General features: G+C 36.6%; 114 protein-coding genes (2 of these 114 only partly in view). 82 read left to right on the top strand and 32 right to left on the bottom strand.

Translation table 11 applies throughout. The features are described 5' to 3' along the window. The 7 genes from RE409_RS23910 to RE409_RS23880 all read left to right on the top strand — a co-directional run. A protein-coding gene (locus RE409_RS23910; protein ID WP_201188079.1) for a polysaccharide deacetylase family protein crosses the window boundary here: on the top strand, positions 1-68 show its final stretch. Its footprint begins 619 nt before the window's first position; the window shows 68 of its 687 coding nt (coding positions 620-687); the start codon falls outside the window, past its left edge; its stop codon occupies positions 66-68. A gap of 19 nt (positions 69-87) precedes the next feature. Next, a complete protein-coding gene (locus RE409_RS23905) occupies positions 88-687 on the top strand; it encodes a DedA family protein (RefSeq protein ID WP_309558195.1) in 600 nt (199 codons plus the stop codon). A 256-nt stretch (positions 688-943) separates the two neighbouring features. Next, the gene (locus RE409_RS23900) at positions 944-2,110 is read left to right on the top strand and encodes an MGDG synthase family glycosyltransferase (protein ID WP_309558194.1); all 1,167 of its coding nucleotides are present in this window, start codon (positions 944-946) and stop codon (positions 2,108-2,110) included. Positions 2,111-2,296: 186 nt separating this feature from the next. After that, the gene (locus RE409_RS23895; RefSeq protein ID WP_214790074.1) at positions 2,297-2,899 is read left to right on the top strand and encodes an undecaprenyl phosphate transporter UptA; all 603 of its coding nucleotides are present in this window, start codon (positions 2,297-2,299) and stop codon (positions 2,897-2,899) included. 563 nt (positions 2,900-3,462) lie between these two features. Continuing rightward, entirely contained in the window at positions 3,463-3,900 is a 438-nt protein-coding gene (locus RE409_RS23890; RefSeq protein ID WP_201222890.1) for a GNAT family N-acetyltransferase, read from the top strand. Positions 3,901-4,484: 584 nt separating this feature from the next. Next, positions 4,485-4,985: a hypothetical protein gene (locus tag RE409_RS23885; RefSeq protein WP_201222891.1), complete on the top strand. Its 501-nt coding sequence runs from the start codon at positions 4,485-4,487 to the stop codon at positions 4,983-4,985. 146 nt (positions 4,986-5,131) lie between these two features. Further along, the gene (locus RE409_RS23880) at positions 5,132-5,641 is read left to right on the top strand and encodes a GrpB family protein (RefSeq protein ID WP_056521258.1); all 510 of its coding nucleotides are present in this window, start codon (positions 5,132-5,134) and stop codon (positions 5,639-5,641) included. 322 nt (positions 5,642-5,963) lie between these two features. Here RE409_RS23880 and RE409_RS23875 read toward each other — a convergent pair whose 3' ends face one another. After that, on the bottom strand, positions 5,964-6,974 hold the full coding sequence (locus tag RE409_RS23875) for a LacI family DNA-binding transcriptional regulator (protein ID WP_309558193.1): 1,011 nt from the start codon (positions 6,972-6,974) through the stop codon (positions 5,964-5,966). 292 nt (positions 6,975-7,266) lie between these two features. Between RE409_RS23875 and RE409_RS23870 the strand changes: the two genes are divergently transcribed. Beyond that, positions 7,267-7,749 (top strand): YdbC family protein, encoded by a 483-nt coding sequence (locus RE409_RS23870; RefSeq protein WP_309558192.1) that lies wholly within the window; start codon positions 7,267-7,269, stop codon positions 7,747-7,749. Positions 7,750-8,119: 370 nt separating this feature from the next. Here the strand turns inward: RE409_RS23870 and RE409_RS23865 are convergent, their stop codons facing one another. Then, positions 8,120-8,743, bottom strand: coding sequence for a glycosyltransferase (locus tag RE409_RS23865; protein ID WP_242486068.1), 624 nt, complete (start codon positions 8,741-8,743; stop codon positions 8,120-8,122). A 337-nt stretch (positions 8,744-9,080) separates the two neighbouring features. On the opposite strand from RE409_RS23865, the gene RE409_RS23860 reads away from it, so the two are divergent. From RE409_RS23860 to RE409_RS23845, 4 genes are read left to right on the top strand one after another with little or no spacing between them, the layout of a single operon-like run. Continuing rightward, positions 9,081-9,461, top strand: coding sequence for a GntR family transcriptional regulator (locus tag RE409_RS23860; RefSeq protein ID WP_056521067.1), 381 nt, complete (start codon positions 9,081-9,083; stop codon positions 9,459-9,461). Beyond that, complete coding sequence (locus RE409_RS23855; protein WP_201186892.1) at positions 9,458-10,144, top strand: ABC transporter ATP-binding protein; 687 nt, start codon at positions 9,458-9,460, stop codon at positions 10,142-10,144. Before RE409_RS23860 ends, RE409_RS23855 begins: the two co-directional genes overlap by 4 nt. Continuing rightward, a complete protein-coding gene (locus RE409_RS23850; RefSeq protein WP_201186890.1) occupies positions 10,141-10,974 on the top strand; it encodes a hypothetical protein in 834 nt (277 codons plus the stop codon). Before RE409_RS23855 ends, RE409_RS23850 begins: the two co-directional genes overlap by 4 nt. Before the next feature lie 25 nt (positions 10,975-10,999). Next, a complete protein-coding gene (locus tag RE409_RS23845) occupies positions 11,000-12,241 on the top strand; it encodes a hypothetical protein (protein WP_309558191.1) in 1,242 nt (413 codons plus the stop codon). A 369-nt stretch (positions 12,242-12,610) separates the two neighbouring features. Here the strand turns inward: RE409_RS23845 and RE409_RS23840 are convergent, their stop codons facing one another. Together RE409_RS23840 and RE409_RS23835 are read right to left on the bottom strand one after the other, a co-directional pair. Beyond that, on the bottom strand, positions 12,611-13,810 hold the full coding sequence (locus RE409_RS23840) for an MFS transporter (protein ID WP_201186886.1): 1,200 nt from the start codon (positions 13,808-13,810) through the stop codon (positions 12,611-12,613). A gap of 12 nt (positions 13,811-13,822) precedes the next feature. Beyond that, positions 13,823-14,251, bottom strand: coding sequence for a MarR family winged helix-turn-helix transcriptional regulator (locus RE409_RS23835; protein WP_376109681.1), 429 nt, complete (start codon positions 14,249-14,251; stop codon positions 13,823-13,825). A 201-nt stretch (positions 14,252-14,452) separates the two neighbouring features. Here RE409_RS23835 and RE409_RS23830 point away from each other — a divergent pair, with 201 nt between their 5' ends. Beyond that, positions 14,453-14,857, top strand: coding sequence for a hypothetical protein (locus RE409_RS23830; protein ID WP_309558189.1), 405 nt, complete (start codon positions 14,453-14,455; stop codon positions 14,855-14,857). A 1,039-nt stretch (positions 14,858-15,896) separates the two neighbouring features. Beyond that, positions 15,897-16,292 carry a VOC family protein gene (locus tag RE409_RS23825; protein ID WP_201250349.1) on the top strand — a complete coding sequence of 132 codons (396 nt, stop codon included), beginning with the start codon at positions 15,897-15,899 and terminating at the stop codon, positions 16,290-16,292. 113 nt (positions 16,293-16,405) lie between these two features. Here RE409_RS23825 and RE409_RS23820 read toward each other — a convergent pair whose 3' ends face one another. Continuing rightward, positions 16,406-17,077, bottom strand: coding sequence for a DUF6944 family repetitive protein (locus tag RE409_RS23820; protein WP_309558188.1), 672 nt, complete (start codon positions 17,075-17,077; stop codon positions 16,406-16,408). A 222-nt stretch (positions 17,078-17,299) separates the two neighbouring features. Here RE409_RS23820 and RE409_RS23815 point away from each other — a divergent pair, with 222 nt between their 5' ends. From RE409_RS23815 to RE409_RS23800, 4 genes are all read left to right on the top strand, one after another. Then, on the top strand, positions 17,300-17,773 hold the full coding sequence (locus RE409_RS23815) for a YjdJ family protein (RefSeq protein WP_309558187.1): 474 nt from the start codon (positions 17,300-17,302) through the stop codon (positions 17,771-17,773). Between the two features lie 812 nt (positions 17,774-18,585). Continuing rightward, on the top strand, positions 18,586-19,167 hold the full coding sequence (gene plsY / locus RE409_RS23810) for a glycerol-3-phosphate 1-O-acyltransferase PlsY (protein ID WP_397327810.1): 582 nt from the start codon (positions 18,586-18,588) through the stop codon (positions 19,165-19,167). A gap of 255 nt (positions 19,168-19,422) precedes the next feature. Then, positions 19,423-20,715, top strand: coding sequence for a family 8 glycosyl hydrolase (locus tag RE409_RS23805; protein ID WP_201222904.1), 1,293 nt, complete (start codon positions 19,423-19,425; stop codon positions 20,713-20,715). A gap of 175 nt (positions 20,716-20,890) precedes the next feature. Beyond that, complete coding sequence (locus tag RE409_RS23800; protein WP_201186870.1) at positions 20,891-21,286, top strand: VOC family protein; 396 nt, start codon at positions 20,891-20,893, stop codon at positions 21,284-21,286. A gap of 702 nt (positions 21,287-21,988) precedes the next feature. Here the strand turns inward: RE409_RS23800 and RE409_RS23795 are convergent. Further along, positions 21,989-22,654 (bottom strand): hypothetical protein, encoded by a 666-nt coding sequence (locus tag RE409_RS23795; RefSeq protein WP_201186869.1) that lies wholly within the window; start codon positions 22,652-22,654, stop codon positions 21,989-21,991. A gap of 95 nt (positions 22,655-22,749) precedes the next feature. Further along, the gene (locus RE409_RS23790) at positions 22,750-22,899 is read right to left on the bottom strand and encodes a hypothetical protein (protein WP_201222906.1); all 150 of its coding nucleotides are present in this window, start codon (positions 22,897-22,899) and stop codon (positions 22,750-22,752) included. Positions 22,900-23,165: 266 nt separating this feature from the next. Between RE409_RS23790 and RE409_RS23785 the strand changes: the two genes are divergently transcribed. The 4 genes from RE409_RS23785 to RE409_RS23770 all read left to right on the top strand — a co-directional run bounded on the left by RE409_RS23785 (position 23,166) and on the right by RE409_RS23770 (position 27,326). After that, positions 23,166-23,333, top strand: coding sequence for a hypothetical protein (locus tag RE409_RS23785; RefSeq protein ID WP_201186863.1), 168 nt, complete (start codon positions 23,166-23,168; stop codon positions 23,331-23,333). Between the two features lie 83 nt (positions 23,334-23,416). Next, positions 23,417-23,791: a thioredoxin family protein gene (locus RE409_RS23780; RefSeq protein WP_274607080.1), complete on the top strand. Its 375-nt coding sequence runs from the start codon at positions 23,417-23,419 to the stop codon at positions 23,789-23,791. Between the two features lie 176 nt (positions 23,792-23,967). Beyond that, a complete protein-coding gene (locus tag RE409_RS23775) occupies positions 23,968-24,474 on the top strand; it encodes an RrF2 family transcriptional regulator (protein WP_053347813.1) in 507 nt (168 codons plus the stop codon). A gap of 2 nt (positions 24,475-24,476) precedes the next feature. Further along, positions 24,477-27,326 carry a YhgE/Pip family protein gene (locus RE409_RS23770; protein WP_309559310.1) on the top strand — a complete coding sequence of 950 codons (2,850 nt, stop codon included), beginning with the start codon at positions 24,477-24,479 and terminating at the stop codon, positions 27,324-27,326. Positions 27,327-27,372: 46 nt separating this feature from the next. Here the strand turns inward: RE409_RS23770 and RE409_RS23765 are convergent, their stop codons facing one another. From RE409_RS23765 to RE409_RS23750, 4 genes are all read right to left on the bottom strand, one after another. Then, a complete protein-coding gene (locus tag RE409_RS23765) occupies positions 27,373-27,744 on the bottom strand; it encodes an ArsR/SmtB family transcription factor (protein WP_309558186.1) in 372 nt (123 codons plus the stop codon). Continuing rightward, entirely contained in the window at positions 27,745-28,176 is a 432-nt protein-coding gene (locus tag RE409_RS23760; protein ID WP_201186859.1) for an SRPBCC family protein, read from the bottom strand. Between the two features lie 163 nt (positions 28,177-28,339). Further along, complete coding sequence (locus RE409_RS23755) at positions 28,340-28,783, bottom strand: DUF6376 family protein (RefSeq protein ID WP_201186857.1); 444 nt, start codon at positions 28,781-28,783, stop codon at positions 28,340-28,342. Positions 28,784-28,814: 31 nt separating this feature from the next. After that, the gene (locus RE409_RS23750; RefSeq protein ID WP_056520214.1) at positions 28,815-29,420 is read right to left on the bottom strand and encodes a protein kinase family protein; all 606 of its coding nucleotides are present in this window, start codon (positions 29,418-29,420) and stop codon (positions 28,815-28,817) included. A 731-nt stretch (positions 29,421-30,151) separates the two neighbouring features. Between RE409_RS23750 and RE409_RS23745 the strand changes: the two genes are divergently transcribed. After that, positions 30,152-33,268, top strand: a complete 3,117-nt coding sequence (locus RE409_RS23745; protein WP_242485372.1) for an SH3 domain-containing protein — start codon at positions 30,152-30,154, stop codon at positions 33,266-33,268. Positions 33,269-33,487: 219 nt separating this feature from the next. Here the strand turns inward: RE409_RS23745 and RE409_RS23740 are convergent, their stop codons facing one another. Further along, positions 33,488-33,934 (bottom strand): Rrf2 family transcriptional regulator, encoded by a 447-nt coding sequence (locus tag RE409_RS23740; RefSeq protein WP_201186855.1) that lies wholly within the window; start codon positions 33,932-33,934, stop codon positions 33,488-33,490. Positions 33,935-34,383: 449 nt separating this feature from the next. Between RE409_RS23740 and RE409_RS23735 the strand changes: the two genes are divergently transcribed. Continuing rightward, complete coding sequence (locus RE409_RS23735; RefSeq protein ID WP_309558184.1) at positions 34,384-35,100, top strand: DsbA family protein; 717 nt, start codon at positions 34,384-34,386, stop codon at positions 35,098-35,100. A gap of 3 nt (positions 35,101-35,103) precedes the next feature. Next, complete coding sequence (locus RE409_RS23730) at positions 35,104-35,514, top strand: disulfide oxidoreductase (RefSeq protein ID WP_053347803.1); 411 nt, start codon at positions 35,104-35,106, stop codon at positions 35,512-35,514. A gap of 149 nt (positions 35,515-35,663) precedes the next feature. Here the strand turns inward: RE409_RS23730 and RE409_RS23725 are convergent, their stop codons facing one another. Beyond that, the gene (locus RE409_RS23725) at positions 35,664-36,104 is read right to left on the bottom strand and encodes an Rrf2 family transcriptional regulator (protein WP_201186850.1); all 441 of its coding nucleotides are present in this window, start codon (positions 36,102-36,104) and stop codon (positions 35,664-35,666) included. Between the two features lie 213 nt (positions 36,105-36,317). Between RE409_RS23725 and RE409_RS23720 the strand changes: the two genes are divergently transcribed. The 8 genes from RE409_RS23720 (at position 36,318) to RE409_RS23685 (ending at position 48,968) form a co-directional block, all read left to right on the top strand. Beyond that, positions 36,318-36,959, top strand: a complete 642-nt coding sequence (locus tag RE409_RS23720; RefSeq protein WP_201186848.1) for an NAD(P)-dependent oxidoreductase — start codon at positions 36,318-36,320, stop codon at positions 36,957-36,959. A gap of 488 nt (positions 36,960-37,447) precedes the next feature. Next, the gene (galU, locus tag RE409_RS23715; RefSeq protein WP_309558183.1) at positions 37,448-38,332 is read left to right on the top strand and encodes a UTP--glucose-1-phosphate uridylyltransferase GalU; all 885 of its coding nucleotides are present in this window, start codon (positions 37,448-37,450) and stop codon (positions 38,330-38,332) included. Positions 38,333-39,029: 697 nt separating this feature from the next. After that, positions 39,030-41,894 (top strand): CDP-glycerol glycerophosphotransferase family protein, encoded by a 2,865-nt coding sequence (locus RE409_RS23710; RefSeq protein ID WP_309558181.1) that lies wholly within the window; start codon positions 39,030-39,032, stop codon positions 41,892-41,894. Positions 41,895-41,916: 22 nt separating this feature from the next. Further along, positions 41,917-43,122 (top strand): glycosyltransferase family 4 protein, encoded by a 1,206-nt coding sequence (locus RE409_RS23705; protein ID WP_201222956.1) that lies wholly within the window; start codon positions 41,917-41,919, stop codon positions 43,120-43,122. Positions 43,123-43,154: 32 nt separating this feature from the next. Then, on the top strand, positions 43,155-45,272 hold the full coding sequence (locus tag RE409_RS23700; protein WP_309558180.1) for a DUF6270 domain-containing protein: 2,118 nt from the start codon (positions 43,155-43,157) through the stop codon (positions 45,270-45,272). A gap of 314 nt (positions 45,273-45,586) precedes the next feature. Beyond that, entirely contained in the window at positions 45,587-47,155 is a 1,569-nt protein-coding gene (locus RE409_RS23695) for a right-handed parallel beta-helix repeat-containing protein (RefSeq protein WP_309558179.1), read from the top strand. A 357-nt stretch (positions 47,156-47,512) separates the two neighbouring features. Then, positions 47,513-47,986, top strand: a complete 474-nt coding sequence (locus RE409_RS23690; RefSeq protein ID WP_201250363.1) for a MarR family winged helix-turn-helix transcriptional regulator — start codon at positions 47,513-47,515, stop codon at positions 47,984-47,986. Between the two features lie 130 nt (positions 47,987-48,116). Next, on the top strand, positions 48,117-48,968 hold the full coding sequence (locus tag RE409_RS23685; RefSeq protein ID WP_201186800.1) for a pirin family protein: 852 nt from the start codon (positions 48,117-48,119) through the stop codon (positions 48,966-48,968). A gap of 208 nt (positions 48,969-49,176) precedes the next feature. Here the strand turns inward: RE409_RS23685 and RE409_RS23680 are convergent, their stop codons facing one another. Then, positions 49,177-49,974 (bottom strand): peptidoglycan-binding protein, encoded by a 798-nt coding sequence (locus RE409_RS23680; RefSeq protein ID WP_201186799.1) that lies wholly within the window; start codon positions 49,972-49,974, stop codon positions 49,177-49,179. A gap of 678 nt (positions 49,975-50,652) precedes the next feature. Between RE409_RS23680 and RE409_RS23675 the strand changes: the two genes are divergently transcribed. The 8 genes from RE409_RS23675 (at position 50,653) to RE409_RS30785 (ending at position 56,406) form a co-directional block, all read left to right on the top strand. Further along, the gene (locus tag RE409_RS23675; protein WP_309558178.1) at positions 50,653-50,808 is read left to right on the top strand and encodes a hypothetical protein; all 156 of its coding nucleotides are present in this window, start codon (positions 50,653-50,655) and stop codon (positions 50,806-50,808) included. A 468-nt stretch (positions 50,809-51,276) separates the two neighbouring features. Continuing rightward, positions 51,277-51,801 carry a GNAT family N-acetyltransferase gene (locus RE409_RS23670; RefSeq protein ID WP_056520188.1) on the top strand — a complete coding sequence of 175 codons (525 nt, stop codon included), beginning with the start codon at positions 51,277-51,279 and terminating at the stop codon, positions 51,799-51,801. 171 nt (positions 51,802-51,972) lie between these two features. Then, positions 51,973-52,476: a GNAT family N-acetyltransferase gene (locus RE409_RS23665; RefSeq protein WP_201250948.1), complete on the top strand. Its 504-nt coding sequence runs from the start codon at positions 51,973-51,975 to the stop codon at positions 52,474-52,476. Positions 52,477-52,758: 282 nt separating this feature from the next. Then, positions 52,759-53,157 (top strand): hypothetical protein, encoded by a 399-nt coding sequence (locus RE409_RS23660; protein ID WP_201225217.1) that lies wholly within the window; start codon positions 52,759-52,761, stop codon positions 53,155-53,157. Between the two features lie 698 nt (positions 53,158-53,855). Beyond that, a complete protein-coding gene (locus tag RE409_RS23655) occupies positions 53,856-54,788 on the top strand; it encodes an ABC transporter ATP-binding protein (RefSeq protein ID WP_309558177.1) in 933 nt (310 codons plus the stop codon). Continuing rightward, entirely contained in the window at positions 54,785-55,741 is a 957-nt protein-coding gene (locus RE409_RS23650) for an ABC transporter permease (RefSeq protein ID WP_309558176.1), read from the top strand. Before RE409_RS23655 ends, RE409_RS23650 begins: the two co-directional genes overlap by 4 nt. Positions 55,742-55,980: 239 nt before the next feature. Further along, the gene (locus RE409_RS23645; RefSeq protein ID WP_201186787.1) at positions 55,981-56,187 is read left to right on the top strand and encodes a hypothetical protein; all 207 of its coding nucleotides are present in this window, start codon (positions 55,981-55,983) and stop codon (positions 56,185-56,187) included. A 15-nt stretch (positions 56,188-56,202) separates the two neighbouring features. Beyond that, positions 56,203-56,406, top strand: coding sequence for a DUF4030 domain-containing protein (locus RE409_RS30785; protein ID WP_277951008.1), 204 nt, complete (start codon positions 56,203-56,205; stop codon positions 56,404-56,406). Positions 56,407-56,608: 202 nt separating this feature from the next. Here the strand turns inward: RE409_RS30785 and RE409_RS23640 are convergent, their stop codons facing one another. Next, the gene (locus tag RE409_RS23640) at positions 56,609-57,040 is read right to left on the bottom strand and encodes a DUF5391 family protein (protein WP_201186782.1); all 432 of its coding nucleotides are present in this window, start codon (positions 57,038-57,040) and stop codon (positions 56,609-56,611) included. Between the two features lie 542 nt (positions 57,041-57,582). Between RE409_RS23640 and RE409_RS23635 the strand changes: the two genes are divergently transcribed. The 4 genes from RE409_RS23635 to RE409_RS23620 all read left to right on the top strand — a co-directional run bounded on the left by RE409_RS23635 (position 57,583) and on the right by RE409_RS23620 (position 59,615). Then, the gene (locus RE409_RS23635; protein ID WP_201186780.1) at positions 57,583-57,819 is read left to right on the top strand and encodes a DUF3953 domain-containing protein; all 237 of its coding nucleotides are present in this window, start codon (positions 57,583-57,585) and stop codon (positions 57,817-57,819) included. A gap of 144 nt (positions 57,820-57,963) precedes the next feature. Further along, a complete protein-coding gene (locus tag RE409_RS23630; RefSeq protein WP_201186778.1) occupies positions 57,964-58,617 on the top strand; it encodes a hypothetical protein in 654 nt (217 codons plus the stop codon). 249 nt (positions 58,618-58,866) lie between these two features. After that, positions 58,867-59,007: a hypothetical protein gene (locus RE409_RS23625; RefSeq protein ID WP_201186776.1), complete on the top strand. Its 141-nt coding sequence runs from the start codon at positions 58,867-58,869 to the stop codon at positions 59,005-59,007. An 86-nt stretch (positions 59,008-59,093) separates the two neighbouring features. After that, positions 59,094-59,615 carry a GrpB family protein gene (locus RE409_RS23620; protein WP_201188062.1) on the top strand — a complete coding sequence of 174 codons (522 nt, stop codon included), beginning with the start codon at positions 59,094-59,096 and terminating at the stop codon, positions 59,613-59,615. A gap of 237 nt (positions 59,616-59,852) precedes the next feature. Here RE409_RS23620 and RE409_RS23615 read toward each other — a convergent pair whose 3' ends face one another. Beyond that, positions 59,853-60,032, bottom strand: a complete 180-nt coding sequence (locus RE409_RS23615) for a small acid-soluble spore protein H (RefSeq protein WP_053347758.1) — start codon at positions 60,030-60,032, stop codon at positions 59,853-59,855. Between the two features lie 427 nt (positions 60,033-60,459). On the opposite strand from RE409_RS23615, the gene RE409_RS23610 reads away from it, so the two are divergent. From RE409_RS23610 to RE409_RS23555, 12 genes are all read left to right on the top strand, one after another. Continuing rightward, positions 60,460-61,002, top strand: coding sequence for a DinB family protein (locus tag RE409_RS23610; protein WP_309558174.1), 543 nt, complete (start codon positions 60,460-60,462; stop codon positions 61,000-61,002). A gap of 362 nt (positions 61,003-61,364) precedes the next feature. Next, complete coding sequence (locus RE409_RS23605) at positions 61,365-62,399, top strand: LacI family DNA-binding transcriptional regulator (RefSeq protein WP_056520161.1); 1,035 nt, start codon at positions 61,365-61,367, stop codon at positions 62,397-62,399. Positions 62,400-62,483: 84 nt separating this feature from the next. Continuing rightward, positions 62,484-63,257 (top strand): sugar phosphate isomerase/epimerase family protein, encoded by a 774-nt coding sequence (locus RE409_RS23600; protein WP_309558173.1) that lies wholly within the window; start codon positions 62,484-62,486, stop codon positions 63,255-63,257. Beyond that, positions 63,244-64,200, top strand: coding sequence for a sugar kinase (locus RE409_RS23595; protein ID WP_201222969.1), 957 nt, complete (start codon positions 63,244-63,246; stop codon positions 64,198-64,200). Before RE409_RS23600 ends, RE409_RS23595 begins: the two co-directional genes overlap by 14 nt. Beyond that, positions 64,197-65,486 (top strand): MFS transporter, encoded by a 1,290-nt coding sequence (locus RE409_RS23590; protein ID WP_053347753.1) that lies wholly within the window; start codon positions 64,197-64,199, stop codon positions 65,484-65,486. Before RE409_RS23595 ends, RE409_RS23590 begins: the two co-directional genes overlap by 4 nt. Next, positions 65,483-66,115, top strand: coding sequence for a 3-hexulose-6-phosphate synthase (hxlA, locus tag RE409_RS23585; protein ID WP_201186768.1), 633 nt, complete (start codon positions 65,483-65,485; stop codon positions 66,113-66,115). Before RE409_RS23590 ends, hxlA begins: the two co-directional genes overlap by 4 nt. Continuing rightward, positions 66,112-66,663, top strand: a complete 552-nt coding sequence (gene hxlB, locus RE409_RS23580; protein ID WP_201222971.1) for a 6-phospho-3-hexuloisomerase — start codon at positions 66,112-66,114, stop codon at positions 66,661-66,663. Before hxlA ends, hxlB begins: the two co-directional genes overlap by 4 nt. 86 nt (positions 66,664-66,749) lie before the next feature. Further along, a complete protein-coding gene (locus tag RE409_RS23575; protein ID WP_157444338.1) occupies positions 66,750-66,923 on the top strand; it encodes a hypothetical protein in 174 nt (57 codons plus the stop codon). Positions 66,924-67,218: 295 nt separating this feature from the next. Beyond that, positions 67,219-68,049, top strand: a complete 831-nt coding sequence (locus RE409_RS23570) for an STAS domain-containing protein (protein WP_309558171.1) — start codon at positions 67,219-67,221, stop codon at positions 68,047-68,049. A gap of 436 nt (positions 68,050-68,485) precedes the next feature. Continuing rightward, positions 68,486-68,632 carry a hypothetical protein gene (locus tag RE409_RS23565; RefSeq protein ID WP_201222975.1) on the top strand — a complete coding sequence of 49 codons (147 nt, stop codon included), beginning with the start codon at positions 68,486-68,488 and terminating at the stop codon, positions 68,630-68,632. Between the two features lie 17 nt (positions 68,633-68,649). After that, positions 68,650-69,534 carry a DMT family transporter gene (locus RE409_RS23560; protein WP_201250374.1) on the top strand — a complete coding sequence of 295 codons (885 nt, stop codon included), beginning with the start codon at positions 68,650-68,652 and terminating at the stop codon, positions 69,532-69,534. Between the two features lie 109 nt (positions 69,535-69,643). Beyond that, positions 69,644-69,859: a hypothetical protein gene (locus RE409_RS23555; protein ID WP_309558170.1), complete on the top strand. Its 216-nt coding sequence runs from the start codon at positions 69,644-69,646 to the stop codon at positions 69,857-69,859. Positions 69,860-70,191: 332 nt separating this feature from the next. On the opposite strand, the gene RE409_RS23550 is transcribed toward RE409_RS23555, so the two are convergent. Next, positions 70,192-70,836, bottom strand: coding sequence for a hypothetical protein (locus RE409_RS23550; protein WP_309558169.1), 645 nt, complete (start codon positions 70,834-70,836; stop codon positions 70,192-70,194). Between the two features lie 140 nt (positions 70,837-70,976). Between RE409_RS23550 and RE409_RS23545 the strand changes: the two genes are divergently transcribed. The 6 genes from RE409_RS23545 to RE409_RS23520 all read left to right on the top strand — a co-directional run bounded on the left by RE409_RS23545 (position 70,977) and on the right by RE409_RS23520 (position 76,414). Next, the gene (locus RE409_RS23545) at positions 70,977-71,249 is read left to right on the top strand and encodes a hypothetical protein (protein WP_201253991.1); all 273 of its coding nucleotides are present in this window, start codon (positions 70,977-70,979) and stop codon (positions 71,247-71,249) included. A gap of 595 nt (positions 71,250-71,844) precedes the next feature. Beyond that, complete coding sequence (locus RE409_RS23540; RefSeq protein WP_201186753.1) at positions 71,845-72,297, top strand: GNAT family N-acetyltransferase; 453 nt, start codon at positions 71,845-71,847, stop codon at positions 72,295-72,297. A gap of 638 nt (positions 72,298-72,935) precedes the next feature. Beyond that, on the top strand, positions 72,936-74,264 hold the full coding sequence (locus RE409_RS23535; protein ID WP_201188056.1) for an amidohydrolase family protein: 1,329 nt from the start codon (positions 72,936-72,938) through the stop codon (positions 74,262-74,264). Positions 74,265-74,528: 264 nt separating this feature from the next. After that, a complete protein-coding gene (locus RE409_RS23530) occupies positions 74,529-74,954 on the top strand; it encodes a cytidine deaminase (RefSeq protein ID WP_201186751.1) in 426 nt (141 codons plus the stop codon). Positions 74,955-75,175: 221 nt separating this feature from the next. After that, positions 75,176-75,592, top strand: a complete 417-nt coding sequence (locus tag RE409_RS23525; protein ID WP_098176049.1) for an RrF2 family transcriptional regulator — start codon at positions 75,176-75,178, stop codon at positions 75,590-75,592. A gap of 114 nt (positions 75,593-75,706) precedes the next feature. After that, positions 75,707-76,414, top strand: coding sequence for a nitroreductase family protein (locus RE409_RS23520; RefSeq protein WP_309558168.1), 708 nt, complete (start codon positions 75,707-75,709; stop codon positions 76,412-76,414). Positions 76,415-76,724: 310 nt separating this feature from the next. Here the strand turns inward: RE409_RS23520 and RE409_RS23515 are convergent, their stop codons facing one another. The 3 genes from RE409_RS23515 to RE409_RS23505 all read right to left on the bottom strand — a co-directional run bounded on the left by RE409_RS23515 (position 76,725) and on the right by RE409_RS23505 (position 78,495). Then, complete coding sequence (locus RE409_RS23515; protein WP_309558167.1) at positions 76,725-77,210, bottom strand: DinB family protein; 486 nt, start codon at positions 77,208-77,210, stop codon at positions 76,725-76,727. Positions 77,211-77,235: 25 nt separating this feature from the next. Next, positions 77,236-77,793, bottom strand: a complete 558-nt coding sequence (locus RE409_RS23510; protein WP_309558166.1) for an HPP family protein — start codon at positions 77,791-77,793, stop codon at positions 77,236-77,238. Between the two features lie 117 nt (positions 77,794-77,910). Continuing rightward, positions 77,911-78,495 carry a CGNR zinc finger domain-containing protein gene (locus RE409_RS23505; RefSeq protein WP_309558165.1) on the bottom strand — a complete coding sequence of 195 codons (585 nt, stop codon included), beginning with the start codon at positions 78,493-78,495 and terminating at the stop codon, positions 77,911-77,913. A gap of 267 nt (positions 78,496-78,762) precedes the next feature. On the opposite strand from RE409_RS23505, the gene RE409_RS23500 reads away from it, so the two are divergent. From RE409_RS23500 to RE409_RS23490, 3 genes are all read left to right on the top strand, one after another. Then, positions 78,763-79,047, top strand: coding sequence for a hypothetical protein (locus tag RE409_RS23500; RefSeq protein WP_309558164.1), 285 nt, complete (start codon positions 78,763-78,765; stop codon positions 79,045-79,047). A gap of 197 nt (positions 79,048-79,244) precedes the next feature. Then, a complete protein-coding gene (locus RE409_RS23495) occupies positions 79,245-79,391 on the top strand; it encodes a hypothetical protein (RefSeq protein ID WP_162878680.1) in 147 nt (48 codons plus the stop codon). A 217-nt stretch (positions 79,392-79,608) separates the two neighbouring features. After that, on the top strand, positions 79,609-80,574 hold the full coding sequence (locus RE409_RS23490; RefSeq protein WP_053348176.1) for a quinone oxidoreductase family protein: 966 nt from the start codon (positions 79,609-79,611) through the stop codon (positions 80,572-80,574). A 482-nt stretch (positions 80,575-81,056) separates the two neighbouring features. Here the strand turns inward: RE409_RS23490 and RE409_RS23485 are convergent, their stop codons facing one another. Both RE409_RS23485 and RE409_RS23480 read right to left on the bottom strand, forming a co-directional pair. After that, complete coding sequence (locus RE409_RS23485; RefSeq protein ID WP_309558163.1) at positions 81,057-82,457, bottom strand: hypothetical protein; 1,401 nt, start codon at positions 82,455-82,457, stop codon at positions 81,057-81,059. Positions 82,458-82,514: 57 nt separating this feature from the next. After that, positions 82,515-82,877 (bottom strand): hypothetical protein, encoded by a 363-nt coding sequence (locus RE409_RS23480; protein WP_309558162.1) that lies wholly within the window; start codon positions 82,875-82,877, stop codon positions 82,515-82,517. A 265-nt stretch (positions 82,878-83,142) separates the two neighbouring features. On the opposite strand from RE409_RS23480, the gene RE409_RS23475 reads away from it, so the two are divergent. After that, positions 83,143-84,945 (top strand): hypothetical protein, encoded by a 1,803-nt coding sequence (locus RE409_RS23475; protein WP_309558161.1) that lies wholly within the window; start codon positions 83,143-83,145, stop codon positions 84,943-84,945. Between the two features lie 76 nt (positions 84,946-85,021). Here RE409_RS23475 and RE409_RS23470 read toward each other — a convergent pair whose 3' ends face one another. Continuing rightward, a complete protein-coding gene (locus RE409_RS23470) occupies positions 85,022-85,714 on the bottom strand; it encodes an FHA domain-containing protein (RefSeq protein WP_201186739.1) in 693 nt (230 codons plus the stop codon). 1,044 nt (positions 85,715-86,758) lie between these two features. On the opposite strand from RE409_RS23470, the gene RE409_RS23465 reads away from it, so the two are divergent. From RE409_RS23465 to RE409_RS23455, 3 genes are all read left to right on the top strand, one after another. Then, positions 86,759-87,112, top strand: a complete 354-nt coding sequence (locus tag RE409_RS23465; protein ID WP_242486064.1) for a hypothetical protein — start codon at positions 86,759-86,761, stop codon at positions 87,110-87,112. 156 nt (positions 87,113-87,268) lie between these two features. Beyond that, complete coding sequence (locus RE409_RS23460) at positions 87,269-89,881, top strand: Ig-like domain-containing protein (protein ID WP_309558160.1); 2,613 nt, start codon at positions 87,269-87,271, stop codon at positions 89,879-89,881. 385 nt (positions 89,882-90,266) lie between these two features. Continuing rightward, entirely contained in the window at positions 90,267-91,730 is a 1,464-nt protein-coding gene (locus RE409_RS23455) for a protein adenylyltransferase SelO (RefSeq protein ID WP_309559309.1), read from the top strand. Between the two features lie 217 nt (positions 91,731-91,947). Here RE409_RS23455 and RE409_RS23450 read toward each other — a convergent pair whose 3' ends face one another. Further along, a complete protein-coding gene (locus tag RE409_RS23450; protein ID WP_309558159.1) occupies positions 91,948-92,376 on the bottom strand; it encodes a MarR family winged helix-turn-helix transcriptional regulator in 429 nt (142 codons plus the stop codon). Positions 92,377-92,498: 122 nt separating this feature from the next. Between RE409_RS23450 and RE409_RS23445 the strand changes: the two genes are divergently transcribed. Further along, on the top strand, positions 92,499-93,086 hold the full coding sequence (locus RE409_RS23445) for an NAD(P)H-dependent oxidoreductase (RefSeq protein WP_201223000.1): 588 nt from the start codon (positions 92,499-92,501) through the stop codon (positions 93,084-93,086). Between the two features lie 142 nt (positions 93,087-93,228). Here the strand turns inward: RE409_RS23445 and RE409_RS23440 are convergent, their stop codons facing one another. The 7 genes from RE409_RS23440 to nikC all read right to left on the bottom strand — a co-directional run bounded on the left by RE409_RS23440 (position 93,229) and on the right by nikC (position 99,974). Beyond that, positions 93,229-94,557, bottom strand: coding sequence for an SLC5/6 family protein (locus RE409_RS23440; RefSeq protein WP_201186732.1), 1,329 nt, complete (start codon positions 94,555-94,557; stop codon positions 93,229-93,231). Between the two features lie 3 nt (positions 94,558-94,560). Then, positions 94,561-95,259: a response regulator transcription factor gene (locus tag RE409_RS23435; protein ID WP_053347730.1), complete on the bottom strand. Its 699-nt coding sequence runs from the start codon at positions 95,257-95,259 to the stop codon at positions 94,561-94,563. Then, entirely contained in the window at positions 95,256-95,966 is a 711-nt protein-coding gene (locus tag RE409_RS23430; protein ID WP_309558158.1) for a sensor histidine kinase, read from the bottom strand. The genes RE409_RS23435 and RE409_RS23430 overlap by 4 nt, the downstream gene beginning before the upstream one ends. Before the next feature lie 148 nt (positions 95,967-96,114). Then, positions 96,115-97,101: an ABC transporter ATP-binding protein gene (locus RE409_RS23425; RefSeq protein WP_201250381.1), complete on the bottom strand. Its 987-nt coding sequence runs from the start codon at positions 97,099-97,101 to the stop codon at positions 96,115-96,117. Between the two features lie 2 nt (positions 97,102-97,103). Further along, complete coding sequence (locus RE409_RS23420; protein WP_201250382.1) at positions 97,104-98,126, bottom strand: ABC transporter ATP-binding protein; 1,023 nt, start codon at positions 98,124-98,126, stop codon at positions 97,104-97,106. 12 nt (positions 98,127-98,138) lie between these two features. Continuing rightward, positions 98,139-99,059 (bottom strand): nickel ABC transporter permease, encoded by a 921-nt coding sequence (gene nikB, locus RE409_RS23415; RefSeq protein WP_053347726.1) that lies wholly within the window; start codon positions 99,057-99,059, stop codon positions 98,139-98,141. Between the two features lie 12 nt (positions 99,060-99,071). Continuing rightward, entirely contained in the window at positions 99,072-99,974 is a 903-nt protein-coding gene (nikC, locus tag RE409_RS23410; RefSeq protein WP_201186728.1) for a nickel transporter permease, read from the bottom strand. 208 nt (positions 99,975-100,182) lie between these two features. Between nikC and RE409_RS23405 the strand changes: the two genes are divergently transcribed. The 9 genes from RE409_RS23405 to RE409_RS23365 all read left to right on the top strand — a co-directional run bounded on the left by RE409_RS23405 (position 100,183) and on the right by RE409_RS23365 (position 112,779). Next, positions 100,183-101,739: a glutathione ABC transporter substrate-binding protein gene (locus RE409_RS23405; RefSeq protein WP_201223002.1), complete on the top strand. Its 1,557-nt coding sequence runs from the start codon at positions 100,183-100,185 to the stop codon at positions 101,737-101,739. Between the two features lie 66 nt (positions 101,740-101,805). Beyond that, complete coding sequence (locus tag RE409_RS23400; RefSeq protein ID WP_201223004.1) at positions 101,806-103,281, top strand: amidohydrolase family protein; 1,476 nt, start codon at positions 101,806-101,808, stop codon at positions 103,279-103,281. Positions 103,282-103,315: 34 nt separating this feature from the next. Continuing rightward, positions 103,316-104,815 carry an amidohydrolase family protein gene (locus RE409_RS23395; RefSeq protein ID WP_309558157.1) on the top strand — a complete coding sequence of 500 codons (1,500 nt, stop codon included), beginning with the start codon at positions 103,316-103,318 and terminating at the stop codon, positions 104,813-104,815. 116 nt (positions 104,816-104,931) lie between these two features. Continuing rightward, positions 104,932-106,497 carry a glutathione ABC transporter substrate-binding protein gene (locus RE409_RS23390; protein WP_309558156.1) on the top strand — a complete coding sequence of 522 codons (1,566 nt, stop codon included), beginning with the start codon at positions 104,932-104,934 and terminating at the stop codon, positions 106,495-106,497. Between the two features lie 168 nt (positions 106,498-106,665). Then, a complete protein-coding gene (locus RE409_RS23385; RefSeq protein WP_309559308.1) occupies positions 106,666-107,913 on the top strand; it encodes an amidohydrolase family protein in 1,248 nt (415 codons plus the stop codon). Between the two features lie 24 nt (positions 107,914-107,937). Beyond that, on the top strand, positions 107,938-109,185 hold the full coding sequence (locus tag RE409_RS23380) for an amidohydrolase (protein WP_309558155.1): 1,248 nt from the start codon (positions 107,938-107,940) through the stop codon (positions 109,183-109,185). A gap of 28 nt (positions 109,186-109,213) precedes the next feature. Continuing rightward, on the top strand, positions 109,214-110,461 hold the full coding sequence (locus tag RE409_RS23375; RefSeq protein ID WP_201186723.1) for an amidohydrolase: 1,248 nt from the start codon (positions 109,214-109,216) through the stop codon (positions 110,459-110,461). 88 nt (positions 110,462-110,549) lie between these two features. Next, on the top strand, positions 110,550-111,446 hold the full coding sequence (locus tag RE409_RS23370) for a DMT family transporter (RefSeq protein WP_201250386.1): 897 nt from the start codon (positions 110,550-110,552) through the stop codon (positions 111,444-111,446). A gap of 37 nt (positions 111,447-111,483) precedes the next feature. Continuing rightward, positions 111,484-112,779 (top strand): uracil/xanthine transporter, encoded by a 1,296-nt coding sequence (locus RE409_RS23365; RefSeq protein WP_309558154.1) that lies wholly within the window; start codon positions 111,484-111,486, stop codon positions 112,777-112,779. A gap of 32 nt (positions 112,780-112,811) precedes the next feature. On the opposite strand, the gene RE409_RS23360 is transcribed toward RE409_RS23365, so the two are convergent. Further along, positions 112,812-113,123, bottom strand: a complete 312-nt coding sequence (locus tag RE409_RS23360; protein WP_309558153.1) for a hypothetical protein — start codon at positions 113,121-113,123, stop codon at positions 112,812-112,814. A 382-nt stretch (positions 113,124-113,505) separates the two neighbouring features. On the opposite strand from RE409_RS23360, the gene RE409_RS23355 reads away from it, so the two are divergent. Together RE409_RS23355 and RE409_RS23350 are read left to right on the top strand one after the other, a co-directional pair. Beyond that, a complete protein-coding gene (locus RE409_RS23355; protein ID WP_201186717.1) occupies positions 113,506-113,769 on the top strand; it encodes a heterocycloanthracin/sonorensin family bacteriocin in 264 nt (87 codons plus the stop codon). Positions 113,770-113,924: 155 nt separating this feature from the next. After that, positions 113,925-115,343 carry the 5' portion of a putative thiazole-containing bacteriocin maturation protein gene (locus RE409_RS23350; RefSeq protein WP_309558152.1) on the top strand. 534 nt of this gene lie beyond the right edge of the window, so the window shows 1,419 of its 1,953 coding nt (coding positions 1-1,419); its start codon is at positions 113,925-113,927; its stop codon lies beyond the right edge, outside the window.

The raw sequence follows: 115,343 nt of genomic DNA, 5'->3' as shown, positions 1-115,343 counted from the left end.
CCTTGGAAGTTTACCTACAAGAAACAATAAAAAAGGGAACACAATTTATTACATTAAAAGACTTATAAACTGATTCGAGGGGATTTTATGAATATAGATAGTATCTTACATTTTATTGACTTATATGGCTATCTTATCATTTTTCTTTTTTTATTCATGGGCATTGTGGGAATTCCCGCCCCAGAAGAATCTCTTCTGTTTCTAATCGGAGTCTTGATTGGACAAAATAAGCTCTCTTTTGGTTTAGCTACGCTGAGTGCATTTCTTGGAGCCTTTATGGGGATGCTTATCGCTTATGTATGTGGGAAATACGTTGGGTATCATTTTATAAATAAATTTGGAAAATACGTGGGCATTACAAATGATCGCTGGGAGAAAGTACAGGGAAAGTATATGAAAAATGTCCAAAAAACAATTGTGTTTGGATTTTATCTACCAGGAATAAGACAAATTAGTCCGTATTTTGCAGGAATCAATCATATCCCCTTCTGTAAATTTCTCCTCTTTTCCCTGCTAGGCACGGTTCTCTGGACTGTCCCTTTTATAGTGGCAGGGTATTATTTGGGCAATGCCTTTCATATAAATCCGGAATATGTTCCACTTTTAGGTGTCGTATTCATAGTTTTTTTATTGATATACGTTTCTATCAATTATATGAAAAAGAAAAAAAAGAATGCCCCAAAATAGGCCTACTTCTTAAGGATGATTCCCGTCCCGATTGGAATAACCAGTTTCTACAATTGGTTTTCTAATCGGGCTATTAAGTTTAGAGATGGGGACAAGATACCTTGAACGTATCATTAAAAATTGATTAAAAAGAAAGTTTTTAACAAAATCAGTGATATATTGTAAGAGGAAAAAAGCTCTTGAACATGCAAATAGTCTTTTTTCTTAGTATGTAATCATCGTATTAAAAGAATGATTTCTATAGGAGATGACATATATGAAGAAGATTTTGTTTTTACCTCTCTTTCGCATGCAGTCAGGACATCATCAAGTTGCAGAGGCCTTAATGGATATGTTAAAAAAACATACAAGCGGAGTTACTTTGAAAAAAGTGGATCTGTTAAGTTATACAAGTAACTCTTTAGAAAAAATGATAACAACTGGTTATTTGAAATGGATCCGTTATGCACCTGAAACCTATAATCTCGCCTATAAAAACCTTTTTTACGTTTCCTTTCCGAAGGAACGTTCATTTAAATGGTATCAACATATATTCTTGAAGAAAATGGAACAATTGATAGCGGAGGAAAAGCCAGATTTAATTGTGTGTACACACGGGTTCCCTTCCTATCTCTTAAGCCAGTTGAAAATAAAAGGGAAATGCAATATCCCAATTATTAACGTGTATACGGATTTCTTTATTAATAATGTGTGGGGAAGCAAGGGGATTGATTTTCATTTTCTTCCTACCCAGGAATTGAAAGAAAAGCTAATAATCAAGAATCAAATACCGAAACATAGTATGATGGTAACTGGTATTCCTGTGCATGAGGAAATCACTAAAAGAGCCCGTGGATTAAAAAACGCAGATCGCCCCAAAATTTTAATTTCAGGAGGAAACAGTGGTCTGGGTGGGATATTGAATTTAGAAGATGAGTTAAAGAAATCAACCGACTGTGATTATTTTGTACTTTGTGGTAACAACAAAAAGCTATATGATGCAATCGATACGTGGAATTTAGCTCATATTAACCCATTACCTTATATCTCATCAAGGTCAGAAATGAACAAACTTTATGAAGAAGTGGACGCAATCATTACGAAACCCGGCGGTGTCACCATTAGTGAAGCACTTCGAAAAAGGCTACCGATTTTTGTTCATTCAATGCTTCCAGGACAGGAGGAAATTAATCTACAGTATTTAAAAGACCATAAACTTGTATTTGAACTCAATCACAATTTATCATTTGAAAAACAAATACTCAGTATATTAAAGGACCATAAAAAAATGGATCAGTGGGATATATCCATCGAATCTTATCAAAGGGAAATAGAGTTGGAAAAACCTGAGGGAATGGTGGAAGTAATGAAAATGATTCTTAATCTTAGACAAGCAAGTAAGCCGTCATACCTAACCAATCAGTCAAAAGTTATTTATAGCTAGGGATAATTCAGTTAAAGTACATGGTGTTAAAATATCTGTTCTGTATTTGATGAATCAGCTGGAAGATTCGTTTAATCCAGCAGCAATTTGTAGTGGGCGCCATTGGGTGATCTACAAGGGGAATTATCAACAACGGTCGAGATTTTTTTAAGAGAAAAGCTGAAAATGAAAGAGGGAAGCTGAGTTATGAACGACTTTATCCAATCTATTCTACTAACACTTATGGATTATGGGTACCTTGGAATTACCCTCGGTCTTATGATTGAAATCATTCCAAGTGAAATTGTATTATCTTATGGAGGCTTTTTAGTATCCCAAGGGAACATCAGTTTTGTAGGGGCGGTTATTGCCGGAACAATTGGTGGAACCATCGCTCAGATCTTTGTTTATTTAATCGGATATTATGGTGGAAGACCATTTTTAGAACGATACGGAAAGTATATTTTCATACACAAGAAACATATTGAGCTATCGGAATCATGGTTTACTAACTATGGACCAAGTGTCATTTTTACGGCTCGGTTCATTCCGGTTGTCAGACATGCTATTTCGATACCAGCAGGGATTTCTAAAATGTCTTTAATAAAATTCACGAATTATACGCTACTAGCCGTACTTCCATGGTCTGTGCTTTTTGTATTTCTCGGGATGAAGTTAGGAAGCAATTGGGGACAGATTAATGAGATGGCCAAGCCCTATATCCAGCCAATCGCAGTAGTTGCGGTTCTTATTATTGCAGGAATGTTCATTCGCGGGTACATGAAAAAAAAGAAAAACAAAGTCTTATGAAGTTTATGGATTTAAGGAAGGGTTGTTATGAAACATAATAGGATACTTACAAAAGCCTTTATAACAACAGGAACCGAACCGATAAACGTGAAAAACTTCACAACGAATCATCGATATTGACGGTAATAGCTTTCCAAGGGGATATTCGATGGAAGCAGTTGGGTTTTATAATATGAATTAATTAAAAAGACCACCAATTTGGTGGTCTTTTTAATTAATTTATGGGGAAATAGATTGGTATTTCTTCCTTTATTTTGAAACTTTATCATCCGTAATCCGTATATAATGTGAACGATAGTAGTGAAAGTGAAAAATCAACAAGGCCACATTTAAGAAAACACCATTTGAAATGGATGGGGTTAACAGTCGTTGTTTGGTTTCCTCATAACATTAAGATTCCTTTATTTATAAATTTGATTAAGGGAAGGAATATAGAAGCATTAGAATACTTATAAATAGTATAGAAAATGTATTAGTAATATTTTTTAATAGGACAAATATTCAAATGGCAATGGAACTACTTAACTAACATGTACTAGCCCTTAGAAAGGATGCTTTCATTCATGGAAATAAGGAAACCAACTGATTATGAACTTCAAAAGGTCTTATCACTTTCGCCACAAGCTGTTTTTGACGGCACATTAGGTGAAGTGAAGCCAACTAATCAAAAAATCAAACAACTTGTTGAACCACTGCTTGCAAAAGGGAGTTATTATGTCATTGCGATAGAAGAAGATCGACTAATGGGGTGGATTCTATTAGGAGCAAGTAAAGATCAGTTTACGGATAAGATGAATGGATTTATTTATGAACTGTTTGTAATAGAAGAATACAGAGGGAAAGGTATTTCTAAGAGATTAATGGAGTCAGCAATTGATTTTCTAAAACAAGATGGGCATTCTGAAGTCCGTCTAAGTGCTTTTGCCCAGAACAAAGCTATTAAGCTCTACGAAAAAATGGGCTTTAACATCAGAACACTTACGATGAGTTTGCCGTTATGACTCTTTCAGTGGATGTTTCGTAATAGAGGAATATGTACTTGGAGGATTGCTTAGTTGACTATGGGCTGATAATCCTGATAAAAAAGCAGGTTTATTACATAAAAAAGGATAGTAATTAACCGTCCTAAAGCTTTTATCTATTAGTGTTAGACCTATTTACAGGGGGGATAAAAAAAGTGAATGAAGCAATAATTAGTTTTCTTATTATTGTAATGTTGATCATTGCGTTCACATACGGTCTTATAAGACAAATACGGCAAATAGTTAGTATCAGAAAAGGAAATAAATCAGATTATGTTCATTACAAAAGAACAGTAGTTGGAAACTATCTGAGTTGCATTTCATATGCGGGTTTTCTTATTGCCTATATCTTAAATGTACTTCTTGCATCACGTATTATACTTAGTGTATTTTTTACAAGTGATAACACCAGTTTCAGTTGTTTTATTTTTTTTGCCTTACTATTGATCGCGAAATTTGGAATTATTCCTAATGATTCAAAACAGAGGGATTTACAGAATTGATGATGTCAGAGGATGTTCAATATTCTTGTTATACAAATACGTTATTAAGAAAGAGGAAATATGAAAAAAATTCCGCTAACACTATTAATCATCGGAATATCCATTACCTTTGTCTTAAGCTTTGCCATGCCAGAGTTGGCAGGCAAAGTAAAAAACGATATAAGCTCTATGAAAATCCTATACTCCTACAGCGTTACAAAGTCATTCTTGGAACAAACCGAAGAAACAATCGAAATGGCATCTGTACCTCTGGGTAAAGTAAAGACCCAAGATGTTAATATCCGCACAGATGTTCAGCTTGAAGAAACACCACTGAATATTCAAGGTGTAGTGAAAGAAAACCTAAACAAGCCAGAAGAGTACAAACACGAAGTCACCTTAACTGGCCCCGAAAAAGGATTTACCTACCGGAAATATTATCTTACCAAAAATTACGATAAAGGAACTTACACAGTTATTCGGACTAATAAAATAACTGGAAAAGAAAAGGAGTATGCCGGAACGTACTATGAACCGAGTGCTCAGGATCCTATCATCGAGTGGTCACGTGACAAAAAGTAAAAAAGGTATGTGATTAGATGACAACTCTTATTACTACGCTTATCCCATTTTTACTATAGATAAAAACGATAGTCTAAAACAAGCCCCCCATTCTAGGGGGATATTTTTAATTAATGAACATGATTAACATGAAAGTCAGAGGAAAAATGGAAAAACCAGTTACGATTGAGAATTACAACCCAAATTGGGTTACTGAGTTCGAACATGAAAAAGCGAAGATTAAGGAAGTCCTAAAGGACAAACCTATTTGTGTTGAGCACATTGGGAGTACCTCTGTAAAAGACTTATGCGCAAAACCAATTTTGGATATAATGGCAGGCGTTCAACATTTAGATGAAGTGGACAAGTTTATTGATCCATTAAAAACAATTGGCTATGAGTTTGTCGCACATAAGGAGTTTCCTGAAAGGCGTTTTTTTAGAAAAGGCCAATGGAGAGCGGGTACACACCATTTACATATCTACAAATTCGGAAGTGAAGAGTGGAATAATCATCTATTATTTAGGGATTATTTAAGCACTCATCCTGATATTCGTAAACAATACCAGCAATTAAAACAAAACTTATCTCAAAAGCATCATTTAGATAGAGTGGGATATACTCAAGCAAAAGCCCCATTTATCCGATATGTCATAGAAGAAGCAAAAAAAAGATAAATAGTATGTGATTAAAAGGAGTATATCATTTCAATCTTTTTAGCGACCATTTTAGGCTCACTTCTCCTTACGATGGGACCAATTAATTGGAGGGGTGGTCGTAGATTGTTTTTTTAGAGGTTATATTCACTTAACAAGATTAGTAAAAAACTTGAACTGTCAAAGTCTATGAAGTAAAAGCTGAAGAGTACTGAAAGAAAAATCAAATCTAAGAGTCGTTCGCTTTTCGGTTATTACATGTTCTCTATTATTCCATGGCAGATGTAACGGCAGTGGATATAAACTGCCGTTTTTGTGTGTGAAATCTTATGGTAATAGCCTTTTAGCATGAATTTCGAACAATAAGTTCCGGGGCAAACCGATATGTAATGAACGGAGCCTGAACAGGATTAGTTATCCGGTCCAATAATAATTCTGCTACTTTGATTCCCATTTGTTGTATAGGTTGTCCAATTGTTGTGATAGAAGGTTCATAAAATTCCGAATAGGCGACATCATCAATACTGATAATGGCTACTTCATTAGGAATCGAGACTTTTTGCTTTTTCAAATAGCTAAGGATTTCACGGAGCACTAAATCATTTCCTGCTACTATGGCTGTTGGAGGCTTTTCTGTATCGAATATTTGGGCCAATTTTTCTTGAATTTGGTTTTTGTGTAAAGAATAGATATCATCTTCTCTGACTTCAAAATCATAAGATGCCATTGCTTTTTTAAATCCTTCGATTCTTTCCAACCTTGGCGTGATAGGGATATCAATAGGTAAGGTTAAAAACGCGATATTTTCGTGTCCTTTTTCAGCTAGCATGGATACAGCTAAAAAGATTGCAGCGTGATTGTCTAAAAGGACGGAATCAGATGTCACGCCATCAACTAACCGATCAACGAATACCATAGGAATCGAATGATCGATTAGATAATTATAGACTTTAAAATCATTTCCTACTGGAAAAATAATGATTCCATCTACTTGCGTAGAAACCAGCAAATCAAGGTATTCTTTTTCTTTCTCTGGATCATCAGCAGAGTCACAAATGAATACCTTCATGCCGTGCTGCCGAAACTGTTCCTCCACGGTACGAATAATTTCGGTGGACAAAGTATGTAAAATATTAGCTACGAGAATGCCTATGACTTTTGTTTTTTTTACTTTTAAATTTCTAGCATTATCATTGGGACGAAAGTCAAGTTCTTGGATGACTTGCTCGATTCTGTCTTTGGTTTCAGCACTCATATAACGAAAACGTTGGTTGATATATTGAGAAACCGTACTTTTGGAAACACCGGCCTTCTCAGCAACATCTGATATAGTAGTTTTCTTTTTTTTATTCATGGCGTTCTCCTAGAGGATATTATTTCTTGAAAATGGATACCTTCATCATAACAAAGGAGCATAATGATTCCAACGCCATTCTTTAACATGAACAGGGATCTATTTTGTTATACGCTGGATTTAAGAAACACCCTTAGCGCTTTTGGATGCACAGAAGCATAGTAAGCTAAATCAAAGTTTGGCTGCGGAACTTCCATCGATGGTTATATAAACGGTAAAAATGATTTAATAAAAGAGATAGATAAAAAAGCAAAAGTTGGGTGAAATCTATAAATAAGTAGGTGGATCAAATATGTTAATAAAGTGGATAAAATGCCAAGTGAATGAGGAAAACAAGAGTTCATTTTCTAACGCACAAGAGGGTTGGGGAGAATTGAAACAGTTAGATGGATTTATAGGCCAAATCGGGGGATGGGATAAAAACAATCCGTTTGAAGCAGGCATTATTTCTTTCTGGAGAGATGATCGTTCTTACCAAGCATTCATGGAGCAACAGCATGATGGAATTTTCGAGAAGAGTAACCAAAGAAATACTTATTCCAATATCTCTGTTCAAATTTTCGAGAAAATGTTTAATACAAGCAAAACAGACATGACAGATTTTTTAAGTAAGGGAAGTCTTCTTCGAGTGGCAGATTGTTTTGTAGAAACAAATAAACAACTTGAGTTTGAGCACATGCAAAAAGAAGTATGGAACAAAGGGATGATGGCTTCACCAGGAATGTTTGCTGGAGTATTTGCTGAAAAGAAAAATGGAAGATATCTGGTCGCTTAATTATGGGACAAGGATTGTTCACATCAATGGTATGTGGACAATAAAATGCCTGCCTTAATTCAGAGTTCTGGAGTCAAGGACCCTGCAATAAGGATTACAGGAAGTTTATTAAAAGTTAATCCAAAATGGATCGTTTTTTGAATGATCGGGATGTTTCCTTAAATCCAAAGTAGGTTCAGGTTGAATCTAAGTTGCCCATAAACAATGGCTATTGTTCAACAAGCTTTACGAAGTTTACGAGATGAAACAGATAAACGGGGTTTAGCTCAAGTATCTGCGAATCTACCCCTTTAGGATCCCCCAGCATATTAAACCCGACTTTATCTTTGAAAGAAAGAGATAGAATCGGGATTTGTTTTTATTAGATGTTTTAAAACTTTTTTGGGAATTGCTTGATAATCCCTTCTGTTAGGGTGTCTGCCAATTTAATAATATGATCTTCACCTTTATCAAAAGCAGAAATTTCCGCATCTGTATCCTTTTTAATTCTTGATACAACTTGGTCTGTAAGCAATTTTAAATGTGTATATAGCAATTCCTTTAATTCATCATTGCTCCAATTTGGATTGGCTTTACTAAGAAAAAGAGCAATATCATCAGCATTTTTATACCATTCAGCATTAAATATTTTCAGATTTTCCTGGTTTCCGCTTTTTGCTGCATCCACCACTTTTCCTGCAAGAACGATGTGCTCCCTTAACAGTTCAGCTAGTTTGTTGCCGGCTGCATCGCCATAATAAGGTTTGATTGCATTTCCTATATCATCCTGATTTTTTAATAACCTAGTCAGTACCTTTTCTTTGTCATCCAAATCTGATAAGGCACTTACCATATAGCTTCTTGTCCATATAGTATGGTCGATCCAAAGTTTCTGTAAAGTATGTTTTAGCTGTTCCGATGATTTACTAATACATTGTCTTTGTTGAGCCCCTTTTCCTTTTGCCTCAGTAGTTAGAGGAGAAAAGATCAAAGCAAAAGACATAAACAAGATCATTAACTTTAAAAACCGGTTTTTGATAAAAACCATCCCCTTTATAGAAATTTACATGCTCTATTATTATTTGATTAATTTACAGATTTTACTCTATAAGGGACTTAACAGAAAAATGAGCAAAAAAAATTATCGCCGACTTTACGATGATCACCAATAAGCTACTAAAACCTCGATTTCATTACGCAATCGGTTTTTTTAATATGTGGAAATTCTATATTGACAGTGAAGGTGTATTACGAGTATAGTACATCTATAAGGTGTATGAACTACTTAATACATACACTCGTTATTAAATTTCAAATCGAAGTTTTTTCCTAAATAAATAGGGGGTAGTTTTATGAACGTTAATACCCGAGAACCGGTATATTTGCAAGTTGTGAGGCATTTTAAAGAACAAATTGCCATTGGGAAATTCGTAGCGGGACAGGAAATTCCATCCCGAAGAGAACTGGCGGCTTCACTGAACATTAATCCTAATACAGCTCAAAAAGCGTATAAAGAAATGGAGGAACAGGGTTTGATTCATACAGAAAGAAATTTTCCTAGTCAAATCACAACAAATGAAACGATTTTACAGGCTGTTAGACAGGAGCTTATTCTGGCAGCGGTTGATTCTTTTGTCGATGCTATTCGGCCTATTAATGTGCCAGTTGAAGAGCTGCTTCGAGTGGTTAAAGAAAAATATTCGGAAGAAATAAGGGAGGGGGAAGAAAAATGATAGAAGTAAAACAAATCTCTAAGAAATACGGCCGGAAGACAATCTTAGATGGTGTTTCGTTTACTGCTAATAAAGGTGAAGTCACTTGTCTGATCGGGATAAATGGTGTCGGGAAAACGACTACACTCAAAGCCATTATGGGATTGACGCCTTATAAAGGTGAAATCTTAATTGATAATGAAAAAATGACTAAGAACAGTTATGAAAAAATCACGTTTATTCCGGACGCACCGACCATGCTTCCATCAATGACGGTTAAACAGGCAATGGTTTTCATGGAAGATTTCTACACGTCATGGAACTCGGAAAGAGCTAATCAATTATTGGGATTTTTTAAACTGAACGAAGAGATCCCCATTTCGGAATTGTCAAAAGGCAACACAGCTAAGCTTAACCTAATGCTGGGTCTGTCCCTTGATGTGGATTATGTACTGATGGACGAACCATTTTCGGGCATTGATATGTTTAGCCGGGAGCAAATTGCCGATGTCTTTGCGAGCCACCTTATCGAAGACAGAGGAGTCATCATCACGACCCATGAAATCGGTGATATTGAACATTTAATCGATAAGGTCATTTTATTGGATAACGGTAAAGTCCTCAAAGAGTTCAATACAGAAGAAATGCGTGAAGAGGAAGGGAAATCAGTAGTCGATGTAATGAGAGAGGTGTACCAATCATGATGCGTTATTTAAAGCTAGTGAATTTTGAAATCAATCGATTTAGTAAAATATATATTTCTTTATTGTTGATAACATTGGTGTCGCAGTTAGTTGGAGTGATCATTGGAACAAAGAGTTTTCTTAATCGAGCCCATGATATCATGTCGGAAGAAAAAATATCAGAAGCCGCCTATTTTACTAATTATGGTGGTATTGATTTTACCCAAATTGCTAATTCTCTCTGGTTCCAAGGACCGATCGCGTTGAGTGCAGTTGCTCTTGTTTTTTACATTTTTCTGATTTGGTATCGTGATTGGTTTGGAAAGAATACCTTCATTTATCGCCTATTGATGTTACCGACATCGAGATTGTCAATCTACCTTTCTAAAGCTACGGCCATCATCTTGATGGTGTTAGGGTTGATTGCTTTGCAGATTATCATTTTACCCATGGAAAATGCCCTATTTAATTCATACGTACCTGAATCGTTCTTGAACAAGGAAATGTCAATTTACTCCATTGCGAAATTTAATAGTGTCTTGAATTTGGTTATCCCAAGCACCTTCACACAATTCCTGCTTAACTATGGCATTGGTCTTATGGTCATGTCGATATTATTCACAGCGATCATGTTTGAAAGGAGTTTCCGTATAAAAGGCATCATTTTGGGCTTGGTGTATACCGGAATCGCCGCTGCGTTGTTTTTAACTCCTGTTTTCGTAATGGCAAGTGATGTTTTCTATTTTTACCCTGGTGAACTCGTGGGTATACTGATCGCTTTAGGAATCATTGTGACAGGACTATCGATTTGGCTTGGTTCCTGGTTATTGAAAAATCGCGTTACCGTATAACAACTATTAAAGGAGAGTGAACAAGGTGAAACGTTATATATGCAGCATCATTATTGGAATGGTTGTCATCTTAAGCATCGGAACCTATTATGTCAAAGTAGCTTCCTCCGCTTCCGGCCTTCCAAAGTATACGTTCAAGACGCTAGAAGGTAGTAGCAAAGAGCTTGATCCGGTAATCATAAATGGTTCTTCACTTGAAGCCAATCCCTATTTTGAATTATTAACGATTGAATCCAATCAAACAACATATGACAGCGAAAAGTCTTACTTTGAAAGCTTAACTGGAAGACAAGATGCTCAAATGGGAAGATTAATGAAAGAACATCGTTCATTTATGCGTGGTAAGGGTTTTATCGATTCTTTTTATGAAGACAGTGATTTCCTGGCTTACGCCTCGGTAAATGAAGATTTCACAAAGAGCGGAAACATGGAAGCGAAGTTTGATATCGCTTTATTGGAGAAGAAAAGCAACGATGAAAGTTCTTTCAGTTTGGAACTTCCTGATCAAGAGAGAAAAATGAATACGAATGTCGTGGATGTGCAATTGGTCCATTCAAAACTACAGGTATTAACGACTAATGATGTGAATTCCAACGATGACAAACAAACGAAAGAGGTTCATCTGTATACGATCGATTTAGCTAATAAGAAAGTAATAGGCGATAAAACTCTTTTATCCGAAACTTATAATGGCAATGACCAAGTCGAAGTTGGGATGCCAATTGATGTTGCTCCCACCCAGTCAAACAACATGATTTTATTTTCTGTGATCAAAGGGGTAAATCATGAGGATGGTCCATATGAGGAAAAGCCAAAAGAAAGAAAACTGCTATCTTATCATTATGAAACGGAAAAATTAGAAACGGTTAATGGGTCCGAAAAAGAATCTCTTAGCCTGGACATGGCAAAATCAGGATATGTTGATGGGGAAAACCTATACGCAGTTGATACCAAATCCGATAAATATCACATTAAGACGTTTGATCTAAGCAGTCAAAAGATAACGAAGGATCTAGAGCTAGATCTAGCTGTTCATAAGAATGAAGAATACTTCGCCACCGTTAAGAATGGAAAGGTGTATATCCTTCTAGGTAATGACAGATATCCAGAGGAAATGGATTATAAAACTAAACCGCCTCGATTGCTGATTGCCGATTTAAAGACCGGAAAGACTTTATATAAAGGTGAAACAGTCATTCAATCAGCAGATCAAAAGAAAAAAACCAAAAATCATGGTTTTTATATAGAAAATATAGAAGTCAAATAAGGACCCCTATCACTAGAAGCAGTCTCAAAAACTATTGAGACTGCTTCTTTTTTTAGTGAAGGTCGAATTATTTCTCTGAAGGACGAATTATTTCTCATGAAGGACGAATTATCTCACTGAAGGACGAATTATTTCTCATGAAGGTCGAATTATTTCTCTGAAGGACGAATTATTTCTCTGAAGGTCGAATTAATACCAACAACGGAAGAATTAATACCAACAACGGACGAATTATCCCCAACAAAGGACGAATTCCCGTTGTGCAATAAAACTATTTGCTTATCAGACTTATTCTTTAGATCGAACTCATGGCATAAAAGCATTAAAAAAAGGGATATCCCGTTACAGGATATCCCTTGCTAATTTCGATCAAATTGAAGCGATTTTTACTCTTGCTGCACTTTCATTCTTGCCGTGCAAGAAGTAGTAAAGAAGAGAAGTTGCTATGACCACAACACCTAGGATGACATAAAGTGTACTGTAGCCTGTTAATGGAATGATTAAACCTAGTATATAAGGACCAAATCCAAGTCCAGCATCAAGCATGATAAAGAAGGTTGACGTTGCCATTCCCATACGGTGAGGCGGAGTCATTTTAACGGCGATCGCTTGCGAGCTTGATTGCATATTACCGAATCCAAGTCCAATAAGGAATCCGGCTGCCAATAAAGTGAAACTATTACTTGTTTGACTTAGAAGGAGCAGTCCGGCTCCAAAGATAATAAAGGCCGGATACATAATATAGTTCGATCCTCTCCGGTCCATTAACGGTCCTGAGAAAGGGCGTGATAACAATACTGCTACTGCATAGACTACAAAGAAGAAGCTTGCAGTATTAACTAGGTTGATTTCCATTGCATAGAAACTGATAAAAGAAAGAACGCTAGAGTAACAGAAAGCTAATAATAGAGTAATAAATGAGATGGGCAGTGCCTTTGGCTCAATAAAGTTGGATAGCTTGAATCCCTTACTTTCAGATACTTTGATCGTTCCTTTTAATGCAGGTACATAAAGGAAGAATGCTGTAATCAAACTGATTACCCCTAAAGCAAGGCAGAAACTAAAAATCGTTTGAAAGCTTGCATGTTGTGTCATATAAAGTCCGATGAAAGGACCGATTGCTGTGGCCAGTGTTGCACTCATGCTGTAGTAGCCGATTCCTTCCCCTTTTCGTGTTGCCGGGATAATCTGAGCTACAATCGTTCCTGTCGCTGTGCTGGCCATACCCATTGCTATACCATGTATTAGACGGTTAGCAAGCAGGAAGGTAATACCGAAATCAACAAAATATAATAGTGTTGTCAAAGTAAAAAAGATTAGACCAATATACAATGTTTTCTTACGGCCAATCGAATCAATAAAGCGGCCGATGAATAGTCGCCCAATTAAAGTTCCAATAATAAATATCCCAGATATAAGGCCGGCTTGGCTTGTAGAAGCATTTAATTCATTTACTGCATAGATAGCCAATGTCACCATTAATAAATAAAAAATTAATGTTATGAAAAAATTGATGGAGGAAACAATAACAAAATCTTTCGTCCACAATTTTGGTTTGGATTGATCCATTTTATTATCCCCTTACTCTATAATATTATTTCTTATTTCGCTCATAATGCGGATGGCTGCGAGCTGTTCTTCTTCAGAGATTCCTGTTAAAATGTCCTGTTCATATTGGTCAATGGTCACACGGACATCACTATATATCTTGGTCCCAAGCTCTGTAAGCTGCATTCTTTTTTCGCGTCTATCTTTGCTGGGAACATGCTCTACATATCCTAATTCTTCTAAGCGGGTAATGGTCCTGGTAATTGTGGGTTTTTCCACACTCTGATAATTTGCAAGCTCTACAAGCGTTGCAGAACCATAATTGGATAAGTAATGCAAAATTGACCATTGCGCTCTGTGCAAATTATGTTTGTTTAGCTGTATATTTAGATTATTTTCAAAAGGCCTGTACAGCAGCAATAGTTCTTGAAAGAATTTTTGGTAAGTCTTTATCAGAAACACTCCTTATAATATATAGTTACTGAGAGTAATTGTTACCCTGAGTAACTATAATAGCAGAAATTATAGCAATATGTCCAGTCGCTTTTAAGGATCAGACATCATAGGTAGTTCTTTAATCAGGTATAGAAGCCACTTCATGAAATCGGCTAGGTTTTTTGCCAGAGTTAAGGGGGAATACACCTAGAGGAGATGATGTGAAGCATGTACAAATCAATGATTGCATTAGTTGCAGCCGCAACAATGCTAACTGCTTGTAACAGTAATGAAACAGATGAAAACACTAAAGAGGTTACAGAAAAAAGTGAACAGCCCGTGCAAACAGTAGATGAACAAGTAACACAAAATGAATCCGCACAAAACGAAACAACTCCAATTGCAGATCATGAGAAGTGGTCTTCTTTACCTGAATATGGAAAGATAATCGAGCAAATCGGCAACGAAGATTATAATTTTAATAAGGAAACGGATAATGACAATAAACGCGTTTTTCTTATTGACCTAAAGGGTGAAAAACAATATAAAACCATTTTCGTTAAAAATACCAATCGCCTTAAAATCGTAAAAATAAACGGTGGCGGAGAGATTTTTAATGAGGTCATTAAATAAAAAGTCACTACACTAAGCTGTTTGACATCACAGAAAAAGGGGCTGTAATGACAGCCCTTTTTGTCATTTGTAATAGAAGAAAACTAATTAAAACCCGATAGTAAAAAGTGCAATCACTATGGCGAGTCCTATTATAACGAGTATTGTGGTTATAATTCCGGCATACTTCAACCGTCCTTTTTCTTTGGATTTGAAACCTAAAATCCCAAATATAATACTAGTTATCAAAAGGATAGGACCTAAGATGAAGGATACATAAGCCCATACTATCTGACTTCGGGATTCACCAACATCTCTAAAAAGTAAAATAATCAGTTATGCTCCTATGATACTTAAAACAAGTGAAAACAAACTATATTTACTCCTCAAAGTATCACCCCTAAATAATAAAATCTCGAGTGCATACTATCTATATGAAAAATAACCTTTTATACCCACTCAAAAAAACTTACAAGTAAGTTACTAAAAGAATGATATATAATAGGAAGGATCATATTCCTAAATCTTAAAGCAAGTAAATCACATCCAAAACCTGTTACTAAATGACTTATTTCGGATTTTCATGAGTAAAAGCAAATAGAATAAAACCAACTTTAGATAAATACAGAGAGAAAAAGTGGGTGTGATATGAAAGATGCAAAATTCAAGGAGTTTTTATTTGTATTTGGAACATATACATTTCTCATGTTGTTCTTTTTTAGTTTCACGGATATAAATTGGAATTATGATAATTTATATGATTTAAAACCCTATATAGGTGTCGTAGGGCTTATAGTTATGATCAGTTATATTGAAAGATCCCAGAATGTTTTAACAAAAATGAGTTACTTTTGGATTAAAATTTGTGCCATACTCTTTAGTTTAATACTGCATATAGCCTTCACTTCTTAAAGAATTATTTGAATTTGCAACTATACATAGATTTTTAAGTTATAAGAGTTATTTTTATGAAAAAACCTTTAATCCATTCTTTCGCACACTGAATCGTGTATACGGTTTTCAACATAGAAATATAAGGGGATATCTAGGAGGATGACAGTTGTCAAAAGGACTTATTCATCATATTGAGCTATATGTTTCTGATTTAAAAAGGACTGTTGATTTTTGGGGCTGGTTTTTAGAGGAATTAGGGTATGAACCTTTTCAGGAGTGGGAAAGCGGGAAGAGTTGGAGCATAGGTGAAATGTATATAGTCTTTGTCCAAGCAGAGGAACGATTTCTTGATGTTCCCTATCATAGGCGGAGAGTAGGTCTTAACCATTTAGCATTTCACGCGACTTCACGTCATCAGGTTGATGATATGACTCAAAAATTAAGGGACAAAGGAGTAAGCATTCTCTATACTGACACTCACCCATTCGCTGGTGGAAAGGAGCATTATGCTGTTTACTTTGAAGACCCAGATAGAATGAAAGTTGAATTGGTGGCACCTTAAGTATTTTCCATTATAGGGGAGTTAGTTTGATAAGATGAAGGAGAATTGCTAAGCAACCTCACTATATGATAAGGAGCTAACGACATCCATCTTTAGCTGTAGGTAGCCCTTTATCAGGTGTAGGAATAATTATTATAAGAATAGGGATAAGAATTGCCGTTTCCATTTTTCGGATTTTTCTCGTGTTCCTCGTGTTTAATGTGTTCAACCTCAAGGGTAATTGCATGAAGTAATATAAATGCACCAATAACTTGAATCCAGCTACCGACCAATAGAATCTGTTCCCCAATTACACTTTTTTCGTTTAAAACGTAAATATTACCGATCGCTGCTAAAAAAGAGCCTAAAGAAATGAAGCTATTTCCTATAATCGCAAGTTCCCTATAGGATGAATCCTCTTCAAGAAATGCACCTACTGCTTCAAAAGCTGCGCCAAGACCTTGGACTCCACTGCCAAGGGTATCTATTTTTACTCCCTCTTCCTCAGCACCATTTAGTTCAATACTTACTCCAACTGCATTTGTACTATTACCAGCAGCCTCAAGCCAAGCACCGAAGATGGTATATATTTGTGCTAGCTCCCTCTCTGGTTTAAACAGCTTAGTTCTCCCGATGGCTTGCAACGAATTTCCGAATGCTTCAATCCCATTTCCTTTTACGATTAAATCTTTCCCCTGATCGCTGTGGGTGAAAGTTTGCTGGGTCTGCCCGGTTGTATCAATAAGTGAACCAATAAATAGTATCCATGCTCCTGAAAGAATGAGGTCTTCTCCACGAAATGTCATATTCCCAAACGCTCCTTAAAAGAGGTTATTTTATATTATTCATAAACCAGTGTATGTTTACATAAACCTTCAAAGCCAGGGTTTAGGAATGAGAGGTAGCCCATCGTTTGAAATGAATCGAATCGTTTCTAATTATTAAGAAGATGAGGAAAGTTAGTTATATTTTAACTTTCAAATTATTGGTATAATGTAGGCAATTGTCTAGAGGTGGTGAAATTGTAAGTGAAATACATTTTTCAATTAGTAATTGCTATGCTGTTTCTTTTGTTTTTTACATTTTGTACATGGTACGAAGGAAGCGAAATTTTAGATAACCCATGGGAATGGAAATATTCAACTCACTTTTCACAGATGCTGAATGATCAAGTTGTGGATGCAAATGATATTTCAGTTTTAGATTATTTCGTATATGCAGCTAAATTCAAACCATTGTTTCCTAGCCTTATGATAATTACAGCACTTTATATAATCATTCTTTTGGGATCGATGCTATTTAAAAGAAGTGCCAAAAAAATAGCTTTATTTCTTTCTGGTTTGGGAGTACTTTTACTACTTTTAAGCAGATTGGTATCTAATTCCCCGTCTGCAGGGGGAAGTTTCTTTAATACTTTTTTTCTAACAAGTGGAATTATATCCGTACTAATTGCTGCCTTATATTATTATCAAATGCCAGAAAGACATAAGACTGGAGTATAAATGTACTTTATGCCTTTTGTAGTTAACTGAGCATTATTGGACGAAAAAGCTGCTATTCATAAGCAGCTTTTTTTTGTGTCGAAGCCTTTTTGAATAACCCTTAATCAATCAAAATGTCATTTTGATATTTATTTTGCGTGGATAACAAATAAAGGATCATATATATTAGCCTGACTAATATGTATGATCCTTTTATATCTTTTCAACAATCGCCCCCTTTAATTGAATAACTTGACTAACGTTTTAATCAACTTTATTTGTAATGAAACATCTTTTTAGTCATTCAACCTTTTTTTCAAAACAGCTTCTTTCTTTTTGTTCGTTTACCAAGATTAATAATATTAATTTGAGCAAACATTCATTAGCCAAAAGCGAAAAACATACGCTAAGCAAAATATGACATCAAGAAAGCCGAGTTTTACAACGCTAGGGAAAATCGGCTACTTCATTATTTTATTAAAGGAATAACGTCAAGAAATGAGGGATTACAGCATTAAATGTTTTTTCTTTCAATAAACCATTCGCAATATTATACACACCTAATGTATCAATTTATTATTTAGGGTCATGCCTATCATTCTGATGGATGCATGACCCTTTTATATTTTTCAAATATATCCGTCAAGAAGTTGTTATGGTAATAATACGCGATGGAAAGATAATAGATAATGATAAAGACGTTAGTGTGAAGGGTGTTCGGTTCAACACTGGGGTGTTGAATAGTTAAGAAAAATAGCAGGGAAATAAGCATAATAAAACGAATATTAATATATAATTGAAATAATAAATTTCAAGTAAGAAGGTAACTTATGCTGAATATAATGACTCTCGTTTCAAGTTATTTAATTGGTTCAATCTCATTTGCTTTGGTTATCGGTAAATTGTTTTATAAAACCGATATTCGAGGATATGGGAGTGGGAACCTTGGAGCCACTAATACGTTTCGGGTTTTGGGAAAAAGAGCAGGAACTACAGTAGCTATTGCGGATATATTAAAAGGTACTGTTGCTTGCCTACTCCCACAAATCTTTAATTCAACTGTTTCTCCTATATTGTGTGGCATACTCGTCATATGTGGACACGCGTTTCCTATCTTCGCGGGCTTTAAAGGTGGTAAGGCAGTGGCTACATCAGCAGGAGTGTTTATATTTTTATCTCCATTAGGTACATGTACTGCATTTATTGTGTTTCTTATTAGTTTGTTAACTTCTAAATATGTGTCTCTTAGTTCAATTTTAGCTAGTATTTCAATTGTTATTTACAGTTTTATATTTGAAGAAAAGCTAATTATAGCACTCTCATTATTTATTAGCTTATTCGTCATTATTCTTCACAGAGAAAATATTAAGAGAATATTGAAGGGTACGGAAACTAAAGTAGGTAAGAAGAAATAATAGATTTGTCTAGCTAAACTAACGGGTGCACTGTATAGAGTGGTTGCTGAGACACCCTTTTTTTACTGATATAACGGAGCAGATTAGTTTAATAAATAATCGTAAATAAATGGTATATTACTTAATCGGTGTTTGAGGGGATTGGAAATTCTAACAGCTCTTTGAATACATGGGGAATTGTCAGTTACATACAAATGTTTATGGCTCGCACAATATTCTAAAGTAAATATAACACCATAATCTAAGGAGCCAGACATGAAAAAAAGAGTTAGCTTATTAATAGGCGTGATAGTAGTCGGTATCATTGCCTCGATAGCATTAGTGGATCAAAATACAAAAAAAGAGGTTGCCAGTAAAAGGCCGTTTCCTCAACATACAGTCTATCAATCTGGAACAATAAAACCAGACAATGTGTCACAAGATGAGATGGATGATGAAGTAGCTGACTTTTATAAAACCTGGAAAAAAAAATATCTTAAGCAGCCTGTTGATAAAAATGATGAGTATTATATTTTTTACAATGATAAGGGGTATGCAGAGCCAAAAAACGCTGTTACCGTTTCCGAAGCGCATGGTTATGGGATGATGATAACCGCAATCATGGCGGGAAAGGATCATAAGGCCAAACAAAACTTTGATGGTCTTTATAGATTTTACAAGGCGCATAGCAGCAAAAATAATCCATCTTTAATGGCTTGGCAACAGGTAAAGAATAAAAAGGGAGAAATTATTAATACGCCAGGGGATGCTGATTCAGCAACTGATGGTGATATGGACATCGCTTATGCGTTATTATTGGCTGATCAGCAGTGGGGAAGTAAAGGGGATATCGACTATCTTGCTAGAGCCAAAGACATTATTGAGGCCATCATGTTGAATGAAATAAATCAGTCTCAGTCTCTTATAAAACTAGGAGACTGGGCGGAGGATAAAGATCATGTTTACGGGCAATCAACTCGTTCATCAGACCTTCTTCTAAATCATTTGAAGACATTTGAGACCGCAACAGGGAATCATAAATGGAAAGATGTAACGGATAAGGCTTATGCGATTATTCATTCTATTTATACAACAAAAAGTGACAATACCGGTCTTATGCCTGATTTCATTGTACAATCTAAGGGAGTTTATCAGCCGGCTCAAGCTGATTTTCTAGAGGGACCAAATGACGGTAATTATAGCTGGAACAGCAGTAGAATCCCATGGCGCTATACGATTGATTACTTACTAACCGGTGACACTAGAGCGTTGGGGCAAATACAAAGGATGAACAATTGGATTAAAGAGGAAACACATGGCAATCCAGAAAATATTCAATCTGGCTATATGCTAAATGGAAAAGCGGTTGAGGAAGGAAATAGTACAAGCTTTGTTGCTCCATTCATGGTGAGCGCCATGGTTGATTCTTCTAATCAGCTATGGATCAACAAATTATGGAGCAGAACGATTCAAGAACACGACGATGATGACTATTTTGCTAATACGATTAAATTACAGACAATGATTGTGGTTTCTGGTAACTGGTGGGCTCCAGAATCCAACACATAAATGTACAAGAAGTTCGATATATAAATTAACATTTTATATCCTTTTTCAACTAGGATGCTTGGGACATTAGTTTAAGAAGAAGCTTCAAAGAGCACCCTAAATTATGATCTGTTTTTCTTATTGGAAAATCCATTGTTTAAAATAACAGAAGCTATAAAAAGGAGTTTGACGATAAATGACAAAGGTTACACCATTCTTAATGTTCCAAGGAAATGCAGAAGAAGCCATGAATTATTACACATCTTTAATCGAAGATTCGGAAATAACCAGCATTACTCGGTATGGAGCAAATGAAGCAGGTGCTGAGGGAAGCGTCATGAAAGCTACCTTTACGTTAAAGGGTCAGGAGTTTATGTGCATCGACAGTAATATCAAGCATGAATTTACATTTACACCTTCTTTTTCATTGTTTATTACATGTGATACTGAAGAAGAAATTGACAGGATTTATGAGAGTTTAACAGATGGTGGAGGAGTACTAATGCCATTAGCTGATTATTCCTTTAGTAAGAAATTCGGCTGGGTAGCTGATAAGTTCGGTGTTTCTTGGCAACTTACTCTTCCAATATAAATAATGATTGATGTAGAAAAGGTCACTAAATTAGTGGCTTTTTTTCATGGAATCATCTGGTTTATAGGTTTTTCCATTCCTTAGCACTTCGTACATACTCCATGGACATTCGGAGAAGTATAAAATTCCGAAGCCTTAAGGGATGAAAAAAAATTTTACTAATAAAGAAGAATTCTCCCTTCTCAATACAACTAATAAGTCCTCGATATTAAGTTTGCCCATCGAACATTACTAGTGAATTCTCCCTTCTTACCTTCATTTTAAAAATTATTTACAGAATATTTAAACACTGGCATGCGGATTGCTAGATTAAAAGTAATATCACATAACTTTCGACGGCAGAAAGGAGGATTATGAAGTGTGAGCAAGAGAGAGTTGAAACTGCGATTCGACATAGAAAGACTTTCTCGTCCATGTTTTGATAGATTTTGGTTTACTTTTATGAGCATTATTAAATAAAAAATATCCGCCAAATAGAATAATTATTGAAGTGAAAATCCCTACTATTTTTTTCATCCCTTTCCTTTTCTTAAATCAGCCTTATTCTTACTTTATCACAAAAGGTTAACATTCCCATATTTTGGGTTCTGTGCAAATCCGGAAAAATTTTTTGTTGAACGTATTTAGATATTTAAATGAATTGTAAATATTTCTTCAAAAGAAAAAGGACCATTATGGGTCCTATTTTCCGTCTTCTTCAATCTATTTAGTAAATTCACTTCTCAGTAGATAAACAACATCAAAGTCTTTTATCTCGTTAATGTGATGGTCCATATCGCTATAAAAATCTTGGGAAAGTGTTCTCATACTACCTTCACCATAGGAATACCCTACACTAGCTAAAACCATCTTATCTGAAATCAGAATGTTTTCTGCTTCATTGCTTCCCCAAACACTCATAACGCTCTCGGTGTTGATTTCAGAAATTTTTAAAGATTTGCTCTGTCCAGAACCTTCCTTCGTAATCGTTTCCAAGTTGCTACCTGTAGTCGTATCACCTTTACTATTGATGCTGACACTAAACATAGATTCATTTTGGTGAGAAGTTGGTGTCGATGTTGCAAAGATAATCGTACCATTATTTTTTAGCCCAGCAGTAACGTGAATTTTTTTATCTTCAACCCTTTTACCGGACTCATATTTTTCAACCCATACAGATACTTCTTTATATGTACTATCAGCCATATGATATTCGAATACAAATGACTGATCAGTTGTTGTTGATAATATGTCTTTTTCTCTGTCAGTCAACTTAGCTTCAGATAGTGTATTATCTGATTTGGATTTGGAAATATTATTAGTATTATTACAAGCACCCATAGTAAGTACTATCAAAGTTAGGATTGCAGTGTACAAAATCTTTTTCATTACGTCCCCCTAGAAAATATTAAAATTATTCTCTTCTCTTTTTTGCCTTCCATCTACCCCAATAAAATAACTAGGTGAAACTTCAGGAGTATCGACTAGATTGCTTTCTTATATTCATTCACAGCTCCTGCACCAAGTAATTTTTCCCCCTTTTGCAAACTTTTTTCAAACATTTCTATTTGTTTTTCCATAGCCTTTTTTCTGCCCCAACCAGCCAATTTGATAGTTTCTTGAATAGTATCCATTATTTCCACCTCTTTATTTTAACCCTACTCTGATTATACCTGAGAATAAAATTGAATATGGGCAATTTATTGAACCTTTGTAGTATTATATATTTTTTATTATTAGACTAGTAAAATCCTCAAATACATACAAAAGAGCCTTTATTAAAGGAGATGTTTGTTTGAGTTTTATTAAAAAACTTTTAGGTCAAGAATACGTTTCACCAGGAGAATTAGAAAAGGTATTATTACCGTTAGCCAATATCATTAGATAAGAGGAGAATTCTATGAAACCAATCTATTTTCTTGCCAGATTCCTGACAGTGAGTTGGTTATTTTTGAAAAAAGCTGTCACTATCTTTTCATTGATGAAAATAGGGAATTCATTTCAAGGATTTCCTCATTCATATACGAGAGATTTGGACCAGGAAATGGTGGTTTCGCCCAAAGCATAGAAAAGGTACATAAACCGAGCATTAGTAAGATAGGTCCAGGATAAACCGTTTGTACTGTGAAGGAATTAATTATATATTAATCCTTGAGTACATTAATTCATGGATTAAAGTATGATGATAAGAAAAGCTCGGAGGAGAAAATCATGAAAAATATTAGTGCAGAACAAGAATACCGTGAACAAATCAAACAAGAGGGACTAACAGTTGGGATTTTTACGACTACATGGTGTCCAGACTGCAAACGTTTAGACATGTTCATCGATGAAATCACTCAAGAACATCAAGATAAACAGTGGTTTACAATCGATCGTGATGAGTTCCCTGAGATTTCTGAAGAGCAAACGGTTATGGGAATTCCATCTTTATTAGTATTTAAAGATGGTGAAAAGATTGCTCATTTACACAGTGCAAACGCTAAAACTCCAGAGGCAGTGAATGAATTTTTAAATAACCTATAAAAACACTTTAGGTAAAGTGAACCCCGCATGATGCTGTCATGCGGGGTTCAACTTTTTTTAGAAATTTTTTCTAGAAATAACTTGATTTTTATAGTGAAACGAGTTTTAATTATAGATACCGAATATCCATTATGGATACTAAATATCCACATACATACTTGAAGAGGTGAACTGATTTGCAATTAACAAAAGGGGTCGAGCAAGCTATATGCATCATTGTTATACTCTCTACCCAGGATAAAAATGTACCGCTTTCGTCTAATGAGATCAGCAGGAGATTAGAGGTGTCTCCTTCTTATTTGAAAAAAATCATAAGGAAATTGGTCGTTAAGCAGATAATCACTTCCGTTCCTGGTAATAATGGCGGCCTTTCTCTTGCCAAAAGTGTAGATAAGATTAAAAACCTTGAAATTATTGAAGCGATGGAAGGACCCATTTCGATGTTTCCGGATACGGGACTTATAGAAAAAGCGTTTAAAGATGGAGAGTATGCAGAGAAGGGGATGGACGTCCTTCGAAGGATGTTTTCTCAGGCGGATGAACTTTTAATGGAGTTCTTTTCCAGACAAACAGTAGCAGATTTGCTTAAAGAGAGCTTTGGCACCACGGACATACCGACTCTTAATTGGAATTCGGCGTCATTGAGTGAAGTACTGCGGAAAAAGAAAGGTGAAAAAGAGTGAACATGCTTAAACAAGAATGGAAGCTTTTCCTTACAAATCGAAAACTGCTCGGTGTCGCAATCGTTTTACTGTTCGTCCCGATTATTTATGGAGGGTTATTCCTTAGTTCTGCTTGGAATCCATACGGAAATACAGGTAAATTGCCTGTTGCAGTCGTGAATAAGGACGTGAAGGCGGAGTATGAGGGTAAAACCTTAACTGTCGGTAATGAGCTAGTCGAGCAATTAAAGGACAATGATGATTTAGAATGGCATTTCGTAACGGAAAAAGCGGCGAAAAAAGGGTTTGATGATGGTACATATTATATGGTCGTCACCATTCCAGAGGACTTTTCGAAAAATGCTTCAACCGTCATGGATGATAAGCCCCAAAAAATGAATTTAACGTATGACGTGAATCCTGGTCGCAGTTTCGTTTCTGAAACGGTCGGAAAACAGGCAACCAATAATTTGAAAACGGAAATTGCTGAAAGTGTCACAAAAGAATATGCTGAAGCGATCTTCTCACAGCTGGATGAAATCGGAGATGGATTCGGCGATGCAGCAGACGGGGCATCAAAACTGGATGAGGGTGCTGAAAAACTGCATGATGGAAACAAAGAAGTGACAGAGAATCTGAATAAATTAGCTTCCAGTACATTAACTTTTAAAGATGGAGCGAATAAGCTTCAAATTGGCGTTGGCGAGTTTTTAGAAGGAGCCAATAAACTTGAAAGTGGCGCGTCGGAATTAAATAAAGGAATTTCACAATACACTTCCGGTGTCGGTCAGTTGAAAAAGGGTGCGGACGAACTCGCATCAGGCACAGGAGAATTAACTAATAATAGTGAAGCACTTATACAAGGTTCATCCCAACTTTCCACTGGGCTGGCTAAAGTGGTTCCAGGAGCCCAAACTTTAAATACTGGATTGGCACAAGCGCAAACAGGCAGTGCGAATTTGAATGATGGGTTGAATCAATTATCACAAAATGCAAGCCAGCTGACGGACCAATCGACAGGAATCCCAAAAATGGCAGCAGGTCAGCAGAGTTTAAATGAGGGAATCAATAAACTGGCAGCAGGAAGCCAGGCGTTAAATGACGGCCTGAAAAAAATGGATGGCCAATTGCCTGGAGAAGAACAGCTGAGTCAGCTTAAGCAAGGACTGACAAGCATTCAAAGCGGTGTAAATCAATTGCAAGAAGCGGTTCCAGCAGGAAGCGGCACGTCCGGTACTGTATCTGGCATTACTGAAGATCTCCAGAATAGCCAAGCAGCTTTAACGGAACTTCAATCAACGATTGCGAATAATGGACAAAGAACAATCAATGCCGTTCAAAACACGGAAGCATTCAAAAGCATGACCAGTGAACAACAATCCGAATTAATCGAAGCCATACAAAATGAACTTCAAAACCAGGCGGAAGCACAAAAACAAATTGCATCGACTCTTGCTGCAAGTGTATCCGACTTATCAACGCAATTAACGGATAAAGTAATGCCAGTATTGAATGGATTAGGCCAGCTTCCAGAACAAGTGGCCAATTTAAATAATGCGGTGAATAAAGTCAATCCAAACGCCGTTTCAGCGTTAAACGGATATACGGCAATAAGGAACGCGCTAGAAGAACAATTGATTCCTGGTGCAACCCAATTAAATAGCGGCTTGAATGAAGCTGTTGAAGGCAGCAATCAATTAACGGCGGCAACACAAAGTTTAAATGAAAAGACACCAGAACTAGTGAAGGGGATCAACCAGTTAGCACAAGGCGGTTCCTCGTTAAATAATGGCCTGTCAAAACTAACTGAGGGTTCTGGTCAATTGGTTGATGGGGTTTCACAACTTCAAGCAGGGTCATCCTCCTTTGGGGATGGTCTTGAGAAGTATGCATTTGGTGTTAGCCAAGTTGGCGAAGGGGCAAACAAACTTGCTAATGGGGCCAATCAACTGAATGCCAACTCAGCAGCCTTGAACGAGGGCTCATCAGCACTTGTTAATGGCACTGAACAATTGGCAAGCAATCTGCCTACTTTAAGCAATGGAGTCATCCAGCTTGCTGATGGCGCAGGTAAGATCAATGAAGGTTCATCAGCACTTGCTGAAGGTTCCGGTAAATTGGGTGATGGAATCTCCTCACTAAAAGATGGAACGGTTGAACTTACGGAAAAATTAAGTGATGGTGCAGAAGAAATAAGTGAAAATAAAACAACCGATGATAATTACAGCATGATTGCTGAACCGACACAGGTTAAAGAACAAAAAAGCAGTGACGTTCCTAATTATGGTCATGCTCTGGCTCCTTATGTATTATCTCTTGGGTTATTTGTAGGAGCTATTGCCTTCAATATGGGATTCCCGACAGGGTTGCCTTCTACAAGACCTACATCAGGAGTGGCATGGTGGTTCAGTAAATTTACGGTCCTATTTATCCAAGCAACGCTTTCAGCATTAGTGTTGGATGCGATCATGATTTGGGGAATGGATTTACAGGTCGAAAATATGGGGCAATTCATTGGGGTTTCCATACTGACTTCACTTACCTTCATGTTCATCGTTACCTTCTTGACTGTAGGATTTGGAAATCCAGGTCGTTTATTGGCGATGATATTCCTTGTATTACAGCTAGGTGCAAGCGGAGGAATGTTCCCTGTGGAGCTGACCAATAACTTCTTCAGTTCGGTTCACCCGTTCATACCAATGACATACTCTGTCATGGGCTTCCGTCAAGCGATGAGTACGAGCCTTGGAGCGGGTGCATTGACAGCCAGTATAGTGTTCCTGACTGGATGCATAATTGTATTTAACCTACTCTTATTGCTAACAATGGTCATCAGGAAGCGCAAAGAACACAATGTTGAGCTGGATGCATAAATTTATAAAGAAAACCCCCGGTGCAATGCGCCGGGGGTTTTCTTCATTATGATGGTTCATCCATGTCCTTTTCTTTTTCGATGACTTTCAATCCATTTTCCCCTGAATTTTCAATCACATGTTTAAGGATGGATAGTTTGTTATCCCAAAATTGATCATAAAAAGAAAGCCACTGTTTCAATTCCGCTAAAGGTTCTGGCTGAAGCCGAAAGCGTTTTTCTCTTCCGACCTTCCGGCCACTGACTAATTCAGCTTCAGAAAGGATATGAAGATGCTTGGCAATCGCTGTACGGCTCATGGAAAAGTGAGAAGTGATTTCTGAAATGGGCAATTCCCCTTCAGCAAGCAATTGCAGGACCTTTCTGCGGGTTGGGTCTGCAATTGCCTGAAATACATCATGCTTTTCTGCTGCAGACACTTAGCCCTCAACAGCCTTTTTAAGTTTTTGATTAACGATCTGTTCCCAGCCATGATCCATTCTATCGCGAATGATCGAGCTTTTTTCATTCGGTTTCGGAAGAATCGTGTCTGGCTCTTTCCAACCGCCATGAATAAGGGTAAACTCCGTTTTGCCATCCAGTTCTTTTAAAATGAACGAAACGATCCAACCATCCGTATCCCAGGAGAACGAGAGCCGATGTGGAGCATCTATCTCTAATACTTTACAAGGAGATGGGCCAAAAGGTGATTGTACATGGAACTCCTGTCCCACTTTCGGCTGAAAATCATTTGGCATGAACCATGAAGCTATACCCTCGGCATTCGAAACTGTATCCCAAACTTTTTGGATGGGTGCTTCAAGAATAACCGTCTTCTTGACATCTTGTAGTGTATTCTGATTTGATTCCATAATAATTCTCCTTTTTTATCATAAATATAAAACCATTTGGTTTCGCTTTTGTTGATTATATAAAACCTTTTGGTTTCATGTCAATGATAACTTGTCTCCATGCATTTATTTTTATTCATGATTTTAGAGAAATACTGCGCTTAAAACAATCCAGCCCGTCTGCTTAATTACCCAATTCTTCAATTTGGTTTGCCAGGCTTGTTATATTCTCGATAGATTTCATTATCTCTGAATTTTCTAGTGCCTCGGGGTCGAATTGACCATTTTCTATATTATTTAGGTATAAATCAATTCCATCTGACAGCTGTTGGTTAGAACTGACGATTTTTTCATGGATGCTTTCTGCTATTTGGGGTGGTTCAGTTGCATTGAATTCTTCAATCTCCGTTTTCATCAGTTGTAGTTCTTTTTCAAGATTTTCTCTTGCTTCGGTATCAGTGACGGCATCTTGGGACAATGCGGGCACTTCATTGGCAAATTCCTTAACTGTACTTACATACCCTGTCGCATTATCTGCATATTCCAATGATGAATTGACTTCTCCCAAAAGCGAGCACCCGCTTAATGTAAGGATGGACATAAAAGCAATGGTTATAATTTTTTTCATATGTTCCTCCAATGTGATTTTATAGTGATGATTAGATGGGTAAGAATCTTTTTTTATAAATCGCTGCTATGGAATTCAGTATAAAGCTAGGGATTTTCTTCGGGAAAAATGACTTCGAATAGAAGAGATGAAAGGCACTTTTCAAGTCGTGCCACTGATTGCAGGATTTCACTTGCTTAAACCTTGCAACATCAATGATTTTCACCTTCTTTTCAGAAGTGATAAAGATGTTTCTTAAATGGATATCTGAAGGATTTAATCCCTCTTTCCTTGCTAATTGTAATGCATGGTCAATCTCTTTTATGTTTTCTTCCGTTATCGGAATTCCTAATGTTAAACATTCAAAAAGAGTGTTGCCTTCGATGTGATCTATAACTAAATAATTCTCACCCGCGTCATAAAGAGTTGGATAGTATTCGATAGATTGAACAGTTTGGTATATCTCAGCTTCTACTTTAGCCGTGTGAGTATGGTTCGGAAAAAACACTTTCATTGCTTTATTGGTAGAATGTATTCTAAATACATAAGCACTTCGGCCTTTTCCAATAAGTGATAAAGAATGATCGGCATCTAGTAATGTATTATTTTTATCATGAGAAATCTTGACACTTTGAGCTAATTCACTATATTGCTGCATACTTTTCACCTCTATTAGTAGTATTATCGCTTCAAATTCTTTTCAATAAAAAAGACGGTATAACCGATTGTTGGTTATACCGTCTTTAAAAATTAAAAGACCTCACCAAATAATCGGCAAGGTCTTGCAAACAACTGAAAATTAGTTGCCAATAAAGCCGAGGATAAAATCCTGTATTGACGACTTTATTGTATAGCTACTCCCCTTAACAGAAGGATTCCTATAAGTATATATAAGTAATTATATAGTTTATTATGACAAAGCGTCAAACAAAAGGATTGGATGTCTTACTCTACATATATATTCCGGACTTTTTTTAAAAATGTGCTTTTATTTAGTCGAACGTTAATTATTATTTCAATTGGAGTTAGGCTGTTCTGAAGTGAGTAATAAATTCAAAACTAAATCTTCATATTTTTTCTAAATAACTCCTCTGGAAGAGGGGCTTTTTTTGCATTCATCATTAATTCTGCTCGGTTTTATTTGTCATCCAATAGCGTATTTTTTCCGTTTTAACTTTGGGACGTGGACTATATTACAATTATATCTATTTGATTACTTAAATGTCTGTTAGATTACTATTTTGTTAAAATCGATTCTATAGATCTGAAGACACTAGGAAATATGATATATTTTTAAACGAATAAGGATAAATACCTATAAAACAACTATGATTTTAACCGATATTTAAATAAATGGTAAAAATATAATTCTTTAGTAGGGAGAATGGAATGAAGAAATTAATTATACCGACTTTCTGTTTTGCAGTATTGTCTACAGTTGCTTTCGAAGAAAAAATATCTGCAGCTCCACTACCTGCAGAACAAATAAGTACTATAGAAACTAGTAACATGTATGTAAATGTAAGTTCAGGTTCGCTCAATATGCGGAAAAGTGCATCTGAAAACGCCGGCGTAGTAGCGAAGTTGATGAAAGGTACGCAGGTAACGGTGTATTCGGAATCTAACGGTTGGGCGAAGGTCAAAGCTGATGGAAAAGAAGGATATGTCAGTACCAAATATCTATCGACAACGAAGACTGTAACGGTAACCACAGCTACTACCGCAGTTAAAACGACGATGAAATATGTAAACGTAAGTTCCGGAACACTCAATATGCGAAAAAGTGGAACGGATAGTGCAAGCATAGTAGCGAAGCTGACAAGAGGTACGCAGGTAACGGTGTATTCGGAATCCAGAGGTTGGGCGAAGATCAAGGCCAATGGAAAAGAAGGATATGTCAGTACTAAATATCTATCGACAACGAAGCCAGGAACGGTAAATAAAGCTGAAGTACTTGTTAAAACGACGACGAAATATGTAAATGTAAGTTCTGGGACGCTCAATATGCGAAAAAGTGGGACGGAAACTGCCAGCATAGTCGCGAAGCTTTCGAAAGGCACGCAGGTAACGGTATATTCGGAATCCAAAGGTTGGGCGAAGATCAAAGCCAATGGAAAAGAAGGATATGTCAGTACTAAATATCTATCGACAACGAAGCCTGTAACGGGATCCACACCATCCGCCCCTGTTAAAACGACGACGAAATATGTAAATGTAAGTTCTGGGACGCTCAATATGCGAAAAAGTGGGACGGAAACTGCGAGCATAGTCGCGAAGCTTTCAAAAGGCACTCAGGTAACGGTGTATTCGGAATCTAAAGGTTGGGCGAAAATCAAAGCTAATGGAAAAGACGGGCATGTCAGTACCAAATATTTATCGACAACAAAGCCTGTAACGGGATCCACACCATCCACCCCTGAAAAAACGACGACGAAATATGTAAATGTAAGTTCAGGGACGCTCAATATGCGAAAAAGTGGAACGGAAACTGCTAGCATAGTAGCGAAGCTATCGAAAGGTACGCAGGTAACGGTGTTTTCGGAATCTAAAGGTTGGGCGAAAATCAAAGCTAATGGAAAAGAAGGACATGTCAGTACCAAATATTTATCGATAACGAAACCAGGAACGGAATCCACACCATCCACCCCTGAAAAAACGACGACGAAATATGTAAATGTAAGTTCAGGGACGCTCAATATGCGGAAAAGTGGGACGGAAAGTGCCAGCATAGTCGCGAAGCTATCGAGAGGCACGCAGGTAACGGTGTATTCAGAATCCAACGGTTGGGCAAAAATCAAGGCCGATGGAAAAGACGGGTATGTCAGCACCAAATATTTATCGACAACGAAGCCAGGAACGGAATCCACACCATCCACCCCTGAAAAAACGACGACGAAATATGTAAATGTAAGTTCAGGGACGCTCAATATGCGGAAAAGTGGGACGGAAAGTGCCAGCATAGTCGCGAAGCTATCGAGAGGCACGCAGGTAACGGTGTATTCAGAATCCAACGGTTGGGCAAAAATCAAGGCTGATGGAAAAGACGGGTATGTCAGTACCAAATATTTATCGACAACAAAGCCAGAAACGGAATCCACACCATCTATACCTGAAAAAACGACGACGAAATATGTAAATGTAAGTTCGGGGACGCTCAATATGCGGAATAAACCGTCAGAAGACGCTTCCATCATTGTGAAATTGGCAAAAGGTGTAGAGGTAGAAGTCATATCGGAATCGAATGGATGGTCAAAAATTAAAGCGTATGGTGGAGAAGGGTACGTTAGTACGCAATATCTATCAACAACGAAGCCTGGTTCTATCCCGGAAAGCCCGGATCCGGATCCAGACGATGAAGAAACCACGGTAGTTAAATATGTAAAAGTGGTTGATGGCTCTAATTTAAATATGCGCTCTTCAGCATCAACTTCAGCTTCGATTATAGCTAAACTTGTAAACAATACGGCAGTAACAGTTTATTCGGAGTCTAATGGGTGGTCAAGAATCACGGCGAATGGAAAGACAGGATATGTAAGTTCGCAATATTTATCAGCCAAAGCACCAGAAAGTCCAGGGAATTCGAATGGAACGATCATCAGGGTTGATAAAGAGTATAATCTTACGATGGACAAGATGGTTGAAATTCAAATGGCTGTAAATGGTCAAACGGATAAAAAGTATAAAACCTACATACGTGAGGATGGGTTAACTTTAATCAATTCAACAAAAGGCACGGTAAAAGGAACCAGTTGGCGTGTAAGGGGCGGAGCCGGATCTAATTATTGGGTAGTGGGGGCTGTCAGCAATAATCAATCATTGGATATTAAATCAAAAGTAAAGGGCTCTGACGGATACTATTGGTATGAAGTGAATTATAACAAGACATGGGTAAATGCTAGTCCAGAAGATATAAAATATAATATCAACCCTGATAATTTTGTGAATGATCCAGTCCATTCGTTCCAATTCGTTAAGCTCTCTCAATTGACCAACATGAATGTTTCTGAAGTGAATGATAGAATCCTTTCGGGTAAAGGTATCTTACAAGGCCATGCTGCAACCTTCACTTCGGCAGGAGAAAAATATGGGGTAAATGAGATTTATCTTATTTCACACGCTTTGTTGGAGACGGGGAACGGGACTTCACCGTTAGCGACAGGTGTCAAGGTGAATGGAAGAACGGTCTATAATATGTATGGAGTAGGAGCATATGATGGATCAGCGGTAAGCAGTGGTGCACAATATGCTTATAATGCAGGATGGTTCACTCCAGAAGCGGCAATCATTGGCGGTGCTGAATTCATCGCCAAAGGATATATCTCTGCTGGACAGGATACGCTATACAAAATGAGATGGAATCCCACAGCCTCAGAGAAATATGGATATGCTTCACACCAGTACGCAACTGATATTGGTTGGGCAACAAAACAAGTGAAACAGATTTATAATTTGTATAGTTTGTTAGATTCATATAAATTGACGATTGAAATTCCTAAATATAAATAAAAAAGTAAAAACACATGAGAATATCTCATGTGTTTTTACTTTAAGCTATTATTCGCAGACTACTTTGTTCCTTATGAGAGGATATATCTATGAAACAGGCATTTTATCTTCGAATTAAGGAATATATCTACGAAAAAAGCATATTATCTTCGAAATTATCTCTATATCGATTTTTCTACAAAAATAAACAAATATCACTAATAGATAAGCTGATCTTCCTTAGAATGTCCGTTTACCTAATTCTTCTTTTTCTATAATATCCTTTACAATATCTTCAATAGTTACTACGCCTAATGCCTTTTCTAAAGCTAGTTCTGCAATTGAAAAGATAGGTTCAATTGCATCTTGAATGTTTCTTCCAACGGGACATGCTGGATTTGGGTTATCGTGGATTCCAAATAACTCTTTATCTTGCACGACGTTAACAGCCTGATAAACATCGAGTAATGTAATATCGGATAATTCCTTAGCCAAAGTAGCTCCAGCGATACCTGGCCGAACATTTACCAAACCTGCATTTCTTAACATGCCAGTGATTTTTCTTATTAAAGCAGGATTGGTGTTAACACTTTTTGCGATAAATTCAGATGTATTAACTCCCTCTTTATTTATTTCTAAAAGAGATAATATATGGATTCCAACTGAAAAACGGGTACTGATAGACATCTTTTTCTCTCCTTTAAAATCTCTATACTTAAATAGTATAAATTATTTAACATGTAATACAAGTAGTTACAAGTTAAAAAAATTAGAGAGATAACCCAGTTTTTAGTTTGAAAAGTGTTAGAAAATGGAAGGTGTGTTAAGAGCCAAAATAAAAGTTACGTGTAATTGACAAAACACTCTCCTGAAACTTATATTATTACATGTAAATGAATTAGTTACAGGGCGGAAAAGTAGAAGGGGGGAAATTGGCATTTTAGGTGCTAATTTTGGTAGTACCGCATTAGATGAAATAGAAAAACCTTAGTATATCCATGAAAGAATTTTTTGTTTCGGAAGCTGATTATTTCGTGACATGTAGTAAGTATCAATAAATGTAGAAGCAAAAGGAGTTTGAAAACCGAACCTCCACGAAGTGTTTCTGCCCAAATACATAAGTATGGAGGTATAAGATGACTAAAAACAATAAAAACAATAAAAACAATAAAAGCAAAAAAAATAATAAACAACAACAATCGTCTACATTCACATTTTGGATCATAGGGTTAATTGCTGTTATTATTATCGGCTTTATATTTTTAGCAAATGGAAAAGAAAAAGATGTAGCCTTTGAAATTGATTATAAAGGACAACCCTATTTAGGAGATAAAAAGGCTCCTGTTCAAATTGTTGAATTTGGTGATTATAAATGTCCAATCTGTAAATCATTTGAGGAGAATTTCTTTCCCTCTATTCAAAGTGAATTGATTGACACCGGAAAAGCACAATTTTACTTCATGAATTATTCGTTTATTAACGTAGATTCAATACGATCTGCTAAATTCGCGGAGACTGTTTATAAGGAATTAGGAAATGATACCTTCTGGGAATTTCATGAGCTGTTATACAGTAAACAGCCAGATGATCAGAAATATGAAAAAGAAGATGTGTTTACGGACAAGTTTTTAGAAGAAACCTTGAAAGAAATCGTAAATGATAGTGATGTCAAAAAGGTTGTTACATCTTTTAAAGCAGATTCTTCCGAGGATTCATGGAACAAAGATATGGAGACTGCGGCCGAATTAGGAGTATCTGGAACACCTTCCTTATTTGTTAATGGTAAGAAGTTTGAAGGAAATACACTTGAGGATTTAGTGAAAATGGTAGATGAAGCTGCGAAGGAGAAATAATTCATGAATAAGCCACTGTTATTTTCCTGGATAATATCTATCATTGCGACATCTGGAAGTCTTTATTTTAGTGAGGTTCTTCATTATGTACCATGTACGTTTTGTTGGTATCAAAGAATCCTGATGTATCCATTGGTTTTTTTATTAGGCCGTGCTTTTTATGACCAGGAACTAAAAATTTATCGTTATATTCTCCCTTTGTCGATTTTAGGTATGTTGGTTTCAGGATATCACTATAGCTTGCAAAAAATCCCTGCTCTTCAACAGTTCGAAATGTGTCAAAGTGGTGTTCCTTGTTCAGGAGAATATATTAACTGGCTTGGATTTATCACCATTCCGTTGTTAGCTTTTACTGCTTTTTCATTTATTACTGTATGTATGGGAATACTTATGAGTAAGAACAATAATGATTGAGTAAGTAATCTTTAAATTAATACACCCTTTGATAAAGGCATCTTTCGTTGTGGAAATGGTTTCATTTTACCTCTACAATGAATGGTGCCTTTATTTAATTTGCACCATTTCGTAAAGTTGATGTACTTCCCCAAAATCCTCTATATACATTACTGATTATTAAATTTTTCTTTTTCTAAAATATCTTTTACAACATCTTCAATAGTTACTACTCCTAATGCCTTTTCTAGGGCTAATTCTGCAACGGAAAAAATGGGTCCAATTGTATCTTGTATGTTTCTTCCAACGGTACATGCTGGATTTGGCTGTTCATGAATCCCAAATAATTCTTTATCCTGCACGACGTTAACAGCCTGATAAACGTCGAGTAATGTAATATCGGATAATTCCCTAGCCAAAGTAGCTCCAGCAATACCTGGCCGAACATTTACCAAACCTGCATTTCTTAGCATGCCAGTGATTTTTCTTATTAAAGCAGGATTGGTGTTAACACTTTTTGCGATAAATTCAGATGTATTAACTCCCTCTTTATTTACTTCTAAAAGAGATAGTATATGGATTCCTACTGAAAAGCGGGTACTGATAGACATTTTTTTCTCTCCTTTAAAATCTCTATATTTAAGTATAAATTACTTAACATGTAATTCGAGTAGTTACAAGTTAGTATTGCTCACAAAAGTTATTAGTAAACTAAAGTTTGGATAAAATAAATTGACAAAACGTCATCCTGTAACTTATATTATTACATGTAAACAAATTAGTTACAACCTGAATATAAAGACGACTATAGGAGGAGTTTTAAAATGAAAATAGCTATTATTGGTGCAAGTGGAAAAGCTGGAAGTCTGATTTATAAAGAAGCTATAGCTAGAGGCCACGAGGTTACGGCTATTGTCAGAGATGCAGCGAAAGTACAAAATCAAGGAGCTGAAGTTTTAGAAAAAGACGTATTTGCTTTGAAGGCAGATGATGTTAAAGAATTTGATGTGGTCGTAAATGCGTTTGGGGCTGCTCCAGGGCATGAACATCTACATGTTGAAGCTGGTAAAGTCTTAATTGAAGCTATGAAAGATGCACCTAATACTAAATTGCTTGTTGTTGGTGGTGCAGGAAGTCTGTTTGTCGACGAAGCGAAAACAACTCGCGTACTAGATACACCGGATTTTCCTAAAGAATACTTTGCAACAGCATCTAATCAATCTAAAAACCTTGAGGATTTACAAAATGCTAGTGGAATTCAATGGACGTTTATCAGTCCTTCTGCATTCTTTGATCCACAAGGCAAAAGAACAGGTGGGTATAAATTAGGGAAAGATAACATCCTTGTAAACTCAAAAGGTGAAAGTTATATAAGTTATGCTGACTTTGCTATTGCAGTATTAGATGAAATTGAAAGCCCTCAGCACATAAATGAACGCTTTACTGTTGTTTCGGAAGCTGAATAATTCGTAACGATTTATGAGTGTAAACTTAAACTTTATAAAGTTTAAATAGAAAAAATTAATGGCTTAATTAAAATATAGTCAAAAAACGGAGGATTTTCAGTCTCTCCGTTTTTGTATTTGGTTTAGAGACAAAAAACTGAACGGAATATGTGATGTTTTTCTCTTGTCAAAGAGGTAAGAGGGGGAGTGCAGTTCCAACTTTGTCGAAGAAGTAGTTTCATTAGGGGTTTGAACCAAGTGATATAGTTGGAAATAATGTTAGACAGGCAGTCACCCTCAATTAAAAGGTTTCTCTTAAGTATGGGTCTTTAAGTACCTAAGTAATTGGGATGTGTTAATTAGCTTTAAATTACAATTATGTATCCAACTACAACTTAAATGGATTTTTTAGGATAAATTGTTTACAAAAACCAAGTCTATGTTACTATAAATATTAGATGGAAAAATTAGTAGTTTTTTAAAAGGTCATATGAAGGAGCTTCAAATCAATGAAAAAAATCCAAAAGGCAATTATACCTGCAGCAGGATTGGGAACAAGGTTTTTACCTGCTACAAAGGCAATGCCAAAAGAAATGCTACCAATAGTGGATAAACCAACTATTCAATATATTATAGAAGAAGCTGTGAAATCAGGCATTGAAGATATTATTATTGTCACAGGAAAGAATAAACGTGCGATAGAAGATCACTTCGATAATGCCTATGAGCTAGAGAATAATTTGAGGGATCATGGAAAATTTGATTTATTGGAGAAAGTACAATATCCATCTAATTTAGCCAATATCCATTACATTAGGCAGAAAGAGCCGAGAGGCCTTGGACATGCTATCTGGTGTGCCCGTAATTTTATTGGCGAAGAACCATTTGCCGTACTTTTAGGTGATGATATCGTTCAAAGCGAGGTACCTTCATTGCGTCAATTAATAAATGAATATGATGCGACAGGTTCGTCTATTATTGGCGTACAATCCGTTAATGAAAGCGAAACGCATAGGTATGGTATCATTGACCCGCTTACTCAAGATGGTAGAAGGTACGAAGTTAATAACTTTGTTGAAAAACCAGAACAAGGAACAGCTCCATCTAATTTAGCCATTATGGGGAGATATATTTTAACCCCAGAAATATTTCACTTTTTAGCTAAGCATGAAACTGGTGCTGGAGGTGAAATTCAGTTAACTGATGCCATTCAAAAACTAAACGAAATTCAATCAGTATTTGCCTATGATTTTGAAGGGAAAAGACATGATGTCGGAGTTGTAGATGGCTTTGTAAAAACTACCATTGAATTTGCCCTACAACGTCCTGAATTGAGAGACGACATTTTAAGAGAATTGGAAAGTATACTCAAAAAGCATAAGGCAGTTAAGTAGTTTTTATACATAAATCTCATGAGAATTATCTTTAACTTTAAATCCTTTCAAAAAATACTCTGTTTGTATAAAAAAACTCTCTTCATTGTGAACTTGAACAAAATCCCGAATAATGGTCATGAAAAAAGGTCCCTTATCCGGGATTTTCTATGTCTTTATGCTTGAGATCCAATTAGTTCAGCAATATGGAGGGAAAGGTAGGATAGTGTTTAATGAATGACTATTCTTTAAATACTTATGAGTAGATACTCCTGCATGGACAATTCGGAAAAGCTAATAGGAAAAGACCAAGGGTCAAGGGATTATACGAAGGTGGATGATTGCAAAGTACATAGAAGAGGTGTTTAATCTCTAAAAAAGCCTATACGTCAATTAAAGTACCATAAACCGTTTAATATATTTGATGAAATTTTATAATTCTAAACAGAACGATCCTTATAAAATGATAACAAAAAAATCCTTATGGTATGTAACTAAATGGTATGATATACTCAGTTTTGTTAAAAAATATATATAATGGTATTAAAGTTTTGTGAATTATTTGTAAATTATTTGTAAATAAGGGTTATATAATATCATGCAAAAACAATCGTATTATTTATTGCTTGCTCAAGCGAATTGTTTAATTAATATTTTATTAAATGGTTTAAACCAACAGAAAAATTAAGAGTTAATAACTGAGAGGTGCAAATGCAAATTGAAGGTTTTAGAATTATTATGGCTTCCTAAAGAACAATCAGAGTGTTCTTTGTTTGATATAAAGTATCAAGCAAAGAAAATTAGCATCATATTAAAAACTGATGAAGCGTTAAGTGAGGGCGAGGCTTTCTTCACTTTAATCGATAGAACATCTAGACAGGTTTTGAAGTTTCCTATAAACGAGCATGAAGGAAAAGAAATATTTAGTGTGGACATTTCAATAGATAACCATATCAACTATCTTACAACAGGAATATGGGATGCCTATTTACAAAAAGAAAAAAATGGAACTGTAATTAAAACTCGAGTTAAAAATAAACTTTCAGAATCGATTGAATTCCCTCCTTTTTATGTGAAAAATTCAAATATCTCATTTCTCCCCTATTCCACAATCAAAGGAAATTTATCTTTTAGATGTGAGGAAAGTAAAGCTATCCTCAGAGTAGAAAACATAGCGTTAGAAGAAAACGGAACTCTATTGTTAAGTGGCTATTTCCTAGTTCCATCTTGGGATGTGAAAAAGTCTGAAGATGTGAGGAAGCAACTTATTCTTCATTCTAGTAATAAAGATATAAATATTGATATTAATAATGTGGCTCGTAGTGATGTTTCAACACTTTTTGGTCAACCAGATAATAAATATAATTGGACAGGGTTCGATATTCGCCTCGACTTCTCAAAAAATTCTTATGAGTTGTTAGATGAACAATCTACAGAACTATTCATCAAAATGACCTTTGAGAACCAAGAGATGATGTTACCAATAATAATTCCACCTGCTGTAGACCTTAATAAAACAGCAGTTTTCCAGACTTCTGAAGGTATTAAGAATATTTACATTAATATAGATGAAGAGAGTCAAGGAATTGCTTTATTTGTGACAAAAGAAAACTTACAGGCTGAAGTCGAAGCAATTTATTCTGAAAATGGAGAAATCACTTTATCAGGAAGAGTAATCTCACGAGATAAAGCTAATGAAGTATCCTACAATAACGCTCATATTGTTGTGAGAGAGCGTCAGTCTGTTGAAGAATATCAAATAGATATTGAAATCAATGAGTCTTATTTCACCCACACATTCGAAGTAAAAGAACTTGTGGACAGGGGCATATTTACAGACGGGGTTTGGGATTTATATCTTTTGGTGGATGGACAAATGAACCGTTTAGTAACGCGTTTGGATGGTATTACTAATAAACAAAAGTTAATCTCAATACCACAGATGATGTTTTCCGATGCAGAAGGGAAAATTCTTGCTGTAAAGCCTTATTATACCCTCCATGAGGAAGTATCCATTTTTTCTCGGGACTATCTTGCCGTTAAGTCTATTGAAAAGGTTGAAATAGAAAAAGGGATTCTTTCTATAGTAGGAAAGCTAAATATACAACCTCCTAATATCGACTTCCCTGCAACTACTAAAGGAAAATTAACAATTAAAGCACAATACGGTGTCGTATATGAACTTCCTGTCACATGGCAAACTGAAAAAACAGGAAAAACTAAGCTTGAGTTTCAATTTATTGTATCCGCAGACTTAGGTTCTCAAGGCCTTTTAGAAATGAGCGATTCATTGCTTAAAGATATTAGCTTTGATCTAATTCAGTGTGAAATTCAACTTGAAAAAGGTTTTGTACCATTTACTATGAATATTGACCCGGCAAAGGTGATTTCAACCTTAGAGGATCGTCTTAAACAAAATGGTAAGTATAAAAGAATCTTGACTAAATGGGGTCTCCGCTTTTATAAGGCTTGTAATAAGGTTCTTCCAATTAACCGGAAAAATGTTATTTTCCAAAGTTTTCATGGGAAAAGCTATTCATGTAGTCCTAAAGCAATTTATGAAGAAATGCTTGAGCAAAAACAGAATATTAAACCTATATGGGTCTTAAATAATCTTAAGCAAGAAGTTCCAGGGAATCCAATTCTGGTCAGACCACACTCTTTCAAATACTACTATTATATGGCTACATCAAAATATTTTGTAAATAATGGGAACTTCCCTGATTTTTATGAAAAAAGGAATAAGACAGTCCACCTACAAACATGGCATGGAACACCATTGAAAAAGCTAGGGTACGATATAGATCCTAACTCTTTATCTTATACAGAAAACACATCACCTCAGATCAGCAGACGAAATGCAAGGTGGGATTATCTCATTGGACCAAATGAGTACACGTCTACAATTTTAAAGAGAGCATTCAGATTTGATAAACAGATGTTAGATGTAGGATATCCTCGGAATGATATTTTTTATAAAACAAACCTTGAAGAGAAAACCGAGAAAATTAAGGGAAAGCTTAATATCCCAAAAAACAAAAAGGTTATTTTATATGCCCCTACATGGAGAGACTATGATTTTCATAACGGAAATCAACATAAGCCATATGAATTTAAATTTGACTTAAGAAGGTTCAAAGAAGAATTCGGGGAAGAATACGTTTTACTATTACGATTACATTACCGGGATGCTACCCGTATTAGGCTTCAGGGGTATGAAGAGTTTATCTATAATGTTTCAAGTTATGACGATATTCAGGAATTATATTTAATTTCTGATTTATTAATTACGGATTACTCATCTGTTATGTTCGATTATGCCAATTTAAACAGACCGATTATTTTCTTCACATATGATTTATCTCGTTATGGTTCCCAGGTTCGTGGTTTCTATATGGACTTTCAGACGGAAGCTCCAGGACCTATTGTCCTTAATGAACAGCAGCTTTTCCATGCAATTGAAAACATTGATAAAATAGAAAAATTATATAATCAGAGATTCAAGAATTTCAGAGAAAAGTTCTGCCATTTAGAAGACGGACAAGCCTCTAAACGAACGATAGAAGCCGTATTTAAAAATTAAATAGAAAAAGGGTGTAGCTGTTGTGAAAATTCGTTTCTTAGTGTTTGATATTTATGGAATGGGTGGCACAGTACGAACTGTTCTTAACGTAACTAACTATTTAGCTCAATCTGGTTACGATATAGAAATCATTAGTGTCTTCCGTTATCGGAAAGTGCCTTTTTTTGAAATAGATCCTAGAATCAAGGTCGTTGTCCTACACGATGTAGTTAGCAGAAGAAAAGATGATACAAGTTTAAAAACGAGAACAGCTAATAAATTATCTAAAATCAAAAGTAAACTTATTCATACAGATGACGAGGGATATCATTTCTTTTCCTTGCTAACTGATATAAAGCTGTATAACATAATTAAAACTATTAATTCGGGGATATTAGTCACCACTCGACCAAGCTTTAACATCTTTGCAAGTAAATATGCAAATAAAGAAGTTCGCATTATTGGACAAGAACACTTAAACTTCTCCATCTATCCTGAGGGAATGAAGAAATCCATTATTAAACATTATGTTAAGTTGGATTATTTGGCCACGTTAACAGATGAAGATACAAAGGATTACAAAGAACTACTTAAAGATGGAAGAGTTGAAGTTAGAAAAATCACCAACTCTATTCCAAATTTACAAGGTGTCGTATCCCCTTTGGATTCTAAGACCATAATTGCCGCTGGACGTTTAGTACCACAAAAAGGATTTGATTTATTAATAGAGGCATTCAAAATTGTCAATCAGCGATATCCGGATTGGAAGCTCAAAATTTTTGGAGACGGCCGTGAAAAAGATAATCTTCAAGATTTAATTTCAGAGTATAAACTGTATAATCATGTGATTTTAATGGGCTCGACTCAGCATATAGATATTGAACTTTCTAAAGCTTCTATTTATGCATTAAGTTCAAGATTTGAAGGATTTGGAATGGTTATTGTAGAGGCTATGCAATGTGGAGTGCCAGTGGTGAGCTTTGATTGTCCAAAAGGGCCAAGTGAGATTATTTCCCATAATGAAGATGGTTTACTTGTTGAAGATGGTAATGTTGAGAAATTCGCAGAAGCCCTAATGGCGCTAATGGAGGATTATGAAAATAGGAAAGCATTTTCCGAAAAAGGCCTTGAAAGTGTTAAGCGATACGAAATAGATAACATCGGTAAAATTTGGGAAGATATAATAGAAGAAAATACTCACAGCATGAATAAACAACCTATAAATTCCTTAGGTGGAACAATAAATTAAGGGTATTCAATCTTATGGAGGGTACGGTACGTATGACAATTTTAGTAACTAATTTAGGATATAGTAATGGTGAATTATCGCTAAATGGTAAAGCAGAAGTTTCATTAGAAGAAAGTTGTTCCCTTTGTATTAGAAGAAGAGAAATTGAACATGGATTAGAATATCCAGAGGAGTATTCATTTCCACTGAATATTAACGGTAGTGAATTTGTTTTTGAGAAAGATATAAACACTCTTCTTCAAGGGATTTCTCTAAATAATGAAATGATATGGGACTTGTTTTTATTGTCTGGGGATGATTATTTCAAACTAGAAACAGACAACCAACTAAAAATTAGCATAAATGATTATGTGAGTTTAGATAATAAACAATTTAAAGTAAAACCGTACATTACAGGAGAAAACGGAGTATCTATATTTGTATTAAAAAACGATATTAAAGCAACCATTGGCAAAGCTTCATTTAATGAGGGAGTCTTCAATTTATCAGTTCAGATGAGTAATTCAGCTATTTTGAAACAAGAAGATTGGAATAACTATTCTATTAGATTAATGGTGAAAAAACGAGAGCAAGAGCACCTTTTCGAGTATTACGAATCTATGGTAATTGAGCCTGTTACAGGTGTAAATCCATTAAATTTCTCCTTAAACATTAATGATTTATTTGAAAATTATCAATTGAATAAGAACCTTATTTGGGACCTTTTTATCGAAGTAACAAGCAAAGATGGATTAGTTGTTGAAGCTCCATTACTATGTTCAAGCGGAACTAAAGGACTTTTTAATTTCAATTATTTTAATTTTTCCCATAATGATTTATATAGAACCAAGCCATATGTTACGGGGAAGAATTCTATCGCCCTTTTGATTAGGCCTAGTGAACTAAAAATAAACCTTTCACAGCTGAAATTTGAAAACAATACTATGCATCTTTTAGGGACAATTTCTTCTCCTGAATATGATGTCTGGAATTTCGATGAGCTCGAATCATATCTAATTATAAAAAAGCGGTATACAGTTGGAAAGGAAAATGTTTACTATACAGAAAAAGTATCACATTTATCCTTGTTAAATGCCCATTTTCAAGCAGAACTATCTGTAGCAGAGCTTCTTAACGATGAAGTTATTCATCATGGAGATGTATGGGATATGTTTGTACGTTTAACTACATTGGATGGTAGAATCATAGATGTAATGGTTAAGCCACTTGAAGATCTAAAAAAAGAGAAATTTACATACGAAATTATGAGTGCTAATCCATCATATAAGTTTAAACCATATGTAAACGGATTAGGCAACTTCTCTCTCTATTTTATAGACTCTAACAAACCTTCACATGATGCGGTTAAAGTTGCAGTATTAGGCTCGTGTTTTAGTAGAAATCCATTCAATTCAACAAACTACTTTAACCCAACTTATAAGCAGAATTACAAATGTGTATTAACCCAATTCCATTCATCCATTATCAGCATGGTTTCCAATCCTATGCAAATAGATGTTGCTAAGATGGATGATGTATCAGAGTATAACAAGTATTTTATTCAGAGCGACTTTGAGAAGAATTTCTTTGATCAGATTAAAGAATTGCGTCCTGAATACTTGATCATTGATTTATATGCAGATGCTGCACGTGACATAATTAAAATAAATGATGATACTATCGTTAGTGCAAGCCTTGCTTTAAGGCAAAGCAAATACTTTAAGGAATTCATGGATTATGAAGTAGTTACTCATGACAACAATGATACTTACTTTGCTTTATGGAAAGAAGCTATGATTCAGTTTTCAGAAAAAATTAAAGAATACCTTCCTGAAGATCGCATCATCCTTAATATCGGGGGCTTTACCTCAACATATTATGATGCAGATGGCTCTATCAAAAAGTTCCCACGGAATCATATTATTCAAAGGAATAATTATTTCTGGGATAAGCTAAATTCTTGGTTCATACAGTGCATTCCCGGTTGTAAGGTAATTAACCTAAAAGATACTAAGTATATTGGACAACATGATCACCCATTCGGGAAAACGTTCTCCCACTATCAGTCAGGTTATTATAAAGAGTTTATGAATAGATTGAATAAACTTGTAATGCAAGATTTGCAAAGTGATAGGCAAGTACAAGAGAACAAACAATTGATTAAGGCTTAACTAAAGCTGACCTAAAGCTGACCTAAAGTTATAAGTAACTACTACGAATGAGCCTTGTAAAGTAGACAGAGTTAAATAAACAACGTTTTATGCAGCCTGAGTCCTAAATTTATATGGACTTAGGCTTTTCTTTAAACGATTATGAGTAGAAAATTTATTACCCATTATGCTTTCAAAGTTCCTTTGAGATAATATGGTATAATCGAAACTCTTTAAAAGTAATGGATTTGGTTATAGAAGGTCATGGAATATGGATTTTCGCTCAAAACATTGTAGTAAAATGACTTATCCAGAAAAAAGGAATCGTCTTTCAAATGAAAAAAATACACCGTTTTAAGCAGGTACCTAAAAAAGTGCCTTTGACTATCGCCTGTTTTGTTTTAATCGTTTTAGTTATTTTCAAGGGAATCATATCTTTGAATAATAATGAATATTCGCCCGTCTCAAAGACTGTTTCTGAGTCTGTTATTAATGTAAAAGATGCTGGTGCTAAAGGAGATCAAATTAACGACGATACGAGACCTATACAAAAAACCTTAGACTTGTCTAAGACGAGTAGCACCCCGATCAAGATTATCATTCCAAAAGGAACCTATAAGCTTACAAATACGTTACGCATATATAAGAACACACATTTAGTCCTTGAAGAAGGGGCTGAGCTGCTACGCAGTCATGACAATACGATAATGGTTAATGGTGATGCCGGGGCAATGTATACGGATTATAATGGCCATGGTAATATCACGATTGAGGGTGGTATTTGGAATGGTAATATTAAAAACTATCCAGACCCGTTCAATGCAATTGGTATTGCAAGAGGGAAAAATATTACGATTAGAAATATAGAGGTTAGAGATGTAGCAAGCGATCATGCAATAGATATTAATGCTTCCGAACAGGTTGTAATAGAGAATAGTAAATTTTTAGGATTTAAGGACACAACACCTGACCATTCTCGCTTCTATTCAGAAGCAATCCAAATATCTGAGCATACTAAATTGGGATTTAGTCAATATGGCGTTTATGATGGAACCCCTTCAAAAAATGTAACAATTCGCAACTCCTATTTTGGAGCAAGTGGAACCAAGGGAACAACTGCTTGGCCAGTTGGCATTGGAAATCATGGTTCTGTTCACAATAAGTTTAGCACTAATATCATGATACAAGATAATACATTTGAAGGTATTACCTTCGTAGGCATTCGTAATTTTAAATGGAAAGATACGACTATTCAAAATAATACCTTTTTAAATAATAACAGAGGTATTGCACTCTCTAATCCAAATGGAAAAGGGGAATCTTCGAAAACATCTAATGGTATTCAAACAGGACTTCCACAATCAGGTAGTAACACAACAATATCAAATAATATATTTCAAAATACGCGCAGAGAGAATATATATGGAGAGGGTTGGCCTAGCCCTACAAACGTTGCAAAAATAGAGTCCCTCATTATATCAAAAAATGTCTTTAATAATCAGCTTGGTGGTAATCAAAAGCCTAATATCTATCTCAACTGGATTGATGGAGTAACTATTTCAAATAATAGGATCTCCAATGCGTATCGAGGCATATATTTGGGGTTTGCTAGTAATGTAACAATCAGTGATAATACGTTTGAAAATATAGGAACGGATGGTTTATTAATAGATGAACCAGATTTGGAATATCAACATAAGGGATATACAAATAATATTAAAATAAGGCACAACACTCTTTCGGATATTGGAAGAATTGGCCTGTTTATACAATATACAAAAGGATTTTCTATCATAGAAAATGAAATTACAACCAGTGCAGAAAAAAATAGTTTCCATGTGGACAATTACTCCGAGAATGGAGAAATAAAAGATAACACGATTATTACAAATATACATCAATAATTAATATAAAAAGATGTAGAAGCAAATTCCTTTTATGCACCCTGAATTGATATTAAAAATGTTAAATTATAGTATCCTATTAGGACACCTTAGCCGTTTGGTAGTGATTTCTCGTAAATTTCAAACCAAGCTACGAGGTGTTTTTTTTGATATTATTCTAGGTTTAACAATCTCTTTTATTTTGCTGCTATAATAATTCCCCCAAAATCTCTCATTAGATGAGAGAATATCTCTTATATTAGAAACAGGATGGCTATACTATATGAGGGAATTTGTATGATAGACTAATGCCATTTGACTACTTATCAAATTACTAGTAAACTGATGGTGAACCAAGAGGAGAGGTGATGGTCAAACATGGATAGACGAGGGTTTACCGATGATAATAAATTGAGTTTGTTGATTTGGTTGCGAATGGTTCGTTTTTATCAAAGAAGTAACCAGCTTTCGAATGATCATTTACAACATTTTGGCGTCACTGTTGCGCAATTTGATATGTTGGCACAAGTGCTTATTCATCAACCTGTTTCACAACTGGAATTGGCGGAGCACCTTACGATCAGTCGTGGAGGCGTATCACATATGTTAACAAGGTTAGAAAAGGATAATCTGATTGTTCGGGATCAACAATGGAAAGTTAAATATATTTCATTAACTGAAAAAGGGAAAGATTTAATGGAAAAAGTAATGCCAATTCAATCAGATTTTCAAGCTTCATTATTTGATGTATTGGATGACACAGAAAAGAAGAACCTGCATGAGATGATGATAAAGGTTCATAGATATAGTTTTCAAATGGAAGTGCCTAATCCCATACAGGAGGAATCCTAAATCAGGTATGTGATTGGAGCGAAACTTGTTTTCAAAGCATTAGGAAAGTTATTGAGTAGCTAAAAAGGAAGAAATATAGTAATGGCACTTTATCAGGTTACTAGTAACTTCAAGGAGGATGAATAGAGGAATGGAAAGTAAAAATATCTTCAAACGTGATATTGCTGAAGTAAGAGATGTGAAACTTCAAAAATATAGTCCGATTCATACTGCGGGACCAGTCATTGAACCAGGAAATTGGGAGAAGAGTGATCCCTTTCTTTTAATGATGGAGGATAAATTTCAAAAAGGTTCATTTGATATTCACCCACATAGAGGGATTGAAACAGTCACATTTGTTATTGATGGAACGATTGAGCACTATGACAGTCATACCGGGGATGGTGGAATAATCGGACCGGGTGATGTCCAATGGATGACAGCCGGAAGCGGCGTTGTGCATAATGAGGTGCCTTCTGAAGGTGTTACCGCCCATTCGCTTCAACTCTGGGTCAATCTTCCCCGCGATAAAAAAATGACAACACCGCGATATCAAAATTTAATGGGAAAAGATATGCCAGTGAGAAAAGAAGAAGGAGCTATCATCCGCGTCTTTTCTGGTTCATCAAAGGATGTTATCTCTGCGACGAAAAACCATGTTTCTGTTACGATGGTGGAAATGCTTCTAGAGCCTGGAGCTTCGGTCACACAGAATTTGCCGGGTAGCTACAACGGAATGATCTATCTAATTGAAGGAAGTGGAGTATTCGGTAAAAACGAAATGAAAGCTTCAAAGGGTCAAGTGTTGTGGCTGGGTGCAGGGAAAGAATCAGAGGAAAGTGAAGTGGATATAACAGCAATTGAACCATTGCGAATTGTTTTATATGCGGGAGAACCTTTGATGGAACCAGTTGTTGCCCGTGGACCATTTGTCATGAATACAGAAGAGGAAATTGATCAAGCTTACCTAGAGTATCGGCAAGGTACATTCTTGAAGGATTAACGAATATTTAAATGGAATTAGAAATAGGTTAATCTGAAGTTTCCTAGAGATATTATATGTAGTATAAGAAATTAAAGAGCATCAACACTTGATGCTCTTTTTAATTTGATATTTCTAATAATTGTTTATGTATTTTAAGTTTTCAATACATGCTCTTTCTCTCTATTTATTTAGCAGATTCAGATTGAAACGCTGGAGCCGTATTCAATCACTCTATTATTTTTACTTTCACTTCTTTTCTTCCCCACGTTAAAGCATCCGCTTCTTTTGGAATGAAAACATCAATTCTATTACCTTTGATCGCTCCACCCGTATCTACCGCGATGGCTTGTCCATAACCCTCAACCTCTACGTTAGAACCTAAAGGAATCACATTCGGGTCGACTGCTATCACTTTTGCATCATCATACTTTTTTAAATCAACACCCATTCTCGTCGTGCCGGAGCATCCAGAACAGCTTGCCGTATAAGCTGTGCTTGCAACGGTCAGCTCCTTAACATTTTGGCTTACTAAATTGGCTTTCTCCTCTAATTTGCCTAAAGTCCTTGCCCCTGCAATTCCATCAACCGATAAACTCTTTTGCTTTTGAAAATTTGAAACGGCCTGCTTTGTACCAGTGCCATATATGCCATCGACCGTTGAAGTGTAAACACCCCATACCTTCAATAGCCTTTGTAGTTCAGCTACAGGCTTGCCAATATCCCCACTGCGAAGGACTTTTATTTTCTGGTTCGTTTGTGAACCTGCTATTCCATCAACTTTTAGTCTTGATTTTTCCTGAAACTTCTTTACAGACTCTTTTGTAATCGGACCGAAGTAGCCTGTTGCTTCATGATAGGGGAAGACCCCTTTTGTCATTAATAATTCCTGTAGCTCCTTTACATCACTATGACTCGTTCCATACGAAAGTGTGCGATCTCCAACGGCAGCTTCACCTCTAGTTGGCATACAAATTCCAATAATGAATATAGAAGCCGTTATGATCGTAAATAATATTTTTTTCATGTTTGTCCTCCTCGTTGTTTCTTGCCTTAAACAATTCGCTAAACTATCACTTTTTCAGGCGCAGTTAAGGAAAAACACCTCGAAGGCACTAAAGAATTGTTAATACATGTAACAAACAGAGAAACGAATAGGGAGGATATATGATGCCAATATCCTTAGTTGTAATAGCGTATTTCATTTTTGAAGAAGAAGAAGAAGAGGTGGCATATACGCAGTTATCGGACATTCGTACTTAAAAGAAAGATTTTTTCTTAATTTACACAACCACTTAGGAAAATAATACTAAATATAATAAACTCTTCATCCCTTTCAATTCTAGCTCTCCGTATAATCAATGAATCAAAAAAAGTAGAAGAAATCGATTTTACCAGTGGCCCATCCATGCAGAAGGACATCAAGTGCTGGTTTGGATAAAAATAATTTGATTGAGGTTGATTAAATGGAGCAGTCGTGACAGGTGCGCCGAAGGAACTCAAACGTTTCCAAAACCTTGATTTTATCCGCGCCTCTATCCTTGGTGCTACAACCGATAAGTATTAATGGTGGAATCCATCAATTCATTGTAAAACAAACCCTTTGATTTATTAAGGTGCTGTCATGTATTAACTCTCAATTTTGAAGAAAAATATGGTAATATTTATTTATTGTGGAAATAGATTTAGAGATGAGGAAAACTACATGTTAACTAAACATAGTAATAACTTATTGATTATTTCATCTTTACTAGCAATAACAGGGCTAGCACTGATGTTTTTAAGTATTAATTTTGGCATTTCACTAGGGGATTCTTGGCTTGATAATCAGGAAGATGGAATCTATGATACTGACCAATAGAATATGGTGGTTGAGACTCATAAAAATAATTTTATAATAATTGGAAGTGTCTTATTTGGCACTGGAATACTAACACTTATACTAACTTACTTTACATTTATATTAGGAAAAAAAGATAACGACAAACTTGTCTAACTGCTAGTCAAGTAGTGGATCAGGGCTGTCTATATGACAGTTCTTTTTTATTCAACGAGGCAGTTTGATTGTATTAATGTTATTTTTTCATTGTTGTAAATGACCATTAGGAGTGAACTCATGCAATTTTTATCCATAATCTTTTTTATTGCAATTACTGTTTTTCTCCTTTACTACTTACCTTTAATCGCAAAGGACTTACACAAACATACAAAGCAGAATGAAGAAATTAAGGCCCTTTTAGAAAAAATAGTAAATAACCAGTTGGAAAATTAGGTCTACCTAGCTTGTTGTTTGATTAACGTGAAAGACTATGAAAAAAGGGGTGGGAGAATGTTTCCTAAATTAGAAACAGAACGGCTTATCTTGAGAGAACTTACTGTAGATGATGCCCAGGATATATTAAACTGTTTTTCAAATCCTGATGTATTACGTTATTATGGACAAAAACCGTTAACCAGTTTAGATCAGGTGAAAAATATTGTTGTGAATTTTGCTAATAACTACAATGAAAAACGCGGCATTAAATGGGGAATTGAAAGTAAAGAAAAGGAAGGCATTATCGGAACAATTGGATTTCACGATTGGTCTTCTGAACATAAGAGGGCTGAAATAGGTTATGCACTTTTTCCAGAGAATTGGGGCAAAGGTCTTGCCACTGAGGCTGTTTTAGAAGTCATATCATATGGTTTTAAAGAACTTAATCTAAAGCGTATTGGAGCTATTGTGTTTGTAGAAAACAAAGCATCTAATGAGTTATTAATAAAATTGGGCTTTGAGAAGGAAGGGGTTTTAAAGAATTATATGTATCAAAATGATGTTCCATTTGATACGAACGTATACTCTTTACTGAAATAGGGGAGTAGATGAAGTACGAACCTTATTGACTAAGCAATTACCGAAAAGAAATAGTTCTAATTGAACTATGGGGTCTGATTTATTTCAATGAGGTTGATTGCTGAGAAATCTTTTCCTAATGCTAATGTAAAAGATAGACACTAAATCTGTCAGGGAGTGAGTGTGAATTTTATGGGATTCCTTAAAAATGACGAAGAAGTCCAACTGCAAGATGTCAGAGAGAGTGATCTATCCATCTTTTTCGAGCATCAATTAGATTCTACTGCAAACAATATGGCTGCTTTCACATCTAAAGATCCTGCTGACAGAGAGGCTTTTTTGAAACACTGGATGAATATTTTAGCGAACCAGAATATCTTGAAAAAGACCATACTTTATAACGGGTGTGTGGTGGGCAGCATTCTAAACTTTGAACAGTTTGGCAATCAAGAAGTCAGTTACTGGATTGGAAAGCAATATTGGGGCAAGGGGATTGCCACTGATGCACTGAGTAAATTCCTCCATGAAATAAATGTTCGACCTCTTTATGCCCGAGCGGCTAAGGATAATATCGCATCTATTCGAGTATTGAAAAAATGCGGGTTTGCAATTACCGATGAGGACAAAGGATATTCAAATGCACGAGGCGAAGAGGTTGAAGAATATATTTTGAAGCTTGAATCAACTAAATTCTAGATATGAGTTTTCGGGAAATCTTTAAACTTACAGTGTTCAAAGATTCTTTGTTGAAATATTAAATTAAATGGGTGGCATATAATGGGGGTTAAGATATTTTCGATAATTCTAATTTTAAGACGGATTATCTTCCTGAAGGACGGATTAGTTTGACACACGGACGAATTATCTTCTTGAAGGTCGAATTATTTTGCACAACGGACGAATTATCTTCCTGAAGGACGAATTAACATTCAGAGACGTATCAAATGCGACAAGATTTTAGGAGCTGTGGTTGGCTAGATGAAAAAAGTTATAGGCGTAATATTGGTATTAGGAATTATTGGATTGGGAAGTTATTTTCTATTATTAAAGCAAGAAGGATTTGAATTCACGGTAAAAAATCAAACGAATAAAGAAATTACAGGTTTATATTTGACCTATAATCATATAAACTCTGATATTAAAATTCCCTCAATCCAGCCAGGCGAAGAAACTAAGTTAAATGTAACGCCAACTGAAGATTTTGGAGAGAATTCGATGAAACTACAATATAAAGATAGTAAAGGAAAACAGCATACAGAATATGTAATCGGATATTTTGAAAAAGGATATTCAGGTGGGGGAAAAATCACTTTAGAATCTATTAATAAGAACGGGGAAATTCAAATGAAAATCGAAGATACTACTAGACTCTACTGATTGAATGGGATTATGAAAAGGTTTTACCGTTTATAAAATGATGGACCGAAATTTATTTTTGATTTCGGTTTTTCTTATTGTTTTTTTCTAAAAGAATATAAAGAAACAGAAGAGGGAGAAGAATTCATAGACTCACTTGAAGATATGTTTCCTATTAAATATTCAAAACAGGTATTGAAAGATACAGAAGATGGTGCTGATTTAGGTGAACAACTACAGAAAAAGGTTGAAAATTGGCTAAGTAAATCGAGCAAATAAATATCCCTTTCTTTATAACTACTATCTGGGGCAGCGTCAGGTAAATGCAGGTTTTTTTTATGAATTATTCTTTTCTTGCTATTAAAAATTGATGTTCAAACCATTGCTGCTCCTGCATTTTTAATTCTATCCTTGTTTCATTATTTCAATCAATTCATCTGGAATATCTGGATGTTGCTTAATAATTTCCATATTAAGCAACATTTCGAGTTTTGAATATTATATCCCATGTACCTCTATGGCAAATAAATAGAAACATTTGAATAAGATAATACTTTTATAATAGATTATCTTCACTAGATCTATTTTTTCTATGTTCATTCACCTAAGAGACTATGTTATAGACAATATGGAAAAATATCAGCATAGCAATAATATGCATAATATGGTAATATTACATTTGTGTGATTTTGGTAAATATACAAAAAGGAAGGTATTATATGAATGAAACAGTTCTTAAGGTCCAATCCTTAACTAAAAAAATTGGAAAAGCCACCATTGTAGATAATGTTAGCTTTGAAATAAAAAGCAAGGAAATATTTGGTTTGCTCGGTCCCAATGGAGCTGGTAAAACCACTATTATTCGTATGATTACAGGTCTTATTAATCGTACGGGCGGTACAGTCATGATTAATGGATATGACCTCGATAAAGATTTTGAAGGTGCCATGAATCAATTAGGTGCCATTGTTGAAAATCCAGAATTCTATAAATACATGACAGGCAGAAAAAATATCCTTCACTATGCTCGTATGTCACCTAATAAAATATCTATTGAGCGAATTGAAGAAGTAATAAAGCTTGTTAAATTAGATCATGCCATAGATAAAAAGGTTAAAACATATTCATTAGGAATGCGTCAGCGCCTTGGTGTAGCACAAGCAATTTTGCATAAACCGTCTTTACTGATTTTTGATGAACCAACTAATGGCTTAGATCCACAAGGGATTCGCGAGTTTCGTGATTATTTGAAGGTACTGGCAAGTGAGGGCGTGGGTATTTTAATTTCATCGCATTTACTATCAGAAATGCAATTAATGTGTGATAGCTTTGCCGTTATTGAAAAGGGAAAACTCATACATACGAAAGAACATATTGTAGATGAAAAAACTGAAACAATTAGTGAAGTTCTTTTTACTGTCAGTGATGGAGGGCTAGCTAAAAAAATCCTTCAAGAACAGTTTGGTAATATACCTATTCTTAAATATGAGGCGAATTCAATTTCTGTATCAGCCACACGTGAACAAACGGCTAGTATAAACAGAAGTTTTAATGGTAATCAATTAGATGTTTATGAAATAGGCATTACTAGAAAATCACTAGAAGATAAATTCTTTGAAATAACTGAGCAGGAAATGAGGGAGTCTGTATGATGTCCTTGATAAGAAATGAATGGATGAAAATCTTTTCAAAAGGATCTACATATTTGTTTATCGTTTTTCTTTTATTGGCAGCTGTAGGAACAGCGTTGATTGATTATAAACTAAATCCAGTCGAATCAAGTAAAGATTGGAAGCAAGAGTTACAAGCAGAAATACAAGAACAGCAGAATGATTTAAAAACTTCTAAAATTAGTGAAGATGAAAAGTCCGCGATAATGGAAGAAATCGATTTAAATAAACAACTTTTAGACGCTAATATAAACCCTGACTTGCGTACGAACTGGACGTATATGGCAAACTGGACTACATCATTAACATCATTTGTTACTCTATTTGTTGTGATTGTTTGCAGCTCCTTAGTTTCATCTGAATTTTCAGATGGCACCATTAAGCAATTGTTAATCAGGCCTTATAAACGTTGGAAAATTCTCCTTTCTAAATATATAACATCACTACTATTTGCAGCGTTATTACTTGTGAGTCTATTTATATTCAGTTATATAGTAGGAATTTTATTCTTTGGAAATGGGTCGTATTCAGATAAAATTCTAGATCCTGCATCTTTTGGTTTTAGTCCTGTAATAGTAGGCGATTATTTTGTTGATATGATGGTTTATTGGATACCAGGATTTTTAGTTATCACAACCATTGCTTTCATGTTAAGCACATTATTTAAAAGCCAAGCACTTGCAGTAGGCGTTTCAATATCTATTTTATTTGCTTCAACTCCTTTAAATTTAGTTATACAGTCACTTATTGAAAAAAATGAGTGGTTAAAGTTCGTCTTATTCCCTCATCTCAATTTAAGAGGTTACATTTCTGAATCGTTCTCAATGTTTGAGGGAGCAACTCTTGGATTTTCTATAAGTGTACTAGCAATCTATTACCTTATCTTCTTAGCATTAACCTTTTTCTTCTTTCAAAAGAAGGATATTTCAAACTAAGATTTTTCCATTTATAAATAGAATGAACCGAAATCGATCTTTGATTTCGGTTTTTCTTATTAAGACAAAGGGCGTTAATAAAACAAGAACATTGAGAATTTATACCAAATTCATTTCGTTTTATATTATGCTTGAAGAAAAAGGAATGTAATGAATGAGGATGGTGTTTTAGATTGGGGTTATTTTTTGAAAAAAGGGCAAAGAAAAGTACAAAATCATTTATTATAATAAAAATCTTAATGAGCCTAGCAATATTGTTCGTGTTGGTAATGGGCTTTATCAATGATTTTGATTTCTATTTTGTTATGTTCTTTACCTTATTAGGGGTCAATTCAGTAATAGATGGGATTGAAAGTTATTTTCAAAAAGAAGATAAGCGGGTCTATCTATTAAATTACGGATTTGCGGTTATATACATTATTTTATCATTTCAATTTTCGGGGTAACTTTTTCTTGTTGAGCTGATAGGCCAGGATAAATTTGATTATTTACCGATTTCTATAGAGACAACTTTGTCATCTTCTGATTCAGAATCAGAAAAGATTGTTGAAGCCATTGAAGAAACAGTTCAAGATTATCTTAACTCAGAGAAAGTAAAGAATATAATTAAAAACGATCAATATGAGATCAATATTTATAGCAACAAGGGAAAAAAATTAAATTAATACCCGCTGAAGACATCTTGAATAATCGATTTCCCATTCCACACAGAAAATCTCTAAATAGTTATTAATCTAACAGGTGCGATTCTTCATTAATAAGGATCGCCTTTTCTTATGCAGTTAACGGAGCAGGATAATTAAGAATAAATATAAGCATATAAAAAGCTCTCCATTATGAAGAGCATTTATTGTAGGCTTTTTGCTTTTAAGGTAATACGGTTTGATTTGGATTATTCTTAGCTGAAGGTGAACGAAAAGCTATGAAGAACCATAAAATATTTACAATTATTGCAGCAAGACAAAGACCTGTGATACTAGCAATATATATAGCGCTAATGTCTTTAAATTTTGCTATTACTAAAACTGCTACAATTATTGTGGAATTTATCAGTAGACCGCCGCAACAAAACAAGGCTAAAACGAATCTCATTATATCTATACCTATCCAATATATTATTAAGGGCAATAGATAAAAAACAAGTATCATTCCTATTGATATCCACATTCCTGAAGACCCGAATTGATTAGCATTCGGTCCTAAATCTGCAAGCGGGGATAGTGAGATTGTAATCAATAAAACACAAAAAAGGACTGCTGAAAGCATAGTCATAAAAATAATTCCCTTTCTTTTTCTCATAATATTTCACTTCCTTTAATGTTTTCATTTTATGGGTTTATAAAATGTTAAAATTACCCATTCAGTGTATCGTAACATAACTGGAATGTATTTACACCTTAAAATTTATTAGCAGTCTTATTTTATAATGGGTGCTTTATTTCAATGAGAAGTAAAGCCTTTTTCTATTCAACTAACCCGGCAGCATTAGTTGAATAACAGTCCTTTATTAAGCTAAAAGGTTAATTAGAAATTAATATAATTGGAACTTTATCCAATTATATCCGTAAATATCTATTGGAAGATCATGAAAGGGGCTCCTAGGTATAAAAAAATTGGTTTGTTAATGGGGCTAGTAGGGTTATCGTTGTTTCTAGTAGGAATTTATATATCCCAATGGACACTTTTTGGCATAGTGATTGGAATTGGTGGGGGAAGTATAATGGGGACTAGTTCGGTAAAATTTTCTAATTAGTTATTGTAGTAGCTTAGGCCCTTTTATTATATAGGATAGCTTTTTTATTCTAGTATAACGGGTTAATATGGAAGGTCGGTGGGGTACCTTGTTAAAAATATTAAGAATCGTTTTTTCTATAATAGTTCTTACTTTATCAGGATATGGTTTAATCACTAAAAATTTCGAGCTATCTTCATATATGATTTTTTTCTTAGGAGCGTTAATGTTGGTGACAGGATTAGCCGAGCTTCAAAAAGATAGAAAAAGATTTTGGGGGTATATGAGTATTATTGCCTCTTTATATGCTTTCTTTGTTTCTATACAGGGGTTTTTATTGAACTAAGGGGCAGGAGATTTTTTTTTGATATATATCCTTTTAGGAAATTACATGTTAAATTTACACTGTGTTGTTACAAGATAAATAAGATAATAAAACCTGTTGTAAGAAGTGTTCTGAATAATAGTAAATGAATAGGTGTGGTTCATATTGATAAAAGATAAAAAATATATATATTTTGCTCTCATTTTTTTATTTGTGTCTATGGCATTAAATTTCCCTTTCCCACATGAAAGTCCTTATGGTGAAACAGTTGCTTTGGTTTTAAATATACCTGTTGAATCAGTAAATGGATTACAGTATATAGGAATTACATCATTAATTTTTTTAATAATGAGCTTATTTTTTCTTGTGAAATCATTGGGAAAATATCATGGTAGATTTGTAGTGCTGGCTATTATGGTTGCAATGATTACTCCTCCTTTCTTAGCCAGTTCGTTTCAAAAATATTTTGCAACTGGCATTTACGCCATTTCCTATGAACGTGATATAAGTAGTTGCAGTTTTGAAATGACCAATGAGACAATATTGCATGGGGAATGCGAACTTCCTTTTGAAAACTACAGCAAGGATGATGCACAATTCACTATTGAATTTTTTGACGAGTACGAAGATGATGTGAAAATGATTTCACTTATGAATACCGATTCTCCATATGAGGTAAGATTAAGAGGAAAAGAGCGTAAAAGGGTGAAAATCGATACTGATATTGATGTATCACAGATGGAAAGTCATATTGAAAGTGGCGATTTATGGAATATGAATATTATCATTAAGTCGGGGGAAAGAATCAGAAAATTATGAGGCTATATGAATATACCTACACTAGTTTTCTATTAGTTTTCGTAAATTATAGGGACATAACAAATTTTTTGACCGTCTGAAAGAGTGCAGATAGTACATGATTTAAAAATTCTATTTCAAGAACACTATTCGTTAAGAAGAACGAAGGATTCTGAAGGTATACTCTTATAGCAAAAAAGTCTAGATTAATGAGTATTATAGACTTACCTTATAAAACCTCCTATTAAGAAAATGATAGGAGGTTTTTTTATGTTAATGCTCGAAGCTAAGCTTATTGAAAAATCGGAACTACATAAGCTTTCTCTTTTGGACCCATTGGATGGTCTGCGCACTTCAAAATCCACTTTTTCTGCCCAAAACCCTTTAGATCTTTGTTGGTCTTCAATATAGACGGTATCTGTATGAAGATAGATAAGATCAGCCGAGCTAATATATTGTAAAATAAAAAATGGGAAATATATGAGGAGGGATTAAAAATAAGAAAAGTTGAAGTAACTGAATATAATAACCAATGGACTTCTATGTATAAGGAAGAGGCTAATGTAATACATAAGATTTTTGGGCCTGAAATAATTGAAATTCATCATATAGGAAGTACTTCTGTTTACGGACTAAAGGCAAAGCCTGTTATTGACATAATGCCTGTGGTAAGAAAAATCCATCTAATAGATGAGTTTAACAAGAATATGTTAGGGATTGGTTATGAGCCGAAAGGAGAAAACGGATTATATGGACGTAGGTTCTTTCAAAAAGGAGGAGATAACCGAACTCATCACGTTCATATTTATCAATTAGGCAATCCCGGAATTGAACGTCATCTTGCTTTTCGAAATTACTTACGAGAAAATCCTTCTGCTGCAGAAAAATATGGTGATCTTAAAGAGGAATTGTCATATATATTTCCTTACGATATGGATTCGTACATCAAAGGAAAAGAAAAGTTATTATTGGAAATTGAACGAAAAGCCTTATCTTGGTATCGGAGTTCAAGAGGATGACTACATATTTATAAATAAAGGGACTTTTCTTAAGTTAATAAAGTATATAAGTTCTTTATTTAATAATGATATAACGGAAGGGGTAGTTTTACTTCAAGTAACGTGGCAGTTTATTGAAAAGGCTCTAATTAAGGAGATGGATTGTTAAAGAAGAAGATGGCAACTGAACTTAATCTAAAATGAAACCACCACCCGAAGGTGAAGGTTTCTTATTGTATCGAGGAAATACACGACAAATTACTGTTCTTCTAAGATGGTTACAGAAACACTTTGTTTATTATTTGGTTCATCAAGGGAATGGATTGTAGCTATTCCATTCTGTTCATCCACATGCTCAATGTAGATACTTTCCCCATTATAGGTCACATTAGCCATAATTGGCGAAGAAGCAATTTCTTCTGCTCGTTGTGCGTTCATTTTAGCCACCTCCTTTGGATTTGCAACTGTAATAATATTTGTTCCAAATTTCTAAAATATACATGTTGTAATTGAAATGCTTCCAAGTTAAGAAAACATAGAACTAAGATTAGATATGGATGGTTCCTAAAATACCAGGGGGTTCACTAGGACCCTATTAAGGTTTTTTTCAAATGTCCAGTTCTTCAAAGTGATGAGATAGATGACTATTAAACGATAGACTTGAATATGACCTCTTATTTAATGAACGGGGGCTTAAGTTTAAAGTAGGGGTTGCTGCGGCAACTCTTTTCTTATTGTGCTAACGTGGCCGTTTAGTTTTACACTCTTTCAACTTGGTATCAAAGGGGGATATGGAAGAATATTATTTAAGGTAACAACGTAAGAAAAGGGTAGAAAAAAATCTTAAAACAAAGGAGAGTTAAACATGAAAGAAAAACAACCAGAAACAAAAGAAATGAATTTAACATCGCTCATGAAAGACTATGCGAACTACAACCTCTGGGCAAATGCCCAATTGATAGATTGGCTGAAAACAAAGCCATCTGAAATAATAGAACAGAAAATACCTTCGAGTTTTCCGAGTATCAATTGGACACTCAAGCATGTTTCTGATGGTGAGAAATTTTGGTTGGAAGTGTTAAAGCAGGAGTCAACACCGGATATAGGGGTTTTCAGTGATCGATCATATAAGACTGTCGAAGAGGTGTTTAAAATGATTGTGGACAATTCCAAAGAACTGGCCCTATATGTGAATTCACTTACCGAAAGTTCAATAACAAAAGATTGCCATGTGGAAACTCCATGGTTTAATGAAACCCGTCCAAGATTTGAATATATTCTCCATGTAATGAATCACAGTACCTATCATCGAGGGCAAATTATAACTATTGGACGAAATATTGGTTTAACCGATGCTCCTATGACAGATTTTAATATTTACAATTTTTTTGGAAAGTCCGCCACATGAATGCTTCTTATCATATTTAACTATTAATCTGCGGATAACTTATTTTTAAGCTAATGGTGGTGTTAGTTTAACTAAACAAATTAAGGAAGTCGATACTTTAACGTACACTAATCGGCTTTTTTAGGTTGAAAACTTGCTTTCATTGAAGATCCGGCTGCCCTCTGGCCGCTTTTTTTGTTTGTGCAACTACCTGAAAATAAACTTTTTAAAAAGGAAAACTAAAGAATACAAGTGATTTAATGTAATGTTCTTTTTTAAATTCGAAAGAGTATTATGATTGAAAATAGATTGACATTCATTGGTAATGTGTTAATATTTATAAAAATGGAACCGGTACCAAAATTCGCGAATGGATGAATGAAATGGTTAAACGAGAAAATTCAAAAGTTACAATTTACGACGTCGCTAGAGAAGCTGGTGTCTCAAAAACCTCGGTTTCCCGCTATTTAGGGGGGAGATATGATGAGCTCTCTGACAAAACCCGCAAGAAAATCGAGCTGGCAATCAACAAAATGGAGTACCGCCCCAGTACCATGGCCAGGGGGCTTAAAAGCAATAAGAGTTATTTGATTGGAATTATAGTTGCAGACATTAACAATCCATACACGACGGCTATCCTTCGTGGGGCTGAAGATATATGCAGCCAGAACGGTTATAATCTGATGATTTGCAACTCGGATAATAATCCGGTTAAGGAAAGAGGATATTTTGAAATGCTTCTATCCCATCGTATTGATGGGCTTATTATTCATACAACCGGCGGAAATCACGACATGTTAAAACAGATGCAAGACCAGAAGACGCCGATTATCTTGCTGGATCGGAAAGTACCTGATCTTGAAATTGATACTGTAGGCTTGGATAATTTTCAGGCCACTTCGCAAGCGGTCAATTATTTGGTCAACCAAAACTATGAACGAATAGCGTTTTTCAGCGAACCAGCAAGCAAAGTAAGTACCCGGTATGAACGGCGGCTATCCTTTCAGCAAACGTTATTGAGCCACGGTCATCCGAGTTCAAAAGATGTTTATGAGGTAAATGTCGACGATTTAAATGATGTAGATTCCAAGCTTCAGCACTTTTTAGATGACTCAGAAGGCAAGGCACGAGTTATATTAACCGCAAATAGTGTGGTGCTATTAAAATTAATTTTGCTTTTACAAGAAAAGAAACTGTCGGTTCCAAAAGATTTAGCAATGATTGGCTTTGATAATCCAGAGTGGAGTACGATTGTTTATTCAGGAATTACAACAATTGAACAGCCTACGTATCAAATCGGGGTGGCTGCTATGGAAATGATATTGCGTCGTATTGACGGGCACGAGTCTCCAGCCCAAACAATGGCGTATCAAGCGAAACTGAACATAAGACAAACAACGCCTTATATCCAGAAATAAGTCTTCTAAGAAAGGAAGTCTTATTTCATCACAAAATGGTACCGATACCATTTTGATGAAAACGCATTCATTAGGAGGAATAATATGAAAGTCTTTGTATGCATGAATTCAATACCATTAGAAATACTTCAAACACTCGGGCATCTTGAAATCATAAAATCAATCTCATCCGCTGGAGCAGATGGAATCGAAATCAGAAGAGAGCTATTGGGCCCAGATGATTCATTGAAAGAATTAGGTGCCTTATGCAGAGAGCTTAACTTAGACATTTATTATTCTGCTCCTGAATGTCTGATCGGCCCTCACTATCAAATGGATGAGCAACGTTTTAAGCAACTGGCTAGGGAAGCGGATGAACTGGGAGCTGAATTGCTAAAGCTGCCTCTAGGACACTATCATTTCACGGAAACTGATATGACTCAAGTAAATAAGGTTTTAGTAGAAGAGATGCAAAGCCACAGTGGATTAAAGATTACCATCGAAAACGACCAAACGCTTGAAGGTGGAAATTTAAATCGAATCGCTCATTTTCTGAACCGTTCTGAGAAGTTGGACATTCCGATTCGATTGACTTTTGATATGGGCAACTGGCTGTACACAGATGAGGTTCCAATGAAGGCTGCACAAGAGTTAGGGAGATATGTTGTCTATGTTCATTTGAAACAGGTGAAGAGGGAGAAAGAGGAATGGATAACTGAGCCGATTTCATTGCCACTGCAGTCTGATGTGAATGAGTTATTAGAAAGGTTAAGTGGTACCTATCCGAGAGCGATAGAATTCCCAGTAACCTTGGAAAATGTAGCAACCTATATTTCACATATGAAAATGGAACAGGGGGTTAACCATGAGCGAGCTTAAAGTATTAACGATGGGAGAGGCAATGGCGATGTTCATAGCGGATGAGCCGGGGAGCCTTGAAGACTGCTTAAGTTATAAACGATCTGTGGCGGGGGCGGAAACCAATGTAGCCATTGGCTTGTCAAGGTTAGGAATCAGGACTGCATGGATGAGCAAGGTCGGAAATGATTCATTCGGGCGAATGATTATGAAAACGCTCACAACTGAAGGAGTAGATGTCTCGAATATTTTAGTGGATGAGCTAAATCCAACAGGGTTCCAGTTGAAATCGAAAGTCGAAAAAGGAGATCCGGTCGTTGAATACTTTAGGAAGAATTCAAGCGCCAGTAAGATTTCCCTAGAGGATTTTCCATTAGAACAGCTCCCTTTAACTCAGCACCTGCATTTAACAGGGATACCGCCTGCCATTTCAGGTAGTTTCAGAGATTTGTCGTGGCAAGTGTTGAATCATCTGAAACAAAAGGATGTAACCATATCATTCGATCCAAATCTTCGTCCTACCCTCTGGTCGAATGAGAGGGAGATGATTAACGTCGTCAATCAGTTTGCAGAAAAGGCGGATTGGCTGCTTCCCGGAATTCAGGAGGGAGAAATTCTAACAGGATATGGCAACAAAGAGGATATCGCCAGTTATTATCTAGAACGAGGGGTTAAGCTTGTGGTGATTAAACTGGGGGAAGAAGGAGCCTATCTTGCTACAGAAAATGAAAGGAAACAGGTGCCCGGTTTTACTGTCACGAAAGTGGTTGATACAGTTGGGGCGGGAGACGGGTTTGCTGTCGGGGTAATCAGCGCATTATTGGAAGGGTTGTCATATGAAGAAGCTGTTGTACGAGGAAATGCGATAGGAGCAAAAGCCGTGATGTCTTCTGGAGATCATGAGGGGTTTCCTAATATGGTAGAGCTAGAACACTTTATGAAAAAAGGAGTGCTTCAATCATGAAATCTGCTCAATTACAGGTAGCTTCGAGGAAAAGGTGGATGAGATTAATCCCTTTGGTGTTCATCACATACAGTCTCGCCTATCTCGACCGTGCCAACTATGGATTTGGTGTAGCAGGAGGGATGGGGGAAGACCTCAATATTACAGCAGGAGTATCTTCCTTTCTGGCCGCCTTATTTTTCCTTGGTTATTTCTTTTTCCAAGTTCCTGGCGCACATTACGCGGAAAAGAAAAGTGCAAAGAAACTTATTTTCTGGAGTTTGATTCTCTGGGGAGGACTAGCCACATTAACGGGAATGGCGACAAGTGTGGAGTGGTTATATCCCATTCGCTTCATGCTGGGAGTAGTTGAAAGCGCTGTTATGCCTGCGATGCTCGTTTTCTTAAGCCACTGGTTTTTAAAAGAAGAACGTTCTCGTGCCAATACCTTTTTGATTTTAGGAAATCCAGTTACTGTATTATGGATGTCGATACTTTCCGGTTATTTATTGAAGGCATTTGACTGGAGATGGCTGTTCATAATTGAAGGACTTCCGGCTGTCCTGTGGGCGTTTATCTGGTATAAGCTTGTTAATGACCGTCCAAAAGATGCTAAATGGCTTACGGATCAAGAAAAGAAAAATATGGAGTCTGTCCTTCAAGAAGAACAGGCTGCATTAAAGCCTGTAAAAGATTATCGTGAAGCTTTTAAATCAAAGCAGGTCATCGTACTCAGCATCCAATACTTTACGTGGAGTATTGGAGTATATGGGTTTGTTATGTGGCTGCCATCTATTATTAAAAAGGCATCCCATATGGATATTGTAGCAACGGGCTGGTTATCATCCGGGCCTTACTTGTTAGCTGTTATTTCGATGCTGACATTATCCTATTTTTCAGATAAAACATTAAATCGAAAAACGTTTGTTTGGACATCGCTGCTTGTAGGGGCGGTCGCATTTTTCGGATCCTTCATGATCGGTACATCGAATTTCTGGCTTTCATATGCTCTGTTGGTCATTGCTGGCGGTGCTATGTATGCCCCTTATGGCCCTTTCTTTGCCATCATTCCTGAAATTCTTCCGCGGAATGTGGCTGGAGGAGCAATGGCCCTAATTAATAGTATGGGGGCGCTTGGTTCATTTGTAGGTGCCTATTTTGTTGGATATTTGAACGGCTTAACTGGAGGGCCAGGAGCATCCTATATTTTTATGGCCGGTTCCTTATTGATTTCAGCTCTGCTCACATTGACGGTTAAAAAGCCTGTGGTTGCATCAGTCGAGCAAAGGGAGGTAGTTTCGTCATGATCATTCAGCTAGCACTGGACCGCATGAACATGAAGGAAGCCATTGAAATGGCTCGAACCGTGGAATCCTCTATTGATTGGATAGAAGTAGGAACTTCTCTTATTAAAGAGTTTGGAACGACTAGTATTAAAAAAATGAAAAATCAATTTCCGGATAAAAAAATCGTTGCAGACATGAAGACGATGGACAATGCGGCTTACGAAATGGATTTATGTTTTGAGGAGGGTGCAGATGTTGCTACGGTGATGGGAGCTGCACCCGATGTAACCATACAAAAATGCCTGGAAAAAGCGCGTGAATACAAAGGTCAGATCATGATAGATTTATTGAATGTACCTGATTCCCGGTTTGAACAATTACAGATATACAATCAGGCAGTGTTTTGTGAGCATGTAAGTAAGGATAGCCAGGAGATCGCTGATCATGCCGTTGCCAAAATGAGAAAGCAGGCTGGATTAATAAGAGCAGTAGCAGGGGGGATTACACTTGCAACCTTGCCAGAAATGATCAGGCAGGGTCCAGATGTTATTATTATTGGCTCGGCGATTACAAAAGCAAAAGATCCAGCAGAAGCTGCTCGTCTGTTTAAGGAAACGATAAATATGGTGAAAGGTGTGAATGAAGCTTGAAAAAGGAAATCTCGATTATTTTAGAAGAAGTGAACGGTGTTTTTAACAAAATGGATGTAGGAGCAACGGAATTGCTCCTGCAGCAGATACAGCCTGCTACTAGAGTTTTTATTGTAGGTGAAGGACGATCGGGGTTTATGGCTAAAGCCTTTGCGATGCGATTGATGCATCTTGGCTTAAACGTTTTTGTAGTCGGGGAAACGATTACACCTTCTCTTGCGAAAGGAGATCTAATCATAGCCATTAGCGGGAGTGGTTCTACGAATAGTGTGATTTCCGTTGCTGCAAAAGGTAGAGACATCGGATGCAAGGTGATTTCCATTACTACGAATAATCAATCGGATTTAGCGAATGTTTCTAATGAGGTTCTGGTGATTCCGGCTGCAACGAAAAATCGTTTAAACCATGAAACGAAAAGTGTCCAGCCTTTAAGTTCATTGTTTGATCAGTGTGTACATGTTTTGTGTGATGCAGTATGCCTAAATTATTCATTAAGCCAGTCTATAAGCCATGAATTAACTTATTCCAAGCATAGTAATGTAGAGTAGAGTGAAGGCTAGCCCCTTCATTGAGGGCCAGCCATCATACATACTTCTTCCATGTTTAGACATCCTAAACATTGGAGGTGAAAAACTTGGATAATTCAGATTCTAAAAAGGTCGAACAGAATAATAAAAATAAGCAGAGTAGTAAAGTCGGAAGTCTTGAATATACAACAGAACAACTTATGAACGGGATGAATGGAATTCAAGAAGCATATCTCACTAATATGGATGATGATGATGAAAAAGAAACACCTAATAAATAATGATTGTAAGTAAGCATAGCTATATAGTTATGCTTACTTAATTTTGTTCTTCTTTGTATGGAATCCTCCGAAATCCAGAGTGAATACGTACACTAGCTTATTGGAAATAAGCTGACACTACCAAGCTAATAAAAAATTATTATGACTCGTTAATGAGAGGTTCCGATTAGATTCGGAACCTTTTTTTAGCTTTAAAGGGAACCTTCTAATTAAGAAGGAAAAAACTTCGCCAATAGAGAATGTATTAGTAACAAAAATCACAGGGGGAAATGTGCCAAAAAGGGAGTGGAGAATAGTGAGTTTTTCTTTAAATGAGGAAGATAAAATAATGGAATTCCTTGTGCAAAACAAAAGTGAGGTGGAGGAACAGCTTTTGTCGGAAGCAGTTAATGTCAGAGAGAAAATTGAAGAAATCTTGTTGATTGGAAATGTCGACCTTTTGAATAATGCACATAAGCTGATCCGTTATATCGTGGAGCAGAATGAGGATGATATGATTGCCTTTGCCGAAAGAGAAGGAGTAGTCTGGGCAACTTATTCCTTAACTCTCTCGTTCAAATTGGAATGGATCCAAGCTATCCGAAGAACGCTGTGGAATTTTCTTTATGAATTTGAGAAATTAAAAGATGTGTTTAACGATTCGAAAGTCTTTTTCGATTTAGAGAAAAAAGTAAACGAAAAGGTTGATGTTTTCCTTAAATATTTTTTTATCAGTTATTCTGATTATAAAGACAAATTGATTCTAGCTCAGCAAAACTTGGTAGAAAATCTATCTGTTCCTATCATTCCAATCACTCCCTCTACCTGCGTTCTTCCGTTAATTGGATCGATCGATGAATCGCGTATGCGTATAATCGAGGAAAAGGTATTGATGGAAATAGGTAAACTGAAGATTCAAATCTTGATCCTGGATTTATCTGGTATTCTTGAAATGGAGGTTGAGATCATTAATCAATTAATGAAGATTCTCGATGGGACCTCGATGATGGGGTGTAAAGCTGTGATTACTGGATTACGCCCAGAAATTGTTACAAAAATGATTCGTGCAGGGCTTTGTTTCGATAATAAAGCAGAGATAAAGGGGACGCTACAGCAGGCCTTAAGGGATTATATGGTTGTGAGTTAAATCGTAACAGTTAAAGGTCGCCATGTAGTGGTGACTTTTTTTTGTAGGTAATATGGAATATAAAGGGAGGTTCTTTATTGCTTTTTGTCGAACTGAAGTAATTAGATATAAATAGGAAGGAGGTATAACACATAATGTATTGCACTGTGTACTGCAAGGAAGGGAACAGTTTGGGTACTGAGCAAATCCAAGCTGTGAAAATTAACCATTGTTCAGTTGGCAGCTTTAGTTGATAAAGGAGAAACTACATCCGTTAACCTACTTCAAGAGTATATAATGAGAATTGTTAAATACAATAAAAATGGGCCAACACTTAATTCTATTTTAGAATTAAGCCCCAGATATAATATACATAACCGAATGACTGGATTTAGAACAAAAAGCCTCGGCACTTTGTAGGAAATTATTGATAGAACCCGCCTAGGCTAAATAATTAATGAAAGGTATGGAAGATGATATTGTGACAGTCTTGCCGCGCAATAACCTGGATAGATTAGTAATTCTAGAACAAATGTGGGCCAATATTGTCACGCGCGATGGCATGCCTGAGAAAGATAGCATGACCAGCTTACTATTGAAATGAAGAAAGGAAAATTAAAAATGAATAGAAATGCACTATTCCAACTCTCTTTGGCTATGACCATATTTGGAACTGTCGGTTTTTTCTCTGAACTCACAGGCCTTCCGGCAATGGAACTGGTTTTTGTTCGTTGCATTTGTGCTGCAGTATTCTTATGTACTGCTTGGGTAATGACAGGGAATTATAAGAAAGAGATATGGAATTTCAAAGAGACACCTTTGATCATTCTCTGTGGGGGAACCAACTTATTAAACTGGATATTCCTCTTTAAATCGTTTGAATTGATATCCGTGACGATTGCTATTTCACTTTATCATTTAGCTCCTATGATTGTTCTTATTATAGGGAGCTTCATCTTTAGAGAGAAATTGACATTGTTCTCTATCGTAGCAATCTTTCTATGTTTCATAGGAACATTATTTATTATGGGAACAGATGGGTTCCGTTCATCATCTCCTGAATGGGAAGGAATTATATATGGAGTGCTTGCGGCCCTTTTCTATGCAGCTACAATGATTTTAGGAAAGAGCATTACAAAGACAAGTGTGTATGCCACTACTTCTCTTCAAATGTTTATAGGTATTCTATTACTAGTTCCGTTTATTGATTTTTCAACCTACACAGTCCTACATTCAGCGGAGTGGTTTTATGCCATTTTCACTGGTATCGTTCATACAGGAGTTGTGTACCTTTTGTTTTTTAATAGTATTCGTCACCTGCCTACAAACATAGTCTCTTTTATGATTTTTGTAGACCCGTTTGTTGCTATACTTTTAGATATCTTGATTACTGGATTTCATCCAGATTTGCTTCAATGCCTTGGAATTTTATTAATTTTCAGCGGATTGTTTTATGTACTTAAGGCTCCTAAAACCCTTACAGAATCCGAAAACAAGGTTATGTAGAAGAGTAGGGCAGACACTGTATGATTAGAGTGCAATTGAAGATAGTCACCACACAGTCATTATAGTGAGTTGCAAAAGCAGGTATAACTTTTGAATAAGGAGATGAATTATGTTTAGGGTAATCTTAGAATTACTTCGCATCGTAGCTATCATTTTTATTCTTGGAAGTTTAATGGGAGCTTTAGTTAACTTAATCTATAGAAATCGTCTTCAATTTTCAGGGTTTTATAAAGGTAAAGGAAAAGAAAAACTCTCAAATAAAATAAGTATTTTCTTAATTTGCTTTTCAATGTTAATGATAACGATTGCTCCCTTATTTCGCTAACTAGTGCTTTACTTCAATAATGAAGGTTGCTGCGGCAGCCTTTTTCTTATTGAGAGCTACAGGGCTGGTAAATGGATAAAGTTTAATAATAAAATTCAAGTAAAAGTTATTTTCCTTTGTGTTTATAAATGAAGTGAAAAGGATGTTTTGGGGAACGCTTGTTGGACTATGTAGTCTGCTATGTCTTATGCTAGGCATAAGGGATAATAACAAGATACATAAAGAAGAAGGCTTGGTAGTGGCGAAGATTGCGAAGTTTATGATGCTAATTAAAAGGGTTTATCAGTGATACAGACTGATAAACCTCTACATTCATATTATTGAACATCTAATCACTTTTCTTTCTTTAATGTTAAAGAGCGTTTCCATGAACCATTCCATTTAAATCCAATAGGGTGTCCGGCAACTATAACACCTAGCACATATATGTCTTCAACAGTTATGTTAGCAGTATCTTTTGTACTGTTCTTTTTACTGAAGGATTTCTTCCCATCTTTATGTAACCAGTCAACTTCTAAATTAATACCAGTCAAGTAAGAATCGTATTCAGAAACTGATACAAACTGAGGTTTTTTATTAACCAATTTATATTTATATTTATATTTAATTCGAATATTCTTGTATGAACCTAGTATAATTTTCCCGTTTTGAATTGGTGCCCACCAGCTGAGAAGTTTTGAGCCATTCTTTGTAGTAGCAAAAGTTTGCATTCTACCGGTGTATTCTTCATCTTCAGAAATTAAAATTTCTTCATTAACTTCAACTTCATCTTCTTCTTGAAGACCTTTTACGAATTCTTCAAATTCTTCTGTTGTATCAAACTCTAATTCTGTTGGATTAATAGTTTCTGTTGAATCATTCAAGTCAACTGTTTCGAAACCATAAGTTTTTTCTAATTGGTTGATTTCAGCATTAATGTCCTGTTGAGTGGATGATGATTCTGCGAAAGTTTGAATAGGATTAGCTATCCCGAGCATAAATAAAGTAAAAACACATATGATGCTTGAAAACTTTTATTACCCACTAATAAAATATGATAGTATGAAACTATAATAATATTAACATAATTTCAAAAAAATAAACAAAATATGCAATTAAATACAATAGGTGGTAAAAAATGTTTTACAAGAAATTGTTCTTAATTAGTTTGGCTGTGACTATTGTTGCAGCATTCGTGTTACCACAAATCGGCAATGGATACGGGATACCTTTGAATTGGATAATCTATAAAGGTGATGGAGAGGTCACAAATATTCTACAAATATTTCAGTATAAGATTTTTAAACACACACAGATTAAATTAGGTTTACTTGTACTAAATACTCTCATGCTATTTGCAGCTTTAAGTATAATATTTAAACTATATACGAAAATGGACAAAGCAAGGTAGGAACAGTGTATAACATCGAATGCCGAAACTAATTTTAAAAGTCTAAATTGGAAACTTCCTTTAATAGAAAGGGGTTTTATAAGATGAAAGTAAAGTAGCAATATCACTTTTTTATACCATTTTTGGTGTACTGGATATTCTTCTTATTAAGGTTATACCTGCAATATTTATTCTATTTACTATTGAGTAAAACTTCACAGAAATGATAGTACTATAAAAGGTTAATCAAATCGTAAAATTAGTTTAATTAACCTTTTCATTTATAAAAAAAATCATGTAATTATATATACTTGATGATTAATCTTAGTATAAACCCCAACTCAAAGTTCTAATTTCCAATCGACCTATCCTACTTCTACAGCTGTGCTTAGTATGCTTCTTACGGTTAAGCACACATTCCCAATAAGGTACAAGTACTCTAATTTTGGTACTTTCTTATTGGGAATGAAGTTTTGGTTGGCGGTATGTAAAGTATGGATAGTTGATTAAGGAAAAGTCATCAATGTAAATAATTTATTAAAATTTAATCATTATCTAATCGTTAGGTATGATGATTGTTACTAAAGTACCTTATCTTAAATCTTGGAGGGGTAGTATGGTTAAATTTAGAATGGCCACAGCAAAAGACCTAAATGAAATTGTACAAATGCTTGCGGATGATGAATTGGGGAGGACGAGAGAACGTTACGAAAATCCTCTTCCTGAAAGCTATCTAAAAGCATTTGAATCAATTGATTCAGACCTGAATAATGAATTGATTGTTGCGTGCCTTGGTGAAGAAATTGTTGGTGTTCAACAGATTACTTTTACTCCATATATTACACATCAAGGTGGTTGGAGAGCTACTATTGAAGGGGTTCGAACGGCATCTACAGAACGGGGAAAAGGGATAGGAACCCAATTAATCCTATGGGCAATCGAGCGTGCAAAAGAGCGTGGCTGTCATATTATTCAGCTAACAACTGATAAAAAGCGAGAAGAAGCGCTGCATTTTTATGAACGTTTAGGATTTAAAGCGACTCATGAGGGTCTAAAAATGAAGCTTTAATTCAACTAATGGGACAATTTTTCAATAAAGAAGGTACGAACGTTTACTCTTTGTTAAAATCAATTTAATAGAGGTCGCAAATGAAGTTATCGCAGCCTACGGCAACTTGAAGAAAGTTTTTATTTGAAGGGTATTTATGGAAAAATCATATTGTTCTTGAACTAACGGATGCTTTACTTTAAAATCGGAGCTGTCATTGTGATAGCTTTTTTTGTTGTTTGAAGTGTTTTTTTTGAAAGTTCCATGTGGATTTGGAAGTTTCAAGTGAGTTTCTAAACCGTTCGTAAAAGTACATCTTAGCGAATTTTGGAACAGAATTTTTACTCTAGAACAGACGAAGAATCTGATGGATCCGGATGATGTGGCAGATATCAATTGTGGAAAGGTCACAGCCTAGAAAATATTTAATTGTAGAATAAGTAGTAATTATAACTATATGGGTGAGGATATTCGTATAGACAGTTATCTGTCGTTTACTAATTATATGGAGAGAATAATAAGTGTGGTAGAAAAGAACATTTGCTAATGTTATCTGCAATAGACTTGGCAAATCATAGCTTGGAAGGCATACAGAGGATTATCAAAGTAGCTTTTTAATAAAGCTGAATAGAAACAAGTTTTTCTAATGATACGTAATAATTTTGGAGGAAATACAAATGAAGACGATTTTTATTAACGGTACCTTTTTTACTATGGACAAGGAAAATCAAATCTTTGAAAACGGCATGATGATTGTGCAAGATCAACTCATATCCTACATCGGACCGCATTCTGAAGAGCAATTGGCAGATGCAGATCAAGTGGTCAACCTTGGCGGAAAATGGATTATGCCAGGCCTTGTGAATGCTCATTCGCATATTGTGATGACCCTTTTACGAGGGATCGGAGACGACATGTTGCTGAAGCCCTGGTTGGAAACGAAAATATGGCCGATTGAGAGCCAGTTTACAACAGAAATCGCCTCTGTAAGTACTCAGCTTGGCATTTTGGAAATGTTAAAATCAGGAACAACTACATTTTCGGATATGTTTAATCCTAATGGAATAGATGCGGGTGCTGTTATGGAGACGATAGGCGAAACAGGAATGCGCGGAGCCTTTTCCTACACGATTTTTAGCTTAGGTACGGAAAAAGAACAAAAGGCGAATCTCGCGGGGGCTGAGCAGTTTTCTAAAAACTATAAAACGTTTGCCGATGGCCGCCTGACTACCATGGTCGCGCCACATAGCCCGTATGCTTGTACGCCTGAGGCGATTGTTGAGAGTGCACGGATTGCTAAAGAGAATGATTTGATGGTGCACATTCACGTTTCGGAAACGGATTTTGAGATTCTGGACATTGAAAAGCGATACGGATTTCGTCCTGTCGAGCACCTTCGCCGTTTAGGTCTCTTCGATCAACCAACCGTGATGGCCCATGGAGTGGTTCTCAACGATGAAGAGCGAGCGATATTAAAACAGCATGATGTAAGGGTTGCCCATAATCCAATTAGTAATTTGAAGCTGGGATCTGGGATTGCAGATATTGTCAGTCTTTTGGATGCCGGGATTAAAGTGGGGGTTGCAACAGATGGCGTAGCTTCCAATAACAACTTCGATATGTTCGAGGAAATGAGAACGGCTGCATTGCTTCAAAAAGGCATTTATAAAGATGCCACCAAATTCCCTGCTCAAACGGCACTGGCCATGGCAACAAGAATGGGAGCCGAAGCGATTGGCATGGGCCATACGGGTTCTTTGGAAGTAGATAAAAAAGCAGATTTCATTTCTATTTATCCTTATAATAAAGAGCATCTACAACCGCTTAGTGAAGCATATTCGCATTTGCTTTATGCGGCACGCGGAAATGATGTATGTGATGTATACATTGATGGTAAGATGGTTGTAAAAGACGGCTGCAGCTTAACGATTGATGAAGAAAAAGTAATTGCCGAAGTGAATCGATTGCAGGGTACCCTTTCACGATAAAATAAAAAAAACCTGTAATTACCATGATGTTCAGTTTATTAAAAGTTTTATTTACCGGATATCTGATACCATATTGGAAGGGAAGTAAGATTTTAACGAACTTAAACTGATCAAAATGAACAAACGGTTGCTTTATTTCGGTAAAGGAGGTTGCTGAGGCAGCCTCTTTTCAAATGCAACTAAAGGGGCAGTTTCGCTTTTAAAAAACTATACCTAGAATAGATTGGTTGTTAGAATTTAACTAATGACAAAGGAGGTAATGACTTGAATACCGAGCAAAAATTATTTGATGCAGTTACTAACTTAATAGAAAAAAGATACCCCGAAGGTTGGGGCGGAGCAGCAGCAATGGCTTTAGAAGACGGTTCAATACTCACAAGTGTCGCTCCTGATATAATAAACGATTCGACAAATCTGTGTATAGAAACAGGAGCTATTTTAGAGGCGCATAAATTGAATAAAAAAATTACGCATTCGATATGTGTAGTTCGTGATGATGAGAAGTCAGAGTTTAAAGTGCTTTCTCCCTGTGGAATTTGCCAAGAAAGACTATTTTATTGGGGGCCAACAGTTAAAGTAGCTGTTACTTTACCCGGACGAGACCTAACTTTTAAAACATTATCAGAAGTACAACCGTATCACTGGACAGCAGCTTACGAAGAATACAAAGAAAAATGGAATGATAAATAAACACATATTCCCTCTAATAGGGTAATGGTTCTTTCAACGAGGATAATAAAATAACCTCATTGTTGATAGACTAGTACTGCGGTGGTTATATACAATGCAATATGGTTAGAAATTCGTATCCAGATAGATCTGAAAAAGAGTGGCTTTTTTTCCGGCAGAATTCTTTGATACCTCGTTGTATATGCATTAAAATAGTTTAAAGTAGAGGAGAGGTGAAAGAAATGACCGAAAAGGTTTCAAGTATAATGTGGTTCAGTCTTGCATTACAAGCTCTACTTGTTCTTGCAGATCATGAGGGATTATGTAACAGCAGTAAGTTGGCAACAAAGCTTAACTCGGAGTCTGGTTTTCTTAGAAAAATATTAAGTAATTTAGTAAAAGCAGGGCTGATTCAAGCTAAGGAAGGTAGGGATGGTGGATATTCACTTGCCAAAGATCCTGATCAAATCATACTTGCCGATATTTACTCTGCAATAAAATCTGAACCTTTTTCAAAAGGCTTCCTTGATGTGAATGATAAAAAATGCTTTCAACCATCTTCTCGTGATGCTTTATGCGGTTTGAAAAATGAGATGGAGAGTTGGATTATACAAGGTCTTGAACAAAAGACGATTGCTGACTTACTATCAAAATCATAATGTGAAAAACGAAACTAATAGGGTTTCGTCTTTTATAAACTGTATTTGACATAAGAACAGTATCTGATATATACTGTTCTTGTGATAAACACAGTTAGATGGAGGTCATTATAAATGACAAAAAATACAATGAGTAAAGAAGAGTACCTAACTAAATCAAATGAAATAAATACATCACTTGAAAAACCAAAGGTACTTACTGATACAGACTTTATTACGATAGCGAAAGAACGAAGATCAGTTCGCCAATATGATGCAGAATACGTGATGACTGAAGAAGAAATTCGTGAAATCCTGGATATTGCGATTCAAGCACCGTCTTCTTCTAATTTACAACCATGGAGATTCCTTGTCATTCAAGATAAGCAAACCCAACAAGAATTGCTACCCATCGCACATAACCAACAACAAATTGTTGATGCCTCTGCTGTCATTGCAGTTTTAGCTGATATTGAAGGTTACAAAAATGCTGAACGAATTTATGGTGAATTAGTTAATAAAGGAATTATGAAGAATGAAATCAAAGAGCCATATGTAACTTCAATTATGCATAATTATGGTAACTTTTCTGCTGAAAAAGCTTTAAGTGTAGCAATGATTGACGGTGGCTTAGTTTCCATGCAGATCATGTTAGCTGCAAAAGCAAAAGGATACGATACAGTCCCTATGGGAGGGTTCGATGAAAACAAATTTGTGGATGCATTCAATGTACCGGAAAACTTCAAACCTGTCATGTTAATCTCCATTGGAAAAGGAATGAAAGCAGGATTTGAAAAAGTACGTTTACCACTTGATACTTTAATAACTTGGAATAAATACTAAGGTTTAATAATATACGGGTTCTGGAGCAAAGATTGCATTCATTGTAATTTTTGCTTCAGAGCCCTTTTTGAGATGACCATCCAATTGGTTGCATGTTCATTATTTAATAGACTGATCAATTAAAATAAAATTTGAACGTTTGTAAATGAATTTTATTTTTCTTAGTTATCCTGGAGACTTTATTTAAAGCTGCTAACCATATTTCGTTTGAAATGTGGCTGAATGGTTTTAAAAAACAGATTTGAAAATACTATAAAACTTATTGTATAAAAAGGCAGAACTAAAATATTTCAGTTCTTAGTAAAATACTTCATTTTCTCTCTCCATCTTGAAACAATCGTGAGATCGATTTAATCGCACCAAAATGCATTCCCTCATGGTATAAGCAAAAGGGTAGTAATTCTTCTACTGATGATAAAGTAAGACCTGTAGATGTTGTGTATGGTTGTTCTAACGTTGTGTTCAACCGAAATTCCAATGCTTGCTCAACCCGGTTGACTTGATTATCGAGCAATTGGATTAAGTCATAGATCGCGGGTGATTTTTGTTCTCCCCATTCACTTGGTTTAGTACCAGTAGAGAATAATTCCGTAAAGTGATTCGGCATTGTCATTTTTTCTCCAATAATATCAAAGGAGAACCTTTCTTGTACAACATATATATGTCCTAGGTTCCATTTGATATTATTATTGAATCCTACTGGAATGAAAAGTGATTTCTCTTCATTCATATTTGCCACGTACCTAATAGTGTTTTCCCGAACAAACTTTAATTGTTTGAAGATGTAGTTTTTCATACTTTTTCCTCCCCAATAATAAAAGTCAAATCCAAAACGTTGGATATTCTCGGTTGCTACGCAAATTATTGATGATTAGTGCAAAGAAAACGATAACGATAGAGCCAATTAAAACAGGCGTAATTAAATAACTCCAACTGTATGCGCCCAGCATAACAACGAGAGGATCTGCTCCTGCTGGTGGATGCGTCGTTTTTGTTAGCATCATCACCGCAATTGCTAAGCCTACAGCTAAGCCAATTGCCCAAGGTTCATCACCAAAAAGATGATATATAGCTAAGCCCACAAATGTTGAAACAAAATGGCCACCAATAATATTTCGTGGCTGTGATAATGGCGCGTTCCAAACACTAAATGCCAGGACACAGCTTGCACCAAATGGAGCCATTAACCACGCGGCAGATGTCATATTTGTTAAATAAACTAGAACGAAAATGGTTAAAAATCCACCAATCAAGCCTGTTACTGAGTCCTTTACATTAACCTGTAATGGACTTCTCCCTTTTCCTTTCATTTTAGATAAATATCGTACATTAAATAGGTGTTTTTCTTCTCGGCTTGCTATTTTTGTACTGTCCAACATTCACCCTCCTTTTATTCATATTTCACTTTACATGAAATTAACTAACCCGTCAAAGTATTTTTAATGGTTAGTTAGAGTGCCTAAAAAAAAGAACCAACTCTGAAATAAGTTGGTTCTTCATTCATCATCAGACTTCCGGTGTTGAAAGCGGGCTACCTTTTTTCTGTTGCCACATATTTTCATTGAACACCATTTACGTCTTCCACTTTCATCAATAAATAAAAGTACGCAGTCCGGATTAGAGCATCTCTTGAGGGAGGAAAGTTTGTTTGTTTCAATTAACGTTAAAGCGTCAAAGGCAATTAGAGACAAAAGGACATCCTCTATCTCTCCAATAGGTGAGGGTATCAGTTTTTGATTTATTAATTTATAGATGAATGGCGCTTTTTCAATCTTATTTTCTAAAAAAGAGATAAATTCATCTGGAATTGATTGTCCATCTGCTATTAATTCAAATCGCTCTCTTAAAACAGCACGCATTTCTAGAATACATAAAAATACTTGTCCGATTCTTTCTTCTATCTTTAAGAATAACCGATCATCCCAAAATGCGTTTTCCTCTTTTATTACATGAAGCCACTCCAGCACATCTCTTTCCAAGAGCAATAAATCGTGTCGCTGTCCACGTTTTACTAGTTCTGTGTTCACTAAATCAAGAGAAAGATTTCCTGATATAAGTGGAAATTTATTTGTTTTAGTCATTACGTTTATCTCTCATTTCACCTTTTATTCTAACCATAAAAAAACTCATTAATAGGTTATATAATTATTATAACCTAATTTAACACAATAAAAGGTATGGTTTTCTTAAACTAAAGGATGTTTTACTTAAATAATGAGGGCTGTTGCAGCAGCCTTTTTATGTTGAGTTCCATTAACTGGGAATGAAAGTTTTTTTAAGGTAAAAATATCCTTTTGTGATAAAATAAGTATAATTAGAGTTTTGGGAAAATAGAAAGGGATGAATAAATGAAAAAAAAATTAGGTATTTCAACTTCAATATTTATACTATTTGTCGGATATTTTTTATTCATAAAGCCCTATAAAAATGAAACAAAGCCTATAGAAGATTTTATTCAAGTGAATCCAACAGTGAAGGTAATTACGGATGAAATGATATTAATAATGGACAATAAGCAAGATAATTTACATGATATTGATTTAAATAATGAAGAAGAAATAAGTAAATTAGCAAGAAAAGAATACGAGCAAAATAATAATGAAGAAATAATTTTTAATATGGAAGAACATTAGAAAAATGTGGAGTAGATTAGATAACAAATATTAATGTTCTATTAGATCGTTCAAAGCGAAGGTATTTCCTTTTTTTTTGAAATGTTCATTTTGCAGGTATTTTTGCGGGCTTTCGGACAAGCTATCATTAGCCTTTCCACAATAGGTTAAATATAAGTCGCAGAAGTTCAACCCAAATAATAAAGGGGAGATTAATGATGGGTAAAAAAAACCGTAACCGCGTCAATGCACCGAAAAAAAATAATCATATTCCTGAAGAAGCCATTATAGCCGAACAAGAAGCACACGGTGAAGAATTTTCTCCGAAAAAACGAAAAAATGGTCCTGGTTCCAATACTGAATGATAGAGGAGAGTTTCTCTCTATCCTTTCTTACATTTTCCTACAACCGTTATGCCTTTAGGGCATAGCGGTATTTTTTGCAATGATTAAAAAGGTACCATGTGGTTAGTCTAGTAAAAGAACTAATTGAAAGTTCTCTTTCAAGGTAGTGACTTTCTTGCTATCAGAGGCTTCATTCGATATCGTAAAGAAGGAACAACGTTTGAAGGGAGAAATGAAAATGAAGGCACTTGTCTTTGATAATTTTGGTGGACCAGAAGTCCTATCTATAAGAGAAATTGAGGAACCTAAACATTCAAAATCAGAAGTAATTGTTCGAATGAAAGCAATCGGCTTGAATTTTGCTGATGTATATAGAAGAAAAGGGAATTATCACTTAGTTGGTAATCCGCCATTTATTCTAGGTTATGAAGGTGCAGGAGTCATTGAATATGTTGGAGAAGATGTTCATTGTGTGAAAGTTGGCGATCGTGTCGGGTTTGCTGATGTTCCCCATGCCAACGCTGAACTAGTTTCTGTTTCTGCTGATAAGCTGTTACCGCTTCCTGATGGCATTTCTTTTGAAACTGCCGCTTCAGTTTTACTTCAAGGATTAACTGCCCAATATTTAACTCAAGACAGTTATTCAGTTAAAGAAGGAGAGACCGTCCTTGTTCATGCTGCTGCAGGTGGAGTCGGGCAATTACTAACACAAATAATCAAGATGAAGGGTGGTCAAGTTATTGGCTTAACCTCATCAAATGACAAAGCAACTGTAGCAAAACAAGCTGGTGCGGATCATGTTTTTCTTTATGAATCAGAATGGGTGAAATCCATTAAGGATGTAACGAATGGACAAGGTGTTGATCTTGTTTATGAATCAGTTGGGAAAACTTTGCTAGACAGTTTCGAAGCAACTAAGATTAGAGGGACTGTCGTATTCTTTGGAATGGCAGGTGGGGATCCAGAGAAAATCGATCCTAGAATGTTAATGGATACTTCAAAAGCATTAATAGGAGGAGATCTTTGGAATGTATTAACTTCTCATGATGAACGGAAAAAAAGAGCAGCAGAGTTGTTTGAATGGATCATGTCTAAGAAGATCCTAATCGAAGAACCGACTCTCTTTTCCTTAGAGGACGGGGCAGACGCACATAGACTTCTAGAAAGCCGTAAAAGTACTGGGAAAATATTATTAATACCATAAAGTATTCGAGGGCTATCTTATTTATAGGTAGTCCTCGAATACTTCTTTTTAGGTTGCTTCCATTCATTCTTTATTAATTCGTAATGGGCTCGGCGATTCATCTCCTTATTTATAATGATATTCAGAATCTTTTTCAGTTCCTTTTTACAGACCATTTCTTTAGACCCTTAGATAACTTATTTATGGGAACCCTTGCTATCACAGGGCTGGTCCCCTACTTTAAAAACAAACTGCCGACTATAACCGCTATTAACAAGGCGAACTTGCAACCTACATACTGAAAGGTAAAACCCACAGTAAGTTATTCACAATCTACAAATGGAAATCTGCAATTCACAGACTGCATTTATTATCCACAGAACCCGATGAGGGCAAAAAAAAGAGAACTGGTCAGCTCTCATGGTGATTTTATAAAAGTGATAGAACCATTAATAAAAAAGGGCAGGGGAAAACACACTGAACGAATACATTCAGTGTGAATGTTAGGAAGGTGATACAGAGAGCATGTCGAGACGCTCCTTTTGAATAGCAAAGTAGGATTGAATGGTTGCCTTTTTCTTTGTGAGGGAAGAATTTTGACTGGATGGAGGAACCGCATGATTGCCGAACTTGCGGATTAGTGTCATCAGCATGTCCAACTTATCATATGTATCGTTTCTAAGGTCCGTAATAAATTCGGATGCGGTACGTTTATTATCACTGGTCTTTTTCCTTATTCCTTCTGCTTCGCTTTCTTCTGTCACTGTCTTCACGCGGGAAATGAGCCACTCCTCGCACCAGTTGTTCAGCACATTGTGGATGAAATCGGCTTGCTTGAGCTTGACGCGAATGGGTTCGATATGTTGATCTACTTCCAGATAATTCACTTCCCGGCCTAGAGCCTTCTCGGAGATGCTTTTATGAAAGTGGTCACGGTCAAGAAGGCTTTTGATCGATTCTGCTCGGTGAGAATACTTTGCCATCTGCTCTAACGTTTCATTGTAAATAATTGTACTTAAATAAGCGGATGCCTGTTTAGGAGCCGCAAGAAGGTGTTTATTGGCAGGAAGAGCAAGACCGAGTTTTTTAAGAGAATAGGTATAGACGAACCGTGCTAGCTTCAGCAGTTCATGTTGTATATCCATAGAAATGCCTGATTTTTTCGCATCTTGAAGAAACGAACGAAAAATGTATCTGCCGACTCGTTCCAATTCCATACATACGGAATCACTGATATGTCCAAGAAAGCCCGTGTTGAAAATCGTTCTGCGTAAAAATGCTCGTTCTGCCCGATTTTCCATATACTGCTCCAGCATCCCTTCATTGAAGGTAAACACAACAGCCTCTTTTTTTGAAAAAGCCTTGCTTGCGAAAGAAATTGTCACTAAATTACCTAAAGTCTTATGGACTGTATCTATTGCATCTAATAAACGCTGCCTCGTGAAAAGTGAGCTGGAATCGGGAACGATTTCACTATAATCAAATAATACTTCTTCGGACTTCGTAACCGACATTCGAAAAGCACCCATCAGCAACAGCCGCTTTGCATGTATGGTTAAGTTTTTGAAAGCCTCACTGTAAAAGAAACGGTATTTCTTGCAATAACGGTCGGTCTTACTGTTAAAGCTAAGATTACTAGTAGGTCCAAGATTGAACTTATATAAAACATCTCCGCCTTGACCAACAGGTACGAAAACTTTTTGGAGACATCCTTGAGGTGACGTGAATTTCTTGATGATCTGCTTTAAGTATTTTTCTGTCGTACCCACGCCGCTCGCCATCATATGAAGCGGGCTCTGAATAACCCCATCCCAATCACTATGAAGCAAGGAGTACAAACACGTATCAAATTCAGTAGAAGATACATTTCTTAATAAATAGTGGTAGGTTTCTTCATAAATCATACGGTTTCGTCTCCTTTATTATCCGCCTTTTTCTATGAGGCAGGGGGCATTTTATTCTTAGTAATCCAGCAAAAATCCGTCTGGGTCTTCACACATGTCGATGTACTTTTCATAACGGATGCTGTACCATTTCGTTTTGTCCATTTTCGAATTGTTATAGTTGCAGGAGACCATAAACCCTTCCTTTTCGAGACTAAGGATTATCCGCTTGATGGTCCCTTTTGACCAAAACGGCAGCTGCGTGTGCAATTGATCATATGTAGAGTAAATCCAGTCCCTTCCGTCTCTTTCCATTCCATACGCTTCTATTGTTGAGTGAAGAAATGCCAGCATCAGCGCCTTTGGTATGCCGATTGTTTCTGCTAAATAAGGGTTGAACCCTAAGCTATAATTCTGATCTAATAACGTTTCCAATTCCATTTCTATTCCTCCTAAAAGTTCTGGATTGAACTTTCCGAGTGTCTGGGATAGATGTATCGAAAGGAACAATCTTCACTGTCTATATAAACTTTAGATATGAGAAAGTAGCATCGTAGAAAAAAAAATTAGGAATCTTATATTTTAGGAGAAAATGCTATATCGATATATTTAGACGAGATGAAGAAGATAGTAAATTAGTTGGTCAAAAAGTGATAAAATAGTAAATAAATAGAAACATATACTATAAGGGGAGATTTTTAAAACCATGATACTTTCACTAATAGCTTTTATCTTAAAAGGGGTTTTAACGAAAATACCATTTGCTGTATTGGGACTTTCCCTAATTCCACAAAGATGGACTAACGCAATCAAGGAAAAGGATATACTCTTTTCCATTGAGCAAGTGCTGAGACTTTTACTTTCTGCTATCGTATTATTTTTTGTTATTGATATTATTTTACTAGATCTTACTGCGACTGCATTCTTTTCAAATTTTGCCGTTATTTTTGGACTTATTCTTATTTTTGATTCAAGAATGTACATGTACAGTGCAAAAGAGTCCTCAATACCCCGCCGCAATCGGAATAATGAGGGGGCGAAACATTCAACAAGAACACCTTGGAATGTACATTTCAACAGTTTGCTGGGAATCGCTTTGATCGCAGCTTGGGTTATCATGTTGTTTTATCCCCTAACATTTGCCGAGAAACTTCATGATTTAGCAAAAGTTGATAAGAAAAATAAGCTAGAAGAAGTTCAAGACATTAAAACCATGCCGCTTGTAACAGTAAAAATGGCAGACGCAAAAGGAGATGCAGCTATTAATAAAATATCAAACGCATCGTATTTCACTGAAGGCGAGTACCGTCTAACCAATATAAATGGTGAATTAACATATACTTCACCCATTGAAATGGACGGATTTTTTAAAGCTGGGAAAGCCGAATACACGCCAGGTTATAATCTAATTTCCGCCATTTCGACAGATAAAGGCGCAAGTACTGTAAAAGGAAAAATGTTGTATGCTCCATCACAGTATCTTGATTATGATTTAGAAAGAACGATTCGTAAGGAATATCCGAAAAAAATCATACATGATTCATACCTAGAACCAAACGAAGGTGGAAAGCCCTTCTTTGTAGCTTCAGTAGGACATTATTTGAAATACCGCAGTGGGTCTGTTGTGGACGGAGTGGTATTAGTGAATCCGGAAACGGGCGACACAAAATACTATCCTTTAGGAAAAGAACCTAAATGGGTTGATAGAACATTTACCTTAGAAACAGCCCTGGAATATTGGACATACTGGGGGAAATATGTTCACGGGTGGAGAAATCAGTCCTTAATTGGAGCGAAGAAAGATGTTTTGATTCCTAATGAGGATAATATGCAAGTTACTTTTAACGAAAAAGGCGAATTAATATATGTAGTTGATTTTACAAGAGCAAAATCAAAAGGAAACTCCAAAACTCTAGTAGGTTACGGAGTATTCAATGCTAAAACCGGTGAGATGACATACTATAAAGGCGTTACGTCCGTTCTAACTGGAAAAGAAGCAAAATCCAACGCCAATGCGAGCGAGTTCTTGTCTAAATATCCAGGGTGGAAAGCCACTAATGGAATTTTCTATACGATATACGGTGCACCCACTTATGTAATTCCCGTTACAAAGGGCAGTAAGTTTCAAGGGGTAGCAATCGTGTATGCCAATAGCGATAATCCCCAAGTGGTTTTTGGGAAAACAAAAGATGAAGCATTCCGGAACTATAAAAAGCTAATAGCTTCATTAGGAAAAGTCAGCGGTGTTACACCTCAAAAAGGATTTGAACTGAAAGAAATCAAAGGGAAAGTAACAAGGATCAACGATGCCAATCTCTCAAATGGCTACGTGTTCTATTTAATTGTAGAAGGCAATGCCAAAAGATTCTCAGTGGATCCTGGAGTCAGTGCACTCTCTGATATTGTATTGACGAATGTAGGAGACCGGGTTGTGCTGAAAGTGATGGATATGGACGAAGAGGTTGTTCCAGTCGATCAATTCACTAATTTAGACTTACCAAAGAAATAAAAGCATGAAAAAAAAAGCATTGTTATTCGCAATGCTTTTTTTCATGCCTGTTATTAGAGTTTCGAATGATTGTTCATTACAGGTCCGATAGGTTGATTGAAAGGGTGGATTCCATATAATATCCCTTTTGAACTACAGCTTTTATTGCGAAATGGCCATTTACCCGTTTTCGTACCCGGTACAGAAGTGAAGCGATTTCTTCTGCCGACACAATTTGCTGGGGGTCCCCAATTCTCTCGGGCCATACATGTCGGACAATCTCTTCCTTTGAAATAAGGTTCTCCAAATTCTCATAAAGCAACTTAAAGCAAGTAAATTCTTTTAAAGGCATTTTAATGGGAGCTTTTTCATTGATGATCACAGTCTGAAGATGCTCTTTAATAACCACGTTTTGTTGAAAAGTGATGTTCAATGGAGTGAAATCCTGTGTTAAATCGTTGTCGATGGAAATCATGAATTCAATCATTCCATTAATCAAAGTAATGGTATCCCCCGGTTCAATTAGGCAAGGCTGCCCCGGCACAAGTGGCATCTGGTTCACTGAGGTGCCATGTTTGCTCGATAAATCCTCAATAAGAAGCTTTCCTTCCTTCATATAAATCTGGCAATGTTCCCTGGAAACGAAATCATTGTAAAGCTTGAAATCAGCTTTGGAGTGTTGGCTGGCACGGCCAATCAGGAGGCTTTTTCCTTCAAAGACATAGGCGAATTCCTCAGGTTGGCCTTTGTGCATGGTTCTCAATACAACCTTAAAAGTTTTGATGCTCATTCACTTCTTATCTCCTTAAAAGTCTAAATATTTAGATTGTTTTCATAGGTTTATCATTTTCATTACATGGCTGTTTAGTGAGTTCAATCATATAATTATAAATTATCAGACGCTGACATACTAACGAAAAATGAAAAAAATACAAATTAGGTACACAAGCATTTTAAGTGAGGCATGAAGGATGAAGAAAGGACTACTATTCTTGCTGATATCCGCTTTGACCTTAGGAGGAGTGTTTTTGTGGCATTTCCTTAAAAACGATCAGGCAACACTTAAGAAGTATTCGATGAATATGTAAAACGATTCTCCGAGCAGAACTATGATGAGATGCTACACCTTATTTCTGAAGAGAAACTGGAAGAATATGATTATACAAAAAAGAGTTTCTGAATGATTATCTTGCTACTGAAAAGCAATAGAAAAGGAGTTGACCAAAGGTGAGTATGTGGAGAGATAGAATAAATGCTTTTAGCATCCTGCTAGTGATTGTAAGCATGATGGTATACATTATTATTCCTCAGCCCCTTACCCTCGGCCTGTACTGCATATTTGGCATTGCCTTTATCAGCCTGACTATACTGAATTGAGTATAGCCTGGAGTGGAGAGGGGACGTGGGAGCCAAAGTAGGAAAAAGAGAGGACTATAAAAAGGTGAAGGCGGCATAGCTGAAAACATGAAGCCTCCACTCGAGTTCCAAGTTTTTGTTCACTTGTTTGGGAAGATAATAGAATGTAAAAATCCATTCATGGCCTGCCGAATCATAGGTAGGTTTTTTTGTTTAGAATGAAACGTAGTGAACCGTACCATAAGTAAGTGAGGTTTATAAAAGAACCACCTAAAACGTTTGAAGTAAAGCGTTTCAGGTGGTTTTTAATTGTTGTATAAAAAGGAGTGGTTTCTTTTAATGACGAATTATTATAAGAAGATAAAATTTATTGGAGGACAACAGAGATGAATTGGATTGAATTGAAAGAGGAATCGGATATCAAGGATTTGCTAGAGCGATTAGGTTATTTTCATGATGGATGCTTGAGGGAAATCATATGTGGACAGGAACTTATGTAAATGAAGATTTTTCCATGACTGTTCCTGGAGAATTAGATACGAATATAAAAATGTTATTTCAACGTCAGTATAACAATCCATCTGCAATTGAATTGCTTTTTGAAAGTGTAACGGGTATTCATATTATCCCGACGCCAGAAAATTATGACTCAATTATCCGAGATGCCATTATTTTAAAAAGTGACGACAATTTTTATTGGGCAGATGACTATAATTTTCAGCCTGAAAAAGGAATTGAAAATGGTGTGAGTTGGATTGCAGCAAAAAAGCTAAAGTGGAGAGAAGCAAATGATTGGATGGGAAAGCAAAATCGATATGGGGAAAATGAATAGAGAAAATTGCATTTTAGATAGTTACGGAGAACTGTACCATAAATAGGTGCAGTTTTTTCATTTACATAATATGAACGCAAATATAATTGATGAGGAAATGATTATTAATATTGGAAAATGATATAATATTTGAGATACAGCAAGAGGAGGGTTTTTTTGAAGACTAGTATACGTATAATTTTATTTTATTTTGTTGTTTTTTGCATTTTAATTACTGTTGATTTTAGAGACCATGCAAACGCAGCAAGTGATGCAATCAATCTTGGATTTGAACCTTTAGATACAGTGTTAGATCCGAATGAACCTGTCGTGTACATGACGCAGAATGGTAGTAGATTGATTTATGCAGTTAACTATGAAACTGGTGTAATAAAGACGTTGCAATTGCCTTACATAGCAGAAAGATTAACTGTATATAATGACAAACTTTATGTTACACAGCTGAAGTTTAAGCATAGTATGACAAATTTCGGTCCGTATAATGGTAGTGTGGCAATTGTCGATGCAAATGATTTTTCATTTCAAGAGATGTTGCCTGTGACGATAGATCCCTATGATGTGATTGTTGATAAGGATGGCTATTTGTATGTTACATCTGGCTCGGGTCAACATTCTTATATTAAGGTCTATTCTTTAGCGGACAAAAAAGAAGTAGAGAATAATTCTCGTGCGAGCAGCTATCAAAGTTCCACAATTACTTATAATCCCACGCTTTCAAAAATATATACGATTACTTCGGCTTCATCTCCAAGAGACATTGAAGCGCACGATGTCAATCAAGGTGTGATATCGAGTATATATGACTCACCTTATCATGGAGATTTCCGACTAAATAAGGAGGCGAAAATTTCTCCTGATGACGAAAGAATATATAGTGCTTCATCGGTGTTTAGTTTAGCGAAAGAGAAAACACAAGATTTATTTAATAAATTTACATTTGATGAAGTATATAACGATTTTGAGTTTAGCCTGAAAGACAATGTCACATTTGCGGCAAGTCGCAATGGCGGTATTCATGTGTATACATATGATACGAATGAATATGTATATACGTTGAAGCGTAATATTATTGCGGATAAGCTATTGTTTAAAAATGGTTTAATAGCTATTTATACAGATGTTCAAGGGAATCATTTCTTAGAGTTTATTAAAGATTATGGCGCTGGTCAGTTTACTGTTGATCAGCAATCTTTTACTACATATGATAAAGGCGAAAAATTAATATTGAAAGATTTAACAAATCAATCAAAAAACATACCGACATATAGCGAGTTTAAGCTTTTGTTTAATCATAATATGATACTAAAAGATAAAGAAAAAATTACGCTACAAAGCCCTAATGGGGATGTCAATGTGAGGGTGGCGCTAAATAAGGATCAATTAACGATTACTCCAGAATATTTACTAGATCATACAACATATACGTTAACGATTGGTAAAGATGCATTGGCTGATTATTCAGGGAAATCACTTACGACAAATCATACGATTCAATTTACAACAGCTGTAGCACCAGTAGCGGAGTTATCGATGGCAATGAATAGCAATAAAACACCATTAGCGTATACGTTCACAGCAAATGCATTTGGCGGTCGTGAGCCATTGTATCAATTCGAAGTGTATGAAGGAAACTCAAAGCAAGGACGGGTGCTTCAAAAATTTAGTTCATCGTCAAATCTTATATGGCGCCCAAGCCATCAAGGAACATATACGATGAAAGTACTTGCGAAAAGTAAAGAATCCACTGCGGTAGCAGATAAAGAATATAGCATGGAAGTAACGGTAGTAGATGAAGAGCTACCAACTGCGACATTAATACCCAGCACGAAATCACTAACGAATGGGAATATTGATATTACAATTCACGCGAATGATAATTTAGGTATTCGCTCAATTACACTGCCACATAACGATATTGTCTATAAAGACAAAGCGGTGTATACGGTTAGTGGCAACGGAACCTATACATTCGAGATTGAAGACGTGTTAGGTAATGTTATTAAAAAGTCAATCAAAATTAGCAATATCGATAAAGTCAAACCAACAATCACATTATCCACGAATACAACTGAACCTACGAAAAAAGATGTAACGATTGTAGCGAAAACAGCAGATAATATGCGCATCAAAAACATCCAATTACCTGACGGCACGATTTTAAATGGCGCAAGTACCATCTTTGTCGTGAGTAAATCAGGTGAATACAAATTCACAGTAGAAGATACAGCTGGTAATTTGGCAACAAAATCAATTACTATCAATAATATTTTTAAAGGCAAACCAGCGACACCAACAGTGAGTACCATTTGGGATTCGCATACAGTAATTAAAGGAAAAGCGACACCGAATACGACAGTTTATGTGAAAAAGGGCCAAACAATCATCAACTCGGCGAAGGCTTCTATTAAAGGAAACTACAGTATCAAAATTTCAAAACAAAAAGCGGGTATAAAAATTGCGGTATACGCAAAAGATCCATTAAACAATATAAGTAAAACAAAGACTGTTACAGTCATCGATAAAACTGCACCAACGACGCCAAAGATAAATAAAGTTACAGCGAATACAAAAATACTGACAGGTAAAGCAGAAAAAGGCGCAACAGTCTATATTTATAATGGCAACAAGTATGTGAAAAAAGGTACTGTTGATACAAAGGGCAATATTCGCATCACAATTGCGAAGCAAAAGAAAGGTGCTACTTTAACAGTATTCGCAAAGGATAAGTCTGGAAACAAGAGTAAAGTATGTTTAGTTAAAGTAAATTAATTATGAGTGCTTTCAAAACCTCATTTAGACACAATACGGAGAACCGTATCACATGTGATGGTAAACAAAAAAGTAGAAATTATAATCAACTAAGATATTCTTAAGAGAAGAAGCAGGAACCCATTAAGGGTACCTGCTTCAATTCAATTCTAGGAGCAGTGTGAAGAGATAATGGTGAGAGTATACCGATGTTTTCGTAAAATCCCAAGCAGCGGCAGGCAATCAACTATATTTAAAGAGAGCCATTTTTATGTGGAAACGGTATAATAAATTGGCAGAAGTAGACATTAAAATGGACTGCACTTGATTTTAATGGCGTGTATATAACTGAATTATGAGAGAAGGAACCATTATACAAAAAGACAAAAGAAGAAAAGGAGAAACTATGACAAAAAGTAATGAAACAGGATGGAATTTAGACAATAGTTATTCCCGTCTTCCGGAAAAATTTTTCACCAGTACCAACCCGACTCCTGTAAGTTCACCGGAGTTGATCATTCTCAATGAACAGTTGGCAGCATCCCTTGGTTTGGACGTTCAGGCCTTGCAAAGCGAAGATGGCGTAGCGGTGTTTGCTGGAAATCGGATTCCAGAAGGTGCTTCGCCTCTTGCTCAAGCATACGCGGGGCATCAATTCGGGCATTTTAACATGTTAGGGGACGGACGGGCGGTGCTTCTTGGCGAGCAGATCTTGCCTCAAGGCGGGAGATTCGATATCCAGCTGAAGGGTCCTGGAAGAACGCCATACTCCCGCGGGGGTGATGGCCGGGCTGCACTTGGACCGATGCTGCGCGAATACATCATCAGCGAAGCGATGTATGGACTCGGCATTCCTACCACCCGAAGTCTGGCGGTGGTGACAACCGGTGAATCAGTAATCCGCGAAACCGGGCTGCCTGGTGCAATTATGACCCGTGTGGCTGCAAGTCATCTGCGTGTAGGAACCTTTCAATTCGCTGCAAAATGGGGAACGGTTGAGGAACTACGGGCCCTTGCCGACTATACAATAAAGCGTCATTATCCAGACGTTGAAGCAGATGAGAACCGCTATCTTTCGCTATTTCAGGAAGTGATCAAGCGACAGGCTGAGCTTATTGCACAATGGCAGCTGGTCGGCTTCATTCATGGGGTAATGAATACTGACAACATGACGATTAGCGGAGAAACCATCGACTATGGTCCTTGCGCCTTCATGGATGCCTATGATCCGGCAACGGTTTTCAGTTCCATTGATACCCAAGGCCGCTATGCTTATGGCAATCAGCCCTATATTGCCGGGTGGAATCTTGCACGATTTGCTGAAGCATTATTGCCGCTGTTGCATGATGATCAGGAGCAGGCTGTTAAACTGGCCCAGGATAAGATTTCAGTTTTTAATGAGTTGTATCAATCTAATTGGCTAGCGGGAATGAGAGCAAAACTGGGGCTATTTAACGAAGAGTCACAGGATGAAGCGCTTATTGATAACCTCCTCAATATGATGAAGAAGCATGGTGCAGACTATACCAATACCTTCCGCACATTAACTTTTGATACACCGAAGGATACTGTCCTATTTGGGACGCCTGAATTCGCTCAGTGGCATGAGCTCTGGCAGGCGAGACTAGGCAGGCAGAAGGAATCGAAAGCATCCTCGAATCAGTTGATGCAAAACAGCAATCCTGCGGTTATCCCTCGAAACCACCGGGTAGAAGAGGCACTGGAAGCAGCAGTGGAAAAAGGAGACTACAGCGTGATGGAGCGGCTTTTAGATGTTCTTTCAAACCCTTACGCGCACTCCGCCGAACAGGCTGAATACTCCACACTGCCTGAGTCAACAACACCTTACCGGACCTTTTGCGGTACCTGATTTATAAGGATTAGAGAAGTCAATTTGTGAGGCTGAAAGACAAAAGAAGGATCCTAGAACATTCTCCTCATTAAGCGTGAATGAGGATGAAATGGATTTTGGAATAAAAACCGCCTAGTGTTTGGAGATCATAAAGGAGCTCCCTCGATTGAAAGATGATCAGTTGTAAACGATTATCTTTCAATCGAGGGAGCCATTTTTCTGTACTACATGTCCATTAGTAAAATAGTTTTGTTTGAAGAATATCCATGGCACGCTCAATATCCTCTAAATCTTCTTTCGAAGCATTTTGCAATCGACTTTGGAAACGAGATTCTACGATTGCAAAGGCTTCGTTCATCATGGTTTCCCCCTCTTTCGAGAGACGAATATATTGTTTTCGTCGATCTTCGGAATCACTTAATTTTTCGATTAAATTCTTTTCGCTTAATTTTTTCAGCTCACGACTCGTGTTTGGCATTGATATATGCTGACAGTCACTGATTTCACTTGGAGTGACAGGCTGACTTACAGTTATATATTCAAGAATGTTATATTGAACTGGCGTGAGGGAATCAGATTTAGCATTTTGTGTTAATTCGTGTGTCACCTGATGAGCAGAAGTTGTAAATGACACCCATTTATCAAAAAGAGCTTTTTTGTCCATAACTTTCACCTCTTACTGAGAAGATAACAAAAATATTATCATAATACAATTATCATTTGACAATAAAAATCTGTGAGTGTTATAATTTTATTATCAAATGATAAGTAAATAGGGGGTGCGTCATGAACATGCTAGTCATTTACACATATCCTAATCACAAAAGTTTAAGTTATGCGTTTTTACAGAAAATCATCAAAGGTAGTAATGAGAACCCTAACATAAAGGAGTTGCAGGTCTTAGATTTATATGAAGAGGGCTTTAATCCACTCCTAGTGTTCAATGAGCATAAACGAAGGCGTGATATGCACCGTGATCCTCACCTTGAAAAATATAGAAATCAAATTACTTGGGCTGACCAGATTGTCTTTGTCTATCCAATCTGGTGGGGGAGACCTCCCGCAATGCTTATGGGATATATTGATCAATTATTTGCTGCAAATTTTGCCTACAGGGATAAGAAGGGACTTCTACCAGAAGGACTTTTAAAAGGAAAGTCAGTTGTATGTGTTTCCACTATGAAGGGACCCACAAAATATCCACTTCTCTGGTTGAATAATGCGCATAAAATATTGATGAAAAAAGCCTTATTTAATTTTGTGGGTATCAAAAAAGCTAAGTTTTTTGAATTTGGTAATATGGAAAGTTCAAATGGAAAACAAACAAAAAAACTAGATAAGGTATATCGGTATTTCAAAAAGTTGGAAAGCTAAGATAATCGTTTTCGTTACTTTTTACGAGATTAATAGAGAAACCCCATTCATGTACGGAACAGCGTAATGTACATGAATGGGGTTGGTAGTATTTAGACGTTCTTTAAATATTGCACTAAATCCGATAAATCTTACTCCGTAATTAGTTCAGTTTAGTTTTAAAAAATCTCCATTTAGTCTTAATGAACGAAAGAATCGTACAAATCACTATAATGGTAAATGAAGCTAACCCACTAAACCAAATGCTTTGAAAATCACTTACGTAAGGTTGAATAATGTATGAGATAACTATAGCTAATACTGCGCTTATTGGAATGAAATTCGCAACTTGCCCTTTACTAAATACTATTGCCAGAAATGGTGCTAGCAATGCTGAATATATATTTCCAGAATAAAATAAAAGCTCTAATAAGGTTGGAGAATTGAAGAGTGTAGCAACAAAAACCATTCCTCCAATCAAGATTGATAGAAGATAGGCCATTCTTATTTTTTGCTGGTCACTTTTTTTAGTTTGGAAAGGTTCTAAAATATTGGCCACAATTAAGCTTATTAATGAATGTAGACAGGCACCAAATGTGGAGGTGATTGCACTAAATGCACATAATATGAAAAGAATAAAAATGAAAGGTGTCGTAATCTTGTTAGCTAATCCAACTAAAATAGAATGTATATCAGTGAACCCACCTGTAAAGATAACCATGATAAAAAGAGATGAAAAGGATAATGGGAATGTAATCCATATAAGACCAGATAAAGAAAATGTTAAGGGGACTTTTTTTATTTCTATCATAAATAGACGATGCCATGATGTGAGGTCAAAGAAAAACTGACCGAACCCTACTAGAAGCCCTGCAAAAATAAAATTCCATAAATCATACTTATTGATTACTAGCATATATGGGTGATATAGACGGATCCCATCATAAACAGGTTGAATCCCTTCCTTGACGAAAAAGTATAATGGAATTAAGATAGCGGCGGCAAACATAGAAATGACTTGAAAAGATGCGATTCCGTGAATAAATTTTAACCCGCCGAATCCAGCAAAAAGAACACAAAAACAGAAAAAGAAGAACAACCCTACATAAAGTGGCGTATCAAAAAGAAATTGACAAAGGGTAGACGCTGCCATTCCCTGAATGAATAAAGTGTGTAAACTAGTTAATACCAGAATCACTATCAATATCCAATATCCAAGGGGATGAAGTCTGGTTTTTAAATAGTCTCCCATAGTCAATCCCACAGGGAAATCCTGTCGAACTCTCCGCCCTATAAAACTGAACATAAATAGAGCAATAGCTCCCATTAGAGCATAGCCAATTCCTCCGAAAACTCCATACTTTACCATGGACTCAGGAGAGGATAATATCGTGGTTCCTGTCACCCAACGTGCCAGGAGGGAGATAATTCCTAAGCCCATCCCAATTTGAATAGGGCCTTGTACGTATTCTTGAAATGAACGAGGACGCAATGTTTATTTTCCTTTCTCACGGAACTCTTTTGGCGTTATTCCTTCTGTCTTACGGAATATAGTGCTGAAATAATGTTGACTATTAAAACCTGAGTTTTCAGCAACGTCTGATATGTTCCAACTCGTGTTATTGGTTAAAAATCGTTTAGCGGCTTGTATTCTATAATGTATTAAATATTCTGTAAAAGAAGCGCCGACTTCTTCGTGAAATTTCCTACTCAAATAGGTCGGGTTTGTATGTACTTCACGAGCAATGTCGGAAAGAGAGATTTTTTCAGCAAAATTGTCATGAATAAATGAAAGCGAATGATGAATTAGGCTTGAATAATCATGAGATGAGTCTTGTTTTTTATACTTAGATAGAACTTTATGCAAATCACTTTCAATTACAGGTTTCGTTAAATAATCAACCACTCCTATTCTTATGGATTGTTGGGCATAATCGAAACTTTGATGTGCTGTAACCATTATTATTTCTACTTCTTTGTTTACCGCCCTCAGGTCTTCACCAAATTCAAGACCGGATCGCCCAGGTAGATTAATATCTAAAAAAGCGAGGTTTATTTTGAAATTTTGGTTGATGGTAAGTGCTTGACAGGCATCAGCGGCTTTGTGAAACTTCCAAAAAGGGTATATAGACTGAATCATATATTCCATTTGTTCAAGTTCTAATGGTTCGTCATCAACTAATAAAACATTCATTCCGAAGCTCCCTCCTCAACTCTCTTATCATAAACCAGTGGCCAAACTACCTTTACCCTTGTTCCTGACTCATTAGAAGAAATAATTATTTGTGCACGGTTACTAAAGTACAAATCTAAACGTTTTTGGATATTGTCTAAGCCATGACCGCCTTTCTCTGTAAAGGAAGTGGCTTTTACCATTAAACCATTATCTATTACTTCTAAATATATCGTCTGGGAATCCTGATAGAATCGGATACTAAGAAGTGCTTCTCCCACTTTTTTTTCTAAACCGTGTTTAAACGAATTCTCAACTAAAGTCTGCAGAATGAAGGGTGGAACTAGTGCAATTAATAATTGGTCGGGGCACTCCATATCTATCTTAAGCCGATCACCAAAGCGAAGACTTTGAATATCTAGATAATGCTGAGTATACTGAATTTCTTGAGCTAGGGGAATTAATGGTTCAGATGCTTTATACTTGAATTTTAAGAATTGCGAAAATGCCTCTAGGGCACGTATCAATTCTGTCGTTCTGTTTAAACGTGCCAAGCTTAATATGACATTTAGTGTATTAAACAAAAAGTGAGGCTGAATTTGCTGGTTTAATTTATTATATTGGGCTTCTTGGAGTGCTTGTTCCAGCCGTATCTCTTTGTTTTTATTTTCAAGAAGATCAATTCTCTTCTCAAATACAAAAAGAAATAAAAGAGCAATAGCTCCCATGATAGGAGCTAAAATAAAAAGCATGATTAATAATGTAAATCCCTCGTAACTAAGCATTATGAACCTCTAATGATAATATTTTTATATAACTTTAATAATTCTGCTTATTAGTATCTTACTAAAGACTCCTTCGGAAATCTATTACAATTTATGACACGATGTGACAAGCGACTTGATGATTTTGGGCAGAAATCTTTAATTCAGGTAGCTGTGATTTGCAGATATCTATAGCAAAAGGACATCGTGTATGAAAGCGGCAGCCGCTTGGAGGATCAATAGGTGAGGGGACATCACCCGTTAATAGAATTCGTTCTCTTTCTTGCACTGGATTTGGAACTGGGATAGCAGATAGTAATGCCCGTGTATATGGGTGCTGCGGCTGTTCAAAAATGGACTTTTTGTCAGCAATTTCGACTATCTTTCCTAGGTACATGACCATTACACGATCCGAGATATGTCTAACCACACCTAAATCATGTGAAATAAAAAGAAAGGTAAGATCGAATTGTCGTTGTAATGATTTTAATAAATTTAGTACTTGCGCTTGAATAGAGACATCAAGTGCAGATACAGCTTCGTCACAAATGATCAATTTTGGATCTACTGCAAGTGCCCGTGCAATACCGATTCTCTGCCGTTGGCCCCCGCTAAATTCGTGTGGGTATCTTTCCATAGATTCTGGTCTCAAGCCGACATGGCCTAATAATTCTTCAATTCTGCTCTTTCGGTTTTCTTTAGGCACTACATTTTGTATGGATAAGGCTTCTCCGAGAATTTGTCCTACAGTCTGTCTAGGATTAAGGGAGGCAAATGGATCCTGAAAAATAACTTGCAAATCCTTCCTTGTACTCCTCATTTCTTTTTTTCCTAAACTTAGTAAATCCTTATCCTGAAAGTGTATACTCCCACTTGTAGGTTCATCTAATCGAAGAATGGCCCGTCCAGTTGTCGATTTACCACAGCCAGATTCACCAACTATACTCAAGGTTTCTCCCTGATAGATATTAAAGCTAATGTCGTCAACAGCTTTTACATGATTAATAGTTCTCCCGAAAAACCCACCCTTAATTGGGAAATATTGTTTCAATTGATTTACTTTTAGCAGAACCTTTTTCTCTACAACTGGTAATACCATTATTAAACCCCTACTTTCTCTTGAGCGTCATATTCTTTCTCCCATTGGGGGGTAAACATCCAACAGCTGACCTGGGTACTTGGGCCGGTTGTTTGAAGATCTGGTACGGCCTGTTCACAAATTTTCTTTGCATGTGTACAACGGGGTGCAAAGCTGCAGCCTTTGGGCATATTGTATGGACTTGGAACAGTCCCAGGTATGGTAGTCAATTCTTCCTGGTCCATGTCGAGACGTGGTAGGGAGTTCAATAAACCAATCGTGTATGGATGTTTAGGATTTGTGAATATCTCTTTTGCCAGTGTGTATTCAACAATTTTTCCTGCGTACATGACAGCTACTCGGTCGCATGTTTCATATACGACCCCTAAATCATGAGTAATCAAAATGACAGCCGTACCGAAATCCTTTTGCAGGGTTTTTATTAGCTCTAAAATTTGGGCTTGAATCGTCACATCAAGGGCTGTTGTAGGTTCATCCGCTATTAATACCTCAGGGTGGCATGCAAGTGCCATTGCAATCATGACCCTTTGTCTCATTCCGCCGCTTAGTTCATGCGGCTCCTGTTTTGCCCTTTTTTCAGGAGAGGGGATTCCGACAAGCCGAAGCATGTCAACTGCTTTGTTCCAAGCTTCTTTTTTTCCTAGCTTTTGATGAAGTCTTATAGCTTCTGCAATTTGTTCACCCGCTGAATAAACGGGATTTAATGATGTCATTGGTTCCTGAAAAATCATAGAAATCTCATTACCACGTATGGATCGCATCTGTTTTTCAGTCTTTGTAAGTAGATCCTCACCTTTAAAAAGGATGCTGCCCCCGGTAATTTTTCCGGGAGGGGATTGGATTAACCTTAATAGTGATAAGGAAGTAATACTTTTACCACTCCCAGATTCCCCTACAATTCCAAGAGTTTCCCCTTTGTTTAGGGTGAAACTAATTCCATTAACTGCTTTACTCGTTCCTTCATCAGTAAAAAAGTAGGTCTGCAGATTTTTAACTTCCAGTATTTTTTCTTCAAACTGTTTCATCTTAGTACCTCCCTAATTTAAGTCTATTCGCTTGTTAAAGTATCGATAGAGGACATCTACAGCTAGATTCATAAATACAAAGATAACAGATGCAATAAGGACCCCGCCTTGTACCATTGGTAAATCTCTCGTTCTAATGGCATCAACTATTAACCTACCAAGTCCATTGATGGCAAATACGGACTCTGTTAATACGGTACCGCCAAGGAGCGCACCGAACTGAAGACCAACGACTGTAATAACAGGGATAAGCGCATTTTTTAGACCGTGCTTATATATAATGACATGCTCTTTTAATCCCTTGGCTTTTGCTGTACGAATATAGTCTTGACGAACAACTTCGAGCATACTTGACCTTGTCATTCTAGCTACAATTGCAGCTCCTCCCGCCCCAAGGGTAATAGCTGGGAGAATCATGTGATTAATAGTTCCCCAACCTGAAACAGGAAACCACTGAAGATTAACGGAAAAAAAGTAGATAAGCATCAGACCTAACCAAAAACTAGGTAAAGAGATTCCTAATAAAGCAACGATCATGATAGAAATGTCAGCTGCTGAGTATTGCTTAGTGGCTGAGATAATTCCCGCCACCATTCCAAGGACAACGGTTATAAAAATACTTGCAAGGGCAAGTTCTAGGGTGATTGGCAAGCGGACCAAAATCTCGTCCAAAACAGGGCGGCTACTACGAAGTGATTCTCCAAAATCACCTTGTACAGCATGAATTACATAGTCAAAGTACTGATAGAGGATTGGACGATCCAAGCCAAGCTGATGTCGAATCATTTCTATCGTTTCTTTAGTTGCTCCTTCACCTGCAAGCAGGGTTGCCGGGTCTCCGGGAACCATCTGCATGATGAGAAAAACCACAAGACTTACTCCTAGTAATACCGGTATGGTTTGCAAAATTCGCCGGACAATGAATACAAACATTTTCTCTCCTCCTTATTTTTTCATTCTTGGGTCTAGGGCATCTCTTAGTCCATCACCGAAGACGTTGAATCCGAGTACAAGTGTTGATATGGCGATTCCTGGAAACAAAGCGATGTGAGGGGCACTGAACAAATAATCTCGTCCGCTGCTTAACATGGCTCCCCATTCTGGTGAAGGAGGCTGAGCTCCTAGTCCTAGGAATGACAAGCCGGCTGCCGATAGAATGGCTGTAGCTAGACGTAATGTAGCTTGAACGATGACAGGTGAAAGAATATTAGGGAAAATGTGTTTGAAAATAATCGTGAAGTCAGTGGCACCTAATGCACGAATGGCATCAATATATTCAAGCTTCCTGACTGAAAGTGTGGAACCCCGTACAATACGTGCAAACATAGGAATTGAAAATACACCAACTGCTACCATTACGTTAATTAAACTTGGCCCTAGAGCACTTATAATTGCAAGGGCAAGCAATATTCCTGGGAAAGCAAGTAGAACATCAACAATCCTCATAATGACGGTATCAATCCATTTTCCATAATAGCCTGCTGTTAATCCTAAGAGTATGCCAATAAACGCCCCGAAGAACACAGAGACAAATCCAACAGATAATGAAAGACGGGTTCCATATAATAATCTGCTTAAAATATCTCTTCCCTTATCATCTGTTCCCATCCAATGATCTGCTGAGGGTGTCTGGAGTTTGTTGACTAAATCAATTTCATAGGGATCCTGTGGTGAAATTAAAGGTGCAAAAATGGCTAATAAAATATAAAAAAGTACGATGTACCCGCCTATCAATGCCAATTTATTTCTCTTAAACTTTTTATAAAAGGCTTTCCAGTGTTTTAGTTTTGAAGATTTTTTGTTGTTTAGATTTAATTCGGTATTATTTATAACGACCTCTGGCTTCATGGCAACTCCTCCTTTTCTTTCATTAAATTTATTCAAAATAGGTATTGAAGTAAATATGATGCGGAAAAGCAGTAAAGATAATAAAAAAATGAGTAAAGATTCTGAAAATATAAAATTTTGTTTTTTTTTATAATTTGATTATGCCCAATGTACTAATAGAAAAAAGTTGCTTGGAAAACAAAAGCAAGTATGAAAGGGAGGAAAAATAATGAGAAAAGGTATGGTTGGATTACTATTTGCATCGTTATTAGGTATTTCATCGGTTTTATCTGGATGTACATCAGATCAAACCAGCAGCAAGGAACCAGAAAGAGAAGCGAAAGAAGGGGGAACACTAGTCGTCGCACGACTATCTGACGCGACTACATTAGACCCTCATTTCATTACAGACATTCCTTCAGCAAATGTTGTATATGAAAAGGTTTATGAAACATTGGTTGTTCCCGACAAAAACATGGAACCACAACCTCTGCTCGCAAAAGAATGGAAACAGCTCGATGATGTAACGTGGGAGTTTAAACTGCGTGAAGGAGTGAAATTCCATGATGGAGCACCATTCAATGCTGAAGCGGTAAAAACTAACTTTGACAGATTACTAGATCCAAAAACATCTTCTCCTCAGGCGGGTAAATTGGAAATGATCAAAGAAATCAAAGTAGTTGATGAAACGACTGTACAATTTAAACTGAAATACCCTTATGCTCCACTATTATCCATATTAGTAAGTAATGAAGGGAGCATTTTAAGTCCCAAAGCCATTACAGAAAATAGTGACAAGCTAGGCCAAAATCCTGTTGGAACAGGACCATTTGTTTTTAAATCTTGGAAGTCAGGAGAAGAGATTGCACTATCAAAAAATAAGGACTATTGGGGAGATAAACCTAAGATTGATGGGGTAGTATTCAAGGTTGTTCCTGAAGATGCTACGAGAATTGCGATGGTTGAAACAGGTGAAGCACATGTGACTGATCAAGTACCCGTGACTGAGATTGATAGGATTGAAGCATCAGACACAATGGATTTATATCGCACAGATGGACTTGCTGTTGAATACCTAAGCTTTAATGTTAAGAATAAGCCATTCGATGATGTACGTGTTCGTAAAGCGGTCGCGCATGCGATTGAGGTTGACTCTATTATTAAAGGCGTTTATAACGATGTTGGTACGAAGGCAAATTCCACAATGAGCCCGAAGGTTTTTGGCTATGATCCAGATATAAAAGGATACGACTATGATATAAATGAATCGAAAAAGCTGTTGAAGGAAGCCGGAATTAAGGATGGCTTGGAGATTACATTAACAACGAGTGATCGTAAGGAAAGAATAAATATGGCAGAGGTAATTCAATCCCAGTTAAAAGGAATTGGAATTAAGGTCAAAATTCAAGTTCTTGAATATGGGGCTTATATTGACGCGACTGCTAAAGGTGAACATCAGGTTTCAATAGGTGGTTGGGGCAATGCTACGGGAGATGGAGATTATAATCAATTCAATCTTTTTGATAGCAAATCCCAAGGTGCTGCTGGAAATAGTTCATTCTACAGTAATCCTGAAGTGGATAAATTGATTGAAACAGCACGTAAAGAATCAGATGGAGATAAACGTAAGGAACTATATTCGAAAGCACAAGAAATTGAAAGAGAAGAAGTACCATATGTTCCAATCCGTAACTATGAACATCTAGCCGTTTATGGAGAAACTGTTAAAGGACTTTGGCTGAATCCAGCAAATTATTTAATGCTTGATGACATAACTGTGCAGTAGAGAATTTATCAAAAAGGGCAGACAGCATACGGCCGTTATGCTGTCTTCTCAATTAGGAGGGAAAATATGATTGATTTGCTTCTCATTCATGGGACTGTGATAACCATGGATCAAAATAGACGAATTCTTCAAGATGGCGCCATCGCCATAAACCAAGGAAGAATTTTAGACGTTGATTTAACAGAAAAACTGAAATCGAAGTATGAGGCAAAAAAAGTTATTGATTGTAGCCATCAATGTATATTGCCTGGATTAATAGATGTTCATGGTCATGGAGGACATTCTATGTTTAAAACAATTGCTATGGAGAATATTGATTTTTGGATGCCTATTATGACAAACACGTATAAACATTTTGTAACAGATGACTTTTGGTACTACGAAGGAAAACTCTCCTCTCTAGAGAGATTAAAGGCTGGCGTGACAACAGGTGTAAGTGTTTTAGGCTCCATGCCACGATCCGATGATCCAATTTTCGCAATAAATCATGCGAAAGCGTACGCTGAAGTAGGTGTTAGAGAGGTTGTCTGCACGGGTCCTTGCAACCCTCCATGGCCTCATTCATTCAGCCGATGGATTGACGGAAAAAGAATTGTAAAGGAAGTTTCCTATGAAGAAGTATTAATGGGGGCAGAAGCTGTAATTGAAGCGCTGAATCATGCAAATGAAGACCGCACGAGAGCGTTTATTACACCATTTGTCATTGTTACGTCCGTTGATCCCTCCAATCCCACATCTCCTGACAGGCTTTATGGGTTAAATAATCATGATCTTTATCAAGCGAAAAAAATTAGAGAAATTGCCAGGAAATATGACACAAGGATACACTCTGATGCCTTTGGTGGGATGATTCATTTAGCGATACAGGATAAGGAAAATGCCTTGTTGGGTCCCGATGTCCATTTACAGCATTGTCGCGGTATTTCCTTTGATGAGGCAAGGATACTTGCAGAAACAGGTACTAATGTTAGTGCATCTCCTGGATTTGGGCAGGTTCATGCACGTACCCCTATAACTGAATTATTAGAAATGGGTGCAACTGTAGCAATCTCTACAGATGGGACTTCCCCTTCTACAAGTTTTGATATGTTTCAGGCAATGAGGAAAACACAGTTTGTTCACCAAGCAGCACTTAGAGACTATTATTATTTACCCCCTGGCAAGCTATTAGAAATGATTACGATAGATGCAGCGAAATGCATTGGCTGGGATGATGAAATAGGCTCCCTCGAGATTGGGAAAAAAGCGGATGTCATCACAGTCAATCTGCATCAGCCGCATCTGACTCCAGAATTCATGCATGTTCATAGACTTGTATTTCAAGCAGTGGCGAATGATGTGGAGCATGTCATTGTCGACGGCAAATTAATTATGGAAGGGCGAAATGTACGAACAGTTCATGAAAGTACAGTACTAAATGAGGCAAATGAAGAGGCGTTTTCAACGATAAAGCGTGCTGGACTCGAAAAATATATGCAGCCGACGAAATATTTCTGGGGAAATGCCCGTGCATATGTAGATGAAAAGAGATATGACGAATGAGAAAACACTGCTGCTATGTGGAAAGGAGAATAAGATGAAAATCAAACTTAAAGGAAGATACGTAATTGGTTATGATGGGTGCGACCATGTCATTTTGGAAAATGCGGAGATTGTTTATGAAAAAGACACGATTGTGTATGTTGGAAAAAATTATACTGAAGAAGTAGATGAGGTGATAGACGCTGGTAATGCTATCATTAGTCCTGGGTTTATAGATTTAAATGCATTAGGGGACATTGACCATGATATTTTACATTTAGAAGCTGGTTCTAATAGACAGAAAAACCTTCTCTGGTCAGAGCAATATATAGAAAGGGGACATCATGAATTAATGACCGAGGAAGAAGAGTCCTTTAAATCTTTATATGCTTATTCACAGCTCATTCTTCATGGGGTAACAACAGTCATGCCTATAACTTCTGTTTTTTATAAAGGCTGGGCTGAAACCTATGAAGAATTAGCATCTGCAGCGAAACATGCGGCTAGCTTAGGGTTAAGAATTTACCTAGGACCCAGTTATCAATCTGGGATTAGAGTCGTCCAGCCTGATGGAAATATAAAACTACACTGGGATGAAAAAGCGGGGGAAGCTGGATTACAGAGAGCTGTAGAGTTTGTAGAAAAACTTGATGGAGCCTTTGAAGGATTGGTTAGAGGGATGCTTGCCCCAGAACGTATCGAGTCTCAAACTGAAGATAATTTGCTTCAGACAAAGTATTACAGTGAAAAATTAGGGGTTCCCATAAAGCTTCATGCTGCACAAGGAAGTTTTGAGTTCAACACCATATTGGAAGAACATGGTGTAACACCTATTAGGTATTTGTACGATCTTGGTTTTCTGGGTCCAAGAACAGGGATACCGCATGCCCATTTTGTGTCAGGATATAGTGAAGCGAGATACGGCAAGGGTGATGACTTAGCGCTTCTAAAAGAAACAAATACAACAGTGATTCATTGCCCTCTAATTATCGGGAGGCATGGTTCAGCTTTAGAATCCTTTGCAAAATATAAAAGGTCAGGAATAAATATAGCGCTTGGAACGGATACCTTCCCTCCAGATATGTTTCAGAATGTTAGGACAGGGAGTATGCTCTCACGGCTGGTGGAAAAAGAGGTTGAAGGCTCTACGTATGCCGATCTCTTTCGGTCAGCCACTCTTGGTGCGGCTGCTTTCCTTGGGAGGAACGATCTCGGCCGTATTGCTGTAGGTGCAAAAGCAGATATTATTGCGATTGACTTAGACAGTTTTCATATGGGTGTAATAGATGATCCCATTCGAACCATGTTCGTTAGTGGATCTGGAAGAGACGTTAAATTATCTATCATTAATGGCAGGATAGTCATGGAAAATCAAAATATACCTAATCTTGATATGGAAGTAATCAAAGACAAGGGACAAAAATATTTTAACAAGATGAGAAGAGGATATATGGAAAGAGATTATCAGCAGCTTTCAGAGAAGGAATTGTTTCAGCCGTCGTTTAAGGTTGTAGAATCGATAGATCATACAGAAGCACGAACATTATTTTATTAAAAACAAGTAAAGAAAATGAAAAATATAGTAAAGATTTTCAAAATAAATTTTCTGAATATTTCCTATAATTAGATAAATGGTCACGGAAACAAAATAAAAGCAGGAGGTCGAAGTCCATGGGGTTAAAACGAGGTATAAGGAATTTTTTTCTAGTCATAATTGTGGCTATCGTAATTACTGGCTGTTCTTCTAATCATGACGTAAGCACAAAAGCAAGTGATCCGAACAAAGCATCAAAGGATGGGGGAACCTTAGTTATTGCTCGTTTATCAGATGCTGAGAATTTGGATCAGCAATTTATGTCCACGATTAATGCCGCTAGTGTTACTCACCATAAAATCTATGAAGGGCTTGTGCAACGAGATAAAAATAGTGAGATACAGCCTATGCTAGCAGAAAAATGGAACCAGATAAATGACACAACCTGGGAATTTAAGCTTAGACATGATGTGAAGTTTCATGATGGCACACCATTTAATGCGGATGCAGTAAAAAAGACGTTTGACAGACTATTAGATCCGAATGTTGCTTCTCCTAGAGCCGTAGTATTCGATATGGTAAAAGAAGTGAAACCAGTTGATGAATATACCGTGCAATTCATTCTAAAGGAACCTTTTTCCCCACTGCTTTCTATCTTAGCGAATCATGAAGGAGGGATTATAAGTCCAAAAACTATTGAAAAGTATGGAAAGAAAATTATCCAAGAACCGAATGGGACCGGTCCTTTTGTTTTTGATTCATGGTCACCAGGCCAAGAAATTACATTGACGAAAAACAAAAATTATTGGGGAGACAAGCCAAAGGTGGACAAAGTTATCTTCAAGGTTGTCCCAGAAGACTCTACAAGAATATCCATGATAGAAACGGGAGAAGCGCATATTGCAGAACCTCTTCCTGTAGCTGTCATGGACCAGGTAGAATCCTCAGCGGCTATGGATGTTTACCGCAATGAAGGGTATGGTACCGAATATATAGGATTTAATGTCAATAAAGAACCGTTTAATGATGTCCGTGTCCGTAAAGCTATAGCCCATGCCATTGAAATGGATTCCATTATTAAGGGTGTCTTTAATAATGTTGGTGTAAAGGCAAATTCCTTAATGGGATCTAAGGTATTCGGGTACGACGCTGATCTAAAAACCTATGATTACAATCTTAAAGAAGCCAAGAAATTGATGGCTGATGCTGGTTATTCTAAAGGTCTTGATGCAACTATTCTAACAATGGATAGTAAAGAAAGAGTTAATTTGGCAGAAGTACTTCAATCTCAGTTAAAAGGTATCGGGATTCATTTGAAGGTTCAGGTCATGGAGTACGGTTCGTTCGTTGAACAAGTAAATAAAGGGCAATCGGAAATGTTTATAATCAGTTGGAGAAATGCAACGGGAGATGCTGATTATAATCAATATAATCTTTTTCATACGGATTCACAGGGCGCGGCTGGAAATACCTTCTTTTACAGCAATCCAAAGGTTGATAATTTAATAGATGCTGCCCGTAAAGAAAAAGAGGAGGAAAAACGCAAAGATCTATACGCAGAGGCACAAGAGATTGAGCTGAGTGATACCCCATATATTCCTGTAAGGGTCATTGAAAATGTTGCCGCAGTCTCGAAAGAAGTAAAAGGGTTTTCAATCAGTCCTTCAGGCTATCTAGAGATTAATGACATAACATTAAAGTGATAATAATATATGAAGAAAAAGTTCATCCAGTCCAGGATGAGCTTTTTCGTTGGAGATGAAAAAGTAAAAATAACATAAAAATGAGTAAAAATCCTGAATTTATAAAATGTCCTTTAGAATTATAATGAAATAGATGCATGTTCAATCTGGAGTGGAAGGGTGAGTTTAATGTCACAATCGTATTGGTTAACGAATGTACGTTTGGAAAATGGATTTACTTATAATGAAAATGAAACGATTACTGGTACCGCAACCGGAAATTACCACGTTAGGATTGAAAGCGGAAAAATTTCTTCTATTATTTTAGCAAAGGAATCTATAACAGATCAAAACCCACAATATGATGTTCGTGGCCTTCTGATGGTCCCTTCGTTTAAAGAAATGCATATTCATATTGATAAAACTTACTATGGTGGTCCTTGGAAGGCTTGTATGCCAGCAATTAATGGTGTGAAAACCCGGATAGAAGAAGAACAGGTATTACTTCCTAAATTATTACCTACTGTCAAAGAAAGAGCAGAAAAAATGTTGGATTTATTATTGGACTTCGGATCTACTCATATACGCACCCATTGTAATGTAGACCCCGTTATAGGCTTGAAAAATTTAGAGGCTACATTACAAGCGTTAGAAGGATATAAAGATAAATTAACTCATGAAATAGTCGCATTTCCACAGCATGGACTATTACGCAGCAACTCCGTAGGGCTAATTAGGGAGGCCATGAAGAATGGGGCGAATCTTGTAGGTGGAGTGGACCCTGCCTCCATTGATGAAAATATAGAACGGTCTCTTGAAACAATCATGGATATTGCCGTTGAATCGAATTCCGATATTGATGTTCATTTACATGATCCAGATCAGCTTGGACTCTTTACTATGCAACGCCTTGCTTCCATAACGGAAGACGCAGGATGGCAAGGAAGAGTAGCTGTGAGCCACGCCAGCGGTTTGGCCGATCTTTCAGTTTCAGAGGCAACGAGTATAGCCGAAAGGTTTTCGGAATTAGGAATATCCATTACATCCACAGTGCCTATTTTCAGAACGATCCCAATCCCTCTGTTACATGAAAAAGGCGTAAAAGTTGAATTGGGTAATGATAGCATTACTGATCATTGGACACCTTTTGGTATCGGGGACAATCTTGAAAAGGTCGGTCGCCTTGCAGAGAGATTTCGCATGATTGACGAAAGATCTTTAGCTAGTAGCCTACAATTCATTACAGGAGGAAAGACTCCATTAAACCAAGAAGGAGTCAAGACATGGCCTAATATTGGGGATGAAGCGAATATAGTTCTGGTTGAAGCCAGCTGTTCAGCAGAAGCGGTGGCTAGAAGGTCAAAACGTGCCGCTGTCATCTTTAGAGGTAATGTTGTAAGTGGATCTATTTCATCTTTTGAGACGACAGGTGTCTAATCTTCTATTAAAGAGAGTGATTTAATGTATAAAGCGTACTGGCTTACTAACGTTACACTTGATAGCGGATATGTATTTGAGAATGAAAGAATTGATGGAACAAAGACTGCCCTATACAATATCTTTATAAATGACGGGATCATTAAGGAAATTCAATTGGCTAATGTTCCTTTGCAAACTCATTTACCAGTTCAAGACGCAAGAAATTTACTTGCACTTCCTGCTTTTAAAGAAATGCATAACCATCTTGACAAGACCTATTTAGGACTGCCATGGAAATCATGCATTCCGGTTCCGAATTTAATGGAGCGCTTAAACTTAGAAGCGGTGGAGCTCGCTGAACTCGCCGAAACAGGACAACACCGAGCTGAGCAGATGCTTCATCTTCTGTTAAAAGGTGGCGCCACACATGTCAGAACTCATGTTAATATTGACCCATACATTGGTTTGAAGAATTTAGAAGAAATTCAGAAAGCACTAGAGAGTTTTAAAGGGAAAATGACACACGAGATAGTAGCTTTTCCCCAACACGGACTGCTAAGAACAAATTCAACTGCATTAATGAGAGAGGCGATGAAAGAAGGAGCGTCCTTAGTGGGAGGCTTAGATCCTGGTGGAGTTGATAATAATATAGAGGCTTCACTATATGAAATGGTGGATTTAGCTGTTGAGTTTGATGCAGATATTGATATCCATATACATGATCCAGGTCATCTTGGATTTTATACAATCAAGAAACTGGCTTCTTTAATCGAAGAAGCAGGGTGGAAAAACAGAGTGGCTGTTAGTCATGCATTTGCAATTGGGGATGTTCCTATTGAAGAATCAAATGATCTGGCTAGTATTTTATCAAACTTAGGAATAGCCATCATGTCTACTGTTCCGATAAACCGGGTAATTCCCCCCATTGATTTACTTCATGAAAAGGGTGTACACGTAGCTCTTGGATGTGATGGTTTTTATGACTCCTGGTCTCCATTCGGTACAGGAGATATGCTTGAAAAGGCAGGTAGATTAGCTGAGAGGTACAACTGGAAGGATGAGTATGCATTGACTCAATCCCTCCAATTCATTACGGGCGGGGTTAAGACACTAGACGATGAAGGAAATCGTTTATGGCCGAATGTTGGAGATGATGCAAGTATGGTATTAGTAGATGCATCATGCTCTGCCGAGGCAGTTGCTAGAAGATCAAGGCGTGCTGCGGTTATCGTCAATGGAAATTTGGTTTACGGTGGATTCAACTGTGAATCTGCTTTGAAGGCAAATTGAATGTCTATTACAAGAAGGGATGAATGGCATGAATACAATCTTTTGGTTAAAGAATGCACGTTTAGAATGTGGTTACCAAAAAGAGAATGAAAGAGTTACAGGCACAATAACTGGGCTATTTCATCTGTTAATAGAGGATGGAAGGATCACGAAGATTGTCAAAGATGGGGAGCCCATTTCTAATGATGTACCGGTGGAAGATGCAAAAGGATTGCTAGTGCTTCCTTCCTTTATTGAAAAGCATGTACATCTTGATAAGACCCTGATGGGAGATGTATGGAGAGCATGTACCCCTTCTTCAAGTGTCACTGAACGCTTTGAAAATGAAAAAAAAGTGCTTCCTACTATTGCAACCAGCACACGTAATCGTGCTGAATCTTTACTGGAAATACTTTTAGCTTCTGGCTCTACTCATGTACGGACTCATGTTGATATTTACCCAGAAGTAAGATTGCAAAACCTAGAGCAAGTGCAACAGGCACTAGAAACCTATTCTAATAGACTCAGTTCAGAAATAGTCGCATTTGCGCAGCACGGATTGTTGCGATCAGGTTCTACAAAGCTTGTCAGAGAGGCATTGCGAAATGGAGCAGGAATAGTAGGGGCAGTCGATCCAGCCACAATCGATAACAATATTGAAGCCTCATTAGTACAATTAATAGATTTAGCAGTGGAAGCAAATGCTGATGTTGATCTGCATTTACATGACCCTGGTCACCTGGGAACGTTTACTATGAAACGGCTAGCGGCTCTTACTAAGGAAGCGGGCTGGGAAGGCAGAGTAGCTGTAAGCCATGCATTCGGTATAGGAGATGTTTCGAAAGAAGAAGCCTATGAGCTTGCTGATATTTTAAGGGATGCAGGGATTTCCATCGTTACAAGTGTACCTATTAACAGACAAATGCCTCCGGTTGATTTGTTACATGAAAGAGGGGTTGAGGTATCAGTAGGGAACGATAATATCTTTGATTTATGGTCACCTCTAGGAAATGGTGATATTCTAGAAAGAGCTGGACGGCTAGCAGAACGTTTCAAGTGGGTTGATGAAGTCTCGCTATCCCAAACACTCAGGTATATAACTGGCGGCAAAACCCCGTTAGATAAAGATGGTAACCAGGTATGGCCAAAAGTAGGGGATGCTGCTAGCTTGGTGTTAATTGATGCCAGCTGTTCTGCTGAAGCAGTTGCAAGGCGCTCTGAGCGTAAAGCGGTATTTTACAAGGGAAATATAGTTTCCGGTTCACTATATCTACAAAATCAATCAATTAACGTGTAATGCTAACCCAAAAAAAGGATCTCTGGACACGTCCGGATTTCCTTTTTCGTTTTGGTTAATGAAAGACAAAGAAAGCAGGCTGCTTAACATGATCCGGTCTTATTTACTATTGCTTATTTGTGTAATATGCTGGGGAAGTAATTTTGTTTTTGGGGCTATACTAGTCAAGGACTTCCCTCCTATGCTGCTTTCAGCAACAAGGTTATTATTTATCCTTATCTTTATTGCCTTATACGCACTAAAGAAGAAGAAATGGAATTCGATTCAAAAAAAGGACTGGTTAACAATGATTCTACTAGGATTCATTGGAACGTTTATCAATCAATGGTCCTTTTATGCAGCTCTAGAAACAGCTCATCCGACAACTTCGGCATTAATACTTGCCCTCGCCCCTATTACTACAGCCCTTTTGGCTGCAGTTTTTCTGAGGGAAAGATTAACAAAGAGATTTTTATTAGGATCAATCGTTGCATTGGCAGGTGTTTTTTTAGTTATTGCAAGTGGTGGAACGCTCCATCTTTCAATTGGCCTAATTTGGATATTTCTTACGATGCTTTCTTTTTCCATATCCATTATCATGATTAGGAAGCTTACTGAGAGAAACCATTCCATTACTATAACTCTTTATTCCAACTTAATTGGATTTGGCGGTCTGTTGCCCATTGCTCTATTATCCGAGTCGCCCCAACAAATGAGCAGGGAGCCGTGGCCTTGGGTCCTTTTAATAGCAACCGCTATCATTATGCATGGAATTTGCACTTTAATCTGGAATAATCAAATTCAGATTGTAGGAGCATCTAAAGCATCGATGTTTCTTAACTTAGAGCCCTTTGTTGCCATGCTGGTCGGGTTGGTTGTGCTGAAAAATAGCGTCACACCATCACAACTATTCGGTGCGCTATTAATAATCATTGGTGTTGTCCTTTCAACTGCCTTTAAGGGGAAAAGAGTTATGGAGGAAGCCAGATATTCGCAAGAAGCTTAGAAAGTATCGTGTTCAAAGTTCAAAGGAGATGGAAACAATGCAAAGCTTGAGATCAACTGTGACTCTATTTTCTTCTTTTCAATGGCTGTTTTTTATTTTTGCAAATACCGTAGTAGTGCCCATTTCAATCGGAGCTGCCTTTCATCTTCCCTCTGATGTTACGGAAATGACCATGAGAAGCTCGCTTATTTTCACAGGGGTTGCTTGTGTTATACAGGGTTGGAAGGGACATAAGTATCCAATTATGGAAGGGCACTCTGGTCTATTGTGGGGAGTGATGTTGAATTTGGGATTATCTGCACCATCACTAGGGCTCGGTTATGCCGAAATAGGAGGCGGTATAGCTACAGGACTACTTGCAGCTGGTGTCGTGACCCTAATTATTTCTGCCTTTAACCTGATTTCTTATGTCCAGAAGATTTTCACCCCCATGGTCATGACCGTTTACTTATTCCTTCTGACATTTCAGCTCATTTTCGTCTTTTTTAAAGGGATGCTGGGAATTACAGAAGAAGGGGAAATTAACATCCCGGTCAGTTTCCTATCATTAGGAATTGTCATTTTAGTAAGTATATTAAAGTTAAAAGGATCCAGAAATATTAGCAATTTCTCTATTTTGATCGGAATTATCGTGGGTTGGATTTTTTACTCGTTACTATTTCCAAATGCTGGTTCTGAAATGGGATCAACAAGTGTCTCTTTTTCATTTTTCCCTTTAGGTGTTCCAAACCTGGAATTCGGTATAATAGCGATTTCTTTTTTTGCAGGATTACTGAATTTGTGTAACACATTTGCTTCCATTCAAGCCGCATCCGAGCTAATGGGAGATGATGCTAGCCACAAGCAATATAGAAATTCTTTATTTATGACTGGCGGTTTTACCATTTTCGCTCCGGTACTGGGCCTTGTTCCGTATACGCCTTTTACCTCATCCATCGGATTTTTGCAAAGTACTCAAATCTATGAACGGAGGCCTTTTCTAATTGGAGGCATGTTGTTGACCATAATTGGACTCATTCCTCCTTTTATCTCTTTTCTGGCCACCATGCCAATAACCGTCGGGAACGCTGTATTGTTTGTTGCTTACCTTCAACTGTTTGGAACGGCTTTCAATAGCGTCAAGGGTCAGCATTTTACTTCAGACACGATATTTAGGCTTGCAGTACCTGTATTGATTGGAGTGAGTTTGATGAACATCTTGCCCAACGCATTTGCGAACGTTCCCATGCTTTTACAGCCCTTTTTAACAAATGGGCTCATAATGGGAGTATTAATATCGATAGTGTTAGAAAAATCGGTAAACTGGAAGCGTTATGAACAACTACAGAACTAATTGGAATACTTGTAAGACAAATAATTAAAGAATTACATATGCATGAAAACCAGAAGGGTGTTGGGGAACCTTCTGGTTTTTTTTTGATTGTGTTTAAGTTTAAGGTTTAACAATTTTATCATTTCCCGCCAGAAGACTCCCTCTTCAAGCGTGTGAAGGGCGAGAGCCCAACGGCCAATGATGCCAACAGAATGGGTACACGCCATGTTAAAACCGTGGAATTTCTTTGATCGTACTCCAACATTAGATTTACCAAAAGAAAATTCAAAATGATTAAATAAAGTCCTTGCATAAGTTAGTGCAAGGGCTTTATTTTGGTCCGAAGCGAAATTGTTTTCATACATAAATTGTTTTGAGTACCATCATTATTCATAGATAAAAGGATATTGAGATTCTATGTTTCTAACTTGCACCAGAGCGGTTTTTGAGTTGATAAGCTAAGTCCCTACTCTAGGCTTGCTAACTTAGTCCCAGTTTTTTTAGCTTTGTCTCTAAGTTTTCATTTGTACTAAGCCACATATTAATAAAGTGATTATCCCTGTTTCCTCTTGAACCGTTTTATAAAGATTCAATAAAAATAGGCTTTTGAATCAGTAACAATCCCCATTCCCCTTACATATTTTGTTGGAGGGAGTACACGACGTGGATTCCCAGACTATCTCGGTCCGATATTCTTTCCTGTTATTAAGCACTAACTTATTAATATAATAAACGGAGGTTATATAAATGTATGAGTTTCAAAATCAACTTCAAATGTTGAATGTTGACGATTTTCAGGTAAGCCAGCCAATTCTTTGGGATCAAAACCAGTTCCAGCAACCGTATTCTACGGATGATTCTCGACTCATTGGTTTCGGTTTTGGTTGTTTTGGATGTCTTGGTTGCTTTATTGGGGGCTGTGGAGGGTTCGGTCGTTGTGGAGGTTGTGGAGGTTTTGGTCGTTGCGGAGGTTGTGGTCGCTGCGGAGGTTGCGGTCGTTGCGGTCGTTAAGAGTTCAGGTTTTCTAAAGAGAAGGAGATGTCCCTGCATTAATGTTGCAGGGACTTTTCTTTATAAGATTAGACATAAGAGACAAATTGTCATACATAGGATTAAAGTGAAGTGCTGAAGCAGAACTAGAAAAGCTTCGGGTTAGGAGGACCGGAATGGAAAATATGACCCCTTCTATGCGTCTGAAAGTGAAAAGGGACACGTTTTTTCTCCCTGAACCAAACAGAGGTGTGTATTTCAGGAATAACATAAGTTCGTTCCGTATGGAGGGCAGTACGATTGTTCCGTGGATTGAAAAGCTATTACCGATGTTCAATGGGGACCATACATTGAGTGAATTGACTGAAGGATTGCCAGGTCCGTACCGAAATCGAGTGTTCGAAATTGCAGAGGTTTTATATAAAAACGGGTTTGTTCGGGATGTAAGTCAAGATCGACCGCATGAACTGTCGGAACAGGTTCTTAAAAAGTATGATTCTCAAATAGAGTTTTTGGACAGTTTTGGGGGTTCGGGCAAATACCGTTTTCAAGGCTTTCGCCAAGAAAAAGTATTGGCTATTGGTTCTGGTCCCTTTTTTATTTCGTTGGTTTCCGCATTAATGGAATCTGGATTACCCACATTCCATGTTTTCATTACAGACTCGGTACCAACTGATAGACAGCGGTTGAAGGAGCTCGTGGCACATGCACGGAAGACAGACTCCGATGTAGCCGTAGATGAGGTCCAGCAGGAGAGAGAGGGCGGTTCTTCTTGGCAAGAGATTATACAGCCGTTTGATTCGATATTGTATGTGTCACAAGAAGGTGCTGTAGAGGAATTACAAGAACTTCATTCGGTTTGTAGGCAAGAGAAAAAAATGTTTCTCCCTGCAATAAGTCTAAATCAAGTAGGATTGGCAGGCCCGCTGGTGAATCCGGATTCTATTGCGTGTTGGGAGTCTTCATGGCGTCGAATACACGAGTCTGTACTGAGTAAAAATCAGCATGTCTCCGCCTTTTCATCCACAGCAGGAGCGATGTTGGCCAATGTGATGGTATTTGAATTTTTTAAAGAAACGACAGAAGTGAACGAATCGAGGCAAAATAATCAATTCTACCTGCTTAATATGGAAACATTGGAGGGAAGCTGGCATTCGTTCATGCCTCACCCGCTGGTGATTGGAAATATGGCAGCAAAATGGGTTCAGGATTTCGGTCAGCGTCTCGAACAGAAATTGGGAAGCGATGAGCAGGGGAAATTATTTTTGGGTTTCAGCAGATTGACATCGGTACAGTCAGGAATTTTCCATCGTTGGGATGAGGGAGATCTTAAGCAGCTGCCGCTGGCTCAATGCCGAGTTCAGGTGGCTGATCCATTGTCAGAGGGACCATGCGAGCTGCAGCCAGAAATAATCTGTTCCGATTTGACGCATGAAGAAGCAAGGAGGGAAGCGGGCCTTGTAGGGATTGAAGCGTATGTGTCCCCAACAGTCAAACAGCTTGTAACGACTTTATCGCCGTTCCAGGGAGTTGAGAAAGTGCAGGGGTTTGTCGGTATTGGTGCAGGGGAAACGTTCGCGGAATGCATGTGCCGA

Origin of the sequence: Peribacillus sp. R9-11 (assembly GCF_031345095.1) — a bacterium.
Taxonomy (GTDB): Bacteria; Bacillota; Bacilli; order Bacillales; family DSM-1321; genus Peribacillus; species Peribacillus butanolivorans.
This window is presented reverse-complemented; position numbering and strand designations above follow the sequence as displayed.

Coding starts and splice junctions, on each gene's coding strand:
- RE409_RS23600 (WP_309558173.1), top strand. CDS start 62,484: ATGAAAGTCTTTGTATGCATGAATTCAATACCATTAGAAATACTTCAA.
- RE409_RS23430 (WP_309558158.1), bottom strand. CDS start 95,966: ATGGGAGCTATTGCTCTTTTATTTCTTTTTGTATTTGAGAAGAGAATT.
- RE409_RS23725 (WP_201186850.1), bottom strand. CDS start 36,104: ATGTCTATCAGTACCCGCTTTTCAGTAGGAATCCATATACTATCTCTT.
- RE409_RS23870 (WP_309558192.1), top strand. CDS start 7,267: ATGTTAATAAAGTGGATAAAATGCCAAGTGAATGAGGAAAACAAGAGT.
- RE409_RS23690 (WP_201250363.1), top strand. CDS start 47,513: ATGGATAGACGAGGGTTTACCGATGATAATAAATTGAGTTTGTTGATT.
- RE409_RS23615 (WP_053347758.1), bottom strand. CDS start 60,032: ATGAACGCACAACGAGCAGAAGAAATTGCTTCTTCGCCAATTATGGCT.
- hxlA (WP_201186768.1), top strand. CDS start 65,483: ATGATCATTCAGCTAGCACTGGACCGCATGAACATGAAGGAAGCCATT.
- RE409_RS23855 (WP_201186892.1), top strand. CDS start 9,458: ATGATAGAAGTAAAACAAATCTCTAAGAAATACGGCCGGAAGACAATC.
- RE409_RS23745 (WP_242485372.1), top strand. CDS start 30,152: ATGAAGAAATTAATTATACCGACTTTCTGTTTTGCAGTATTGTCTACA.
- RE409_RS23480 (WP_309558162.1), bottom strand. CDS start 82,877: ATGGAATTGGAAACGTTATTAGATCAGAATTATAGCTTAGGGTTCAAC.
- RE409_RS23670 (WP_056520188.1), top strand. CDS start 51,277: ATGTTTCCTAAATTAGAAACAGAACGGCTTATCTTGAGAGAACTTACT.
- RE409_RS23650 (WP_309558176.1), top strand. CDS start 54,785: ATGATGTCCTTGATAAGAAATGAATGGATGAAAATCTTTTCAAAAGGA.
- RE409_RS23485 (WP_309558163.1), bottom strand. CDS start 82,457: ATGATTTATGAAGAAACCTACCACTATTTATTAAGAAATGTATCTTCT.
- RE409_RS23700 (WP_309558180.1), top strand. CDS start 43,155: ATGACAATTTTAGTAACTAATTTAGGATATAGTAATGGTGAATTATCG.
- RE409_RS23545 (WP_201253991.1), top strand. CDS start 70,977: ATGTTTTACAAGAAATTGTTCTTAATTAGTTTGGCTGTGACTATTGTT.
- RE409_RS23400 (WP_201223004.1), top strand. CDS start 101,806: ATGATTGATTTGCTTCTCATTCATGGGACTGTGATAACCATGGATCAA.
- RE409_RS23750 (WP_056520214.1), bottom strand. CDS start 29,420: ATGCAGCAATATAGTGAATTAGCTCAAAGTGTCAAGATTTCTCATGAT.
- RE409_RS23450 (WP_309558159.1), bottom strand. CDS start 92,376: ATGGACAAAAAAGCTCTTTTTGATAAATGGGTGTCATTTACAACTTCT.
- RE409_RS23540 (WP_201186753.1), top strand. CDS start 71,845: ATGGTTAAATTTAGAATGGCCACAGCAAAAGACCTAAATGAAATTGTA.
- RE409_RS23675 (WP_309558178.1), top strand. CDS start 50,653: ATGTTAACTAAACATAGTAATAACTTATTGATTATTTCATCTTTACTA.
- RE409_RS23895 (WP_214790074.1), top strand. CDS start 2,297: ATGAACGACTTTATCCAATCTATTCTACTAACACTTATGGATTATGGG.
- RE409_RS23800 (WP_201186870.1), top strand. CDS start 20,891: ATGACAAAGGTTACACCATTCTTAATGTTCCAAGGAAATGCAGAAGAA.
- RE409_RS23885 (WP_201222891.1), top strand. CDS start 4,485: ATGAAAAAAATTCCGCTAACACTATTAATCATCGGAATATCCATTACC.
- RE409_RS23795 (WP_201186869.1), bottom strand. CDS start 22,654: ATGAAAAAGATTTTGTACACTGCAATCCTAACTTTGATAGTACTTACT.
- RE409_RS23435 (WP_053347730.1), bottom strand. CDS start 95,259: ATGAATGTTTTATTAGTTGATGACGAACCATTAGAACTTGAACAAATG.
- RE409_RS23850 (WP_201186890.1), top strand. CDS start 10,141: ATGATGCGTTATTTAAAGCTAGTGAATTTTGAAATCAATCGATTTAGT.
- RE409_RS23695 (WP_309558179.1), top strand. CDS start 45,587: ATGAAAAAAATACACCGTTTTAAGCAGGTACCTAAAAAAGTGCCTTTG.
- RE409_RS23365 (WP_309558154.1), top strand. CDS start 111,484: ATGCAAAGCTTGAGATCAACTGTGACTCTATTTTCTTCTTTTCAATGG.
- RE409_RS23640 (WP_201186782.1), bottom strand. CDS start 57,040: ATGAGAAAAAGAAAGGGAATTATTTTTATGACTATGCTTTCAGCAGTC.
- RE409_RS23840 (WP_201186886.1), bottom strand. CDS start 13,810: ATGGATCAATCCAAACCAAAATTGTGGACGAAAGATTTTGTTATTGTT.
- RE409_RS23370 (WP_201250386.1), top strand. CDS start 110,550: ATGATCCGGTCTTATTTACTATTGCTTATTTGTGTAATATGCTGGGGA.
- RE409_RS23565 (WP_201222975.1), top strand. CDS start 68,486: ATGAAAGGTATGGAAGATGATATTGTGACAGTCTTGCCGCGCAATAAC.
- RE409_RS23790 (WP_201222906.1), bottom strand. CDS start 22,899: ATGGATACTATTCAAGAAACTATCAAATTGGCTGGTTGGGGCAGAAAA.
- nikC (WP_201186728.1), bottom strand. CDS start 99,974: ATGAAGCCAGAGGTCGTTATAAATAATACCGAATTAAATCTAAACAAC.
- RE409_RS23820 (WP_309558188.1), bottom strand. CDS start 17,077: ATGACATTTCGTGGAGAAGACCTCATTCTTTCAGGAGCATGGATACTA.
- RE409_RS23610 (WP_309558174.1), top strand. CDS start 60,460: ATGAAAGAAAAACAACCAGAAACAAAAGAAATGAATTTAACATCGCTC.
- RE409_RS23755 (WP_201186857.1), bottom strand. CDS start 28,783: ATGAAAAAAATTATAACCATTGCTTTTATGTCCATCCTTACATTAAGC.
- RE409_RS23655 (WP_309558177.1), top strand. CDS start 53,856: ATGAATGAAACAGTTCTTAAGGTCCAATCCTTAACTAAAAAAATTGGA.
- RE409_RS23465 (WP_242486064.1), top strand. CDS start 86,759: ATGTGGACAGGAACTTATGTAAATGAAGATTTTTCCATGACTGTTCCT.
- RE409_RS23735 (WP_309558184.1), top strand. CDS start 34,384: ATGACTAAAAACAATAAAAACAATAAAAACAATAAAAGCAAAAAAAAT.
- RE409_RS23425 (WP_201250381.1), bottom strand. CDS start 97,101: ATGGTATTACCAGTTGTAGAGAAAAAGGTTCTGCTAAAAGTAAATCAA.
- RE409_RS23490 (WP_053348176.1), top strand. CDS start 79,609: ATGAAGGCACTTGTCTTTGATAATTTTGGTGGACCAGAAGTCCTATCT.
- RE409_RS23495 (WP_162878680.1), top strand. CDS start 79,245: ATGGGTAAAAAAAACCGTAACCGCGTCAATGCACCGAAAAAAAATAAT.
- RE409_RS23515 (WP_309558167.1), bottom strand. CDS start 77,210: ATGAAAAACTACATCTTCAAACAATTAAAGTTTGTTCGGGAAAACACT.
- RE409_RS23395 (WP_309558157.1), top strand. CDS start 103,316: ATGAAAATCAAACTTAAAGGAAGATACGTAATTGGTTATGATGGGTGC.
- RE409_RS23475 (WP_309558161.1), top strand. CDS start 83,143: ATGATACTTTCACTAATAGCTTTTATCTTAAAAGGGGTTTTAACGAAA.
- RE409_RS23625 (WP_201186776.1), top strand. CDS start 58,867: ATGTTAATGCTCGAAGCTAAGCTTATTGAAAAATCGGAACTACATAAG.
- RE409_RS23720 (WP_201186848.1), top strand. CDS start 36,318: ATGAAAATAGCTATTATTGGTGCAAGTGGAAAAGCTGGAAGTCTGATT.
- RE409_RS23470 (WP_201186739.1), bottom strand. CDS start 85,714: ATGAGCATCAAAACTTTTAAGGTTGTATTGAGAACCATGCACAAAGGC.
- RE409_RS23760 (WP_201186859.1), bottom strand. CDS start 28,176: ATGGAATCAAATCAGAATACACTACAAGATGTCAAGAAGACGGTTATT.
- RE409_RS23380 (WP_309558155.1), top strand. CDS start 107,938: ATGTATAAAGCGTACTGGCTTACTAACGTTACACTTGATAGCGGATAT.
- RE409_RS23865 (WP_242486068.1), bottom strand. CDS start 8,743: ATGATCTTGTTTATGTCTTTTGCTTTGATCTTTTCTCCTCTAACTACT.
- RE409_RS23560 (WP_201250374.1), top strand. CDS start 68,650: ATGAATAGAAATGCACTATTCCAACTCTCTTTGGCTATGACCATATTT.
- RE409_RS23590 (WP_053347753.1), top strand. CDS start 64,197: ATGAAATCTGCTCAATTACAGGTAGCTTCGAGGAAAAGGTGGATGAGA.
- RE409_RS23740 (WP_201186855.1), bottom strand. CDS start 33,934: ATGTCTATCAGTACCCGTTTTTCAGTTGGAATCCATATATTATCTCTT.
- RE409_RS23730 (WP_053347803.1), top strand. CDS start 35,104: ATGAATAAGCCACTGTTATTTTCCTGGATAATATCTATCATTGCGACA.
- RE409_RS23520 (WP_309558168.1), top strand. CDS start 75,707: ATGACAAAAAATACAATGAGTAAAGAAGAGTACCTAACTAAATCAAAT.
- RE409_RS23445 (WP_201223000.1), top strand. CDS start 92,499: ATGAACATGCTAGTCATTTACACATATCCTAATCACAAAAGTTTAAGT.
- RE409_RS23805 (WP_201222904.1), top strand. CDS start 19,423: ATGAAAAAAAGAGTTAGCTTATTAATAGGCGTGATAGTAGTCGGTATC.
- RE409_RS23645 (WP_201186787.1), top strand. CDS start 55,981: ATGAGCCTAGCAATATTGTTCGTGTTGGTAATGGGCTTTATCAATGAT.
- RE409_RS23595 (WP_201222969.1), top strand. CDS start 63,244: ATGAGCGAGCTTAAAGTATTAACGATGGGAGAGGCAATGGCGATGTTC.
- RE409_RS23500 (WP_309558164.1), top strand. CDS start 78,763: ATGAAAAAAAAATTAGGTATTTCAACTTCAATATTTATACTATTTGTC.
- RE409_RS23405 (WP_201223002.1), top strand. CDS start 100,183: ATGAGAAAAGGTATGGTTGGATTACTATTTGCATCGTTATTAGGTATT.
- RE409_RS23830 (WP_309558189.1), top strand. CDS start 14,453: ATGTACAAATCAATGATTGCATTAGTTGCAGCCGCAACAATGCTAACT.
- RE409_RS23685 (WP_201186800.1), top strand. CDS start 48,117: ATGGAAAGTAAAAATATCTTCAAACGTGATATTGCTGAAGTAAGAGAT.
- RE409_RS23550 (WP_309558169.1), bottom strand. CDS start 70,836: ATGCTCGGGATAGCTAATCCTATTCAAACTTTCGCAGAATCATCATCC.
- RE409_RS23360 (WP_309558153.1), bottom strand. CDS start 113,123: ATGTATGAAAACAATTTCGCTTCGGACCAAAATAAAGCCCTTGCACTA.
- RE409_RS23375 (WP_201186723.1), top strand. CDS start 109,214: ATGAATACAATCTTTTGGTTAAAGAATGCACGTTTAGAATGTGGTTAC.
- RE409_RS23890 (WP_201222890.1), top strand. CDS start 3,463: ATGGAAATAAGGAAACCAACTGATTATGAACTTCAAAAGGTCTTATCA.
- RE409_RS23770 (WP_309559310.1), top strand. CDS start 24,477: ATGCTTAAACAAGAATGGAAGCTTTTCCTTACAAATCGAAAACTGCTC.
- RE409_RS23880 (WP_056521258.1), top strand. CDS start 5,132: ATGGAAAAACCAGTTACGATTGAGAATTACAACCCAAATTGGGTTACT.
- RE409_RS23680 (WP_201186799.1), bottom strand. CDS start 49,974: ATGAAAAAAATATTATTTACGATCATAACGGCTTCTATATTCATTATT.
- RE409_RS23875 (WP_309558193.1), bottom strand. CDS start 6,974: ATGAATAAAAAAAAGAAAACTACTATATCAGATGTTGCTGAGAAGGCC.
- RE409_RS23605 (WP_056520161.1), top strand. CDS start 61,365: ATGGTTAAACGAGAAAATTCAAAAGTTACAATTTACGACGTCGCTAGA.
- RE409_RS23390 (WP_309558156.1), top strand. CDS start 104,932: ATGGGGTTAAAACGAGGTATAAGGAATTTTTTTCTAGTCATAATTGTG.
- RE409_RS23525 (WP_098176049.1), top strand. CDS start 75,176: ATGACCGAAAAGGTTTCAAGTATAATGTGGTTCAGTCTTGCATTACAA.
- RE409_RS23510 (WP_309558166.1), bottom strand. CDS start 77,793: ATGTTGGACAGTACAAAAATAGCAAGCCGAGAAGAAAAACACCTATTT.
- RE409_RS23455 (WP_309559309.1), top strand. CDS start 90,267: ATGACAAAAAGTAATGAAACAGGATGGAATTTAGACAATAGTTATTCC.
- RE409_RS23355 (WP_201186717.1), top strand. CDS start 113,506: ATGTATGAGTTTCAAAATCAACTTCAAATGTTGAATGTTGACGATTTT.
- RE409_RS23905 (WP_309558195.1), top strand. CDS start 88: ATGAATATAGATAGTATCTTACATTTTATTGACTTATATGGCTATCTT.
- nikB (WP_053347726.1), bottom strand. CDS start 99,059: ATGTTTGTATTCATTGTCCGGCGAATTTTGCAAACCATACCGGTATTA.
- RE409_RS23900 (WP_309558194.1), top strand. CDS start 944: ATGAAGAAGATTTTGTTTTTACCTCTCTTTCGCATGCAGTCAGGACAT.
- RE409_RS23860 (WP_056521067.1), top strand. CDS start 9,081: ATGAACGTTAATACCCGAGAACCGGTATATTTGCAAGTTGTGAGGCAT.
- RE409_RS23665 (WP_201250948.1), top strand. CDS start 51,973: ATGGGATTCCTTAAAAATGACGAAGAAGTCCAACTGCAAGATGTCAGA.
- RE409_RS23555 (WP_309558170.1), top strand. CDS start 69,644: ATGTTTAGGGTAATCTTAGAATTACTTCGCATCGTAGCTATCATTTTT.
- RE409_RS23505 (WP_309558165.1), bottom strand. CDS start 78,495: ATGACTAAAACAAATAAATTTCCACTTATATCAGGAAATCTTTCTCTT.
- galU (WP_309558183.1), top strand. CDS start 37,448: ATGAAAAAAATCCAAAAGGCAATTATACCTGCAGCAGGATTGGGAACA.
- RE409_RS23385 (WP_309559308.1), top strand. CDS start 106,666: ATGTCACAATCGTATTGGTTAACGAATGTACGTTTGGAAAATGGATTT.
- RE409_RS23660 (WP_201225217.1), top strand. CDS start 52,759: ATGAAAAAAGTTATAGGCGTAATATTGGTATTAGGAATTATTGGATTG.
- RE409_RS23785 (WP_201186863.1), top strand. CDS start 23,166: ATGAAACCAATCTATTTTCTTGCCAGATTCCTGACAGTGAGTTGGTTA.
- RE409_RS23420 (WP_201250382.1), bottom strand. CDS start 98,126: ATGAAACAGTTTGAAGAAAAAATACTGGAAGTTAAAAATCTGCAGACC.